Source organism: Azorhizobium sp. AG788, assembly GCF_004364705.1.
Lineage (GTDB): Bacteria > Pseudomonadota > Alphaproteobacteria > Rhizobiales > Xanthobacteraceae > Azorhizobium > Azorhizobium caulinodans.
This window is the reverse complement of record NZ_SOBM01000009.1, coordinates 1-111,950: the sequence shown is the minus strand read 5'-3', so window position 1 is coordinate 111,950 and position 111,950 is coordinate 1. Positions and strand designations below refer to the sequence as shown.

Genomic DNA, 111,950 nt, shown 5'->3' with positions numbered 1-111,950 from the left:
ACGCCGGGGATTTCGAGGCGCTCGCCCGCGCGCTCTCCGAGGACGGAGAAGCACCGCGTCAGGTGATCGGCTTCGATTTCCGGGGGCGCGGCGGCTCGGCCTATGGGCCGGTCGTCACCTACAATCCACTTCAGGAAGCGCAAGACACGCTCAAGGGGCTGGAAGCGCTCGGCATTTCCCGCGCCGCCTTCCTCGGCACCTCGCGGGGTGGCCTCGTCATGCTCATGCTGGCGGGCGTGCTGAAGCGGACGGACCTGTTCGCGGGCGCCCTGTTCAACGACATCGGCCCGGTCATCGAGACGGCGGGCCTCGCCCGGATCGCCGGCTATGTGGGCAAGCCGATCCCCGAGACGTGGCCGGATCTCGTGGCAGACCTGAAGCGCGCACAGGGCTTCCTCTTTCCCGGCCTGTCCGAGGACGGCTGGGAGCGCTTCGCCCGGCAGATCTATCGCGACGATGCCGGCCGCCCGCGCCTCGCCTATGACGCGCTGCTGGAAGAAGCCTTCAAGGCGTTCGATCCCTCCAAGCCCCTGCCGGACCTCTGGCCCGCGTTCGAGACGCTGAAGGACGTGCCATCCATGGTCATCCATGGCGCCCTGTCGGACATTCTCTCCGCGACCACAGTCGAGGAGATGGGCGTGCGCCATCCCGGCCTTCAGGTGCACACGGTGGCGGAAGAAGGCCATGCGCCGCTGCTCTGGGATGCCCCCGCGCAGGAGGCCATCCGCGCCTTCCTCGCGCCGCTCGGGTAAGGTGCGGCGCACCTTGCCCTTGCATCGGGGGGCATGGGCTGGCATGACGCGGCCTCATCTTTGAAGGGCGGCCACAGGGTCGCCGGTCCACAGGCGGATGGCGGTGTTTGCGCCGTCCTTGAGGAGGTCGCCAATGGCGGCGGTCGCGGAACGGGTCTTTTCCGGCGTTCAGCCCACCGGAAATCTGCATCTCGGCAATTATCTCGGGGCCATCAAGCGCTTCGTGGCGTTGCAGGAGAGCCACGAGTGCATCTATTGCGTCGTGGACCTGCACGCCATCACCGTCTGGCAGGACCCGGCGGAGCTGAAGCGCCACATCCGCGAGGTGACGGCCGCCTTCATCGCCTGCGGCATCGATCCCAAGCGCCACATCGTCTTCAACCAGAGCCAGGTCTCCGGCCATGCGGAACTGGCCTGGGTGTTCAACTGCGTCGCCCGCATGGGCTGGCTCAACCGCATGACGCAGTTCAAGGAGAAGGCCGGCAAGGACCGCGAGAATGTCTCGCTGGGCCTGTTCGCCTATCCGAGCCTGATGGCCGCGGACATCCTGCTCTATCGCGCCACCCATGTGCCCGTGGGCGAGGACCAGAAGCAGCATCTGGAACTGACCCGCGACATCGCCCAGAAGTTCAACACGGACTTCGGCCCCTCCATCGCGGAGAACGGCTTCGGCGAAGGCTATTTCCCGCTCACCGAGCCGCTGATCGCCGGCCCGGCCACGCGGGTGATGAGCCTGCGCGACGGCTCCAAGAAGATGTCGAAGTCGGATGCCTCCGACATGTCGCGCATCAACCTCACGGATGATGCGGACGCCATCGCCTCCAAGGTGCGCAAGGCCAAGACCGATCCCGAGCCGCTGCCCTCCGAGGAAGAGGGCCTCAAGGCCCGGCCCGAGGCGGACAATCTCGTGGGCATCTATGCCGCCCTCTCCGACACCACCAAGCAGGCGGTGCTGACGGAATACGGCGGCGGGCAGTTCTCCACCTTCAAGATGGCGCTGGTGGATCTGGCGGTGGCCAAGCTCGGCCCCATCGGCGGCGAGATGCAGCGCCTTATGGGCGACGTGTCGGCCATCGACGCCATCCTGAAGGACGGCGCCGACCGGGCGCGGGTGATCGCGGACCAGACCATCCGCGACGTGAAGGACATCGTGGGCATGGTCCGCGCCTGAGCGGTTCGCGCGTCTGATGCGTATTGAGACGGGGTGCGGGCTTTCGCCCGTGCCCCGTTGCCTTGTGGGGGCCGTGATGGCCGCCTAGAGTCCGGCAGAATTTCCCCTCCCCAGCCCTCCCCCGCAAGCGGGAGAGGGGGCAGGGCGCGCGGGGGTCGAGGGCGGCTTTAGAGCCTGCGGCAAAGCCCTCTCCCGCTTGCGGGGGAGGGTTGGGAGGGGGCAGATCGGGCGCCCCGTTGATGATCAGGAGATGCGCATGACGGCGAACGCGACCATCGACCCGTCCGAAGTGGCCCGCTTCGATGCGCTCGGCGCGCAGTGGTGGGACCCCAAGGGCAAGATGGCTCCCCTCCATGCCATCAATCCCGTGCGGCTCGGCTTCGTGCGCGACGTGCTGGTGCGCCACTTCGGCCATGATGCCCGCTCGCTCCGCCCGCTGAAGGGCTTGCGCATCCTCGACATCGGCTGCGGCGGCGGCCTGCTCTCCGAACCGCTGGCCCGCATGGGCGCGGACATGGTGGGCGTCGATCCCGCCCCCGGCAACATCGTCGTCGCCCACTCCCATGCGGACGAGGCGGGTGTGCGCGTCGATTACCGGCAGGGCACAGCCGAGGAGCTGGCGGATGCGGGCGAGCGCTTCGACGTGGTGCTGGCGCTGGAGGTGGTGGAGCACGTGGCCGATGTGGGCCTGTTCCTGCGCCGCGCCGGCGAGATGGTGAACCCCAACGGCATCATGATCGTCTCCACCCTCAACCGCACGGCCAAGAGCTTCGCGCTGGCCATCGTGGGGGCGGAATATGTGCTGCGCTGGCTGCCGCGCGGCACCCACCGCTGGGACAAGTTCATCACCCCCGCCGAACTGGAAGCGGAGATGGGCGCGGCAGGGTTCGAGATGAGCGAGCTCGCCGGCATGGTGTTCGATCCGCTGCGCGGCGAATGGAAGATCGCCGCCGACACGGACGTGAACTATTTCCTCGTGGCGAAGCCCGCCTTCCATACCTCCGAGGGCTGAGCGGATTTCCCTTCCGGCAGCTCGTTAAGCACCTGCTGCACAGGCGGAGGCGGAGCGTTGACTTGGCGGCTCCATTATTTCAGGCTTGAAATAATGGAGGTCGCGGATGGATCGTCGGCAGTTCAGCTTCAGTCTCGCGGGGCTTCTGGCCTCGTCCGCCATGGCGCACGCGGCGGGTGGCGTGTTCCTGGACTATTCCCAGGAGATGCTGGATCAGGCCTATGACCAGCGCGAGTGGGCGGCCAACGCCAATCAGGTCATCGCCCGCTACGCCACCGACAGCGCCGCCGTCCGCAAGCAGTTTCCCCCGCGCACCGAGCGGTATGGCGCGAGCGAGGCCGAGACGCTGGACATCTTCGCGCCGGAGGGGGCCAAGGGCCTGCCGGTGATGGTGTTCATCCATGGCGGGGCCTGGCGCGGGCTCCAGAAGGAGGACGCCTCCGCTCCCGCGCCGACCTTCATCCAGAACGGCTGCCTCTATGTGGCGCTGAATTTCGCCAATATCCCTGCGGTCACCTTGCCGGAGATGGCCGCCCAGTGTCGGCGGGCGCTGCTCTGGCTACACGCCAATGTCGCGCGCTTCGGTGGCGATCCCGAACGGATCTTCGTCTCCGGCCATTCGTCCGGCGGTCATCTGTGCGCGGTGATGCTGACCACCGACTGGCGCGCGCTCGGCGGGCCGCAGGACCTGATCAAGGGTGGTGTCGCCATGAGCGGCATGTACGAGCTCTATCCCGTCCTGCTCTCCTCGCGCAGCTCCTACGTCAAGCTCGCGCCCGCGGACGTGGTGGCGCTCAGCCCCCTGCGCCAGCTCGCGCATCTGACCTGCCCGGTCATCGTGGTGAGCGGAGACAAGGAGAGCCCGGAGTTCCAGCGGCAGGCCAAGGAATTCGCCACCGTGCTGGCGGGCATGGGAAAGCTTGCGGGGCGCTTCACCCTGTTCAACCGGAACCATTTCGAGGTGCCGGAGGCGCTGAACAGCCCGAATGGTCCGCTCTCGCAGGCCGTCCTCGCCATGATGGGCGCCGCGCGCCGCTGAGCCCCGCAGGGCCGGTCTCAGTTCCGCTCGTCGGGCAGCACCGGCAGGGGGAAGACCTCCACCTCGTCCTCGCGCAGGGCCTTGATCTCGTCGGCGGTCGCTTCGCCATAGATGGAGCGGTGCTCCACCTCGCCCTCGTGCATCTGCCGGGCGAGGGTGGCGAATTCGTCGCCCACATAATCCGCATTGCGGGTGACGTGGTCCTTCAACTCGCGCAGCAGGGCGCGGAAAGCCTGCTCCTGCTCGCCCATGACGGCCACGGGCGTCGTCGGCTCGCCCTCGGGCCGGGCGGCCGGCGGCGCCTTCTCCCGGTCGGTGCGCGAGACGGCGGGGGCCATCACCGCCTTCTCCACCGTGGTGGCGCCGCAGGTGGGGCAGGAGACGAGGCCGCGCGCCTTCTGGGCATCGAAGCTGTCGGAGGAGGGAAACCAGCTATCGAACGTATGGTCCGAAGTGCAGCGGAGCGTGTAGCGGATCACGTGGCGGCTCCCACCACGTGCAGGCGGCCGGCCGGCACGTCCGCCAGCTCGAAGCGCCGGCCGTTGCGGAGCGAGGGCACGCGGCTGCGCGCGGCTTCCACTTCCGCCATGTCCAGTTCGGCCAGGATGACACCGGGCTCGGTGCCGCCCTCGGCGATGACGCGGCCCCACGGGTCCACCACGAGGGAGTGGCCATAGGTCTCGCGGCCGTTCTCGTGCTTGCCGCCTTGCGCGGCCGCCAGCATGTAGGCGCCGGTCTCGATGGCGCGGGCGCGCAGCAGGATGTGCCAGTGCGCCTCGCCCGTGGGCCGGGTGAAGGCGGAGGGGGCGGTGAGCACGCTCGCACCGCTCTCCGCCAGCGCGCGATAGAGCGCCGGGAAGCGCAGGTCGTAGCAGATGCTCATGCCGAGCTTGAATTCGTCCGCATGGCCCAGAACCGCCCGCTCGCCGGGCCGGTAGGCGTTGGATTCCCGGTAGCTCTCGCCGCCCGGCAGGTCCACGTCGAACATGTGGATCTTGTCGTAGCGGGCAGCGATCTCGCCATCCGGTCCGATGAGGAAGCCGCGATTGGCGGCCTTGGTCTCGGACACGCGCACCGCCAGCGAGCCCACGTGCAGGTGGATGCCCAGTTCCTTCGCCAGCGCCTGGAAGGCACGCAGGCCGGGATCGAGCGGCTCGTCCTTGAGCTTGGTGAACAGCACCGCGCGGTCCATCTCCATGAGATGGGTGACTTCCGGCGTCTGCACGTAACGCGCGCCGTCCCGCGCCGCCTCGCGGATGAGGGCGGTCGCGATCTCGATATTGGCATCCATGTCGCGCCCGGAGCGCAACTGGACAAGGCCAACGCGCAGGCGGGCGGTCTCGGCGGTGCTGGTCATATCCCGGTCTCGCTTGACGGGAGGCGTTCCCGACGGGGGAGAGATAGGCATTGCGCCGCCCGCAGCCAAGCTCCGCCCGGGCGGGGCGGTGCCGGCGCGCGGCGTCAGGCCGCCATCAAGGCGTCGAGGCGGCCGGCGTCTTCAAGGGCATAGAGGTCGTCGCAGCCACCCACATGGGTTTCGCCGATGAAGATCTGCGGCACGGAGGTGCGCCCGCCCGCCTTCTTGGACATTTCCTGCTGGCCGGCGGGATCGGTGGTCACGTCGATCTCGGTGAAGGTCCAGCCCTTGCGCCGCAAGAGTTCCTTGGCGGCATGGCAGTAGGAACACCAGCTCTTGGTGTAGATGACGATGGATTTCATGGGGGTCCTCATCGCGACGCATCATGACGTCACGAATTCGTCGCATGATAACCCGCCTCAACCGCCGTCGACAACCCGGGCGAAGGTCAGCACGTCTATGGCGGCGGCGCCGCTGCGGCGCAGTACGCGGGCACAGGATTCGAGCGTTGCTCCGGTGGTCATCACATCGTCCACCAGGAGGAGGTGCCGCCCTTCCACGGCCGCGCGCAGCGGTGGGGGCACGTCGAAGGCGCCGGCCACATTGGCCCGCCGCTCCTCCCGCGAGAGCGAGACCTGCGAGGGCGTCGCGCGGACGCGGCGGAGCACATCCGTGCGCACCGGCACGCCGGAGAGGCGCGAGACGTGGCGGGCGAGGAGCGCCGCCTGGTTGAACCGCCGCCGCCACAGCCGCAGTCCGTGGAGCGGCACCGGCAGGATGAGATCGGCGTCGGCCAGAAGGTCCGCCCCCGCCCGTGCCATCAGCCGCGCCATGGGAAGGGCGAGGTCCATGCGGTCGGCATATTTGAGGCCGTGCACCAGATCCTGCGACACGGGCCCGAACAGGGTGGCGGCGCGGGCGCGATCAAAGGCGGGCGGGTCGGTGACGGCTTCCACCGAGAGCCGCGTCGCCCCATCCTCGAAGGGGAAGGGCGTGCCGAGCCGTTCGCAATAGGGCCGTTCGATCAGCCGCAGGTCGCGCCAGCAGGCGGCGCATAGGGTCCCGGGCGTTGCGATGATGGCCTTGCAGGCGATGCAGGTGGGCGGCAAGGCGAGGTCGAGCAGGACGCGCCCGCCGGTCCGCGCCGCCGATCCGGCGCGGCGGGCTGCTGTCCCCAGCCAGTGAAGGGCCTGTCCCGCCATTCGCTCCCCCACACCATGGTGCGGGGAAAGCGCAAAGGCGTCGAGCCCTATTGCGGGCGCCAGCGCCGCAGCAGCAGAGCGTTGGCGATGACGCTGACGGAGGAGAGCGACATGGCCGCCGCCGCCACCATGGGCGAGAGCAGGAGGCCGAGCACCGGATAGAGGATGCCCGCCGCCAGCGGCACGCCCGCCGCATTGTAGACGAAGGCGAAGAACAGGCTGCGGCGGATGTTGCGCATGGTGGCGCGCGAGAGGGAGCGCGCCTGCGCGAGGCCGGCGAGGTCGCCCTTCAGCAGGGTGATGCCGGCGCTCTCCATGGCCACATCGGTGCCCGTGCCCATGGCGATGCCCACGTCCGCGGCGGCGAGCGCCGGGGCGTCGTTCACGCCATCGCCCGCCATGGCCACCACCTCGCCTTTGGCGCGCAGGCGCTGCACCACATCCGCCTTGCGGTCGGGCAGGACGCCGGCCTCGACCTCGGTGATACCGAGGCGGCGGGCCACGGCTTCGGCCGTGGTGCGGGTGTCGCCGGTGAGCATGACCACGCGCACGCCTTCCGCCTTCAGGGCTTTCAAGGCATCGGGCGTCGTCGCCTTTACCGGATCGGCGATGGCGACGAGGCCGGCGGCGGTGCCGTCGACCGCCACGAGGACGACGGTCGCGCCTTCGGCCCGCAGCGCTTCCGCCTCTTTGACCTGCGCGTCCGTGGGGACGCCGCTGTCGCGCAGGTAGTCCGCATTGCCGATGAGGAGGCGCCGACCCTCGACGGTGCCGCTGACGCCCTTGCCGGCGGGGCTGTCGAAATCCGTCACGGGGGCGAGCTTCAGCCCACGCGCCTGCGCCTCGGTCACCACGGCGGCGGCGAGGGGATGCTCGCTCGCCTGTTCGAGGCTGGCGGCGAGGCGCAGCAATTCGTCCTCGGGCAGGCCGGTGGCGCGGATGCCGGTGACCTTGGGCTTGCCTTGCGTGAGCGTGCCGGTCTTGTCCACCACCAGCACGGTCACCTTTTCCATGCGCTCCAGCGCTTCGGCGCTCTTGATGAGGATGCCGGCCTGCGCGCCGCGCCCGACGCCCACCATGATGGACATGGGCGTCGCGAGGCCGAGTGCGCAGGGGCAGGCGATGATGACCACCGAGACGGCGGCCATGAGCGCGAAGGTGAGGCGCGGCTCGGGGCCGACCCACATCCACACCGCAAAGCTCGCCAGCGCCGCCGCGAGAACCGCCGGCACGAACCAGCCGGACACCTGATCGGCAAGACGCTGGATGGGCGCGCGGGAGCGCTGGGCCTGCGCCACCATCTGCACGATCTGGGCGAGCAGCGTCTCGCGCCCCACCTTTGTGGCGCGCATGACGAAGCCGCCGGAAGCCACCAGCGTGCCGGCGATGGCGGCGGCGCCGGTCTCCTTGGTGACGGGCAGGGATTCGCCGGTGACGAGGGATTCGTCCACGCTCGCGCGGCCCTCCTCCACCGTGCCGTCCACCGGCACCTTCTCGCCGGGGCGCAGGCGCAGAAGGTCGCCGGGATGGATCTCCTCGATCGCCACATCGGCCTCGCTGCCATCGGCGGCGATGCGGCGGGCGGTCTTCGGGGCGAGGCCCAGCAGCGCCTTGATGGCACCGGAGGTGGCGGCGCGCGCGCGCAACTCCAGCACCTGGCCCAGCAGGACCAGAACGGTGATGACCGCCGCGGCCTCGAAATAGACCGGCACGGCGCCGCCATGGCCCCGGAAGGCGTCGGGGAACAGGCCGGGCAGGAAGGTGCCGGCGAGGCTGTAGAGATAGGCGACCCCGGTGCCCAGCGCGATCAGCGTGAACATGTTGAGGTGGCCGGAGCGCACCGAAGCGACGCCGCGCTGGAAGAAGGGCCATCCGGCCCACAGCACTACGGGGCTTGCCAGCGCGAACTGCACGTAATTGGAGACCTGCGGGGCGATGAGGTGCAGCCCCAGATGGCTGCCCATCTCCAGCACGAACACAGGCAGGGCGAGGGCGAGGCCGATCCAGAAGCGGCGGGTCATGTCGATGAGCTCGACATTCGGCCCGTCGTCGAGGCTCGCCACTTCCGGCTCCAGCGCCATGCCGCAGATGGGGCAGGTGCCGGGGCCGATCTGCCGGATTTCCGGGTCCATCGGGCAGGTGAAGATGGTGCCCTCGGGCACGTCCACCGGCGGCGGGGCGCCACCGTCCGTATAATGCTCGGGATGGGCGTCGAACTTCGTCTTGCAGCTCGGTGAGCAGAAGAAGACGTCATGCCCGCCGTGGTGCGACCGGTATTTGGCGGTCGCCGGGTCCACGTCCATGCCGCAGACGGGATCCTTCACGAGGGCGGCGTTCGCCGGGGCGGCATGGGCGTGGCCATGATCATGGTCGCAGCAGGCGGAGGCCTCTGTCTTCTGCGCCGCCTTGGCCTCGTCCCGGGCCTTGGCCTTGGCAAGCTGGGCCTCGGGATCGGCCTCGAACTTGGTCTTGCAGCCGTTGCAGCAGAAATAGAAGGTCTTGCCCTGATAGGTCGCGCGATGCTTGGCGGTGGCGATATCCACGCTCATGCCGCACACCGGATCGATGGCCTTGGGGCTGAGATCAAGCGGGGGCGGGGCGTTGCCGCCGCAGCAGTCGCTTGCCGCCGCCGATGCGGCCTTCGGGACAAGGTCGAGCGGGGCGGTGGCCTTGCCCCCGCAGCAGGAGCCTGCTTCCGCGTTCGATCCGTGAGTGTGATGCTCGTGTGCCATAGGGCCTCCAGCGAAGCGGAGGTGCGATGCCGGCGCCTTGCGCTGCATCACATCTCATTACCCCCTAGGGGTATCCTGTCTTGTCTTTTATACCCTGCAGGGGTATCTCATCAAGCATGAAGGAACCGGCCCGATCTTCCGTATTGAAACGCCTCAACCGCATCGAGGGGCAGGTGCGCGGCATCTCCCGTATGGTCGAGGAAGACCGCTATTGCATTGATATCGTGACCCAGATCACCGCCGTCCGCGCCGCGCTCCGGCGTGCGGAGGAAGAGGTGCTGCGCGATCACGTGGGCCATTGTGTCGCGCATGCCATCCGCTCCGGCGATCCGGAGGAGCAGGCAAAGAAGATCGACGAACTGATGGACGTGCTCGCCCGCAGCGAGCGGTAGGACCGCACGCCGTGTCCTCCGGCGCGGGCTGCTAGCTTGGCGTCGTCCATCTGTCCCGCCCGGGATCAACGCCATGACTTCCCCCGCAGTTGCGCCTTTGCGCACAGCCTTGTCCGGCCTTGCCGCGACGTTCGCGCTCGCCATGCCCGCTTGTGCGGAGGCGCCCAGCTATTGCGGGGCGGACGAGACCATCATCTTTTCCTGCGATCTCGGGAGCCATACGGCGTCCGTCTGCGCCTCGCGCGACAGCGGACCCGGAGAGGCCAGCCTGCAATATCGCTTCGGCCATCTCGACAAGGTGCTGGTGAACTATCCGCCCGAGGGCACGCCGCCCGGTGCCGTCTTCTCGTCCGGCATGATCTCCTATCCGGCCGGCGCCAGCATCTGGCTGCGCTTCACGCGCGAGGCGGTGCGCAATACCGTCTTCATTGCCGTCGGCGACTGGATTCCCGGCCGGGTCGATCTCATCGGCGGGATTGTCGCGGAGACCGAGGGCAAGCCGCCGGAGGTCATGGCGTGCCGGGGGAAGCCCACCTACGACATGCACATGACCTTCTTCCGGGAGATCGGCATCACTGAAGGCGGCCAATTCGAGCTTCCCGCCGAAGTGATCCCGAAGAAATAGGCCTCAGCCGGCCAGTGTCCCGATCACCGCATTCAGCACGGGGAAGCCGGGGGGCAGCACCTTGAGGCGCGTGCCGTCGAGGCGTACCAGCCCTTCGTCCGCGAGCATGGAGATGCGGGCGGGGTCGATGGGCGCGCCGCCGAGTGCCGCGTGGCGGGCAAGATCCACGCCCTCGGCGAGGCGCAGGCCCATGAGCAGCATCTCGTCCGCCTGCTCGGCGGCGGTGAGCACCTCCTCCGAAACGATGCCGTGGCCGTTCGCCTCCACCGCCTTCAGCCAGCCTTCCGGATGGCGCTCGGTATAGGTGGCACGGCGCTCGCCCTTCTGCCCCACGCGCCCGTGCGCGCCGGGGCCGACGCCGGCATAGAGGCCATAGCGCCAGTACACGAGGTTGTGCCGCGCCTCAGCGCCCGGCCGGGAGTGGTTGGAGATTTCATAGGCCGGCAGCCCGCTCGCCGCCGTCACCTCCTGCGTGACGTCCCACAGGGCACGGGCGTGCTCGTCGTCGGGAATGAGGAGCTTGCCGGCGGAATAGAGCTTCTCGAACGCCGTGCCCGGCTCGATGGAGAGCTGATAGAGCGAAAGATGCTCGCAGCCCTCGTCAATGGCACGGGAGAGTTCGCGCGCCCAGTCCTGCGGGTTCTGGCCGGGCCGGGCATAGATCAGGTCGAAGGACACGCGCTCGAAGATGGAGCGGGCGATGCCCACCGCGCCCAGCGCCTCGTCCACCGTGTGCATCCGCCCGAGCTTCTTCAGCTCGCCGTCATCGAGCGCCTGCACGCCCAGCGAAACGCGGTTCACCCCCGCCGCCCGATAGCCCCGGAAGCGCCCGGCCTCGACGCTGGTGGGATTGGCCTCCAGCGTGATCTCGGCATCGGGGGCGAGCGTCCAGGCCTCGCGGATGGCGTCCAGAATGGCGGCCACCGTCTCCGGCGCCATCAGCGAGGGCGTGCCGCCGCCGAAGAAGACGCTCCCCGCCGTGCGCGGCCCGGTGAGCGCGCGCATGTGCGCAATCTCGCGCCGGAAGGCGGCCACATAGCGCGCCTGATCCGGCGGCGCCTGCCGCACGTGGCTGTTGAAGTCGCAATAGGGGCATTTGGCGAGACAGAAGGGCCAATGCACATAGACGCCGAACCCGCCGGCTGTGTCTTGCGCGGTCATGGCGTGGCCCTCTGGCGGGAGGAATGTCGGCCGTGTGCGCGCCAAAGCCCTCCCCCCTTGGGGGGGAGGGGTGGGAGGGGGGTAGAACGGGCGCCGCTTGGGGCTTGGCCTCCGGAAGGCGCTTGGGTCAGCCCATCGGGGCTTTGGGCGGCGAGGGCATTACCCCCCTCCCCAGCCCTCCCCCGCAAGGGGGGAGTGGGCGCATGGCGTGGGGGGGATAGGGGGGGAATAAGCGGGGCGGGGCCGATGGCGTCGCGGCAAAGCCCTCTCCCGCTTGCGGGGGAGGGTTGGGAGGGGCCCGACCGGGTGGGGACCAGTCCCGGCCCGTCCGCCGGAACCTGCAAAACCGCGCCCATCAGCCCTCGAGGCAGGCCAGCGCGAGCTGGCGGAAGGCGCGGGCGCGGTGGGAGAGGCCGAGGCCCAGCGGCGGCATGGAATGCTTTTCTTCCGAGGTCATCTCGCCGAAGGTGCGGGTGTGCCCCTCCGGCAGGAAGAAGGGATCATAGCCGAAGCCGGAGTTTCCGCGCGGCGGCCACACCACCTCGCCCTCAACGATGCCCTCGAATTCCTCAAGATGCCCGTCCGGCCAGGCGATGCAGAGCGCCGAGACGAAGCGGGCGGTGCGCTGGGCGGGCTCAGCCGCGCCGCGCGCCAGCATCTCCTCGTGCACCTTGCCCATGGCCATGCGGAAGTCCTTTTCCGGGCCACCCCAGCGGGCGCTGTAGATGCCCGGCGCGCCGTCGAGCGCATCCACCGCGATGCCGCTGTCGTCCGCAAACGCCGGCAGGCCGGCGGCTTTCGCGGCCGCCTCCGCCTTGATGCGGGCGTTGGCGCGGAAGGTGGTGCCGGTTTCTTCCGGCTCCGGCAGGTTCAATTCGCCCGCCGACACCGCCTCGATGCCGTAGGGGGCGAGCAGCTCCTGCATTTCCTTCAGCTTGCCCGGATTGTGGGTCGCGATGACGATGCGGCCCGTGAGCTTGCGGCTCATGCCTTGATCGCCTGCTTCTGCAGCTCCACCAGCTCGCCCACGCCCTTGCGGGCCAGCGCCAGCAGCGAGAGCAGTTCATCCTGCGAGAAGGGGGTCTTCTCCGCCGTGCCCTGGATCTCGACGATGCCGCCGGTGCCGGTCATGACGAAATTGGCGTCGGTCTCCGCCTTGCTGTCCTCGGCATAGTCGAGGTCGAGTACCGGCGTGCCCTCATGGATGCCGCACGAGATGGCCGCGACGTTCTCCTTGAGCGGGATCGTCTTCAGCATGGAGCGCTGGTACATCCAGTTCAGGCAGTCATGCAGGGCCACCCAGGCGCCGGTGATGGCGGCGGTGCGGGTGCCGCCGTCGGCCTGGAGCACGTCGCAGTCGAGCGTGATCTGGCGCTCGCCGAGGCCGACGAGGTCCGTCACCGAGCGCAGGGAGCGGCCGATGAGACGCTGGATTTCCTGCGTGCGGCCGGACTGCTTGCCGGTGGTCGCCTCGCGGCGGGTGCGCTCCAGCGTGGCGCGCGGCAGCATGGAATATTCCGCCGTCACCCAGCCCCGGCCCTGGCCCTTGAGCCACGGCGGCAGGCGTTCTTCCAGCGTCGCGGCCACGAGGACATGCGTATCGCCGAACTTCACGAGGCAGGAGCCTTCGGCATGGCGCAGCACGCCCCGCTCGAAGGAAACGGCGCGCATCTCGTCATTGGCGCGGCGGCTGGGGCGCATGGAGTGTCCAATCGTCAGATTTCGGTTCGTGGGCTTTTTAGGGGGCGGGGCGGCAGGGGGCAAGTGCGCCGCCCGCGGAACAGGAACGCGCGGCGCGCGTCCTTCCTGCCGGACGGTTCCATGATGCGGAAGGAGACCTCATGACGCGCGAAACGTCGCCGCCGCGCCGCATGCCGCGCCGCGGCAAGCTCTGGGCGAGCACGCTCTTCTTTGCGCTCTGCGCGGCCGTCTCGGTTGGCAACCTGTGGTACGGCCTGGCGCAGGGATGGGTCTATATCGGCGTCTGGCAGGCCCATGCGCAGTCGCCGGCCCTCTACTGGTTCGGCATCGGCAAATGGAGTCTCATCCTTCTGGGCTCTCTCGGCTTCATCGCCCTCGGCTGTCACAGGCTCCTGCGCTCGCCGGGATCGAGCGGATCGTGAGCCCCGTGGACGTTCCGTCCGGCCTTGCCCATATTCATCGATCGAGCCCATGGGAGCGCGCCCGTGCCGATTGACCCGATCATTTCGCCTTTCTCTGCCCCCCTCGCCCAGATCGACGAGCGTTCGCGCGAAATCTTCCGGCAGATCGTCGAGAGCTACCTCGCCACGGGCGAGCCGGTGGGCTCGCGCAACATCGCCCGCCTCATCCCCATGACGCTGTCTCCCGCCTCGGTCCGCAACGTGATGGCGGACCTGGAGGCGGCGGGCCTCATCTATGCCCCCCACACCAGCGCCGGGCGCCTGCCCACGGAGCGGGGCCTGCGCTTCTTCGTCGATGCCCTGCTGGAGATCGGCGATGTCAACGAACGGGACCGGCGCAACATCGAGGCGCAGGTGGCCGCCGCCGCCAAGGGACACACTGTGGAAGGCGTATTGCAGGAGGCCTCCGCGCTGCTCTCCGGCCTCTCGCGCGGGGCGGGCGTGGTGACGGCCACCAAGACCGACCCGCTGCTGAAGCATGTGGAGTTCGTGCCGCTCGATGTGGGTCGGGCGCTGGTCATCCTCGTGTCCGAAGACGGGCAGGTGGAGAACCGGGTGCTTCCGCTGCCGCCGGGCCTGCCGGCCGCCGCCCTGATGGAGGCGGGCAATTTCCTCAACGCCCATATCCGCGGCCGCACGCTGGGGGAGGCCCGCGCCGAGATGGAGACGCTGCTGGCCGAAGTGCGCCGGGAACTCGACACGCTCACCGCGCGGGTGGTGGAGGACGGCCTCGCCTCCTGGTCCGACGAGGGACCGGGCGAACGCAAGCTGATCGTGCGCGGGCAGGCCAAGCTTCTCGAAGACCTGCATGCGCTGGAGGATCTCGAGCGCATCCGCCTGCTGTTCGACGATCTGGAAGCCAAGCGCGACGTGGTGGATCTGCTGGGCCGGGCGGAGGAGGGGCAGGCGCTGCGCATCTTCATCGGCTCGGAGAACAAGCTGTTCTCCATGTCCGGCTCCTCCACCATCGTCGCGCCCTATCGCGACGGGCAGGGGCGCGTGGTGGGCGTGCTCGGCGTCATCGGGCCGACCCGGCTCAATTACGGGCGCATCGTTCCCATGGTGGATTTCACGGCGCGGGTGGTCAGCCGCGTTCTCGGCGCGCCCGGTGCTGACGCGGCTTGATTTTTCGGCGCGACACTCCGATATGCGGAACGAAATCGTGAACAGCCGGTCCGCATTGGCGCGGACGGCCGGATTTTAGGGAATTGCGCATGAGCGATCAGGGTGGCGCCCCCGGCGAGGAGCACCGCATCTATTCCGCGGAGCCTGAGCGCGCCGAGGCGGAAGAGACCGTGGCCGAGAGCCCGGTGAGCGAGAAGGAACGCCTCGAGGGCGAGGTGGCCGCCTTCAAGGACAAGTATCTGCGGGCCTTCGCCGAGGCGGAGAACATTCGCCGCCGGGCCGACCGGGAGATTGCCGACGCCAAGGTGTATGGCATCGCCTCCTTCGCCCGCGACGTGCTGAATGTGGCGGACGACCTCGCCCGCGCGCTGGCGACCGTGGATGCCGAGACCAAGGCCAATGCCGAGGGTGCCCTCAAGGGCCTGATCGACGGCATCGAGCTCACCGAGCGCGGCCTGCTGAAGAATCTCGAGAAGCACGGCGTGCGCAAGGTGGAGCCGGTGGGCGAGAAGTTCGACCCCAATCTCCATCAGGCCATGTTCGAGGTGCCGGACCCGTCCGTTGCCGCCGGCACGGTGGTGCAGGTGGTGCAGTCCGGCTATGTGATCGGCGACCGCGTGCTGCGGCCGGCTCTCGTGGGCGTGGCCCGCGGCGGCCCGAAGGCGGCGCCTGCGGCACCGAGCGAGGAAGCGGCCGGACAGGGCGGCGCCGCCTGATCCGTCACGGTCTTGATACGAAAATGCCGCCCGTTGGGGCGGCATTTTTGTTTCGGGATCAGGCGGTGGCGTTTTCAGCGGTCGCCGCCGCTCTCCACGCCGTCGCGGATGGCGCGCAGGCGGCTGTAATAATCGGCGAAGGCATCGGCCTTCACCACCGCCATCATGCGCAGATAGCCATTGGTGCCGAAGCGCATCCACTGGGCCACCTTCACGTCCGCATTGCCCTGCGCTTCCTTCGCAGTGGCCATGACCTCGAAGCCTGCCATGTTGTTGATGCGCAGCGGTTCGGCCCGCTCGATCTTGAGATCGCGGAAGCCGGGGGTGGTGGTGAGCGCCCGCACGGCGAAGTTCAGGCGGTCCTCGTCGCGCGGCGCGCCGGCCGCCACCGAGATGACGAACAGGGGCTGCGCGGCGGCCTCGAATTCGTTCTTCGGCCCGTCGGTCAGGAAAACGGCGGTGTTCGGGATGACGCGCAGGACGCGGAAGCCGGAGAGGTTGGTCAGCCGGAAGGGCAGCGTCTTCATCTGCTCCTCGACGCTCGGCGGCGCGCGGAAGGCCAGCGTCTGAAGCGTCTCGTGCACCACCGCGTCAGGCAGGGCCGCGGCATTGGATTCCGGCACCTGCACCGTCACCAGCGCCGTGCCGCGCGGCGAGCCGGCGAGCAGGATCCACTTGCGGACACGGAGCGCGCCGGCCGCCTGCGTGCCCGTCACCAGCACAGACTTGGCATCGGGGATGGTGAGCGGCGCGCGCGATTCCACCATGATGCCCTTGCCGGCGAGCGCCGCATCGGTGAAGCCGCTCAGCACCTGATCGTAGGCCTCCGGCGGCATCTCGACGATGAGGATGGACGCGTTCTTGTTGGGATCCTCAAAGCCGGGGAAGGCATTGGCCTCGGTCATGCCCTCCGGCGGGACGAGGCCCACGAGCGAGCCACGGGGAAACACCGCGTCCGCCGCAAAGGCGAGGCTGCCGGAGATCAAAAGCAGAGCGAAGGCCAGCGGCAGACGCATGAAAGGCTCCTGGGATCGGCGCGCGGAACCGCGAGCGGGGTCTTGTGTGGCGCAAAGCCGGCTAAAGCGTGACACCTGCGCGTCACCTCGCGGCCGGTTCGGTCAAGGCCAAGCTGTATCACGGTGAGGCGCATCTGGCGCAACCGGTCAGGCGAGCCGGAGTTCCGGATCGCTCATGGGGCGGTGACGCGCCGGAGCGTGAGGTTGATGCGGCCTTCCACGCCGAGCAGGGTGGACGTGCCGGGCAGGATGCGGTCCACGCCGTGAAACGCCAGACGGCTGCGCCCGCCGAGCCGCAGCACGTCGCCCGATTCGAGGCGGATGGAGCGCGTGGAATCGGTGCGGGCCTCGCCGCCGATCCGGAACACCGCCGTGTCGCCCAGCGACACCGAAAGCACCGGGGCGGAGAAATCCGCCTCGTCGCGGTCCTGATGCAGCCCCATGCGGGCGTCCGGTGCGTACCAGTTGACGAGGCAGGCCTCGGGCGGCACGGCGCTGCCGGAGAAGTCCGCCCACAGGCGCAGCAGCGTCTCGGGCATCGGCGGCCAGGGTTCGCGTGTCTCGGGATGGAAGGGCTGGTAGCGATAGCCCGACGCATCCGCCACCCAGCCCAATGGTCCGCAATTGCTCATGCGCACCGAAAGGGGCTTGCCGGTCCGGGGCATGGCCGGCTGGAACAGGGGCGCAGCCCGCAGGACCTCGCGCACCTCCTCAACCAAGGCCTCCTGTGCCGGCCGGTCGAGGCAGCCGGGCCACCAGAGCGCGTCCGGCGCGATTTCCATGGGATGCGGTGTGGCCAGATGGTCCTCCCTTGTCATTTGCCTGCCGCGCGGAGCGACGGGGTGTTTTCCTGCATCTAGGAACGCCGGAGCGTGGGCGGAAGGCCCGGCGGGCCGCCGATTGTGGAACGCGCCCGCCCTTGGCGCGCCGAGGCGCCGTGGAACGGCCGGGCGAAGGGGGCGTTGAGGCCCCATGACACTTCAAGGGAGACCTGCCATGTCTTTCCGCCTTCCGGTCGCCGCGGCGCTTGCCGCTCTCGCCTTTCCCGCTGCCGCTTCGGCCCAGCCCGCCGTCATCGTGACCCAGCCGCAGGCGGTCGTGACCGCGCCGGACACGGTGGTGGTGCTCTCGCCCGAGCAGAGCACCTATGTGCAGCGCTACGTGGTGGCCCATCCCGGCCCGCGCGCCAGTTTTACCACCACCTATCAGCCGGTGGTGGGCACGGAACTGCCCGCGGGCGTCGCCATCCAGACCTTCACGGCCTCCGATGACGCGGGCTTCGACACCGGCCGCTACGGCTATGTGCTCACCGAGACCAATGAGACGGTTCTGGTGGAGCCCGGCACGCGGCGCGTGATCCAGGTCCTGCGCTGAGCCTGGCGGGCGCCCTCAGATCCCAGCCTCGGTGAGGGTCAGTGGGCGTACGCCGGCGCGGGCCATGTCCTCCCGCGCCCGGTGGAGCGAGCCGTGCGTGTCGATGGCGCGGCAGGCCTCCTCCACCACGAAGGTCTCGAAGCCGTCGCGAGCGGCATCAAGGGCGGACCAGCCGACGCAGAAGTCGAGGGCGAGACCGGCCAGCACCACGCGGCGGATACCACGCGCCCGCAGGTATCCTGTCAGGCCCGTGGTGACGTGATGGTCCGCTTCATAGAAGGTGGAATAGCTGTCGATGTGCGCGTGGTGGCCCTTGCGGATCACCAGTTGCGCGTGGGGCACGTCGAGGCCCGGCGCGAAGTCCGCGCCTTCCGTGCCCTGCACGCAGTGATCCGGCCAGAGCACCTGCGGCCCATAGGGCAGGGTGATGACATTGGAGGGCCTGTGCCCGGCATGGCTCGACGCGAAGGAGATGTGGCCGGCAGGGTGCCAGTCCTGCGTCAGGATCACATTTGAGAAGCGCCGGGAGAGCCCGTTGGCCAGAGGCACCACCGCGGCACCGTCGTCAACAGCGAGCGCCCCTCCGGGCAGGAAGTCCCGCTGGAGGTCGACAAGGATGAGGGCGGTGTCGCTGTCATGGATCATCGTCTGGCCTTTCGCGCGCCCATTTGAGCGCGCGAAAGGCTGAAAGGAAAGCCGGCCCTAGCGGTGGTGCCGCATGCCCGCGTGCAGGGGATCCTGCATGATGACGCCGGCCCAGCCGAGCCCGCGATAGGTCTCGTAGCCCGGCGTCATGTGGAAGGCGATGGTCTTGCCGTCGGGCGTATGATCGATGCCGCTGGTTCGGCCCTGCGCGTTGAGATTCACGAGCTCGGTGAAGATGCCCCGCCTGTCCGAGGAGGCGATGACGCGGCCCCGCGCGTCCACCAGCAGCACGCGCGAGCGTTCCGCCTCATCCGGCGAGAGGCGCACGCCCTCCACCACCGCGCGCGCCTGCGGCTCCCAATCGAAATGGATGCCGAGCACCCCGATCGGCTTTCCGCGCAGCGCGCCGCCCTCGCGCACCGCCGCGGCATAGGTGGCGACTGGCGCCCCGCGCAGCGCGGGGCAGGGGTTCACGTCGGCGACCGCGTAATCATCGCCCGAGACGCTGTCCATGGCTTCCCGGAACCAGGATTCCCGGGAGACATCGAGGCCCCGGATGTTGGGATAACGGTCCGCCCGGCCGTGGGCGACGACGCGTCCCTCAGGCGTGCAGAACCACAGGTCGAGATAGACGGTGTAGGCCGAGAGGATGACGCCCAGCCGGCGCTCGGCCTCCGCCACCCGCTCGGGCGTGGGATCACCGCAGTTGACCAGCGCGGCGTCGGTGGCCCACCAGCGCACGTCGCAGGTGCGCTCATAGAGATTGCGGTCGATGATCTCGATGGCATTGAGCGAGAGATCGACAAGGCGCTGGCCGCGAACGTCCTGCGCCATGCGGCGGCCCACCGCCCGCAATTCGTCGAGCGCGCTGCGCAGTTCCGTTTCCATGTCGGAGGCGAGGCGGCCGATCTCCGCGCTCACCGCCTTCACTTCCTCGGCGACCACCGCGAAGCCGCGCCCGGCGTCCCCGGCTCGGGCTGCCTCGATGGTGGCGTTGAGCGCGAGCATGCGCGTCTGGCCGGTGATCGCTTGGATGGCGCGCGCCTTGCCGGCGGCGACGGCGGCGGAATGATCCGCCAGATCGATCACCTTCTCCGGAGTGTCGGCGGAAAGGCTGGCCTTGAGAGCGGCGTCGAATGTGCCATGCATCGTGGAAAGTCCATCCCCATCTGGAGTCCCGATACCCCTTGGAGGGACGCACGGCGCGCGCGCCGGAGCGCACGGCGGATGCCGTCCCTTGCATTTCCTCCGCGCGGCTGACGCCAAATATCCTTCAATGAGGACACGCGTCATCCGCCGGCTGTCTGTCGCAGCCGTTCCATGCGCCTGAATGAGCAGCAGGTCGCTGTTGCACGATGAGCCCTCGGGGCAGCGTTCGGAAAACGCGCCGCTCCCTGCGGGAACGCAGATGATCAACAGAGAGACGCAAGACCTCGCCTGCGGCGAGGCTACACTATCGGCTGCGGGGCTTCGTCAGGCTGCGCAACGCCGATGACGTGATGTTTGTCCCGGCCATGAGAAAAATCAACATTGCTGTCCCATTTTCAGCGGATTTTTTTCGCAAGCGCGAAATGTCCAAGAAGGACGGATGAATTTCCGGGAATAGCTAGCAATACAGTGCGAGCCATCTCAGTGTCTGGCGGTAGCTCGATGGGCTGCTTGATAAGCCGCAAGCTATTGACGACGCGAGATAAATCGGAGCGCCCGGCAAAGCGGTGGCGATCGAAGACATTCGCCCCCCCTCAAATGATACCGCTCATTTTTACTCGGTGATACGCATTCAACGCTTGTTGCGTTCCGAAGGTCTTGTTCCCTTCGCCTGCGATGTGGCGAAGACGATCCGCCTCGCCAGCGAGCTTTCCCGTTCCTGGACGACGCTTTCCCGCCGCTGCTCTGACGTAGAGAGATGCCCGGCCTGAAATAGAAAGCGCGTGCAGATCAGGGCAGGGCCAAGATCATGCACGCGCTCCAACGTCCGAGGAAGGCCAAGATATGGGCCGAATATGAAGTTGTTAGCAAATGTCCTGCGAAAAGCAGGAGGGCTGAATACCTTTTTGAAACCCCCACCCCCGAGCGTCAGCTCCTATCATCTGAAACTGTTCTCCATCCTGCGGTAGAAATCAACCGCACGGATCAAAATTCTGCACTGCCGCGATGGCGGTGGTACCGGCGGGGCGGTGCGAACGAGCCGGAAGGCCCGTGTCAGTGCCCGCTTTCATCCGTGGCGACTGCCGTCTCGATCCAGCGACGGAAGGCGGCCATGGCTGGCGTCTCCGGGCGTGAGAACAGGCGCGTCAGCCAATAGCGGCCGGCATTGATGGCAATGGGAAAGGGCTGTACAAGGCGCTCCGCCACCAAGTCGGCGCTGAACATCCGGACCGGCAGCAGGGCGACTCCGTGGCCAGCCGCGGCCGCGCTCGCCATGAGGGGCGAGGAATCGAACACGGGTCCACGGAAGGTGAGCGCCGGCGTACCGGCAGCGGCGAACCAGCGGGACCATTCCTCCGTGCGGTAGGAGCGCAGCAGCGGCACATGGGCGAGGTCCGCTGGCCGCGAGAGGCGCGCGGCAAGCGCGGGACCGCACAGCGGCGACAGTGGCGCGGGCATGAGTTCGGTCGCCGCGGCCCCGTGCCAGGAGCCGTCGCCGAAGCGGATGGCGCAGTCGAGCCCCTCGCCCGCCAGATCGACACGGTTGTTGTTGGTGAGCACCCGCAGATCAATGCCGGGATGGGCGGCTGCGAAATCCGGCAGGCGCGGAAGGAGCCAGCCCACCGCAAAGGTGCCGACCACGCCCACGGTCAGCACCTCGCGCAGCCGCCCGTCCATGAACCGGTCGAGCGTCGCGCCGATGCGGTCGAAGGCATCGCGCACCAGCGGCAGCAGGGCGGCGCCCTCGTCGGTCAGGGCCAGTCCGCGCGGCAGGCGTCGGAAGAGCTGGGCGCCGAGGCGCGTCTCCAGCGCCTTGATCTGGTGGCTCACCGCGGCCTGTCCCACGCACAGCTCCATGGCGGCGCGGGTGATGTTGAGGTGGCGCGCCGCCGCCTCGAAGGCGCGCAGGGCATTCAGCGGCAGTTGCGGGCGGTCCATGCGCAGCCATTAGTTAAAATCATGCCTTGCTCGAAATATCATCGTTTGTCCGCGCCCGCACCCTCTTGCATCGTCCGCTCGCGAAAGGAGACGTGAGCCATGATCTCGCGACGTTTGGTGATGGGTGCGCTGGGTGCGGCCCTTGTGATGCCGCAGCTCGTGCGGGCGAGCGGTCAGAAAGCCTTCGGTGCGGCCGATCTCGCCCAGAAGATCGCCGCGCTCGAGGCGCGCAGTGGCGGGCGGCTCGGCGTGGCGGCCATCGATACGGGCAGCGGCGCGCGCTTCGCCCATCGCGGCGGCGAGCGCTTCCCCATGTGCAGCACCTTCAAATTTCTATTGGCTGCCGCCGTCCTCGCCGAAGCGGACCGCGGCCATCTGAAGCTGACGGACATGGTGCCCATCACCCGGGCGGACCTCATCGCCTATGCGCCGGAGGTGGAGAAGCACGTCGGCTCCGGCATGAGCCTGTCCGATCTGTGCGCCGCTGCGGTCATCTGGTCCGACAATGGCGCCGCCAACCTGCTACTGCGCCAGATCGGCGGGCCGGCGGCGGTGACGCGCTTCCTCAGGAGCGCCGGCGATCCCGTCACGCGGCTCGACCGCGCCGAGCCGGAGCTGAATGTGGTGCCGGAAGGCTCGGACATGGACACCACGACCCCTGACGCGGTGGCGGACGACATGGTGCGTCTCGTGCTGGGTGATGTGCTCGCTCCGGCCTCGCGCGGCGCGCTGAAGGACTGGCTCATCGGCTGCCGCACCGGCGACAAGCGCCTGCGCGCCGGCCTGCCCAAGGGCTGGACCGTCGGGGACAAGACCGGCACAGGTCCAGCCCGCACCGGCACGAGCAACGATGTCGCCATCGCCTGGCCGCCCGGCCGCGCGCCGCTGGTCATCGCGAGCTATCTCACAGCGAGCCGGCTCGATGGCCGGGGCAGCGATGCCATCCATGCGGATGTCGCCCGCGCGGTGACGGCGGGCATGGCCGGATGATCGGCGGAGCGATCACTCAATAGAAGGGATAGGGGCCGGGAAAGGTGCCGATCGGCACGTGATGGGTGATGAGCCCGGTCCCTTCCCGCCAGTCGTGCAGCAGTAAAGCCGGGGGCTCCACGTAGGAAGCGGGGCGCGCACCGGCCGCGAGGCGCAGCGCGATGGCGGTGGTGGTGCTCGGCGCCGTCACCAGCAGCGTGCCGCCGAAGCGCAGTTGCATGAAGCGGTGGATGTGGCCGCAGACCAGCCGCTCCACTTGGCGATGGCGGGCGAGGATGGCGGCGAGCCGTGCGCCGCCCCGGCAATTGTAGGCGTCGATATAGCCGATGCCGCTCTCGAACGGCGGCTGGTGCATCATCACCAGCGTCGGGCGGCCGGGGGCCTGCACCAGCGTGGTCTCCAGCCAGTCGCAGGCGGCCTCGTCCCATCTCGCCGTGGTGGTGGCCGGGCACGGTCACGTCGAGGCCGATGATCCGCACCGGCCCGAGGTCGTCCACCGCGAAATGGAGCGGGCCGGACGGCGGCAGATGCGCATGGTCGGCGAAGGCGGCGCGGAAGGCCCCCCGTTCGTCATGATTGCCGGGGATGACGAGCAGCGGCGGGCGGATGGCGGTCAGCGCCTCGCGGGCGAAGGCGTATTCCTCCGCCGTGCCGTGATCCACGAGATCACCGCTCAGCAGCACCACGTCCGGCGCCGGATCGAGCGCATTGAGGTGCGCGACGGCGGCCGAAAACATGGCGTTGGAGTCCACGAGCCCCTGGTAAAGTTCGCCTCGCGGGCGCAGGTGCGGGTCGGAAAGATGGGCGATGAGCATGCGGCCAGCATCCGGCAGGAGAAGGCGGGCGCGCGGCGGCGCCCGCAGGCATCATGCCAGATGGTCTGGTCCTCCGGCGAGGCTCAGAAGCATTCCTCTTCCAGCTTCCTGAGGTCGGCGAGGGCGGCTTCGTCCTCCTGGTCCTCGAACAGGTCTCCCATGTAATAGACATGGGAGTGGAGGAGCAGCAGCTTGTCCTGGAAGGCGTTGCCGCCGCTCTCTGCCGCCGCGAGCCGGGCCCTGAAGCGGTCCCAGAAGGCGTTGCCGGTGCGCGGGTCGTCGATATATCGGCGGAGGTGCGCGAGAACGCGCGCCATGTTGCCCTCGAAATCGATGCCGTTGAACGTCACGTAGCGGTCGCCGGCCGGGGTGGTGGTGAGGAGGTTCATCAGGCTCTCGCGCTGGCAGTACGGTTCTGCGCGAGAGAGCCATGGGGTGGGATTGGCCCGCAACGGCGGCGGCCTCAGGAGGCGGGCGCCTGCACGAACGGCATCAGCGCTGCATGAATGACATGAGCCCGTTGGCTAGACCGCCAGCATCCGGCGCATGTCCGCCACCCTGGCGCGACTGACCGGCAGGCGGGAGGAGCCCGCATCCGCCATCCGCAGCCACCAGCGGCCGTCGCTGCGCTCGGCCGCGCGCACGTGACGGATGTTCACCATGTGCCGGCGGTGCACGCGCAGGAACAGCGCCGGATCGAGCCGCGGCTCCAGATCGGCCAAGGCGCGCGGGCAGAAGGCCGTGATGTCCCGCGTGACGGCGCGGGCATAATGGCCCTCGGCGCTGAGGAAGACCACGTCCTCCACGTCGATGAGGCCGGTCACGTCGCCGGTCCCGCGCATCACCGGCAGCTTGAGCAGCCGGGGCGCCTCGGCCTCGGGCGGCAGGTCCGGCTCGCCCATGGTGCGGGCGCCCAGCGCATGGAACATCATGCAGAAGCCACCGTCCGCCGTGTCCTCCAGCCGCGTCACCTTGGCGACGAGGCTGCCCATGGCAGTGGTCACCACCAAGGAGGCGGCGCCCTCCGCGCTGTCGCGGGCGCTCTGAAGCAGAAAGGCCACCTTGGCGCGGGCGGCTTCCGGATGGAGGGAGAGGATGTCGGTGCCGATCAGCGGTTCACTGCGCCGGGCGAGCAGCAGGCGGGCCTGCGGATTGGCGGCGCGGATGCGCTGCTGCGCGTCAAGGATGATGACACCCACCGGCGTGCGCTGCAGGCGATACTCGAAGGGCAGCGCGGCAAGCTCCGCCTCCGTCGTTCCGCCCTCGCTCCGGCTGGTCTTCGTCATCGCCCCTCCGGCCGCGCCCCTCGCGGCACGGCCGCCAAGTCTGCGGAGCGGAGTGCGGCGTCGGCAAGTGGGGCGGCCTGCCGCAGCGCCTTACGCAGGGCCGACGAGCAGCACCGCGCCATCCACCCGGAGCACGATCACCTTGGCCCCGGCCGGCAGGTCCGGCCCGCTGATCCGCCAGACGCTGTCGTCGATGCGCACGTGCCCGGCGCCGTCGGCAATGGGAGCCTCGAGCGTAAAGACGCGGCCCACCTGTGCTTCCGCCCGCCGGTTGAGGAAGGGGCGATCGGTGCCGCCGCCGCGCAGGGCGATGCGCCGGCCGATGAGCACGGCCACGACGGCACATCCGGCGAACGCCAGCACCTGCCCCTGCCAGCCCATGTCCGCCACCAGCGTGAGGAGACCCGTCGCGAGGGCGGCAAGGCCGAACCAGACGAGGAAGGCGCCCGGCACGATGGTTTCCGCCACCAGCAGCACCCCGCCCATGGCGAACCAGAGCCAATAGGGGCTGATGTCGCCAAGCATGCTCATGCGTCGGGGCCGGGCTGGGCGAAGGGCGAGGATGTCGTGCCGGGGGTGGAACGCGCCGGGCCCGTGGGGCCGGGCCGCTTCGGCGCCGGCGCCTGCTCGAAGGCCGCCCGCGCCAGTTCCGAAATGCCGCTCAGCGAGGAGAGGAGGGCGGTCGCCTCATAGGGCAGCAGCACCACCTTCTGGTTCGGCGCCTGCGCCAGCGCCTGGAAGGCGGCCACATATTTCTCGGCGATGTAGTAATTGAGCGCTGCCGGCGAGCCCTCATTGACCGACTGCGAGAGCAAGGTGGTCGCCTTCGCCTCGGCTTCCGCGAGACGCTCGCGGGCTTCCGCATCCCGCAGCGCCGCTTCCCGGCGGCCCTCGGCTTCCAGAATATGGGCCTGCTTCTGGCCTTCCGCGCGCAGGATTTCCGACTGGCGCTGGCCCTCGGCCTCCAGAATGGCGGCGCGCTTCTCGCGCTCGGCCTTCATCTGACGGGCCATGGCATTCACGAGATCGGTGGGGGGCACGATGTCGCGGATCTCGATGCGTGTCACCTTCACGCCCCAAGGGGCGGCGGCGGCATCCACCACATGCAGGAGGCGCTCGTTGATGGCGTCGCGGTGGGAGAGCAACTGGTCGAGGTCCATGGAGCCCATGACCGTGCGGATGTTGGTCATGGTGAGGGCGAGAATGGCCTTGTCGAGCTGCGCAACCTCATAGGAGGCGCGGGCGGCATCGAACACCTGGAAGAAGGCGATGCCGTCCACCGAGACCGTGGCATTGTCCTTGGTGATCACTTCCTGCGTCGGAACATTGATCACCTGCTCCATCACATTCACCCGGTTGCCGATGGTGTCGACGAAGGGAACGATGAGGTTGAGGCCGGGCGAGAGCGTGCGCGTGTAGCGGCGGAAGCGCTCGACCGTGAACTGGTAACCCTGCGGCACGGTTTTCACGCCGGCGATGACGATGGCCAGTGCCAGCACGAGAACCACGATCACGAACAGGCTGAAGCCGCTGAGGGGCATGGTCCATCTCCCGTTTCCGGTCTGCGCCGGGCGGTGATTTAGGACACGGCGCGCGCGGCGGGGCAAGCGGGCGGCCCGGCCGCCCGCTGCCTATGTCCGTCGAGGGGGGAGGGGGGTGTCAGGCCGCGATCCAGCCGGAGAGCTCGCGCCGCACCACGTTCTCGATCACCCGCATGCCTTCGTCCGTATCGTTGAGGCAGGGGATGGCGGCGAATTTCTCGCCCCCGTGGAGATGGAAGATCTCGGCATTCTCGCCGCCGATCTCCTCCAGCGTTTCGAGGCAGTCGGCGGTGAAGCCGGGGTTGAGGACTGCGATCCGCTTCACGCCGCCGCGGGCCAGCGCCTCCACGGTCTTGTCCGTATAGGGCTGGAGCCATTCCTCGTTGCCGAAGCGCGACTGGAAGGTGGTGCGCAGCTTCTCTTCCGACATGCCGAGCCGGTCGCGCAGCAGGCGCGTCGTCTTCAGACACTGGCAGTGATAGGGGTCGCCCTTCATCAGGTAGGACTTCGGCACGCCGTGGTAGGAGGCGAGAATCACCTCCGGCTCGAAGTCGAGCCCCTTGAGGTGGCCCTCGAGCGAGGTGGCGAGCGCGTCGATATAGACCGGATCGTCATGCCAGTTGGGCGCGATGCGGATGAACGGCTGCCAGCGCATCTTCTTCAGCGCGTCGAAGGCCTTGTCGCAGACGGTCGCGGAGGTGGCGGCGGCATATTGCGGATACATGGGCACGATGAGGATGCGTTCGCAGCCCTGCTTTTGAAGCGCGTCCAGCCGCTCGGCGATAGGCGGCTTGCCGTAGCGCATGGCCCAGTCCACCACGATGCGCGGGTCACGGTCGGCGATCATGGCGCCGAGTTTCTCGGACTGCCCGCGCGTGATGGTCTTGAGCGGACCTTCGTTGCGCTCCTTGTTCCAGATCGTCTCGTAGTCGCGGCCCTTGGGGCCGGGGCGCACGGTGAGGATGATGCCGTTGAGGATCACCCACCACAGCGCGCGGTTGGTCTCGATGACGCGGGTGTCGGAGAGGAATTCCTTGAGGTAGCGCCGCATGGACCAGTAGTCGGTCGCTTCCGGCGTGCCGAGATTTACCAGCAGCACGCCGATCCGGCCGTAGTTCACCCGGGGATGCTCGGCGGGGAAATGGCGGGTGTCGCCAAAGGCGGGGGCGGTCGTCACAGTCATCGGTCACCTCTGGGCCGCCTCATGGGCCGTGGTGCCGCCGCCGTCAATGCCCACGCTCAAGGCGGGGGTGCGGGCCGGCACGAAGGCGGCATACGTCGCAACGGGGCTGGTACGCAAAAGGGCGGCCTTTGGATGACCGCCTGCGGCCGCACGCCGCTCTCATCCGCAGAACTTGCGATCTGCGGCACCTGTTCCGGATATCTCAAGGGATCTGGAAGGGTGCGGATGGTGGGCGCGACAGGGATCGAACCTGTGACCCCTACGATGTCAACGTAGTGCTCTCCCGCTGAGCTACGCGCCCATCCGCCGGGAAGGAGGCCTCTATATCGGCTCGCCCTCAGGGACGCAAGCGGCCGGTTGAAGCTGCCTGTGAATGACTGGGGATGGCGCCGCTCAGGCGGCCGCCAGGATCTTGTGGACCTCGGTGACGAGGTCGCGCAGGTGGAAGGGCTTGGAGAGCACCTTGGCCTCGCAGGGCGCCTCCACATCGGCATTCAGCGCGACGGCGGCGAAGCCGGTGATGAACATCACCTTCAGGTCGGGATCGAGCTCGGTGGCGCGGCGCGCCAGCTCGATGCCGTCCATCTCGGGCATGACGATATCCGTGAGCAGCAGCTCGAACGGCTCTTCGCGCATGCGCTCATAGGCGGAGCGCCCGTTGTCGAAAGAGGCCACCTGGTAGCCGGCGTTCTGCAGCGCCTTGACCAGGAAGCGCCGCATGTCGTTGTCGTCTTCGGCGAGCAGAATTTTCGACACGCCCATTCCCCTTGCCTTCCCACACCTGCCGCACCGTGCGTTGGCCAGATGCGGATCTCGTTCCGTTCAGCCCGTCCGCACAGGTCTCGCGAAACGTGCACAATCAAGTGTCAGAGACGGTTGCCCCGGAGGATCTCGTCGATCCGCCACGAAATCCGGCTCTAGCATACGCGGCGCGCAACGTCGCCCTGCCGCTGCGGCTGCAGTGGCCTTAACGGCGCCCCAAATCCCTGTCTCTCCGATTTGGGTAAATTCAGAGTGAAGCCCGGCGGCCCCAGCCACTCGCCTGCGCGCAAAGGCTCTTCACACGGCGGGTGGTGTTGACCATGATGGCCGACTATTCCCACGGTGCCGCCCGCGTTGCGCGTGCCTCGTCCTCCTGATGTGCGGAACCTGCTTTTTCCGATGACAGCCTGTATCGCCGATAGCATTGATCCGCCGTTCGAGATTCTGGCGGCCGAGGAGCCGGCGGGGCCGTTTGTCTTCAATTCCCCGCACAGTGGGCGCATCTATCCCCGCACCTTTGTGGAGCAGCAGACGCGGCTCGATTTCGAGACCCTGCGTCGCTCCGAGGACAGCTTCGTGGACGAGCTGTTCGCCGACGTGGTCTCCGCCGGTATGCCGCTCATGCGGGCGCTGTTTCCCCGCTCGTTCCTTGATCTCAACCGTGAGCCCTACGAGCTGGACCCGCGCATGTTCGACGGTCGCCTGCCGGCCTTCGCCAACACGCGCTCCATCCGGGTGTCGGGCGGGCTCGGCACCATTGCCCGCGTGGTTGGGGATTCGCAGGAGATTTACGGTCGCCGCCTCTCGGTGGCGGAGGCGCTGGAGCGCATCGAGACCTATTACAAGCCTTACCATCAGGCGCTGCGCCGCCTGATCTCCCGCACCCAGCGCGCCTTTGGCGCGGCGGTGCTGGTGGACTGCCATTCCATGCCCTCCGGTCCGCAGCGCGAGGATATGCCCCGCGCCGATTTCGTGCTGGGCGATCGCTACGGCACCAGCTGTTCCGGCCGTGTGGCCGAGGTGCTGGAGCGGGAGCTGGTGGATCGGGGCTATATGGTGGTGCGCAACAAGCCCTATGCGGGCGGCTACATCACCGAGCACTACGGCAATCCGAGCGCCGGGCTGCATGCGGTGCAGATCGAGATCAACCGCGGCCTCTATATGGACGAGGCCTCCTACGAGCGCGGGCCGGACTTCTACCGGGTGCGCGCGGATCTGGCGGCGGTGTGCGCCTGCCTGTTCAACCTGGCCGGCGAACTGATGCCGCCGCGTGCTGCGGCTGCCGCCGAATAAGGCGTTTCCTCAACATTTTGCACGTTTTGTGGAAGAAACGTGTCGCTACGGTAGCGACCCACGCAAATCTGCCTTGCGTTTTGTGAATGGCAGATATACGAATTCGGACGTGAGCCAAGACGTCAACAGACGCGGGCTCTCCCGTCGGTTCCGACAGGCCCAAAAAGAAAGGGGCCGTCCGCGAAGCGAACGGCCCAAGTCTAGGGAGGAAACGCCCAAGGAGGGCAGCGACAGAGCGACGCCAATCGCCATGTCGCAATGCAGCAATAGCCCATTGCGGCGCCAGAAATCAAGCCCTCTTTTGTCGCAGCCATATATATTAGTGTAAGCGATTGAAATTTCAGGCGATTTTTTTCGTCCGAAACCGCCCTTCGGGGCGGTTTTCGTTTTTCTTTCGCTTCTTTCGGTCTGGCGGGTTCGCTCGAAAGGGACTCAAGGGGAGCTTCGCGTAAGGGCACGGCCTGACGCCCGGAGGGTGCTCCGGCTGGGTGCGGCTCATGATGTCGGAGAGGGGGGGGGCGCCCGATGAGGGCGCGGGGCGTGCCCCCAAAAGAAAGGGGCCGCTCACGCAGAGCGGCCCAAGTCTAGGGAGGAAACGCCCAAGGAGGGCAGCGGCATCGCAGCGAGCAATGCCGCGCCGCATCAATATGCGCTCCTGCCCCTTTTGCATCAAGGGTGTGACGTGGCGATAGTTTGGGCATGATGCAAAATTGAACGATCATTGTATTTCAATGGTTTGAAACCATTTAGCCCACGCGCTGGGCCGCGTGCCCATGGGTATTGCCTCAAAAGCCGCCTCACGATCCCTTCGCGAGCGCGGGAGGCGCGAAGGCCTGAACCGCGCCCTTTCCGCCCATCGCCGTCCAAGGCCTTTCCTCGGGAGGCGGGGCGCACTATGGCAATCCACGCGCGGTGGTGCCGCGCGACAGCCGATCAAGGATTGCGCTCATGTCCGCCGTTGCCCTGGATGCCTTCGTCCACGATCTCGCCACCCGTTCCGGCGAGGCCATCCTGCCCTTCTTCCGCACCGCCATCGGCGTTGAGGACAAAGGGCGCCGCAAGGGCCAGAGCTTCGATCCGGTGACCGAGGCGGACCGCGCCGCCGAGCAGGTGATGCGGCGCATGATCACCACGACCTTTCCCGAGCACGGCATCATCGGCGAGGAGTTCGGCAACGAGCGCCGCGACGCGGATTATGTGTGGGCGCTCGACCCCATCGACGGCACCAAGTCGTTCATCTCCGGCATGCCCGCCTGGGGCACGCTCATCGGCCTTCTGAAGCAGGGCGCGCCCGTCTACGGCATGATGCACCAGCCCTTCATCGGCGAGCGCTTCTTCGGCGATGGCGGCAGCGCCCATTATCTCGGCCCGGCCGGCAAACGCCGCCTCCTGACCCGCGACTGCGGCCGCTTGGAGGACGCCATCCTCTTCACCACCAGCCCGCTGCTGATGAACGCGGCCGACCGCACCCTCTTCCAAAGCGTAGAGCGGGATGTGCGCCTCTCGCGCTATGGCGGCGACTGCTACGCTTACTGCATGGTGGCGGCGGGCCTCGTGGATCTCGTCATCGAGACCGGCCTGCAGGACCACGACATCGTCGCCCTCGTGCCGGTCATCGAAGGTGCGGGCGGCATCGTGACCAATTGGGAGGGCGGCTCCCCGGTGGCGGGCGGTCGTGTCGTTGCCGCGGGCAGCAAGGCCGTGCACGAACAGGCGCTGAAGCGGCTCAATCCCTGAGCGGGCTCTCAGAAGGGCGACGAGCCGGGGATGAAGGCGTCGAAGGCGGCCCAGAACTGGGCGCGGAAGATGTCCCGCTCCATCAGGATCTCGTGCCGGGCCGCCGGCACCGTCACATAGGCCCCTGCGATGAGCCGGGAGGCCACGTGCTCGATGGCGGCATTGCTGACGATGCGCTCCGCGCCGGCCGCCACCACCAGCAGCGGCTGGCGGATTTCCCGCAGGGCCTCCGGCTGGCGCAGCATCTCCATGGCGTCATAGGCGCCGGCGAGCCAGCCGATGGTGGGTGAGCCGAGGCCGAGGTCCGGCGTCTTCGCCGTCACGGCGGCCGCGCGCGCATAGCGCTCCGGATCGGACGTGACCAGATTGCCCTCGAAGGGCTGGTTGGTGACGATGGCCGAACCACCCCCCGGCACGAAGGCGCGCCCGAGCCCAAGGCCGCGCAGGAACCGCGCCGTCGCGTGGGTCGCGCGGGGATAGGGCACCATCGCAATGTCGAGCATGGGGGCCGAGAGCACCACGCGGTCGAACCAGCGCCGCCCGTCCAGCACCGCCTGCAGGAGGATGGTGCCGCCCATGGAATGGGCCAGCGCATAATGGGGCGCCGGGCAGTCCGGCAGCAGCACCTGCCGGCCGAAGGCGTCCAGATCCAGCTGGTAGTCGCTGAAGCGGCGCACATGGCCCTTGCGGGGATTGCGCAGGAGCCGCTGGGAGCCGCCCTGTCCGCGCCAGTCGAAGATGGCGACCGCGAACCGCCGCTCCAGCAGTTCGCGCACGACCTCGAAATATTTCTCGATGAACTCCGCCCGCCCCGGAAAGAGCGCCACGGTGCCCTGGGCGCCTTCCGGACGCCAGCGGGCAAAACGCAGGCTCCGCCCGTCCGCGGTGGTGAAGACGCCGGTTACGGCACCCTCAGGAACGGGATTCGACGGGATGGGATAAAGGCTCATGCGCCGAGGCACCCGGTGGCCGACCAGGCCGGCGCGCCGCCGTCCGGTCTGTCTTTCCGGCGCCCGAAGGGCACCCGACCCAGCGATACACCGCCGTCGCGCGGCCGACAACGGCCCGGGTCATGCGCCACGCGGCAAGGCCTAATCGCGGCTGCTGTCGAAGCCGATCACCGTGAGGCCGACGATGACGCCGGTGCCCGCATCCACCATCAGGCGCACACGCTCCCGCCGGGGGCCGGTGGCCTCGCACACATAGGTGCGGCCGCGCAGCACAGGACGGCTGACGCCGCTGAAGCCACGTGCCTCCAGACTCTGCATGACGGCCGTCGCGTCGAGGGAGATGCCGATGTCGGGGGGATTGGACAGGTAGGGCGCGAACGCGCCGTGGGGCCGGACGCGAACAGAGGGGGCATCGCCCATCTCCGGTGCGGAAACCGGCAGGCTGCCGGTGATCTCCAGATCGGGAGCGGGGAGAACAGGGGAAGCCAGAACCTTCGCTCCTGCCGAGATGCTCTCTGCCTGAGCTGTTGCGGCGCCGACCGCCAGCATGATCACCAGGCCCAACCTTGCGGGCGTTCTTGGCATTCTTCTGCTCCGCCGGACGGGCGGATGCGACATTCCACCGTCCAGGCGCGCACTTTTAACCACGTCCGCTGAATGCCGGCCGAGCATGCCATTCAGTTTGCATTCATCTTCGGAGGCGCGCCGCTTGCGGGGGACTTGACGCGGGCAGGGGGCATTCCCAGATCGAGGGCGTGCCGGGCCAGACGGACGGCACGGACGGCCCGGCCAGACTGGCGGGCCCTCCATCCGATGACGATACCGCATCGCTTCAAGGAGGATGTGACCTATGCGTACGTTCGATCTCTCTCCCCTCTACCGCAACACGGTCGGCTTCGACCGCCTGTTCTCCCTGCTGGATTCCGCTGGCAATGTGGAAGGCGGCGCCCCGACCTATCCGCCCTACAACATCGAGCGCACCGGCGAGAATGCCTATCGCGTGACGGTGGCCGTGGCGGGCTTCACTCCCGAGGAACTCTCCATCGAGGTGAAGGAAAATACCCTCTCGCTGCGCGGCGAGAAGGCGGCGCAGGCCGGCGGCGAAGCTTCGCAGGTGCTGTATCGCGGCATTGCCGCCCGTGCCTTCGAGCGCCGATTCCAACTCGCGGACCATGTGGAAGTGAAGGGCGCGAGCCTTGAGAATGGCCTGCTGCACGTGGATCTCGTGCGCAACATTCCTGAGGCGAAGAAACCCCGCCTCATTCCCATCACCACCGGCGTCGCCCAGCCTCAGACCATCGAGGCGAAGGCGGATCCCGCCGAGGTGGAGGCGCCCCGCGCGGCCTGAATCTCGGGGGAGGGGTGACCCTCCCTCGGTTCATCTCCTGATCTGAGACAGTCCTCTGCGCCCCGGTCTTCGCCGGGGCGTTTTCACGTGTGGGGTGCCGTGCCGGTGGGGCTGCGGTCAGCGCGCATCCTGCGCGTCGCCCGAACCCGGTTGCGTCTTGGGCGGCCAGGAGAAATCGTCCGTCCGCCCCGTCCGGGCCGCGATCGGGCTGCCGTCCGACAGGGCCTTCAGCGCCTCGCTTCCGGGCGCACTGGCGGGGAGGATGTTGGCGGCACCGCGACCGACAGGAGGCGGACCGCCGGCAAGGCTTGCGCCCCCGCGTGGGCCGTCATTGAGCGAGATGGGCTGTGAGCCATCGGCAGCGGGCGCGTTGGCCGCCGGACCGGGCTCCGCCAGCAGGCGCGTCAGTTCCTTCTGCACGAAGAAGGCGAGCTTGCGTCCGCCGGCGCGGGTGAAGCGTTCGCCGTCCGCCTGGCGCAGGCGCCGGCGCTGGCCGTCCACGGCGGGACCGGAGGCCGTGTATTTGCCGTCCTCGTCCACGAAGCCGTCCCAGACATTCACATAAACGGCCCCGCTGCGGGCGGCATGGGTGCGCAGCAGGTCGTTCAGGCGCTCATATTCCTGCGATTCCGGGGCCGACTGCACCGGGGGCAGGCCGAGCAGAATCACCCGGCGCCCTTGCGGCCCCCGCGCAGCGGCGAGCACGTCGTCCACCCTCTTGCCGTAGAGTTCCGCCCAACGGTCCGTGAGGGGCTGGACGTCCGTCTCGCCCTCCCGAATCGGTTCCAGATCCTCCACCCCCAGCGCCAGCACGATGGCGTCCGGCTTTCCGGCATCGATGGCGCCCGGCAGGCGATTCACCCAGTCCACCGGCGCCGTCTGGAAGCCGCTGGGGTCGGCCGTGATGGCCACGACGGCAGGGCTGGTGCGTTCGCCCACGTAGAGATCGGCGAGGCCCTCGGCCACCTGCCGGCCGTACCAGTCGCCGATCACCAGAACGAATCGGCTCGGCGGCTGGCGCCGGCCCTGCATGGCCTCGGCCGCGCTCACATAGACGGTGCCCTGCGGATCGGGCGGGGGCGTCGGAGCGGCCTGACGGACCGGCGGCGGCTGCACCGCCTGGGGCGGCGGACCGAGGGGGATTCCGAAGAAGGTCGGCTGCTGGGGCTGGGCCGGAGGGCGCCAGTTCGGCGCGCTGCGCGAGGGCGCCGGCACACCGGCAGGCGGACGCGGCGGGAAGAGCCCGTCGAAGAGCTGTGCGGTGGCCGGTCGCGGCGAAAGGCCGGCAGCGGCGGCGACGAGCAGGCCACACAGCAAAAACCCCGCCCGGCGCAAGCGTCCGACGGGGTTCGATGATGGAAGAGCCGAAGTCACACCGATCGCCTCCGCATCGCGCGGAGCAGGGGCGGGGAGGGTGGGACGAAAGCGCAGCATGCACCAGCTTTGCCGAAGGGCATGGCCCTTTCAAGACCCCGCCGGTGCGCGCGGTCAGTTCAGCTTGCCGCGCACGTCCTGGATGGCCTGGCCGAGCAGGCGGTCGCCGGTGGCCGTGCCGGGCACGGAAGCGGCGAGGATGCGCTCGGCGGCCTGCACGGCGGCGTCGGCGGCAAAGGCCTTCACGTCGGCGAGTGCCTGGTGTTCGGCCTGCGCGATCTTGTCCTCGGCCATGCGGGTGCGGCGGGAGACGAACTCCTCGAGCTTCGCCTTGGTTTCGGCGGCGAGACGCTCGGCTTCGGCCTTGGCGGCGGTCACGATGGCTTCCGCCTCGGCTTCCGCCTCGCGCTGCTTGCGCTTGTATTCCGCGACGAGCTTCTGCGCCTCTTCCTTGAGGCGGCGGGCTTCGTCGAGCTCGGCGGCGATGCGGGCGCCGCGGGCGTCCAGCGCCTTCGCGAGAGCCTTGTGCACGCCGTTATAGAGCAGGATGCCGACAAACACGAAGAAGGCTACGGCGACCCAAAGTTCAGCCAGTTCCATATCGCTCATGGCAGAGTCCTCGATCGCCTGTGCCTGAATTCAATCGGTCTTGAAACGAGCCCCTCGAAAGGGGAATGCGGCCGTCCGGAAAACCGCCCGGCCGCAGGTCTTGCGTTCAGGTCTCAGGCGGACTTTGCCGCCAGAGCCGCGTCTACCGCGGATTCCACGTCCTGATTGCCGGCGGGGGTGCCGATCAGGGCGGTCACGATTGCGCCGGTGGTGTCCACCGCAATTCCGCGCACGTGGGAGAGGGCCGTCGCCTTGGTGCTGGCGATGCGACGCTCGGCGTCGGCCAGCTTGGCGTTGAGGTTCTCTTCCAGCGACTTGCGGTTGGCGTCGGTCTCGGCAGCAAGCCGGGCCCGGGCCTCGCCGGCAATGGCGTTGGCCTTGCCGCGCGCTTCGGTGAGCGCCTTCTCGTAAGCGGCCTGGGCCGCCTCGCTCTCGGCCTGACGCAGGCGGGCTTCTTCCAGATCCTTGGCGATGCGGTCATGCCGCTCTTCCAGGATCCGGCCGATGCGCGGCAGCGTCACGCGGCTCATGAGGAAATAGAGCGCGCCGAAGCTGACGATGAGCCAGATCAGCTGCGAGGCGAAGTGCTGCGGCTTGAAGGGCGGAAAGCCCCCGTGCTCGCCGCCGGCGGCTTCGCCATGGCCGGCTTCCGCGCCATGCGCGGCCGGCGGGTGGGCCGGGGCGCCCGCCTGGGCGACCACCATCGGTGCCGGCCGGCCGGAAACCGATGCAGAATCGAGGCTGCCGGCGACAGCCGGGAGGGCCAGGGTGGCCGTTCCCAGGAATGCCGCGACCGCAGCCAGCTTCCATGTCTTGTTCATGGCTCGCCCGCCTGCCTTGTCCTTGTCATCACACGCCATTGCTGCGCCGGCCCCGGGGCGGACCCCGAAGGCCGGTCGCGGGATCAATGATCAGGCGACGAAGAGCAGGATGAGGGCGACGACGAGCGAGAAGATGCCGAGACCTTCCGCGAGCGCCGCGCCGATGAACGCGCGGGCGAACTGGCCGTCGGCAGCCGACGGGTTGCGCAGCGCGCCAGACAGGAAGTTGCCGAAGATGTTACCGACGCCGATGCCGGCGAGGCCCATGCCGAGGCAGGCGAGACCGGCGCCGATGAACTTTGCAGCTTCCGCTTCCATTGATCTGCTCCTTGAGAAACGTCGTTGGTTGGCCGTGCGGGTGGGACGATCAGTGTCCCGGGTGGACCGCATCGTTGAGGTAGATCGAGGTGAGCACGGCGAACACGTAGGCCTGAAGGATGGCCACCAGCAGTTCGAGCGCGGTCAGGGCCACGATCATGAAGAAGGGCAGCGTGGCGCCGAGCCAGCCGAGGAAGCCCGCGGACCCGAGGCCCACCACGAAGAAGGCGAACACCTTCAGGGCGATGTGGCCGGCCAGCATGTTGGCGAACAGACGCAGCGACAGGCTGATCGGGCGGGACAGGAAGGAGATGACCTCGATGAGGACGATGAACGGCAGCAGGAAGGCCGGCACGCCCGACGGCACGAAGAGGTGCAGAAAGTGGGTGCCGTGCTTGTAGAAGCCGTAGATCACCACGGTGCCGATCACCAGCAGCGCCAAAGCGGCGGTGACGACGATGTGGGCGGTGATCGTGAAGGTGTAGGGCACGAGGCCGATCACGTTCGCCACGAACACGAAGACGAACAGCGAGAACACCAGCGGGAAGAAGACCATGCCTTCGGTGCCGGCGGATTCGCGCACCATCTTGGCGATGAACTCGTAGCCCATCTCGGCGACCGACTGCATGCGGCCCGGCACAAGGGTGCGCCCGCGCGTGGCATAGGTCAGGAAGAAGAAGATGAGGGCCACGATGCCGACCATGAAGGCGGCGGAATTGGTGAAGGAAACGGTGACGCCACTGACCCGCAGCAGCTCGACATAGCGCTGGATCTCGAACTGGTGAATCGGATCAACGGTCATCCGACGGCCCCTGTCTCCTGCGGCCGGTCAGGGCCGCGTCATTCACAGCGGCTTGCGCCGCAGAAGTCCGGCCAGATGGCCGGACGCACCAGTCGAAGTCGCAGGCTGGCGGCAGTGCCGTCAGGCCTTCGGCCTCTTGCGCGATGGGGTCTCCCCCGCCGCGCGCATCATGTTCAGAACGCCCGCCCCGAACCCGACCAGGGTGAGGAGAATGATTCCCCACGGTGCGATGCCCAGCACCTTGTCCAGACCCCAGCCCACCAAGGCTCCGACCAGGACACCCGATACGAACTCCGTCCCCAGCCGGAAGGCCATGGCCATTCCCGAAGAGGTGGAAGCATCCCGCCGCGATCCCGCCGGTTGCGATTGGTCTCTAGGCCGCGCCTTGTCAAGCGCGGCATTGAGCCGCTGAAGCCGATCGGAAAGCCCGGCGTCCGAAGCGCCGGAACCCTGCTCCTGAGGCGTTCCATCAGGCTTCCGTCCGGGAGCTTCCGATGGATCTGTCATGGTGCACAGCTCCGGTTTCAGACGTGGGGGCCAAGAAAACGCTGAGCGATCCCGGCCCGCCGAAACCGCGCGGCACCATAGTTGCGGCAAAAATGAGTGTCAAGAACGGCGGTTGCCGAAATAAGTCTATGTAAGTAAAGAGAAAAAACGGAAATACCCCACATGGGTGCACCGCATTAACTCACCTCGCGTAACCGTTCGGCGCTTTGCAGGTCCACCGAAACGAGGCGCGAGACCCCTCGTTCCGCCATGGTCACACCGAACAGACGGTCCATGTGCGCCATGCTGATCGGGTTGTGGGTGATGACGAGGAAGCGCGTGTCCGTGAGGCGCGTCATTTCGTCCATGAGCGTACAGAAACGCTCGACATTCGAGTCGTCCAGCGGCGCGTCCACCTCGTCGAGAACGCAGATGGGCGCTGGATTTGTGAGGAAGACGGCGAAGATCAGCGCCATGGCGGTGAGCGCCTGCTCCCCGCCCGAGAGCAGCGACAGGCTCTGGGGCTTCTTGCCGGGCGGCTTGGCGATGATGTCGAGCCCGGCTTCCAGCGGATCGTCCGCATCGGTCAGCACCAGTTGTGCCTCGCCGCCGCCGAAGAGCGTGTCGAACAGCTTGCGGAAATGACCGTCCACCACGGCGAAGGAGGCCTGAAGCCGTTCGCGCGCCTCGCGATTGAGGCTGGCGATGGCCCCGCGCAGGCGGCGGATGGCTTCGTTCAGCTCGTCCCGCTCGCGCACCAGCGTGTCGTGCTGGGTCTCGGTCTCCGTCAACTCGATCTCGGCCCGCAGATTCACGGCACCGAGACGCTCCCGCTCGCGCTTGGCCCGTTCCAGCGCGATCTCGATGGCGGAAATGTCCGGCTGACGCCCGTCATCCACAAGTTCCGCATGTTCGCGGGCGGATTCGGGCGGGCCGTCGAGCGCTTCGGTGATTTCCCGCTGCACGTCGTCGCGCCGCTGGCGGGCGGCGTCGAGCCGGGCTTCGGCGCGGGCGGTCTCCTCGCGGGCGGCGGACATGGCCTCCAGCGCGGCCCGCGCGGCCCGGTCGGCGGCGGCGAGCGCGCTCTCGCCTTCCACAAGTTTATCTGCGGCGGCCCGGCGGGCTTCGTCCGCCGCCTCGATCTTGCCGAGGAGCGTGCGGCGCTGGAACAGGAACTGCGCCGGCATCTCTTCCGTGGTCGCGAGTTCCGTCTCCGTCTCCGCCTTGCGGGCGGCGATGGCGGCGAGGCGCTCGCCCGCGCCCCCCGCGCGGCTGGTCCAGGAGCGGCGTTCGCTGGCGATGGCCTCCAGCCGGCGGAGCCGCTGCGAGCGCTCGCGCTCGAAGCCGTCGAGCCGGGCTTTTGCCTCCGCCACGGCGCCGCGCGCCTGCGCCACCACACCTCGTGCGGCGGCCAGCGTTGCGTCGATGAGGGCCGGCTGCTCCAGTTCGGCAAGGGAGGCTTCCGCCTCGGCCAGACGCTCTTCCGCTTCCGCACGGGCGGCTGTGAGGCGCTCGCGCGCTTCGGTCAGAGCGGAGAGGCGGGCGATATGGGCGCTCGCCTTGCGCTCGGCGTTGGCTTCCGCCTCGCGGGCGATCTCGGCGGCCCGCTGGGCAGTGCGCCGGGCTTCGCGGGCCTGCGTCTCCAAGCCTGCGGCGGCGCGCAGATCGGCGTCCCGCAGCGCGAGCATGTCGCGCGCCTCTTCCACCGCTTCGCGGGCGAGGTCCGCTTCCAGTTGCAGGTCTGCAAGCCGGTTGCGCTCGGCGAGGCGCCGCGCGGCGGCGGTCGGGGCGTCGGCCGCGGCGATCACGCCGTCCCAGCGCCAGAGGTCGCCCGCCTTGGAGACGAGGCGCTGGCCTGGCTTCAGCTGCGCCTGCAGGCGCGGCCCGTCCACAGGCTCCACGATGCCGATCTGGCCGAGGCGCCGCAGCAGGGCCGGGGCGCCGGACACCTCGTCCGCCAGCGGGCGTGCGCCGGGCGGTAGCGTCGGATCGCCCACCTGCGGCTGCGAGCCCGCCCAGCGGGCGGGGGCGGCGGGGTCCACGGGCAGATCGAGATCGTCGCCGAGGGCGGCGCCCAGCGCCATCTCATAGCCCTTGGTGACGGTGAGAAGGTCCGCCACGGGCGGAAAGGCGCCGCTTGAGGATTGCAGCAGCTTGGAGAGGGTGCGCACCTCGGTGTCGAGCCGCCCGAACTTGCGTTCCGCCTCGGCGACGGCCGGGCGGACCTCTTCCAGCGCGCGGCGAGCGGCCTGATGGGCGGCTTCCGCATCGGTGGCGGCCTCTTCCGCGAAGGCGAGGCGCTCACGGGCGGCATCCGCCTCCAGCCGCTTAGCTTCAAGGTCCGAGGTGCCGGCATCAAGCTTCAGCCGCCGCTCCTCCGCCTCGACGGAAACGCGCTCGGCCTCCGTGCGCAGCAGGCGCTGGCGGATGTCGCGGATGGTCTGGTCGAGGGTGGTGCGGCGGGCGCTCGCGTCCGCATAGGCGCGGGTCTTGGCGTCGAGGTCGTCTTCCGCCGCCGCCATGGCCTCCTGCGCCGTGTCGAGGATGGCTTCCGCCTCCTCGCGGGCGAGCACGGAGGTTTCCTGTTCCTCCGCCAGCGTCAGCTCTTCCTCTTCGAGCCGGGCGAGCACGCCTTCGGCATCGGCGGAGAGCGCCGTCTCGCGCTCCAGATCCTGGGTGAGCTGGACGAGCCGGCGTTCGAGATCGAGGCGCCGAGCTCCGAGGCGCTCTTCTTCCTTGTCCAGTTCCGCCCGCGCCAGCGTGAGGCGCTGCAAGGCGGCGGCGGCTTCCGTGTCCGCCTGTCTCAGGGCCGGAAGCGCATGGGCGGCGATGGCCTGAAGGCGCGCGGCTTCGGCCTGGGCGCGCGTGCATTCGGCAGCCTCGCGGACGCTCGCCTCCAGCGTGCGCTCCGCGTCCGCCAGCGTGCGCGTCACCTCGCTCCAGCGCAGCCAGAGTAGGGTCGCCTCATATTTGCGGATCTCGGCGGCGAGCGCCCGATAGCGCACCGCCTGCCGCGCCTGCCGGCGCAGGCCTTCCACCTGTCCGGCGAGCTGGGTGATGACGTCTTCCAGGCGCAGCAGGTTGGTCTCGGCCGCCTTCAGCCGCGTCTCCGCCTCGTGCCGGCGGGCATGCAGGCCGGCGACGCCAGCGGCTTCCTCCAGAATGCGGCGGCGGGCGGCGGGCTTGGCGCCGACGATCTCGCCGATCTGCCCCTGCCGCACCAGGGCGGGGGAGCGCGCGCCGGTGGAGGCGTCGGCGAACAGCATGTTCACGTCGCGCGCCCGCACATCCCGGCCGTTGATGCGATAATGCGAGCCCTGCCCGCGATCGATGCGGCGCACCACCTCGATGAGGTCGTGATCGTTGAAGCCGGCGGGGGCGGTGCGCTCGGCATTGTCGAGCTGGAGCGCGACCTCGGCGGTGTTGCGCGCCGGCCGGCCCGTGGTGCCGGAGAAGATCACGTCGTCCATGTCGTTGGCACGGAACGCCTTGTGCGAGCTTTCGCCCATCACCCAGCGCAGCGCCTCCACGAGGTTCGACTTGCCGCACCCGTTCGGCCCCACGACGCCGGTGAGGCCGGGTTCGATCAGGAGGTCTGTCGGCTCGACGAAGGTCTTGAAACCCACGAGCCGAAGGCGGTTGAACTTCATGGCTCGGCGGTGTGCCAGTGGCTGGAGTGCCCGTCAATGAAAGCCTGCCCCCGCTTCGGCTGGCCCTGCAAGATGCCGCGTCTCCCCATCCACAGATGCGCGGGGCGGGTGTGGGGGAGTTGGCTGCACTCTCGGCGTGTGTCCGGCCACATGCGGTTTCCACTTTGCCCGCGATGCTCTAGAAGCCCGCATGCAGTGATTGCGCTGCGCCGGAGAGCGCCCATCTATGGGGCGGACACCCGCAGGCTTCCGGCAGCGGGCTATTTTTCGAGGGCGACAGGATGCTCTTCAATCAGGCGGGCGGCGCGCAGACGGCGGCGCAGGGGGCCGGTGACGGCCTCGTCATCGACACCACCACGCAGACCTTCATGGCTGACGTGATCGAGGAATCGCGCACGCGCCCGGTGCTGGTGGACTTCTGGGCCCCCTGGTGCGGCCCCTGCAAGACACTCGGCCCGGTGATCGAGAAGGCTGTGCGCAGCAAGAAGGGCAAGGTGCTCCTTGCCAAGATGAACATCGACGATCACCCGGCGATCGCCCAGCGGCTGGGCATCCAGTCGATCCCCGCCGTCTATGCCTTCGTGAACGGCCAGCCGGTGGACGGCTTCATGGGCGCGCTGCCCGAGGGGCAGGTGAACGACTTCATCGAGCGCCTCACGGGCGCGGATGCGGGTATCGCGGAAATCCTTGAGGCCGCCGAGCAGGCGCTGGCCGAGGGCGATGCGGTGGGCGCGGGCAATGCCTTCGCGCAGATCCTCGCCGAGGAGCCCGACAATCTCAAAGCCCTCTCCGGTCTCGCCCGCGCCCATGTGCTGCTGGGCGATCTGGAGCAGGCCGAGGCGACGCTCGCGGGCGTTCCCGCCAACAAGGCCAACGATCCGGCCGTCGCCTCCGCGCGTGCGGCCATCGAACTCGCCCGCCAGACTGCCGACCTCGGCGAGACGGCGGAACTGGAGGCGGCGGTTGCCGCCGATCCCGCCAACCATCAGGCGCGCTTCGATCTGGCGCTGGCGCTCGCCGCCGGCGGCAAGCGCGAGGATGCGCTGGTGCATCTCCTGGAAATCGTGAAGCGCGACCGGTCCTGGAACGAGGACGGCGCGCGCAAGCAGCTGGTGCAGCTCTTCGACGCGTGGGGACCGACCGATCCGCTCACCGTCACGGGGCGGCGCAAGCTCTCGGCGATCCTGTTCGCCTGAAGGAACACCCGTGGCCAAGCATCGTCCCCTGATCGCGCCGGCGGATGCGCCGGCCGTGGTGCCCGTATTCCCGCTGGCGGGGGCGCTGCTGCTGCCGCGGGCCGAACTGCCCCTCAACATCTTCGAGCCGCGCTATCTGGCGATGATCGACGATGTGCTGGCCGGCGACCGCATGGTCGGCATGATCCAGCCGGACGAGGCCAAGCTGGAAGGCGAGCGCGGGCCTGCTCTGTTCAAGGTGGGCTGCCTCGGCCGCATCACCCAGTTCGGCGAGAGCGGCGACGGGCGTTATCTCATCACCCTCACCGGCATCTGCCGCTTCGAGGTGGTTGAAGAACTGAACGTCGATACGCCCTATCGTCAGTGCCGCATCGACGTGAAGCCCTTCGCCAAGGACTTCGACGCCAGCGCGGGCGAGGATGCGGTGGACCGCACGGCGCTGCTGCGGGCGCTCGCCGCTTTCCTTGAGGCCAACAAGCTGGAAGCCGACTGGGAAGGCATCGAGCAGGCGGGCACCGAGACGCTGGTGAATGCGCTCTCGGTCATGTCGCCTTATGGCACGCTGGAGAAGCAGGCGCTGCTGGAAGCGGCCGACCTGAAATCCCGCGCCGAGATGCTGGTGGCCATCACCCAGATGATGCTGGCGCGCATGCCCGGCGACGGGGAATCCTCGCTTCAGTGAGGGCGGGCGGGGCCTCGGCCCTGCCCATTTCTGCGGGGTCGCGCGTTCCGCTCCGCTGTCAGGGCGCGACGGCGAAGGTCAGGCGGCCGGCGGGGGTGAGGGTCGCAAGGTCGTAGGTGCGGATTTCCGGCGTGCCGCCCACGTCCAGTGTCACCACCAGCAGCCGGTCGGCGACGGCGGTGGAGACGATGCGGGCGCCCTTGGGCAATGTGGCGGTGATGTCGCCCGCCTTGGTGGCCTTGCCCCGCATCATGCGATAGCCGATGACACCGAGAATGCTCGCGATGCCGAGCGCCATGACCAGCCCCGACACCATGGAAAAGCGCCGCATCTTCTGCACCACGCGGGCCTGATCGGTGGAGAGCTTGTCCACCTCGTCTTGCGAGACCGGATCGGGGCGGGGAAACATGGGCCAGCCTTTGAGGAATGAGACCTTGGACGACGACGATCTCCTCGACCTTCCGATCGGGGACGCCAGTGAGGACGACGGCACGGCCCATGTGCTGACCGTGGGTCCAGAGGATGCCGGCCTCAGGGCCGATCGCTTCCTCGCCGCCCGCCTGCCGGACCTCAGCCGCACCCGCCTGCAGAAGCTGGTGGCGGACGGCCGGGTGAGCGTCGGCGGGCGAGTGGTAGGAGACCCGGCCGAGCGGGTCAATGCCGGGGACGAATGGACGGTGCGCGTGCCTGCGCCCGAACCCGCGGCGCCCGTGCCGGAAAAGATGGACCTTTCCATCGCCTATGAAGACGACTTCCTCATCGTCGTGGACAAGCCGGCGGGGCTCGTGGTGCATCCGGCGCCGGGCAACTGGTCGGGCACGCTGGTCAACGGCCTGCTGGCCCATTGCGGCGCCTCCCTCTCGGGCATTGGCGGCGTGAAGCGGCCGGGCATCGTGCACCGGCTCGACAAGGACACCTCCGGCCTGCTGGTGGTGGCCAAGACCGACGCCGCCCATGCCGGGCTCGCCGCCCAGTTTGCGGACCACGGCCGCACCGGGCCGCTGGAGCGGGCCTATTATGCCTTCGTGTGGGGCGTGCCCGACCAGCGTGGCACGGTGGATGCGCGCATCGACCGCCACCCCACCCACCGCCAGAAGATGGCGGTGCGGCAGAGCGGACGCGAGGCCATCACCCATTGGGAGCGGCTGGAGGTTTTCGCCGGCGCCGACGGCACGCCGCTGGCAAGCCTCGTCGAGTGCCAGCTGGAAACGGGGCGCACGCACCAGATCCGCGTCCATCTGGCGCATGTGGGCCATCCGCTGCTGGGCGATGAGGTCTATGGACAGGGGTTCCGCACCAAGGCGAGCCGCCTGCCGGAAGGCGCGCGGGCCCTGCTTGCAGCGCTGGGCCGCCAGGCGCTGCACGCAGCCCGGCTCGGCTTCGCCCATCCCGTGACGGACGAGGAACTCTTGTTCGAAAGCCCGCTTCCTGAGGATCTCGCACGGCTGCGCGACGCCCTCGCGCTGCCGTGAGGGGACCCCACCTATCCGATCTGCGTTAGGGACCGTATATTACGCAGTTGCGGTTGGCGGCACGCGGCCGCGTATGTGGTCGCTCGGGCGGAGGACCACGAGAAAGGAGGCCTCCATGGCCGGAAGCAGGCAGGCGCCGATCCCTTCAGCGGAAGGTGGTCTGACGCGGTATCTCGAAGAGATACGTCGGTTCCCGATGCTGGAACCGCAAGAGGAGTACATGCTGGCGAAGAGCTGGCGCGAGCATGGGGATCGCGATGCGGCCCATAAGCTCGTTACCAGCCACTTGCGGCTGGTCGCCAAGATCGCCATGGGCTATCGCGGCTACGGCCTGCCCATATCCGAGGTGATCTCGGAAGGCAACGTCGGCCTCATGCAGGCGGTGAAGAGGTTCGAGCCCGAAAAGGGCTTCCGCCTCGCCACCTATGCCATGTGGTGGATCCGCGCCTCGATCCAGGAATACATCCTGCGCTCGTGGAGCCTCGTGAAGATGGGCACCACGGCGGCGCAGAAGAAGCTGTTCTTCAACCTGCGCAAGGCCAAGAGCCAGATCTCCGCGCTGGAAGAGGGCGATCTGCGCCCCGATCAGGTGAAGCAGATCGCCACCAAGCTCGGCGTGACCGAGCAGGATGTGGTGGACATGAACCGCCGCCTCTCCGGCGACGCCTCCCTCAACGCGCCCCTGCGCGAGGATGGCGACGGCGGCGGCGAGTGGCAGGACTGGCTCCAGGACGACCATCAGGACCAGGAGACCAACCTCGTCGAGAGCGAGGAACTGGACAACCGACGCACCGCGCTTTCCAGTGCGCTCGCGGTACTTAACCCGCGCGAGCGCCGCATCTTTGAGGCGCGCCGGCTGTCCGAGGACCCGGTCACGCTGGAAGAACTGGCAGCCGAGTTCGGCGTCTCCCGCGAGCGCGTGCGCCAGATCGAGGTGCGCGCCTTCGAGAAGGTGCAGAAGGCGGTGGTGGACAAGGTGCGCACCATCGAGAACGTGGGCGAGCCTGAGCACGCCTGACGTTGGGGCGTCTTAACGCCGGCTGGTACTTAAAAACCGCTCCCGGTGGTTCGGGGGCGGTTTTTTACTTTTGGCGCTGAAAAAGCCGGAAATCCGCCGCCAAATTTTAACGCCGTCTCAAGGACAGGTCCCCACGATGGGGGCATGACGCGCGGAGTTTCCTGGTCCTTCGTAGCCCCGCTCGTCTGTGTGGGGCTCCTCCTGACTGGCTGCCGGTTCGACATGTTCCAGCGGCGTGAGCCCTGGCGTGCCCAGGCCGAGGAGAAGTGCATCGCCGAGGGCGGTGTCACCCCATCCGTCTATATCGAGCCCATGCGCTCCATTGACGGGCCCGGCGCCTGCGGCATGGAGCACCCCTTCAAGGTGGCCGCGCTCAATGACGGCACGGTCGGCATCGAGCCCAAGGCGACGCTCGCCTGCCCGATGGTCCGCGAGGTGGACGCCTGGATTGCCCAGGTGGTGCAGCCAGCCGCCATGGCCTGGATGGGCGCGCCCGTCGTCGCCATCAAGCAGATGTCGTCCTATTCCTGCCGCGGGATGAACGGCCAGCCGGGCGCCAAGATCTCCGAGCATGCCTTCGGCAACGCCCTCGACGTGGGCGGTTTCCGCTTCGCCAATGGCGTGGACATCTCCGTGAAGAACGGCTGGAAGGGGCCGCCCGAGGCCCGCGGCTTCCTGCTCCAGGTGCAGGCAGGCGCCTGCGAGGCCTTCACCACCGTGCTCGCGCCGGGCTCCAACATCTTCCATTACGACCACATCCATGTGGACCTGATGCGGCGGAACAACCCGCGCCTCATCTGCAAGCCGAAGCCCCAGCCGCTGCCGGCCCCGCCCGTGCTCTCCGTCTCGGCGCCCGAGCCCGGCTATCCGCAGCAGCCCGCGCCGCAGCAACCGGGCGGCTATGAGCGCGCGCCCATGCAGCCGCTGCGCCTGCCGCAGGGCCAGGCCGAGCCGATGGGGAGTCCGCAGGTGCAGGGGCAGCCGCAGGAGGAAGCGCCCGCCGAGGAAGAGGCGAACGCGCCGCAGGAGATTGCGCCCCAGGCTGCCCAGCCCCAGCAGACCCCGCCGCGCATGGGTGAGCCGCAGCCCATCCAGCCGCAGCCGGGCTATGGCCGCGCGCCGACCTATGGCACGCCGCAGGTCTCGGCCCCGCCGTCCTCCGGCTATGGCCAGCAGGGCTACGGGCAGCAGCAGGGTTATGCCCGGCAGGGGCCGCAGGGCTATGGCCAGCCGGCCCCCCAGCAGACCTACCAGCCGCAGCCTGCACCCTATGGCGCACCGCAGCCCGGCTATGATGCGGACTCGCACCAGCCGGTGTTGCTGCCACCGGGCTCGCTGCCCTCCCAGCCGCGCATGCCGGGGCCGATGTCCTATGCGACGGCGGGCAAGGCCGGCGCGAAGGCGGCGGCCAAGGGGCCGTTCACGGAAGCGGGCATCGTGCAGCGACGCTATTATGCGGTGCCCATCCCGCAGCCATCCCCCATTCCCCTGCCGCTCGCCATTCCCGGCGAGGACTGAGCGAAGAGTGATGAGAAAGGCCGGCATCCCGCCGGCCTTTCCGTTTTTCAGGCGGTCAGTGGATGACCATGGCCGTGAAGGGCCAGACATAGGCCTGGAGCATCACCAGCACGCCCACGAGGCAGGCGAGCACGATGGAGTGCCAAAACACGAAGCGCAGGATGGAGCCTTCGTGCCCGAACCAGTTGGTGGCGGTGGAGGCCACCACGATGGACTGGGCGTCGATCATCTTGCCCATGACGCCGCCGGAGGAATTGGCCGCGCCCATGAGGATGGGGCTGAGGCCCAGTTGCTCGGCGGTGATCTTCTGCAGGCCGCCGAACAGCACGTTGGAGGCGGTGTCGGAGCCGGTGAGCGCCACGCCCAGCCAGCCGAGCAGCGTGCCGAAGAAGGGATAGAGGAAGCCCGCCTGCGCGAAGGCAAGGCCCAGCGTCGCGTCCACGCCCGAGTAGCGGGTGAGGGTGCCGATGGCGAGCATGGCGGCGATGGTGACGAGCGAATAGCGCACCACCCACAGCGTCTCCAGATAGGCCTTGATGAGCCGGATCGGCGAATACTTCATCACCGCTGCCGAGAGGACGGCCGCGATGAGGATGCCGGTGCCCGTATAGGAGAGATAGGTGAAGGCAAAGACGGCGCCCTCCTTCACCGGCGCGGCCACCACGGGCGGCACCTTCTGGATCTGGTTATGCAGGCCCTCAATGGGGAAGTTGAGGGTGAACAGCGGGTTCACCAGCGCCTTGAACCAGCCGGTGCCCCAGATGGCGACCACCACCGAGAGGATGACCCACGGCACCCAGGACCAGATCACCTCGCTGCGGGTGGCGACGTGGGTGCGCACCGGCGGAGGCGCCATGGTGGCGGCGCTGTCGTCCTTCGTCCGCAGCTTGGCGGAGAGCCACAGCTCCTTCGGCTGCCACACCTGAAGGAAGGCGACGAGGCAGGCCATGGAGATGATGGACGCGCCGATGTCGACGATCCACGGGTTCACATAATTGGAGATGAGGAACTGCGGCACGGCAAAGGAGATGCCGGTGACGAGGATGGCCGGCCACACCTGCATCATGCCGCGCCAGCCGGCGAAGACCCAGATGAGCCAGAATGGCACGATCAGCGAGAAGAAGGGCAGTTGCCGCCCCACCATGGCGCCGAGCAGATAGGGGTCGAGCCCGGTGACGCTGGCGAGGCCCTGGATGGGCGTTCCGAGGGCGCCATAGGCCACGGGCGCCGTATTGGCGATGAGCGAGAGGCCCGAGGCGGCGAGCGGCGAGAAGCCGAGGCCGATGAGCAGCGCGCCGGTCACCGCCACCGGCGTGCCGAAGCCCGATGCTCCTTCGAAGAAGGCGCCGAAGGCAAAGGCGATGAGCAGCAGCTGAATGCGCCGGTCGGCGCTGATGCCGCCGATGGAGTGTTGCAGCGTCTCGAACCAGCCTTTCTCCACCGTGAGCCGGTAGAGAAAAATGACGTTCAGGATGATCCAGCCGATGGGGAAGAAGCCGGTGATGACGCCGAGCCAGGTGGCGCGCAGCGCATGGCCGGTGGGCATGGTGAAGCCCAAAGTCACCACCAGCAGCGCCACGGCGAGGGCGATGACCGCCGCCCAGTGGGCCTTCACCTTGTTGGTGGCGATGAGAACGAGCAGCGTGACGACGGGAATGGCGGCCACGAGCGTGGAAAGCACGGGACTGCCGAACGGGTCATAGACCTGGTTCCACATGAACGTCTCCTCGGATGGCTTGGGCGGTGACGCTGCGGGCTTGCTGCCCGTTCTCGCCGCATCTGTATTCGGCAGCCCGGCGCCTGAGTCTGTCAATGTAATCGGCCGGGAATGTTGTGATTCCTCTCAGGCATGAGGCTGCGAATGCTTAGATTGTCTGCAATATTGACGTTGCGTCATATCGCAGACGCGAAGATGTCGCGGCGCGAAAACTTGAGCGCAGCCTTCCGGTTGGCGGCATTTGCGTCGCTGATGGATGGCTTGCGGAAAAGTCGCTTGTGCCGACGATGACCGGCGTCCAAAAGACACCATCGCTTCTGACCGGACCCGCCATGGCCCCCCGCCACATCGCCCTTGCCGTGCTGGTCACGGCTGTCTGGGGCTTCAATTTCGTCGTCATCCATGTCGGGCTCGAGACCTTCCCCCCGCTGCTGCTGACCGTGCTGCGCTTCGTGGTGGCGGCACTGCCAGTGCTGGTGGTGCGCCCGCCCAAGGTGCCGTTCCGGCGCATGCTGGCGATCGGGCTCACCTGGTTTCTCGGCCAGTTCGTCTTCATCTTCATCGCCATGACGAAGGGCATGCCGCCGGGCCTCGCCTCGCTGACGCTTCAGGCGCAGGCCTTCTTCACCATCCTCATCGCGGCGCTGGTTCTGCGGGAGCGTCCCTCGGCACGGCAGCTCACCGGGGTGATGGTGGCTTTCTGTGGCCTCGCGCTGATCGGCTTCAGCGTCGGCGGCGACATGACACTGCTCGGCCTCGGGCTGACCATGTGCGCGGCTCTGAGCTGGGGCGTCGGCAATGTGCTGATGCGCGGCACCGGCAAGGTGGACATGCTGCCCATGGTGGTGTGGCTGAGCCTCGTGCCGCCGCTGCCGGCCTTCGCCTTGTCGCTGGCCTTCGAGGGCTGGCCGGCGATCACCTTCGCCTTCGCCCATGCGGACCTTCTGGCCTACGGCACGGTGCTCTATCTCGCCGTTCCGACGACGCTGATCGGCTTCGGCATCTGGGGCCACCTGCTCAATCTCTACCCCGCGGGCACGGTGGCGCCCTTCTCCCTGCTCGTGCCGCTCTTCGGCACGCTGTCAGCCGCGCTCGTGCTGGGCGAACGCTTTCCCCCGCTGCGCTTCGCCGGCATGGGCCTCATCGTCTGCGGCCTCCTCATCCTGGCCTTGCCGCTGAGCCGCTGGCTGCGGCGGGTGCGGAAGGCGTAGGAGCGGTGCGCCTCCTGCTCGATCCCTCGCACCCCTGCCGTTCGCGAACCCTCCCCCCTTGAGGGAAGGGCAGGGAGGGGGGTAATGCCCTCTCCGTTTTCCGCGCCGTCTGCTCGAGGGGGAGGGCACGTGCGTTTGGCAGGCCGTTCCACCCCCCTCCCCAACCCTCCCCCACAAGGGGGGAGGGGGCCTGTTGAGCGGGGACAGGGGGTGCGTTGCGTGACGGTGAAGCCAGCCACCCGAACATAAACAAAGAGCCCGGCGGAGTGGGCCGCCGGGCTCTTCTTTCAGCGCTTTCGCAAGCGTCCGATCACTCCGCCGCTTCCGGCAGCGGCTGGGGCTTGACCCAGCGCAGGACGGGGGCGCGGGCGGCGCGGGTCTCGTCCAGCCGGCGGCGGGGGGCGTAGTGCGGGGCGCCGAGGAAGCGCTCCTTCTCCCCGGCCTTCGCCGCGAAGGCGAGGTCGCGCAGCGCACCGATGAACAGGTCGAGCGAGGCCTTGGACTCGCTCTCCGTCGGTTCGATCAGCATGGCGCCGTGCACCACCAGCGGGAAGTACACCGTCATCGGGTGGTAGCCCTCGTCGATGAGGGCCTTCGCGATGTCGAGGGTGGAGAGGCCCGTGCCCTCCAGCCAGGCATCATCGAACAGCGCCTCGTGCATGGCCGGGCGCTCGCCGAAGGGCACGCTCATCACGTCGCCGAGGCAGGCGCGGATGTAATTGGCCGAGAGCACCGCATCCTCCGACGCCTGCTTCATGCCATCCGCGCCGTGGGAGAGCATCCAGGCCAAGGCGCGCACGAACATGCCCATCTGGCCGTGGAAGGCGCTCATGCGGCCGAGCGCCTGCACGGCACCCGCCTCGCCCTCGTCCTCCACCAGCTTCAGGCCGGCGCCGTCCGCGACGATGGCCGGCACGGGCGCGAAGGGCGCTAGCGCCTTGGAGAGCACCACCGGGCCGGCGCCGGGGCCGCCGCCGCCGTGCGGCGTGGAGAAGGTCTTGTGCAGGTTGATGTGCATGGCGTCCACGCCCAGCTCACCCACCTTCACCTTGCCGAGGATGGCGTTGAAGTTGGCGCCGTCCGCATAGAAATAGGCGCCCGCCGCGTGCACCGCCTCGGCAATCTCCACCACGTCCCGCTCGAACAGGCCGCAGGTGTTGGGGTTGGTGAGCATGAGGGCCGCCACCTCGGGGGTGAGCGCGGCCTTCACGGCGGCCGGGTCCACCGTGCCGTCGGCGCGGGCGGGGATCGACTTCACCTCATAGCCGATGAGCGCGGCGGTGGCCGGGTTGGTGCCGTGGGCACTCTCGGGCACCAGCACGATATGACGCTTCTGGCCGTTGGCGATGTGCGCCGCCTTGATGGCCATCATGCCGCACAGTTCGCCATGGGCGCCGGCCTTCGGCGTGAAGGCCACCGCTTCCATGCCGGTGAGCGACAGGAGCCAGCGGGACAGTTCCTTGATGAGGGCGAGGGCGCCCTGCACCGTGGAGACCGGCTGGAGCGGGTGCACATCGGCAAAGCCCGGCAGGCGGGCCATCTTCTCGTTGAGGCGCGGGTTGTGCTTCATGGTGCACGAGCCGAGCGGGAAGAGGCCGCTGTCGATGCCGTAATTCATACGCGACAGGCGCACGTAATGGCGCATGGCCTCCGGCTCGGCGAGGCCCGGCAGGCCAAGGTCCGCCTTGCGCTCATGGCCGCCGAGGCGGGGCGTGAAGTCGCCCGCGTCCTCGATGTCCACGCCGGTGACGTCGGTGCGGCCGATCTCGAAGATCAGGCCCTCTTCCAGCTCCAGCGCGCGGTTGCCGGTGAAGGTGTGGGGCGCAGCGCCGCCGGTGGTGATGGGGGTCGTCGCCCCGCGTCCTTCGCGGTTCATGCCAGCACCTCCTTCAGCGCGGCCGCATAGGCGACGCGATCTTCATCCGTATTGATCTCGGTGGCGGCGACGAGGATCAGGTCGTCGAGGCCCGCCTTTGGCGCGAGGCGCGCGTAAGGCACGCCGCCCAGCACGCCCTTGGCCGCCAGCTTCTCGATCACGTCCGCCGCCTTGCCCGGCACGCGGATGGTGAATTCGTTGAAGAAGGCGCCGTTGAGCACCTGAACGCCCGGCACGGCGGAGAGCTTGTCCGCCAGCTTGCAGGCATTGGCGTGGTTCAGCCGGGCGAGCTTGCGCAGGCCCGTCTCGCCCAGCAAGGTGAGATGGATGGTGAAGGCCAGTGCGCACAGGCCGGAATTGGTGCAGATGTTGGAGGTCGCCTTCTCGCGGCGGATGTGCTGCTCGCGGGTGGAGAGCGTCAACACGAAGCCGCGCTTGCCGCTGGCGTCCACCGTCTCTCCGGCGAGACGGCCGGGCATCTGGCGCACATACTTCTGGCGGGTGGCGAACAGGCCCACATAAGGCCCGCCGAAGGTGAGCGGATTGCCGATGGACTGGCCCTCGCCCACCACGATGTCCGCGCCCTGCGCGCCGGGCGGCTCGATGAGGCCGAGCGAGACCACTTCCGTGAACACCGCGATCAGCAGCGCGCCGGCCGCATGGGCCTTCTCGGCGATGGGCTTCAGATCGACGATGTTGCCGAACACGTCGGGGCTCTGCACCACGACGCAGGAGGTCTCGCCGTCGATGGCGGAGAGGATGTCCTTGCCGCCCTGCGGGACGGGCGAGAGGGCGACCACCGCATCGTCCGCATAGCGCGAGAGCGTGGCGATGGTCTCGCGATAGTGCGGGTGCACGTTGCCGGCCACCACGGCCTTGCGGCGCTTGGTGACGCGGTGGGCCATCAGCACCGCCTCCGCGGCGGCGGTGGAGCCGTCATACATGGAGGCGTTTGCCACCTCCATGCCGGTGAGCTCGCCCACCTGGGTCTGGAACTCGAACAGATACTGCAGCGTGCCCTGCGCGATTTCCGGCTGGTACGGCGTGTAGGAGGTGAGGAATTCCGAGCGCTGGATCAGATGATCCACGGTCGCCGGCACATGGTGGCGATAGGCGCCCGCGCCGACGAAGAAAGGCACGGAGCCCGCCGGCACGTTCTGCGCGGAGAGCGCGCCGAGCGTGCGCTCGACGGAAAGCTCGGTCTTGTGCGCCGGCAGGTCAGCGAGAGCGGGGTTGAGTTTCGCGGCCGGGATGTCGGCGAAGAGGGCATCGACGGAGGGGGCGCCGATGCGCGCCAGCATCTCCGTGCGGTCCTCCGGGGTGAGGGGCAGATAGCGCATGGATGTCTCGGGTTCGGGGGCCTTAGGCCATAGGAAAACTAGGAACGAGAACCACTTCACCGCGCAGCGAATTGGCGATGTAGCATTCCTCGTGGGCGCGGTGGTGGAGCGCCTCCACCTCCTCGGCGGTGGGGGTTTTGTCGCCGCTGAACGCCACAGCGGGGTTCAGCGTGATGCGGGCGAGATAGAGCTTGCCCTTGTCGTTCGGTGCCATCTCGCCGACGGCGGCGTCGGTGTAGCTGTCCACCCGCAATCCCGCCCGGCGGGCGAAGTCGAGGAAGAACAGCATGTGGCAGCTCGAAAGCGCGCCGACCACGGCCTCCTCGGGGTCCAGCGCATCCTCCCGCGAGAGGGGCACACGGACGGAGGCGGGGGAGGAGGATCCCGGCACTTCCAGCCCGTCGAAGATCAGGCGGTGGGCGCGGCTGTAGCGGCCGTCGGTGAAGACGGCGTCGCCCCGCTCCCAGCGCACCGTCGCGGTATAGACGTGGGCCATGGATCCTCTCCCGGTCTCAGAGGGTGTCGAGATAGGCCTTGTAGTCGTCGGCGCTCATAAGCGCGTCGAACTGGGCGGTGTCGGAGAGCTTGAGCTTCAGGAACCAGCCCTTGCCTTCCGGGTCCTCGTTCACGGTCGCCGGGGTGGCCTCAAGGTCGCTGTTGACCTCCACCACCTCGCCGGAGACGGGGGCATAGACCTCGCTCGCCGCCTTCACGCTCTCCACCACGGCGGCTTCCTTGCCCTGCGCGATGGCCTTGCCGATCTCGGGCAATTCCACGAACACCACGTCGCCGAGCTGCTCCTGGGCGTAGTTCGAGATGCCGACCACGGCCACGTCGCCTTCGAGGCGGACGTATTCATGATCCTTGGAATAACGGGTGGTCATTGGTCAGGCCCCTTTGGCTGCGGAAGTCTTGCGAACGTAGCGCTGCGGCACGAACGGCGTTGTGACGACGGTGGCGGCAAGCGGCTTGCCGCGAACGATGACGTCGAGCTTGGTGCCCGGCGTGGAAAGGGCGGTGGGCACATAGCCAAGGGCCATGGGCGCGCCGAGCGTCGGCCCGAAGCCGCCGGAGGTGACGCGGCCGACGATGGTGCCGTCCTTGGTGGCGATCTCGGCGCCCTCGCGGGCCGGGGCGCGGCCCTCGAAGGAAAGGCCCACGCGCAGGCGCGCCGGGCCGTCCTTCAGCTCGCGCTGGATGCGCTCCGCACCGGGGAAGCCCCCCTCCTCGCGGCGGCGCTTCTGGATGGACCAGACAAGCGCGCCTTCCACCGGTGAGGTGGTGGTGTCGATGTCGTGGCCATAGAGGCAGAGACCGGCTTCGAGGCGCAGGCTGTCGCGGGCGCCAAGGCCGATGGGCTTCACTGCCGGCTCGGCCAGAAGCTTGGTCCAGAGCGTTTCGGCATCGGCATTGGCGACGGAAATCTCATAGCCGTCCTCGCCGGTATAGCCGGAGCGGGAGATGGCGATGGGCAGGCCGTCATAGGTGGTGACGAGCACGGTCATGAAGGCCATGTCGGCGGCGCCGGGGGCATGGCGGGCCATCACCTCCACGGCCTTTGGCCCCTGCAGGGCGAGCAGCGCGCGGTCCTCATGGGTCACGAGGGTGACGCCGGCGGGCAGGCGGGCGGCGATATGGGCGTAATCGGCGGTCTTGCAGGCGGCGTTCACCACCAGCAGCAGCGTGCCGTCCTGCGCCGGGTCGGCGGGGCGGGCGACCATCAGGTCGTCGAGAATGCCGCCGTCCTCCGCGAGCAGCTGCGAATAGCGCTGCTGGCCGGGCTTGAGGTTCAGGATGTCGGCGGGGACGAGCGCTTCCAGCGCGGCGGCGGTGGTGGCGTGGTCGGGGCCGATGAGGGCGGCCTGGCCCATGTGGGACACGTCGAACAGGCCGGCGTTCTCGCGCGTCCAGTTGTGCTCGGTGAGAATCCCCGTGGGATACTGGACCGGCATGTCGTAGCCCGCGAAGGGCACGAGCTTGGCTCCCAGCGCCGCGTGGGCGGCGTGGAACGGGGTCTTCAGCAAAGGGGACGTATCGTCGGCATGCGACATGAAGCGGTTCCGCGAAAGGCGCCAGAAAATGCGGACATGACTGTCCGCGCGGCGCCCCCTCTGTCGCAGGAACCTGAGAGATTCACCGGAACCCCGTCACGCGGAAGGGCCGGCTTACTCCTTCGGTGAGTCGCTTGATCCATGCAGCCGGAAGCGAGGCGCAAAACGCCAAACGCTCCGGACCAGCATCGCATCCGCGACTGCTTTCCAGAGGCTCGTCACCCTGCGGCCCTTTGTGCCTGAGCGGTTCCGGGGCGGTTGCGCCTTCGGCGCCGGATCCTGCCTTTCGACAGCTTCCGGTCTCTCCCGCAGGGATCATCCGAACGGCGGTGGTTGCCCACCGCCGCGCTTCTTATAGGCGATCCGGGATCGCGGTTCAATTCACCGTCGCGCTCATTGCGCGGGCGGCGGACCGAAAGTGCTCGGCGAAGGGCCGACGGCGCCGCCCGAGGACGAGCCGGAGAAGGTGGGCGGCGGGCCGAAGGTGTCGCTGGCCGGCGCGCTGCCGGTCGAGGCGCCGCCGCTGGAGCGCGAGGTGCTGGAACTGCTGCTCGCCGCCGGGGCACTCGCGGCCGGGGTGCTGGGCGCGCTGCTCGTGGCGGCGGGGCGCGGCGTGCGCGGCCGGGCCGGGGCGGCGGGCTTGGCCTCGCCCTTCGAGTCGAAGCCCACATAGACGATGTAGCGCTCGAGATCATCGCCCTTGGGCAGCGGGAAGGTGATGCCTTCCTCCACCACGGCGAAGCCGGCCTGGCTCTCGTTGGGCAGGATCTGCACCGGCACCACGAAGAACTTGCTGGTGATGGTGACCGGGTTGGGCCCCTCCTGCACCAGCGCCACGCGGATCGGCACGGTGAAGGCGCCGGGCGTGCCCTTGTCGCCGAGGATGACGCGGCCCTCGATGCCGACGCGGATGTTCATCTGTCCGGCGGTCACCTTGCACTCGCGGGCGAGCGTGCCGAAGGTGCCCTGCGCGCGCAGACCGCCGCCGGCGGCGGGCACCTGCCAGGTGGAGGCGCCGGAGCGCACCGTCACCGGCGGGCAGGTCACTTCCGTGCCGTCGCCGGCACCGCTCGCCACCGTGGTGCCGGATGCGGTGACGGGCGCGGAGGCCGCGGCGCCGTCCACGGTGGTGCCGGGCGCGCCGAACGTGCCCTGCGAATTGAAGCCCGCGCAGCCCGCCAGCGAGAGAGCCAGGGCGGTCCCGGCCAGAATGCGGGTCGGCAGGGCGGCGTGGAACGCCAGACGCATGTCACCTTCCTCCAGATGGCGGGGGTTGGCGCGCAGCACGCGCCGTCCCCTCGTCAGAGCGCCTGGGGCGTGCGGAACGCTCCATGGACGCATGCTCCAGCCCGTCGAAATGCCCGCTCAAGAGGCGGGCAGCGGACCAAACCGGGCCAAATCTCTAACAAAATGTAAATGAGAGCGTGCAGGCCGACGAGGCCCGGCATGCGAATGCGCCGCGCTTCCTGCTTTTATGGTTAGCGCGGGCGGCAATGAGGCGCCCGCGCCCGGCCCCGGTCAGCCTCAGCCGCCGAGGCCCACGGGGCGGCCCACCACCACGGTCAGGGTGGACTTGGCGCCCGCCAGGCGCTGGGCCACGCGCTTGAGATCGGCCAGCGTCACCGCCTCGATGAGCGCGTTGCGGCGGTCGATATAATCGATGCCGAGCTTGTCGATCTGGATCTGGAGCAACTGGCCGGCGACCTTGGAGGAGGTGTCGAAGCGCAGGGCATAGCTGCCGGTGAGGTAGGACTTGGCCTCGTCCAGCTCGGTCTGGGTGGGGCCTTCATCCAGCATCTTGCGGAACTCGTCGGCGATGATCCTGATGGATTCCGCCGCGCGCTCGTTCTTGGTCGCCGTGCCGGCGAACCACAGGCCCACGTGCTCCAGCGCCACCTGATAGGAATAGACGGAATAGGCAAGGCCGCGCGCCTCGCGCACTTCCTTGAACAGGCGCGAGGAGAAGGCGCTGCCGCCGAGGATGTGGTTCAGCACGTAAGCGGGAATGAAGTCGGGGTCCTGCCGGTCGAGGCCGTCGGTGCCAATCATCACCACCGACTGAGAGACGTCGAGCGGCACCACGTCCACCGTGCCGAGGCCCTTGGGCTTCACGTCCGCCACCGGCACGAGGGTCGGCTGCGCGGGCAGGGTGCCGAACACGCGGTCGAGCTGCTGGCCGAGTTCCTCGGGCGTGATGTCGCCCACCACGGCCACCTTCAGATTGCCGCGGGCAAGGGTTTTCTTGGCGAAGCCCACGAGATCGTCGCGGGTGATGGCGGGGACGCTCTGGAGTGAACCGTCGACCGGGCGGCCATAGGGATGGTTCGGGAAGGCGGTGGCGAACCAGCGTTCGCTGGCGATGGCGTTCGGCTCCGTGGAGCGGCGGCGCAAGGCGGCGAGCTGCGCAGTGCGGATCCGCTCCACCGCCTCGGTGTCGAAGCGGGGCGCCGTGACCGACAGGCGCAGCAGGTCGAAGGCGGCGTCGCGGTTCTCCGAGAGCGTGCGCACGGAGCCGCGCATCTCGTCGCGATTGGCGTCGAAATGCAGCTCGATGGCCTTGTCGGCCAGCGTGCGGTGGAAGACCTCCGCAGTCATGTCGCCCGCGCCTTCATCCAGCAGCGAGGCGGTGAGGCTGGCGACGCCCGGCTTGTCCGCCGGGTCCTGCGCGGCGCCGCCCATGAAGGCGAATTCCATGGCGATGAGCGGCAGGGTGGTGTCGCGCACCAGCCAGGCCTCGATGCCGCCGGGGCTCATGACGCGGGTGATCCGCGTGGTCTGCGACTGGGCGGGCGTGGGCGTGACGAGAGCGAGCGACATGACGACCATCGAAAACAGAAGGAGGAAACCGGTCACCGCCGGCATGCGCAGGGCGCCGGAGGCGGCCGGGGGCGGAGCGACCTGCGCCGCCCCGGTGGCAAACGGGCGAACCGTCACGAACGCTTCTCCGCAGGACCCTTGCTCTCAGGCTTGGCTTCGGCCTGCGGCGCCGGGGTGAGATAGCCGGTCACGGCCCGGCGCAGCACCAGATAGCGGGCGGCGGCGGCCTTCACCTCTTCCGCGGTCACGCCCTTGACCGCGTCCGGCCAGGCGTTCACCTGATCGACGCTCACGCCGGTGGCCCATGCCGCACCATAGATGCGGGCAAGCGTCGCCTGATTGTCGCGGGCATAGATGGCATCTGCCGTGAGACGGGTCTTGGCGCGGGCGAGCTCCAGCTCGTCCGGACCCTCGGCGGCGATCTTGGCGATCACCTCGTCCAGGGCGGCTTCCAGCTGCTCCAGCGTCACGCCGGGACGCGGGGAGGCCGAGAAGCCGAAGCGGGTCTCGTCATAGGCCGTGCCCTGGTACCAGGCACCGGCACCGGCCGCGAGGCCCTTCTCCACCACCAGCGTGCGGTAGAGCCGACCGGTCTGGCCGCCGCCGAGGATCTGGGCCAGCACGTCCAGAACGTCCGCCTCATTGCCCTTGGCGGTGCGGTAGGACGGCACGAGATAGGAGCGCTGGAGCACCGGCTGCGCCACGCGGGCATCGCTCAGCGAGAGGCGGCGGTGCACCTGCGGCTCGGGCTCCTGCGGGCGGTTGCGCTTGGGCGTGTCCGCGCGGGCGACCTTGCCATAGGTCTCCTCGGCCAGTGCCTTCACCTGCGCGGGCTCCACGTCGCCCGCCACCACCAGCACGGCATTGTTGGGGGCGTAATAGCGCCGGTAGAAGGCGAGGGCGTCCTCCCGGTTCAGCTGCTTGATCTCGTGCTCCCAGCCGATGATCGGGTGCTGGTAGGGATGGTTGACATAGGTCGCCGCCTGCATGGCCTCGCCGAGGCGGGCGGAGGGGTCGTTGTCCGTGCGCATGCGGCGCTCTTCCAGCACCACGTCGCGCTCGGGCAGCACCACCTCGTCGGTGAGCACGAGGCCGGTCATGCGGTCGGCCTCGAAGGCCATCACCTTCTTCAGGTGATCCTTGGCCACGCGCTGGAAATAGGCGGTGTAGTCGGTGGAGGTGAAGGCATTCTCCTGCCCGCCCAGCCGCGCCACCTCGGCGGAGAAGACGCCGGGGGCGTTCTTCTCGGTGCCCTTGAACATGAGATGCTCGAGGAAGTGGGCGATGCCCGACTTGCCCGGCTGCTCGTCCGCCGACCCCACCTGATACCAGACCATGTGGGTAACGACCGGCGTGCGGTGATCGGGAATGACCATCACCTTCATGCCGTTGGCGAGTTCGAACTGCGCCACGTCCGGCCCTGCGGCGGGGGCAGGGGAGACCGCGGCTGCGGCTCCGGCGGCGGCGAGAATGGCGACCATGGCAAGGCGTCTCACGTTCACGGGGCGGTTCCACGGCGCGTCCCGGCGGGCGCGCATCGATGAGAGATAGGATGTCGCCCGGCACGCGCCAAGGCAGACGGTGCGTCAGTGTGCCTGAAGGGGGCGGCGTTCGCAGCGGGGGCGGGGCAAGTGTCGCGGGCTTTTGATGGCGCGGGCATCACGGTGGGCCGCGCAGCGCACCTCACCGGCGCGGGCCGCGCATGGGTATCGGCGCAGCCAAGCCTTGAGCGAAGACGCCGCCCGGGGTGCCGGGCGGCGGGAAAAGGGAGAAGACGTTCGCGCCCGCGGATCAATTGCGGTCGAACAGGGTGGGGAATTTGAACGGCTCGTTCTTCTTCTCCACCACGCCGTAGGGGGCGTTGGGGGCGGGGGTCTGATAGCCGGTGGGAGGCTGCGTCAGGCTCTCGCGGGTGGGCTCGCCGGTGAACACCATCGGCTTCTGGTCGGAAGGCGTGATGCCGAACCAGGACTTGAAGCCGAGTTCGCTCGGGGAGAGCACGTCGCGCTTGTCCTCATAGCGCTGAGCCGGGCCGTCCAGCTTGCCGGCATTGGCCTTGCGGCCCTTGTTCAGCTCGCTCGGCAGCAGCACGTCGCGCTTGTCCTCGTAGCGCTGGGCCGGGCTGTTATCGACGGCGTTGGCCTTCTCGGCCCGCGCCATGTCGGGGTCCTTCGGCCAGTTGTTGAGCTTCGCCGAGGCCGGCGCCTGCGGCTGCGGCAATTCGCCATTCGCGGCCGAGGGCGGCACCACCAGCGGGGCGCGCTCGCGATAGTCGATGGACGGCCTGGTATCGCCGCCGATGCCGATGGCGCCCATGATGCTGTTCATCAGGGTGCCATCCTGGGACTGGGGCAGCTGGTTCGCCGTCTGGGCGGCGACGGGCGCCGCGGCAAACAGGGCCGGCGTTGCGGCCAGCGCGGATGCGGCAAGGAGGAACGCACGCATCCTGGAGGTCTGGAGCGACCGTCTCATGGTGTTCCGCATGGGTCCTTTCCCGTGTTTCCGGTCCAACCGCTCTCTCCTTCATCCGCTCACGCAACGTCAGTTGACGTTTGGTTGGGACAGATCAGAGGTTGCCTTTAGGGCTGCCCTCCGAGGGCGGCGAATTTGAGGCGCGGGCGAAGAGCGCATCATAAAGAAGGATGACGACGCCCACAACGACGGCAATGTCGGCCACGTTGAAGACGTACCAGCGGAAGTCGCCGGCGTGCAGGGAGATGAAGTCGAACACCCCGCCATAGACCACCCGGTCCACCGCATTGCCGAGCGCCCCGCCGATGAGCAGGCCGAGGCCGAAGGCTTCCAGCCGGCGGGGGGTGCGGGCGAGCCACGCCGCAAAGCCGATGGCGGCGGCGATCTTGACCGCCACCAGCACCCAGCGCCCGGTCTCGCCCTGCGGGAACAGGCCGTAGCTGATGCCGGTGTTCCAGATCGCCACGAAGTCCATGAAGGGGGTGATGACCTTCAGCGGCGCATCCCAGCCGGCCGACCAGCTCAGAACGGCGGTCTTGCTCGCCTGATCGAGGACCAGAGCGAGCAGTGCCGTAAGGAGGCCGAGCCGGATGGGGGACATGCGCCTCACTCCGCCGCCGCGCGGGCCTTCAGCTCCCGCAGCGCCTGTGCGTCGCGGGGGGTGACATCGGGATACTCGGGATCGCTGCCGACCTCGGGCGAGACCTTCCACGAGCGGGCGCACTTGCGGCCCTCGGCGCGGGCGAAGACCACCGCAACGCCCGGCACCTCATCGAGGCGGAAGGCCTCGGCTTCGGCCTCGCTGGTGAGGAGGCTGGCATCGGAGGTGATGCACACTTCGGCGAGGTCCACGCCCTCAAGGGCAGCCGCCAGTTCCGCATCGGTCACATGGATGACCGGGGCGGCCTCCAGCGAGGAACCGATGCGCTTGGCTGCGCGCTCCACTTCAAGCGCGCCCAGCACGACGCGGCGGACGAGCCGGATCTTGCGCCACTGCTCCGCCAGCGCCCCGTCGCGCCAGCTCTCCGGCGTCTCCGGGAAGGTGAGGAGATGCACCGAGCCATCCTGCGAGCCGGTGCGGGCGAGGAAGGCTTCCTCGCAGGTGAAGGGCAGGATGGGCGCGAGCCAGGTGACGAGGCGGTTGAACACCTCGTCCAGCACGGTGAGGCAGGCCCGGCGCGTCAGCGACGACAACGGATCGCAATAGAGCGCGTCCTTGCGGACGTCGAAATAGAAGGCGGAGAGCTCCGTCGTCATGAAGTTGGTCAGGAGCGCGTTCACCCGCTTGTAGTCGAAGGCGACATAGGCCTCACGGATCTGGCCATCCAGCTCCCACAGGCGGTGCAGGATGAGCTTTTCCAGCGCCGGCATGTCGGCGACGGCCACGCGCTCGGACGGCTGGTAATGGTGCAGCGAGCCGAGCAGCCAGCGGATGGTGTTGCGCAGCTTGCGATAGGTGTCGGCGGTGGTCTTGAGGATTTCCGGGCCGATGCGCAGGTCGTCGGAATAGTCCGAGGCGCAGACCCACAGGCGCAGGATGTCGGCGCCGGAATCCTTGATGACCGTCTGCGGGGCGACCACGTTGCCCAGCGACTTGGACATCTTGCGCCCGTCCTCGTCCAGCACGAAGCCGTGGGTGAGCACGGCGTCATAGGGCGGACGGCCGCGGGTGCCGCAGCTTTCCAGCAGCGAGGAATGGAACCAGCCGCGATGCTGGTCCGAGCCTTCCAGATACATCACCCGGTCCGGGCCGTTCGGCGGCCGGTTGGCCTTGAGGTCGGGCCGCACTTCCAGCGTGAAAGTGTGGGTGGAGCCACTGTCGAACCAGACGTCGAGGACGTCGTCCACCTTCACCCAGTCCCCGGACGCATGCTCCCCGAGGAAGCGGGCGCGGGCGCCCTCCTTGTACCAGGCGTCGGCGCCCTCGGCCTCGAAGGCCTCGGCGATGCGGGCGTTCACCGCCTCGTCGCGCAGGATCTCCACCGAGCCATCGTTCAGCGGGCGGACGAAGACGGTGATCGGCACGCCCCAGGCGCGCTGGCGCGAGACCACCCAGTCCGGGCGGTTGGCGATCATGCCGGTGATGCGGTTCTCGCCGCTCTCGGGCACCCACTCGACGGTCTTGATGCCGGCGAGTGCACGGGCGCGCAGGGTGTCCGGCTCGTTGCCGGGCAGGGTTGCCGGGCGCGGCGCGGCCTTGCCGTCCGCCTGCCGGATGTCCTGGTCCATGGCGATGAACCATTGCGGCGTATTGCGGAAGATGACCGGCTTCTTGGAGCGCCAGGAGTGCGGATACTGGTGCTTCAGGCGGCCGCGCGCGAGCAGGTTGCCGGCGGCGACGAGCGCATCGATGACGGCCTGATTGGCGTCGCCCTTCTCGCCCTTCTCGGTGATGACGCGCTTGCCCTCGAAGCCGGGGGCCTGGACCGTGTAGAGGCTGTCCTCGTCCACCGTATAGGGGATGGCCGGGTTGATGCCCCGCTCTTCCAGCCAGCGGCGGTTCTGCGTCCAGATCTCGAAGTCCTCGCGGCCGTGGCCCGGCGCGGTGTGGACGAAGCCGGTGCCCGCGTCGTCGGTGACATGGTCCCCGTCAAGCATGGGCACCTTGAAGTGGTAGCCACCGAGATCGAGGTTCGCGAGGGGATGGGCGGTGGTGAGGCCGGCGAGTACCTCAGCCGGCACAGCGTCGAGACGCTTGAAAGCTGCGACGCGGGCGGACTTGAAGACTTCCTCGGCCAGCTTGTCGGCGAGGATCAGCTTGTCGCCCACCTTGGCCCAGTTGTCCGCAGCCGCCTCCGTGACCTCGTAAAGGCCATAGGCGATCTTGGACGAGAAGGAGATGGCCCGGTTGCCGGGGATGGTCCACGGGGTGGTGGTCCAGATGACGATGCTGACGCCGGCGAGTTCGCCACCCTGAACCGGGAACTTCACCCACACCGTATCGCTGGTGTGGTCGTGATACTCCACCTCCGCCTCGGCCAGCGCGGTCTTCTCGACCACCGACCACATGACGGGCTTGGAGCCGCGATAGAGCAGGCCGTTGGCGGCGAACTTCATGATCTCGCGGGAGATCTGCGCCTCGGCCGCAAAGCTCATGGTGGCGTAGGGGTGGTCCCAGTCGCCCTCGACGCCGAGGCGCTTGAACTCGGTGCGCTGCGCGTCCAGCCAGTGCTCGGCATAGGCCCGGCACTCCTGGCGGAAGGCGATCATGGCCGCGCTGTCGGTCAGGTCCGGCTTGGACTTGCCCTTCTTGCGGTAGTTCTCTTCCTCGATCTTCCACTCGATGGGCAGGCCGTGGCAGTCCCAGCCGGGCACGTAATTGCTGTCATAGCCCAGCATCTGCTGGGAGCGCGTCACCACGTCCTTGAGGATCTTGTTCAGCGCGTGGCCGATGTGGATGTTGCCGTTGGCATAGGGCGGGCCATCGTGCAGCACGAAGCGCGGACGGCCACGGCCCACCTCGCGCAGGCGCTGGTAGAGGTCGAGGCGGGCCCAGCGCTCCAGCAGTTCCGGCTCCTTCTTCGGCAGGCCGGCCCGCATGGGGAAGTCGGTCTGCGGCAGGAACAGGGTCTGCGAATAGTCCACGGCGTCGGACGGCGTCTTGTCGGTCATTTGGATCAGGCTCGGAATGGGGATCGTTTCGGTCGCGTGCGTCACAGCCCGGCAGACCCCGCGCGCGCTCAGGCGCGGCGGCAGGGCGCCGGGCGACTAATTCGCGCTATCGCGACAAAGGTTGCGGTCCCGAAGGGCATCAGAAAAGCCATGGCCGGCTTCTAGCAGGCAGGCCGCGCGCGGGAAAGGGCGGAATCCGGCGGGCCGCCCGGACCGGGCCTCAGCCCAGCATGGGGATGGTGCCGGTCACCTCGATGCCCTGCGCGTCGATGCGGCAGACGAGGCCGATGGCTTCGACCCCTGCCGCATGGGCGAGATCAAACGCCCGGCCATAGGCGGGGTCGAGATCGCGGGCGAGGCGGATGTCCCGCGCCGAGGCGATCTGGCTGAGATAGACCATCACCGCCCTGTGACCGGCTTTCACCTCGGCGGCCAGTTCCGCCAGATGCTTCGCCCCGCGCGCGGTGGCGCAGTCGGGAAATTCCGCATGGCCCGGTGCCCGCATGAGGTGGACATTCTTCACCTCCACGAAGCACGGCGGGCGGGCATCGTCCTCCAGCAGGATGTCGATGCGGCTGTTCACGCCATATTTCACCTCGCGCCGCATGCGGGCATAGCCGGCAAGCTCCGGCACCTTGCCCGCCGCGATGGCCTCGGCGACGAGCACGTTGGGATGCATGGTGTTGACGCCCACCAGTTCGATGCCGGCGCCGAAATCGGCCTCCACCAGTTCCCAGCCATAGGGCAGCTTGGCGGTCTTGCCGCTCTTTGGGGCGAGCCAGACGCGGGCGCCGGGGGCCATGAGGCCCAGCATGGCACCGGAATTGGCCACATGGGCGGTCAACTCCGTGCCGTCCTCCAACACCACGTCGGCGAGAAAGCGCTTGTAGCGGCGCACGAGGCGGGCGGGCACGAGGGGAACGGGAAAGCGCATGAGGAACCAGCGGCACAGGGAGAGCCCGCCCTTGGAGCACCTTGGAGGGGACGTGTCGAGGCCGGATCAGAACTTCGGCGTCTCCGGTGCCGTGCCCTGTTGCGCGGCGCGGGCGTCCACTGCCGCGACGATCTGGCTCTGGGCCGCCTCATAGCTCGCCACGGCGCCGCGATTGTCTGCGAGCGTGGTCCTGAAGCTGCGGACCCGTCCCCCGGCCTGCACGATCAGGTCCACCTGAATGAGCAGGTCCTGCTTCTCCTCCACCGCCGCGCGATAGCTGTCGAGCCTGCCGATGGCGAAGGTGGCGGAGACCGCCGGACACGGCGCCTTGGTGCCGCAGGGCTGCACCTTGCCGGTCCCGAACACCCAGATGAGCGACTGGACGGGTGCCGCCTCCTCGCCCCTGCGGAACGAGGGCGGGCCGTATTTCTCGATGAGCTGGCCGATGAGGGGCGCCACCTGCGGTGCGGCGGCCGAACTGCCGAAATCCACCCGGCGCTGGATGCCGAGCAGCGGGCTTCCGGTGGTCGGCAGGCCGAAGCTCAGGGTCACCTCCTCCTGCGTGCCCAGGCCCGAGGTCTGAGCGGTCATCTGGGTGAGCACCGGACGGGAGCGGAAGACCACACCATCGCTCAGATAGGTGATGGTCGCCTTCGTGGCCTCGATGCGGGAGGCAGGATAGGCCTTGGCCAGCGCCGCCCGCGCCTCGGCCTCGCCCATGCCGGGCGCAAGGCCCCGCACGTCCGGCTGGAAACTGGCGATGGCATAAGGCTGCGGCGCTCCGGTGGCGGTGAAGGTGATGTCCTGCGCCAGCGCCGGGCTCGCGGCCAGCATGCTGGCAAGAGCAAGGCCGGCGCACCACAGCAGGGTGCCGAAGCGGCGCATGCGCTGCCGGAGGGCGAAAGGGGAATGGGGAGCGCTCGGCATCGGCTCCTCCCTGGATCATGCCGTGTGAGGCCGAAGCGCGGAGCCACCATCCCGGCATTCGGTCGGCGCAATCTACGGCGGACACCCTTGTCCCTGGCTTGCCTGTCGCCGGTCTATGGCGCCTCAGCGGCTGTCGCTGCGCCCCTCAAGGCACATCAGCGTCTGAGTGGCGGTGGCGCAGTGGGTGCGGACGCCGGCGGTCTCCGCATGGACATCCACCCGCACGATGGTGAGCGTGCGGCCCGATCGCACCACTTCGCCCACCGCCACCAGCCGCTCGCCCTTGCCGGGCGCCATGATGTTGATCTTGTACTCCACCGTCAGCACGGTGGAGCCCGCCGGAAAGAGCGTGAAGGCCGCATAGCCGCCTGCCGTATCGGCGATGGCACCGATCGCCCCGCCGTGGAAATAGCCGAGCTGCTGCGTCACGCCTTCCGCATAAGGCAGCACCACCTCCACCCGGCCCGGGGCGACCGTGCCGAGGCTGGCTCCCATGGTGGCCATGAAGGGTTGGCGCGCGAAGCTCTCGCGCACCCGTGCCTCGAAGGCAGGATCGCGCACGGTGGGAGCGGCGGCTGTCATGGGCGGTCCTCCGTTGTTCTTGCCGCCATCATAGGCGGCCGGGCGCATGGCGGAACTGCGCCGTCCCGGCTTGACCGCGCGCCGCGGCGGTGCGACCCACGGCCAACTCTGCCGAGAGGACCGCGCCCATGGCTTCCGCCCAGCTTGTCGCCATCCACCGCTATCCCGTGAAGGGGCTCTCCCACGAGGCGCTTGAGAGCGTCGCGCTAGAGGCCGGCACGTGGTTTCCTGGCGACCGGGTCCATGCCATCGAGAACGGGCCGAGCGGCTTCGACCCGGCGACCCCCGAATACAAGCAGAAGACCGCCTTTCTCGTGCTGATGCGCGACGAGGCGCTGGCTGCCCTCGACACCCGCTATGACGCGGCCACCTCCACCCTCACCGTCTCGCAGGACGGGGCGGTGCGCGCATCCGGCGATCTCTCGACGCCGGAGGGCCGCGCGGCCATCGAGGCCTTCTTCACCGCTTACATGGGGCGCGATGCGCGCGGGCCGCTGCGGGTGCTGACCTCGCCCGCCGGCCACCGCTTCACGGATTCGCTCAGGGCCGGGTTCGTCTCGCTGCTGAACCTCGCCACCGTGCGCGATCTTTCCAAGCGCATGGGGGCGGAGGTGGACCCGCGCCGCTTCCGCATGAACCTCATTCTCGATGGCTGGGAGGCCGGGGCGGAACTCGACATGGTCGGCCGCGTCATCGCCATCGGCCCGGACGTGCGCCTTCAGGTGCTCAAGCGCACGGAGCGCTGCGCCGCCACCAGCGTCAATCCGGACACGGCGGCCCGCGACCTCAACGTGGTGAAGGGCCTCGTGCGGGCCTATGGCCATACCGACTGCGGCATCTATGCCAAGGTGCTCACCGGCGGGCGCGTCGCGCCGGGCGACGCCATCCATCTGGCGGACGGCGCGCCGTCCCCCAAACTTGCGACCCAGCCGAGGCTCCTCTAAGAGGCCCCTAACGGTCGCGAGACCCCTTCAGATTTCAAGAAGAACAGGCTTTTCCCATGGCCACCGACACCAAGCCGAAGGCGCGCCTGCCGCGCGGTCTCGTGGATCGCACCGGAGCGGAACTCGTCGCCACCCGCGCCATGCTGGAGAAGATCCGCGCCGTCTATGAGCTCTATGGTTTCGAGGCGCTGGAGACGCCAGCCATCGAGTATACGGACGCGCTGGGCAAGTTCCTGCCCGATCAGGATCGGCCGAACGAGGGCGTCTTCTCCTTCCAGGACGATGACGACCAGTGGCTGTCGCTGCGCTACGACCTGACCGCCCCGCTCGCCCGCTATGTGGCCGAGCACTTCGACGCGCTGCCCAAGCCCTATCGCTCCTATCGCAACGGCTATGTGTTCCGGAACGAGAAGCCCGGCCCCGGCCGCTTCCGCCAGTTCATGCAGTTCGATGCCGACACGGTGGGCGCCCCCTCGGTGGCGGCGGATGCGGAGATCTGCATGATGGCCGCCGACACGCTGGAGGCGGTGGGCATCCAGCGCGGCGACTACGTCATCAAGATCAACAACCGCAAGGTGCTCGACGGCGTGCTGGAGGCCATCGGCCTCGGCGGCGCCGAGAATGCCGGCCGCCGCCTCACCGTTCTGCGGGCCATCGACAAGCTGGACAAGATCGGCCCTGCCGGCGTGCGCGACCTGCTCGGCGCCGGCCGCTGGGAGAATCCGGAAGCCAAGAGCGGCGACTTCACCAAGGGTGCGGGGCTGGAGAGCGCCGCCATCGACCGGGTGATCGCCTTCGTGGAGGCCGGCACGGGCACGGCGGGCCTTGCGAAGCTCGACGCCGTGGTGGGCGAGAGCGAGGCCGGCAAGGCGGGCCTTGCGGAGTTGCGCGAGATCGCGGCTCTGATCGCCGCCGCCGGCTATGACGACGGCCGCATCGTCATCGACCCGTCCGTCGTGCGCGGCCTCGAATATTACACCGGCCCCGTCTATGAGGCCGAACTCACCTTCGAGGTGAAGGACGAGAAGGGGCGCCCGGTGCGCTTCGGCTCAGTCGCGGGTGGCGGGCGCTATGATGGCCTCGTGGCGCGCTTCCGGGGCGAGCCGGTGCCGGCCACCGGCTTCTCCATCGGTGTGTCCCGCCTGCTGCACGCGCTGGCCCACCTCGGCAAGATGGAGACGCTGGCCGAGATCGGCCCCGTGGTGGTGCTGGTGATGGATCGCGACCGTGCCGCCGATTACATGGCCATGGTGGCGAAGCTGCGCGCCAACGGCATCCGCGCCGAAATGTATCTCGGCGGCTCGGGCATGAAGGCGCAGATGAAGTATGCCGACAAGCGCAATGCGCCGGCCGTCATCATCCAGGGCTCCAACGAGAAGGACGCGGGCGAGGTCCAGATCAAGGATCTGGTGGAGGGCGCGCGCATCGCCGCCGATATCGCCGACCATGCCGAATACCGCGCCGCCCGCCCGGCGCAGTTCTCGGTGAAGGAAGAGGAGATGGTGGAGGCGATCCGGGGCGTGCTGGAGCGCCGCGCCGCCCCTTCGCTGGGTCTCGACGACTGAAGGCCGACGCCGGGTCCGGTTCATCCGCGACCCGGCATTCCCTATTCGGCGGGCGCCGCCGCGCCCACCTTCGCCTTGCGGCCGAGCACGACCACGGCCACCACGGCGACGGCGAACATCACCGTCTCAAGGTCCAGCGGCTCGCCATTGATGGGCCAGGCAAGGGCAATGGTGACGAAGGTCTGCAGGAGCTGGACCTGCGCCACGCGGGCGACGCCGCCCATGGCGAGCCCGGCGTTCCAGAAGAAGAAGCCGATGAACTGGCTCATGGCGGCCACATAGAGGAAGCCCAGCCAGGCCGGCGTCGGCACCGCCGCGAATTCGCGGGGCAGGAAGAGGAGCGCCGCCGGCAGCGTGATGGGCAGCGCGATGACCAGCGCCCAGGCGATCACCTCCCAGCCCTGCATGAAGCGGGCGAGCCGCGCGCTCACCGGATAGCCGATGCCGCAGGCCACCACCGAGCCCAGCAGCAGCAGATCGCCCGTACCGAAACGGTCCATGCCGCCGTTGCGGGCGGCGAACACCACGACGAGACCAGCCCCCAGCAGGCTGAAGGCGAGGAAGAGCGGGCTCGGCCGCTCGCCGGAGAACACCATGGCGCCGAAGGTGGTGGCGATGGGCAGGAGGCCCAGCACCACGCCCGCGTGGCTCGCCGGCACCGTCTGCATGCCGAAGGCCATGAGCAGCGGGAAGCCGAACATCAGGCTCGCGACCACCAGCAGCAGGTCGCGGAATGCCCCCTTTCGCCCGAGCCAGGGCACCCGCCGGCGCACCAGCAGCAGCGCGCCCGCCATGAGGCCGGCGAGCGCCGCCCGCCCGAAGGTGATGAAGAAGGGATCGAGCCCGTTCAGGGCCAGCCGCGTCGCCGGCACCGTGGCGCCGAAGATCACGACGCCGATGAAGCCGAGCAGGAAACCGAGCGTGACGCGCGAGGACATGGCGAGAACCCGCCGGGCGACTCCCGGCCGCCACGACCTACACGCCGGCAGGCGGCGGCAAAAGCGAGAAGTGGTTATGGGATCCATTGCGGAAAGTGAAGGACGCCGCCGCGCCCGCCAAAAGCCCTTGGAGGCCATGGCCCGGCTGGATATGGTGCGCCCGCGACGCACCCGCGCCGCGCCAGACGAGGACCCGCGTGATGACCCAAGCCCAGCGCCCCGGACAGGATGTCGACCCGAAGCTCCTCGAGATTCTCGTCTGCCCCGTCACCAAGGGCCCGCTGGACTATGACCGCGCCCGGCAGGAGCTGATTTCCCGCTCCGCCCGTCTCGCCTATCCCATCCGCGACGGCATCCCGATCATGCTGGCCGACGAGGCCCGCCGCCTCGACGAGAGCGAGATCAAGGGCTGAGGCTCCGGCGGGCCGGGTCATCACGGCCCCGCCAGCATTTCAGGCTGTATTGTCCGCCGCGTCACGAATCGCGGCGGCAACCCACTCATTCAGGCTCTTTCCCTGAGCGGAGGCGGCCAACACGGCGGCCTCATGGTCGGCAGGGTCCAGCCGCACGTTGAAGCGGCCCGAGAAGGTACGCCGTGGCGCGATCCCCTTCTCGGCACAGAGCGCGAGGAAAGCGGCGAGCGACGTGCGCCCCTCCTCGTACAACTGCTCAACGGTCTCGGCGTAGAAATCGGCCCCACCGTTCAACCCGACGAACTCCCCCCGGAACATGCGGATGTCCGGATCGAAGGCCACCACGGCCTTTTCGCCGTCGATCTCGATGATGTTCATCATGGCCGAACTCCGTGTTCGTCGAGCCACTTGCGAATGCTGGCGACGGCGCCCTTGTCCGTGTTGGGCGAAGGGTGCGGACGGTGAAACACCCGCACTTCGCCGAACAGCACCACGCCCACACGCGACCCTTCCCGCTCGCTCACCTCGGCGCCCAGCGCTTGAAACAGAGCCACGACATCCGACCAGCGGACCGAGCCGCTCACCGGATGCGAAAAGATCAGCTCAAGCGTGGCCAGGTGGCGCTTCTTCACGGATCATATAGTACTATTTTTTAGTACCACAACAACCACCTTTGCCCCTCACAGCGCCTGTCCGCGCAGGAGCTTCGGCACGGCGCCGGTGAGGCCCGCGGCATCGCGGATGAAGAGGCCTTTCAGCTTCGGCATGCGGTCCACGAGGCCGAGGCCAACGTCGCGGATGATGCGCAGGGCGTCGGACTGGTTGGAGAACAGCTTGTTCAGCGTGTCCGTGGCCACTCCCATGGCCAGCGTGTCGAAGCGCCGCCAGCGCTGGTAGCGCTCCAGCACCTGGGGCGAGGCGAAGTCGAGGCCGACGCGGGCGGCGTCCGTCACCGCCTCGGCCAGCGCCGCCACGTCGCGCAGGCCCATGTTGAGGCCCTGTCCGGCGATGGGGTGGATGAGATGGGCCGCGTCGCCGACAAGGGCGAAGCGCTCGCCGATGAAGCTGCGGGCCATGGCAAAGCCGAGCGGATAGACCTGCGGCTTCGTCTCCAGCTTCACCCAGCCGAGCTTGTGGCCGAAGCGCTGCTCCAGTTCTTCCTGGAAGCGGTAGTCCGGCAGCTCGGCGTAGCGCTTGGCGTCCTCGGTGCGCTCGGTCCAGACGATGGAGGCGCGGTTGCCCGGCAGCGGCAGGGTGGCGAACGGGCCCGGCGGCAGGAAGTGCTCCACCGCCTCGCCTAGGTGCGGGCGCTCGTGCTCCACCGTGAAGGTGATGGCCGACTGGCCGTAGGCCCATGAGGTGGAGGTGATGCCGGCAAGGCTGCGCAGGCGGGACTTCGAGCCGTCGCACGCCACCAGCAGGGAGGCCCGCAGCACGGCCCCGTCGCCGCCGGTGACGGTGACGCCCGACCGGTCGGTGGCGAAATCGGAAACGGGTGCGGCGCGCATGTCGATGCCCGCGCGTCCGGCGGCATCGGTCAGCGCCTGCTGGAGCACGGCATTGGGCACCATGTAGGCGAAGGGCTCGCCGGGCTCCACGTCGCCGTCGAAGGTGAGGAAGACCGGGCGGGCGACGTCGCGGGTGCGGCTGTCGGTCACCACCATGGTCTTCATGGGCTGGGCCTCGGGGGCCACCTCGTCCCAGACGCCGAGCACGGTCAGCAGGCGGCGCGCGCCGGCGGCGATGGCCGAGCAGCGGCGGTCGCCGGTGAGCGGCTTGCCGAAGCCGGGATCATAGACGGTGATGGCCGCATCCGGCCCGAGCCCGTCTTTCAGCGCCAGAGCGAGGCTGAGGCCCGCAAGCCCTCCGCCCGCGATCACCACGTCGGCAGCCTCAGGCCGTGCGTCCTTACCCATATCCGAACTCCTCGACAGGGTTGCCCGTCATCGTCTGACTGCACCCTTTACGCGCCACGCTCTTGACGGACCAGTCCGCGGCGTGGCTCGTTCGCCATCCTGCTTCGTTCCGTCCGAGCTTCGCCAATCCCATGTCCGACGTCGAAACCCTGCGCGCCATCCTCGATCTCGAGCCCCTGGAGATCAATCTGTTCCGGGGTCGCAGTGGTTCCCCCGGCGGCGGCCGGGTGTTCGGCGGCCAGGTGGTGGCGCAGGCGCTCGTGGCTGCCCAGCGAACCGTGGACGAGACGCGCAAGCCCCATTCCCTCCACGCTTATTTTCTGCTCGGCGGCGATCCCACCGTGCCGATCATCTATGAAGTGGACCGCATCCGCGACGGCAAGAGCTTCACCACCCGCCGCGTGGTGGCCATCCAGCACGGCCGCGCCATCTATTCCATGGCCGTCTCCTTCCAGGTTCCCGAAGAGGGCATCGAGCACCAGAGCCGCATGCCGGACGTGCCGCCGCCCGAGGCCTCGCCCTCCGACGAGCAGTGGCGCGAGAAGCTCGTGGCCCGTTTCCCCGCCGCCGCCAAGCGCGACTGGATGGCGCTGCGGCCGCTGGAGGTGAAGCCGGTCGGCCTTTCCCCGTCCTTCCTGGCGGGCAAGGAGCAGGAGGCGCGGCCGGGCATCTGGTTCCGCACCCGCGGCGCCCTGCCGGACGACGTGGGCATCCATCAGGCGGTGCTGGCCTATGCCTCCGACCTCTCGCTGCTGCAGGCGGCGCTGGTGCCGCACGGGCGCTCGGTGTTCGACGCCGACATGCAGGTGGCGAGCCTCGACCACGCTCTGTGGTTCCACCGGCCGTTCCGCGCCGACGACTGGCTCCTCTACATCCAGGACAGTCCCTCGGCCCAGGGGGCGCGCGGGTTCTGCCGCGGCGAGATCTATAGCCGCGACGGCAAGCTGGTCGCGTCGGCGGTTCAGGAAGGCCTGATGCGGGTTCTGGAGTCCTGATCGCCCACTTATTGGCCAGTTCGCCTATTTTTAAGGCATGAAAATTGGCGAAGGCGGGGCGAACCCGCCGTTTTGCGCGCGCTGGCGAGAAAATAAGCACGCACCCTTGCCGCTTTGCAGCATTTGGCACGCTCCTTGATTCCCTGTCCCCCGAGGCTTGCCTGACGCGCCGGGGAATTCCCCGTCTCCACGTGTCGGAGCCCGAGAGAAACGCCGGCCGGATCCGACGGATCAGGGGGCATCAAGGGGATAGGGACCGATCCATGAAGATCGTGATGGCCATCATAAAGCCGTTCAAGCTGGAAGAGGTGCGCGATGCCCTCACTGGCATCGGTGTCCACGGGCTCACCGTGACGGAAGTGAAAGGCTACGGGCGGCAGAAGGGCCACACCGAGATCTATCGCGGCGCCGAATATGCCGTGAGCTTCCTGCCGAAGCTCAAGATCGAGGTCGCGGTGCCCTCCGACCAGGTTGCCAAGGTTGTCGAGGCCATCACCGCCTCCGCCAAGACCGGCCAGATCGGCGACGGAAAGATCTTCGTCTTCCAGATCGACCACGCCGTGCGCATCCGCACCGGTGAGACCGACGCCGACGCGCTCTGAGCCATCTCTCATTTCACGGAGCCATTTTCCATGAACGTCAAGACGTGGTCCCGCGTGGGTCTTCCCACGCTCCTTGCGGCCTCGGCACTCGCCCTGCCGGTGCTGGCCCAGACGGCGGCGCCCGCCGCGGACGCGCCCGCGGCCGCCGCGGCCATCCCGATCAATAAGGGCGATACCGCCTGGATGCTGGTCTCGGCCGCCCTCGTGCTGATGATGTCGGTCCCCGGCCTCGCCCTGTTCTACGGCGGCCTCGTGCGCACCAAGAACATGCTCTCGGTGCTGATGCAGGTGTTCTACACCGTGTCCGTCGTCGGCATCCTGTGGGTGCTCTATGGCTATTCGCTGGCCTTCACCGGCGGCTCCGACTTCGTCGGCGGCTTCTCCAAGGCCTTCCTCGCCGGCATCACGCCGGACAGCGGCACTGGCACCTTCTCGGTGGGCGTCAACATTCCGGAATTCGCGTTCATCGCGTTCCAGATGACCTTCGCCATGATCACGCCGGCCCTTATCTTCGGCGCCTTCGCGGAGCGCGTGAAGTTCTCGGCCATCGTGCTGTTCGTGCCGCTGTGGGTCACCTTCATCTATTTCCCGATGGCCCACATGGTGTGGTACTGGGCCGGCCCGGACGCGGTGGACGCCGCTGCCAAGGCGCTCGCCGCCGCTGACGCTGGCGGCAAGGCTGCCGCCCAGTCCGCGCTCGACGCGGTGCTCGCGGATGCCGGCTACATCTACAAGCTCGGCGCCATCGACTTCGCTGGCGGCACCGTGGTGCACATCAATGCCGGTATCGCCGCCTTCGTCGGCTGCCTGATCGTCGGCAAGCGCACCGGCTACGGCAAGGAGGCCTTCCAGCCTCACTCGCTCACCCTCACGCTGGTCGGCGCCGGCCTGCTGTGGGTCGGCTGGTTCGGCTTCAACGCCGGCTCCAACCTCGAAGCCAACGGCCTCACCGCCCTGGCCATGATGAACACCTTCATCGCCACCTGCGCCGCCGCCCTCTCCTGGATGGTGGTGGAATGGCTGGCCAAGGGTAAGCCCTCCATGCTCGGCGTCGTCTCCGGCGCTGTGGCAGGCCTCGTGGCCGTCACCCCGATGGCCGGCTTCGCCGGCATCATGGGCTCGCTGGTCTCCGGCCTCATCGTCGGCGTGCTGTGCTTCTTCTTCTGCACCACCGTGAAGAACGCCTTCGGCTATGACGACTCGCTCGACGTGTTCGGCGTGCACTGCATCGGCGGCATCTTCGGCGCCATCGCCACGGGCATCGTGGTGAGCCCGGCGCTCGGCGGCACCGGCATCTTCGACTACACCACCGGCAAGGTGGCCGACTACGACATGGCCACCCAGGTCATCGCGCAGGTGAAGGCCGTGGTTGTCACGCTGGTGTGGTCGGGCGTCGGCTCGGCGGTCCTCTACTACATCGTGCACGCCGTCGTCGGCCTGCGCGCCACGGTGGAGCGCGAGCGCGAAGGTCTCGACATCACCGAGCACGGCGAGCGCGCCTACCACAGCTGAGCCTGACGGCGGCGCGTGCGGCGCCGCCCGAGGTCCGGTTGCGGCGGCATCCTGCGGGGAGATCTCCCGGCAGGGCCTCGCTCCAGAGCTAAAAAGAGGGGAAGACGGGCCCCGGCTTACGAGCCGGGGCCTTTTATTTGTGCGCCGAGCCCTTGGTTCGCGCAGCGGAGATGCGGAACGGCCGGATCGAGGCCTGTGGTCCGGTCTCCCGCGAGCGTGAACGCCGCTGTTTCGCCCGCCGGGCCGTCAAGCCGCGAAACCTGTTGCCCGCTGCCCACGGCTGGGGCAATTTCCGCCCATGTCGAGCACAGCCCCCCGTCCCATCCTCCTGCCGGCGGACCGCCTCACGGCGGCGATCGCGCAGATTTCCGCGCGCATCGGCGCCCAGTACGTCATCACCGACGCCTCCGACATGGAAGGCTATCTGGTGGAACAGCGCGGCCTGTTCCGCGGTGCGACGCCCGCCGTGGTGCGCCCCGGCTCCACCGAGGAGGTGGCGTTCGTGGTGAAGATCTGCGCGGAGGCGGGCATCCCCATCGTGCCGCAGGGCGGCAACACCGGCCTCGTGGGCGGACAGGTGCCGTTCGGCGCGCTGCTGCTCTCCCTTGGCCGCCTCAACAAGGTGCGGGCGCTCGACGCGACCGACCTGACGCTGACCGCCGAGGCCGGCTGCACGCTGCACCAGATCCAGCAGGCGGCGGATGCGGCGGACTGCCTGTTCCCGCTCTCCATCGCCTCGGAAGGCACCTGCCAGATCGGCGGCAACCTTGCCACCAATGCGGGCGGCACCGCCGTTCTGCGCTACGGCAACACCCGTGACCTGACGCTCGGCCTGGAAGTGGTGCTGGCGGACGGGCGCGTGTGGAACGGTCTGTCGCGCCTGCGCAAGGACAACACCGGCTACGACCTTAAGAACCTGTTCGTGGGCTCGGAAGGCACGCTCGGCATCATCACCGCCGCCGTGCTGCGCCTGTTCCCCAAGCCCCGACGCCGTGCCACGGCGCTGGTGGGCGTCACGGACGTGCATCAGGTGCTGGCCCTCTTCCGGCGCCTCCGCGCGGTCGCGGGTGACACGCTCACCGGCTTCGAGTTCCTGCCCGATTTCGGCATGGAGACGGTGCTGAAGCACATGTCCGGTGCCGTGCGGGCGCTGCAGGGGCAGCACGCTTTCTATGCGCTGGCCGAACTCACCTCCACGCGGGCGGACGATGATCTCGCCGCCATGGTGGAGGGCGTGCTCGCCGAGGCCTTCGAGGCCGGCGAGGTGGAGGATGCGGTGATCGCCGCCAGCGAAGGCCAGTCGCAGGCGCTCTGGAAGCTGCGCGAGGATCTTTCAGAGGCGCAGAAGTTCGAGGGCGGCTCCATCAAGCACGACGTCTCGGTGCCGGTGTCCCGCGTGGCCGAATTCGTGGAGCAGGCGACAGCGGCATGCGAAGCGCACATGCCGGGCCTGCGCGTGTGCGCCTTCGGCCATATCGGCGATGGCAACGTGCACTTCAATCTCAGCCAGCCCGTGGGCATGGACAAGACGGCCTATCTGGACACCTGGGAAGACTTCAACCGCATCGTCCACGACATCGTGGTCTCCTATGCGGGTTCTATTTCCGCCGAGCATGGCATCGGCTTCCTGAAGCGCGAGGAACTCGTGCACTACAAGGATCCGGTGGCCCTCGACGTGATGGCGTCCATCAAGGCGGCGCTCGATCCGGCGGGCCTGCTCAATCCCGGCAAGATGCTGGTGGCCAAGGGCGAGTAAGCCCGAAGCACCTCGAGGCCCGGTCGGGACCGGGCCTCGGCGCACATCCCTTTAAGCGACTTGCCTTCAGCGCTTGCCCGGCCGCACGCCGAGCACGGTGACGATGCCCAGCGCCAGCGGCACGGCGGCGGTGAGGAAGACGCCGTGCGGCAGATGGTGGTCCATCAGCAGGCCGTAGATCAGCGGCGCGAACAGCGAGCCGATGTCGAACCCAGAATAGACGACGCCGAACACTTTGCCGGTCGCCCCGGCGGGGGAGGCGCGGCGCACCAGTACGTCGCGGGACGGCAGGGTGAGGCCGTTGGCAAAGCCGATGCCCACGACCAGAGCCGTGGTGGCGAGGGCCAGCGGCAGGTGGAGGCTGGCCAGCGCCGCGCAGGCGGCGGCGGCGGCGAGGCCGCCCATGGCGATGCGATGATGATGGGTGGAGCGGTCCGCCACATAGCCGCCGATGGCCACGCCGGCGGCGGTGGCGAGCTGATAGGCCGTGATTGTGAGCGTCGCCATGGCGGCGGTGAAGGCATAGCCCTCCTGCAGCGCGGCGATCGAGAAATTCTGGATGCCCACCAGCGAGATGGACGACAGCAGGAAGTAGAAGAAGGCGAGCAGCACCACGGGCGTGGTGAGCACCTGCCCGAAGGAGATGGGGGCCACCCCGCCCGGTGCCTTGGCCTGTTCGGCGATGGTGGGGCTGTGCAGCACCGGACGCACCGCGATGAGCGCGAAGGTGGCGACGAGGGCGGCCCCGCCCATCACCACCAGCGCCGTGCGCCAGCCGAACGCGATGGCGAGCGTGCCGGACATGAGCGGGGAGACCGCATAGCCGAAATTGCCCGCGATCACATGCGCCGCGAAGGCGCGGCCCAGCCGCTCGGGCCGGATGCGGTGGCTGAGGATGGACAGGTCCGCCGGGTGATAGACGGCGTTGCCAAGGCCGGAGAGGAAGGCAAGCGGCAGCATCAGGCCGTAAGTGGGCGCAAGGCCGATGGCGGCGACGGAGGAGGCCTGGAGCGCCATGCCGGCCAGCAGCAGGCGGTGGGCGCCGAAGCGGTCCACGAGGATGCCGGCCGTCACCTGTCCCATGCCCGAGGCCAGATAGAAGGCGGAGAGCAGCGCGCCGAGTTCGGTGAATGTGACGCCGAGATCGTCACGCATGGTGAGGAACAGCGGCGCGAAAGCCAGTTGCAGCAGATGGCTGGTGAAGTGCGCCGTTCCCACGGCGGAAATGGTCGCCATCTCCCGTGAGGGCGGTGTGCGGACGGCTGCGATGGACACGGCTCACTCCCGACGCCGGCCTCGCGGACATGGGCCGACTGGATCGGTTAGTAAACTGATTTTCCTGTGGCGGGAACGCTTTGAGGTCTGCTCCGGAAGCATGGCTTGCGCTGCTGCCAGCGCGCCAGCGGAAGGCTCTAGAGCGTATGCCGCCGCGTGTTGCCGCCGAAATAGCGCAGCGTCAGGCAGGTGATGTCGTCCGCCTGCGGGGCGCCGCGCTCGAAGGCGCGCACCGACTGGAGCACGCGCTCGGGCATCTCGGGCACCGGCCAGTGGGCGGCGCCCTCCTTCAGCAGTTCCGCCAGACGCTCGTCGCCGTAGGGGGCCTCGTCGATGTCGAAGGCCTCCGGCACGCCGTCCGTATAGAGGAACAGCGTATCGCCCGCGGAGAGGTAGAGCTCGCCCTCCTCATAGACGAAGCCTTCCATCACAGCGACCGCCATGCCCTTGGTGCTGGGCACGACGCTGACCTCGTTCGCCTGCGTGATTTTGTAGGGCAGGTTATGGCCGGCATTCACGTAGGACACCTTGCCGGTGTCGAGATTGATGACGCCGTAGAAGAGCGTCACGAACAGCATCTGCTCGTTTTCCAGCGCCAGCAGGTCGTTCAGCCGCCGCACGCTGACCGCGGGCGAGCGCTCGAACATGGCGGTGGACCGCAGCAGCGTGCGCGAGATGGCCATGAACAGGGCGGCCGGAACGCCCTTTCCGGACACGTCCGCCACCACGAAGCCGAGCGTGCTGTCGTCGATGAGGAAGTAATCGTAGAAGTCGCCGCCCACCTCGCGGGCCGGCGTCATGTGGCCATGCACGCCGATGCGCGGGTGCGGCGGGAAGGCCCTCGGCAGGATGGCGAGCTGCACCTGCGCGGCGATCTCCAACTCCTGCTGGAGGCCGGCGAGCTTGGTCTTGGTGACGAGGGCCTCGCGCAGCTCAACCACCATGGATGACAGGCGGGTGTGCTGCTCGACGATGCGACGGGAGAGATCGTGCAGCACGCGGGCGACGCGGCGCAGTTCGTCCTCGCCCCGGTCGGTGTCGGCGGTCAGGAGCGAGAGCACCTGATCGCGGTCCTGCGGGTCGATGGCATCCGCAAGCGCCTTCAGCTCGGCCGAGATCACCATCTCCTGGCGACGGCGCACGCGCTCGCGCTGGCGGCGGGTCTCGGCCAGTTCCTGCACATTGGCGCGGAAGGACACGAGGGCCTTGGCGATGCGGCCGATCTCGTCGCGGCCGGCATAGTTCAGGCTGACGGAGGTGTCGCCGCGCGAAAGCGCCTGGAGCACGTCGATGGCGCGCTCAAGCGGGCGGAAGCTGTACCAGAGGAAGGCATTGAGGCCGACGATGCCGAGCAAGGCGAGACCGAGGCCGATGGTGATGCCGATGGCCCGCACCCGGCGCGCGTAGGTGATGCTCTCGGTGTTGTCGACCATGCTCACGAGCGCGCCGACGGTGCTGTTCGTGATGTCGCCCACGGGCACGCTGGTGACGCTGTAGATCCGGCCGGACAGCGCGATCTCGTCGCGCAGGGCCTGGCGGGGCGAGATGGCGAGGTTGGCCTGGCGCCAGAGATTGGGGTCGGTGGCGGCGGCGAGCTGGCCGCGCAGCGTGAGGAGCGAGCTCGCCGCATGAATGCTGCCGGCGAAGCGGGTCACGGCGCTGCGGGCATCACGGCCGAGGACGAGGATGACGTTGTCGCCGTTCGGAAGGGAGATGCGCCGGGCGGCGACGACGAGGATCTGGTCGGCGGAGATCTGGCGCAGGCCGGTGATGCGCTCGCCCGTCAGGACGCGGTCCATGCTGCCGGCGTCCAGCAGCCCGCGATCCTGCGGCGTGCCCTGGACCAGCAGCGCCTCGCGGTCCTCGGACAGGACTTCGAAGATCAGCGGTGTGCCGCTGCTGAACACGTCGAGCTTGTTGAGACCGGCCACGACGGCGGACCGGTCGCCGGCCATCAGAGCCGCCCGCAGCTCCGGCGAGGCGGAAAAGGCATCGAGGCTCTTGTCGAGGGCGGAGGCTTCCACCTCCACGCTCTCGCGCCAGAGCGCCTGCTGGCCCTGGATGACCACCGCGGACAGACGCTCGGCATCCATGCGGTCGCGCATGTAGAACAGGGCGCCGAAGCAGCCGAGCAGCACGAGGAAGCCAGCGGCGACGAGCAGGGTGATGCGGGTGCGCAACAGCATCAGGCGCCCCGCTTCGGCTGCGGCGAGAGGGTGTCGTCGGTGGTCGTCGGCAGGTGGACGGGCGCCGGCAGCGCCTCGCGGCGGATGCGCTCCACCTCCGGCCGCAACTGGCCATCGAAGTCCACCGCGAGGAGTTCCTCCGCATAGGCCTGGAAGGCGGTGACCTTGGCACCGATGCGCCGGGCTTCCATGGACAGCGCATGGAAGGCACGCGCCACCGACGACCGGCCGATGGCCGCCGAATACGGGCCGGGGTCGAGATCGCCGTCGAGATTGCGCTCCAGCGCCGTGACGAAGCGCTGGCGGCGGCGGTTGAGGGCGCCGCCCGCGAGCCAGGCCGCCAGCAGGCCGCTCACCAGCGCGCAGCTGGCGACGGCACCCAGCATGCGCCATTCGGTGTCGTCGATGCCGGCGCTGAAGGAGGTCGGGCTGGTGGTCACCTCCACGAGGCCGACCGACAGCCCGTCCACCTGAATGGGCGCGCTCACCGTGTCGGTGCCCGTGGTCGGGCCGATGGCGCTGCGCACCTCGCGGCCGTCCGGCCCGCGCACCACGATGCGGGTGATGCCGGGCGTCTGGGTCAGCGTCTGGGCGAGATAGCTCTCCACGCCCGGCAGCAGCTTCAGCGGGATGCCGAAGCGCGCGGCCTTCTCGAACTGCTGGGCGAGTGCCCGCGCGAGCGAGCCGCCGATGACCGAGACGTCGCGCCGGGCGGTCTCTTCAACCGTGGTCTTGAACTGGCTGACCAGCAGCAGGCTGGCGGCCCCGCCGAGGGCGAAGGTCAGGATGAACGCCACAAGGCCCGTAACGAGACGGGTGCGGCCCAACTGGGGAGCTTTGGCCTCACTGGGCATCGTCCAGCGCCTCCAGTTGCTTGAGGCCGGTATCCAGCCGCACGTCCATGCGATCCCAGTTGCGGCGCGTCTGCTGCGCCAGATGTTCCATGCCCTCGCCGCTCACCGGGATCTCGGAACCCTTGAGCAATGCGGTCGCGGTGCGGAACGGCCGGGTGATCATGTGGCTGAAGATGAGGCTCAGCACGATGCCGACGGCGATCGTCCCGAGGGCGATGAGGCCGGTGTGCCAGGCCAGGTCCTGCAGGAGGCGCTCGTTGCGCACGTCCCGCGCCGAATCCGAGACGGTGATGGCGATGCCGCCCGCAAGTCCGAGGTCGTTGTCGAAGCGGGTGATGTAGACGGTCTCGCCATGGCCGGGCACCGACCAGATGGTGTTGTTGGCGAGCCGCTCCGTCCACGCCCAGGGCACGTTCTCGCCGATGGATCCGCGGTCCGTGCTGTAGATCGACTTGCGGGAGACCGACCGCTCCTGCGCATTGAAGATGTCGATGGCGATGATCGCGGCGTCCGCCGCATTCTCGCGCTCGATGCGCGCCTGAAGCGAGGAGATCTGGTCGAGCGCGAGGCCGATGGAGAGGTTCGCCTCGGTCGCGGCCCTGAGGCTGCCGAGCATGTGCGAGACGCGGGCGCGTTCGATATTGGCCGTCACCCGCTCGCTCGCGACAAAGGCCCCGGCTGCGACGAGCAGCAGCGTCGCGAGCAGGGCGGCGGAAACGATCAGGATCAGGCGACCGATGAAAGTCATGCAGCAGACGAATGAGGGCGAAACGGGGCGGACGTTAGCCGTCCCGCCCGGCTCAAACCAGAGCAAAAACTGGGCCTAATGGAAAAAACGCTGCACAGGGCCGGGCTTTTCATCGTAACTGGCTACAGACACCGTAAAGCGTTGACAGGGATTGCGGGACCCATGACACGCATCGCCACCGTCCTGACTGTTCTGTTTGCCCTGATCACCGCCGCCTGCGTCGCATTCGGTGCCTATTTCTCATACGTCACGCTGCTGTCCGCGAATCGCGCGGCGGTGGAGGAGCGCTTCACCGTGACCGCCGCCCGCGTCGCCACCACGGCGGAACTGGCCAACAGCCTCGGCATTGCGGTGGCGAGCCAGCACACGCTGGAAGAACTGGTGGCGCGCGAGGCCGGTCTCGATGCCGCCGTGCGCAGCATCGATGTGGCTGACGAGCACGGGCAGATCGTCTTCAGTTCCGATGCGGCCCGGCAGGGCATGACGCTGCCGCCGCGCGCGGCCGCCATGGTCAGCCGGCGCATCGAGAACGACATCGGCGCCACCATCGGCCGCGTCGCGGTATCCTATGATCCGGCCGTCCTCCAGCGCGACGCGGCGCAACTCGCGGCGGACATCCGTGTGTTCGCCGTGCCGGCGGTGCTGCTGGCGGCGCTCGCCACGGGCCTCGCGGGCCTGCTGATTGCCGGCAACGTCGGCCGGGCGCTCCGCAATGCCGGCAACCCGGCGCAATGGCCGGCTTCGGCGCAGGCGGCGCTGGGGCGGCTCGACCGGGCCCATGCTGCCGCGCTGGTGGGCGCGCCCGCCGCGGGAGAGGCCAAGTGAGACTCCTGCGCGAACATCTCTCGGGGCGGACCTCCATCGGCCTGCGCACCGGGCTGTCGCTGGCCATGATCCTCGTGCTCTGCACGGCGCTGGCGGTGGTCGCCTTCGGCGCCCGTTCGGCGGCCGAGCGGACCATCGTCCCGTCCATCCTCGCCAAGGCGGAATCCGTCGGGCGCGCCACGGCGGCCCTGATCGAGACGGCGCTGGCGGCGGATATTCCGCTGGACCGGCTGGCCGGCGTCCAGGCCCACTTCCTGAAGCTGGTGAACGACAACGACGAAATCGCCGAGATGCAGTTGGTCCGCGACGGCCGGGTGCTGTTCGAGGTCGGAAAGGTGGATGGGGACGACTGGCCGCAGGTGCGCGTTCCCGTCCATGGTCCGGACGGCGCGCAGGCCGCCGTGCTGGTCGTGATGGCCGACCCGGGGGTCCTCTCCCGGCAGGTCATGGCGGTGCTGGTCGATGTCGCGTTCATCGGCATCGTGGCGCTGCTGATGGCGCTGGAACTCGGCGCGCTGGTGGTGGGCGTGGGCGGCGTGACGGTGCTCGACGCCATCGACGGCCGGCTGCGCGACCTCGCCCGTGGCCGCCTGACGCGCCACCCGCCCGCCGGTGCCGCCGCCCGCGATCTCGTCGGCCCGCTCGACCGCCAGATGGATGCTCTGGCCGCCCGCCAGGAATTCGCCCTGACGGAGGCCGAGCGCCGGGGTGACGAGGCCCAGGTGGAGACGCTGAAGCGGCTCGAGAGCGAGACCGGCGTCGGCGAGATGCATGTGGTCGGCAACCGCGCCGCGGCGATGGTGCGGCCGGCCCTCTTCCTCTTCATGCTGGCCGAGGAACTCTCCCGGCCCTTCCTGCCGCGCTACACGCAGGCGCTGGCGGCGCCGGGCGTGCCCTTCAGCATCGATTTCGCCGTCAGCCTGCCCATCGTGGTCTTCATGGCCGTGGTGGCGCTCGGGCAGATTCCCTTCGGCGCCTTCTCCGAATGGCTCGGCCGCCGCACCGGCTTCGTCATCGGCGCCGGCCTTGCCGCCTGCGGCTATCTGCTGGCGGGCATTGCCGGAACTTATTGGGTCTTCCTCGCGGCCCGCGTGATCTCCGCCCTAGGCTATTCCCTGGTGTTCGTCTCGGCACAGGGCCATGTGGTGGATCGATCCGCGCCATCCGAGCGCTCCGAGGGTCTCGCCGTCTTCGTCGGGGCCATCATGGTGGCGGCGCTGTGCGGCCCGCCGATCGGGGGCGTGATCGATGACCGCCTCGGCGGAAACATTGCCTTCCTGGTGTCGGCGGGGCTTGCCGTGATCGCGCTCGCCCTGGCCGCCTGGAGCCTGCCCAAGCCCGAGCGTCGCGCGGTGGGCCAGGGCTTGGCCCTCTCCGATCTCAAGGCCGCGCTGACGGCGCCACGCCTCGCGCCGCTGCTGTTCGGCTGCGCCTTCCCGGCCAAGTTCATCCTCGCCGCCCTGTGCTTCTACCTGATCCCGGTGGAACTCCAGCGCGCGGGCTACAGCGCGGCGGCGGTGGGCCGGCTTCAGATGATCTATCCGGTCATCATGGTGCTGGCCGTGCCGGTCTTCGCCAGCGTCGCCGACCGGCTCTCGGCCCGCGCCGCCTTCGTGGCCACCGGCGGCCTTCTGGCAGGGGCGGGGGCGCTGCTCGTCGTGTTCGGCTCCTCGCCGCTCATCCTGGCGCTGGTGCTGATGATGCTGGGCATCGGCCAGTCCATGTCCATCGCGCCGCAGTCGGCGCTGGTGGCGGACAGTGCACGCCATGTCCCGGGCGGCCGGTCGGCCGGCGTGCTCGGCCTGTTCCGGCTGGTGGAGCGCAGCGGCAATGCCGCCGGCCCCGCCGCCGCCGGACTGCTGCTCGGAAGTGTCGGATTTGTAACTTCAATGATGAGTATCGGTGCCATAGTGGTTGTGGGCGCGGCAGCCTTTATACTATCGGGGCGCGTGCCGGCGCGCCGCGGGCCCGCGGCGGCCGCTCCCAAGGAGGCTCGGGTGCCATGACAGGTCCAGTGCTGGATCGCCGTTCTCTGCTGTCCCTCGGCGTGGGTGCCGGAGCGGCGCTGACGCTGCCGCGCGCCGCGCGGGCGGCCGATGATCGCACCTACAAGATCCTCATGCTCACGTTCCGCGGCGAGACCGAGGCGGAGCGCGGCTTCCGCGACCTGCTGGACACGGCCGGGCTCAAGACGGAGATCATCTCCCGCGACGCCCGCCGCGACATCGCCAACCTGCCGCGCATGCTGGCCGATCTCGATACGCTGAAGCCGGACCTCATCTACACCTGGGGCACGCCGGTGACGCTCGGCGTCGTCGGCCCCTATGACAGTCAGGACCCGAAGTACATCCGCGACATTCCGGTGGTGTTCGCGTTGGTGTCCGCGCCGGTGCAGGCCCGCATCGCCCCGAGCTTCGCCTCGTCGGGCCGCAACGTGACCGGCGCCGTGCACGTGGTGCCGACCGACGTGCAGATGAAGGCCATGCAGTCCTACATGGAGTTCTCGACCATCGGCATCCTCTATTCGGAGACCGAGCAGAACTCTGTGGTGATCGTGCGCGAGGTGGAGGCCTTCGCCAAGGCCAATGGCGCGAAGGTCATCGCCCGCCCGTTCAAGACCGACGCCAGCGGCCGCCCGACGGCGGACGGGGTGGAGCAGATGGTCACCCAGCTCCGGGCGGACAAGGCGGATTGGCTCTACCTGCTGCCCGACACCTTCCTCGGCACCATCTATGACCGGGTGACCCCGGCGGCGCTGGCGGCCGGCATGCCCACCTTCGGCGCGGCCGAGCTTGCGATCCGCGAGGGCGGCGCGCTGGTCGGCCTCGTGAGCCGGTACTACTCGGTCGGCCAGCTGGCCGGCACCAAGGCGGTGGAGATCCTGTCCCAGGGCACCCCACCGAGCCGCATCCCCATCGAGACGCTGAAGCGCTTCTCCCTCGTCATCAACATGCGCGTGGCCAAATCGCTGGGCATCTACCCGCCCATCGCCATGCTCAATTATGCGGAGCTGGTTACCGGATGAATGCCGCCGTCGCAGGTCTGTCGGGCGAACTGGTCTGGCGCGCGCTCGAAGCCGGCGATCTGGATGCGATCTACGCCCTGCACCGGGCGGCCATCGGCGAAGCCGTGCGCCCGGAAATCGTGAAGCCCGAGAGCCGGGACTTCTTCGCCGGCATCCTCGCCGGCCGCGGCCGGATGATCGGCGTGTTCCTGGACGACGTCCTCATCGCCTATGGCGTCCTTCAGCATGCCCTTCCCGACTACGACGATCCGCGCCCGCATCTGGGCCTTGCTGCCGATGCGCCGATCGCCAAGCTCGCTGGCGCGTCCGTGGCGCAGCCCTATCGCGGACGCAGCCTCCAGCGGGCGCTGATCGCCGCCCGCGTGGCGATGGCGCCGGAAAGCCACATCCTGTTCGCGACCTCCGCCCCGGCCAATACGCCGAGCTGGACCAACCTGCTCGCCGAGGGCTTCGCGGTGCGGGCGCTGCGGCCCTATTACGGCGGCCACCTGCGCTATGTGATGGTGCGCGACGGCACGCGCGTCGTGCCCCGGGCGGAGCGCCTCGTGGTCCCCGCCGATGCCGGCACGCAGTCCGCTCTGCTGGCGGCCGGCTGGCGGGGCGTGGAGGCCCGGTCCGTGAAGGGCGAACCGCACATCCTGTATGTGTCGGAGCACGCCGATGCCTGAGCCGACCGCCGACCTCGCGACGCTGGAGATCGATCTCGGCGCGGTGCGGCAGAACTGGCGCACGGTGCGCGCCCAGTATCGCGGCCCGACCCTCGGTGCGGTGGTGAAGCAGAATGCCTATGGCTTCGGCCTCTCGCGCATCGTGCCGCTGCTGTCCTCCCTCGGCTGCCGCGATTTCTGGGTGGTGTGCATCGAGGAGGCGCTGGCGGTGCGCACGCTGGCGCCCGACGCCCGCGTGTTCGTGCTGCACGGCCTCGCCGGCGCCGCGCCGGCCGATTTCGGCGCCCACCGCATCATTCCGGTGCTGATGGATGCGTCCGAACTGCCCCGGGTGCAGGCGGAAGCCGCCGCGCGCGGGCCGCTGGACGTGGTGATCCAGTTCGACACCGGCTTGAGCCGCCTTGGCCTCTCGCGCACCGATGTGAAGCGTCTGCGGGACGATCCCTCGCCGCTGGCCGGCCTGCGGATCGCTGCCTATGTGACGCATCTCGCCCACTTCTCCAATCCGGTCGCCCGCCACAATGACTGGCAGTGGCGGCGCTTCCGGGCGTGGACGCAGGCGCTGCCCCCCGCGCCGCTCAGCTTCTGCGCTTCCGCCGGCGTGTTCGGCCCGCCGGAGCGCCATGCGCACCATGCCCGCGTGGGCAGCGCGCTCTATGGGGTCGAAACCACCCCGTCCAGCCGCCAACCCATCCTGCCAGCGGCGCGGCTGACGGCGCCGATCCTGCGGGTCATGGATGTGCCTGCCGGGACCGAGGTCGGTTATGGCGGCGTCTATCGCACGCCGCAGCCGGCGCGCCTCGCCCATGTGGGGGTGGGCTATGGCGGCGGGTTGCCCTTCTCCTTCCAGCGTCAGGCCTATGGCTACGTGGGCGGCCTGCCCGCGCCCATCGTCAGCGGCCTCGCCATGAGCCTCATGACCCTCGACGTCTCGGGTCTGCCCGAAGGCCTTGCGGTGCCGGGGGCGCAGGTGGAGCTGTTCGGCCCGGCGCAGCCGGTGGACATTCTGGCGGCGGCCGCGGGCGTGGCGCCCAATGTGGTGATGGTTTCGGCCGGCGCGCGGACGCGCCGGGTCTATCTGGAACCGAGCGAGGAAAAGCTCAGGGTCGCCCGTTGAGCGGGACGGCGCTGGCGCTTCCGCGCCGTATTTTCCCGTGGGCCGGACGGCGTTGCGCCGTGTGGCCCCGATTGCCCGCAAGGGTGGGACGGACTAGCTTTGCGGTTGGATCGCCGGAAGGTGCCGTTCGGGCATCACCGGCACCGGACGCCCTCCGGGGTCCGACGGGTCAGGAATCTGCGTCCGGCGCGCCGCACGCTTGGGAGAGGCACCCATGCCGAGGACTTCTAGCCCCAACGGGCGGCGGGCGAATGCATCGCCCCGCACCGGCCGTTTCGCTGCCCGGAGCCGTGACGCATGAGCCTGCCGGATGGCGCCGTGGAAGTGGCGAGCCTCGCGGTGGAGGCCAGCCTCGAGGAATTGCCCCGCGTGGCGGAATGGCTCGCCGAGCGGGCCGAGGCGGACAACTGGCCGGACCGCATCCGCTTCGGGCTCGACCTGAGCCTGGAGGAGGCATTGGTCAATGTCATCTCCTACGGCTTCGAGGGGCTGGACCATCCCCCGCGCATCCGGCTCGACTATTTCCACCTGCCCGAAGGCCGCTTCGCGCTGCGGATCGTGGACAATGGCGTTCCGTTCGACCCGCTCTCGGTTGGGGAGCCGGAGGCTGTCGCCTCGGTGGACGAGGCACGCATCGGCGGTCATGGCGTGCAGTTGATGCGCCATTTCCTCTCCGATCTTGCCTACGAGCGGGTGGGGGAGGAAAATCGTTTCCTCCTCGTCGCCGACCCCAGCAAGGCCGCCTGACCGCAAGGCCCCGATCGGAAACCTGCCCGTGTTGATCGCCGCACAGCTCCTCGCTGGCCTTGGCCTGTTGTTCGTTGGCCTGAAGCAGATGGGCAGCCATCTCCAGCAGGCCATGGGACGGGGCGTGCGCCGCATCCTGCAATCGGCTACCCGCTCCCGGCTGACGGGCTTCCTGTGCGGCACCCTCACCGGCGCCGTCACCCAGTCCAGCAATGCGGTGACGATGATCGCCGCCAATCTGGTGCGCGGCGGCGTCTTCACCTCGCGCGATGCCATCCCGGTTGTGGCGGGCGCCAGCGTCGGCACGTCGGTGCTGGTGTTCATTGCCAGCGTGAACCTCAAGGTGGCGGTTCTCTATCTGGTGGGCCTCGTGGGCATCGCCTTCCACCTGCGGCTCGACCGGCGCTCCGGCTGGCGGGAGTGGATGGGCGTGCTGCTCGGGCTGGCGCTGCTCTTCCTCGGGCTCGACTTCATCAAGACCGCGCCGAAGGGACTCGACCTGGCCGCCGCCGCCCAGATGGTCGGCTCGCTCCTGACGCCGACCCGGGGCTTCCTCCTCGGCTGCCTCGTGGCGATGATCACGCAGTCCGCCTCAACCCCCACCATCCTCGCCGTGGCGGTGGTTCAGGCGCATGTGCTGGGCCTCGGTGACGGCATGTGGCTGGTGGTGGGCGCCAATCTCGGCTCCGGCCTTGCCACGCTCTTGTCTGCCGGCGACCTGAAGGGCAGCGCCCGGCAACTGTGCCTGTCGGCGATCCAGTCGAAGGTCGTCGGCTGCATCCTCGTCGGCTTCGCTGCCATCGCCGCGTCGCAGGCCGGCGTGAACATCGACGAACTGCTCGTCCGGGCGGGCGGGGCGGACCCCGCCATCGCGCTTTCGCTGGTCTTCCTCACGCTGCAACTGGCAGGCGCCCTGCCGGTGGTGCTCTTCGCGGACCTGACCGAGCGCCTCTCGGCCCGCCTCAGTCCGGAGACGACGGAGGAGCGCCTCTCCCGGCCGCGCTTCATCCACGAGAAGGCGGTGCGCGATCCGCCGACCGCGCTGGACCTCGTGGCGCGGGAGACGGGCCGGTTGGTGGTGCGCATGCCGGACCTGCTGCCCGATCTCGACCAGCCGGACCTCGACGACCGCAAGGCGCGCCTCGCCGCCTGGACCGGGGCGGATGCCATCGCCCATACCACCGAGCGCTTCCTGGCCGATCTCATCGACCAAGGCCTGACCCGAGAGGATCTCGATCTGGCCCTCAGGGCGCAGGCACAGGTGGAACTCGTGCGCGCCCTTCAGGATACGCTGCATGAGCTGGCGGTGGTCGTGGATGCCTTCCGCGCGCCGCCGCCCCTCATCTTCAACCTGTCGGAATCGCTCCGGGCCGTGCTGCTGGTGCTGAGCGAGGCGGTGCCGGGCGAGACGCTGGAACTCGATTTCGACGATCTCGCCGTTCTGACGGCGGACCGCAGCGCCCTGCTCGACAAGATCCGCCGTGATCTCGCGGCGAGCTGCGCCACCGGTGGGGACGAGGTGCGCAACCTGATGCGCGCCACCAGCCTGTTCGAGCGCGCGCTCTGGCTGGTGCGCCGGCTGTCCTTGGCGTTGCGCCCCCGGACAAATGAGGCTAATCGGCCTGACGAGCGGTCCGACACGCAGGCCCTGTCCGGCCCGGTGGAAGACGTCGTATAGGATAGAGGGGAGCCGCGGCGGCGCGGCCCATCGCACGCGGCAGCGCGAGGACGTTTGAATGCAGATCGAGACCGAACAGAGCGGCGAAGACACGGTGCTCAAGGTGAGCGGGCGCCTCGACACGCTGAATGCCAAACCGTTCGAGGGGAAACTGCTGGAAGCGGTGAAGGCCTCCAACGGCGCCATCATCGTGGACATGGCGGGCGTGGACTATGTGTCGTCCTCGGGCCTGCGCGCCCTGCTGGTGGCCGGCAAGGCCATGAGCCCGCACAAGCGCAAGCTGCGCCTCAAGACGCTGCAGCCGCAGATCCAGGAGGTGTTCGACATCTCCGGCTTCTCGGCGCTGTTCGAGATTTCCTGAACCGCTGACGGGCGCCCCGACGGCGCCCGTCCGCCGGGCAAGCAAAAGGCCGCGCGCGAGGTGTCTCGCGCGCGGCCTTTTCGTTGGTCTGGAGCCGGCACCCCTCCCATGAATCGCCTGGGCGTTTCATGGGAGGGTGAAACGCGCTCTAGTGGCCGCCGTCGCGGTCCACCTTGCCGGGCTCGATGCCAGCGCCGTGGACCTTGCCGTCGCCCAGCTTGTCGGAGAGGGCCAGCAGCAGGCTGGAGCCCACGAAGACCACGTGGATGATGACCTTCCACATCAGCGAGGTCTGATCGCCGGACGGGTCGATGTGCATGAAGGCCTTCAGCAGCGAGATGGCCGAGATGGCGACGATAGAGGCCAGCAGCTTCTGCTTGAGGCCGGTGAAGTCCACCTTGGTCATCCACTCCGGCCAGTCGGGATGGCCGTCCGCGTCGATGCGCGAGACGAAGTTCTCATAGCCGGAGAAGATGACGATCAAGACCAGATTGCCGGTCAGCGTCAGGTCCACCAGCGTCAGGATGCCGAGGATGACGTCGCTTTCGGTCGCGACGAGCGCGTTCTGGATGAAGTGCAGCAGTTCACGCAGGAACTGGATCAGCAGCACCACCATGGAGATGGCGAGGCCCACGTAGAAGGGCGCCATCAGCCAGCGGCTGCGAAACAGGAAATTCTCGAGAATGCGCTCCAGCATCCGATCCCCCGAAACCCGAAACCAGACGGCGGCGAACCGCCCGGTCCGCCGCCCCTGACGCAGGGTCTAGCACAGGTGCAGCGTGGCTTTCACTGCCTGTGCGCAGGGAATGCGGGGACGAGCGGGCGCTGTCCGCCCGTCCCGATGCTGCGGCGCGGGACTATTCCTTCACCGCGCCCGTCATGGACGAGACGTAATAGTCCACGAAGAAGGAGTAGAGGATGACCACCGGCAGCGAGCCGATGAGCGCGCCAGCCATGAGCGATCCCCATTCGTAGACGTCCGAGCGCACCAGTTCGGTCAGCACCCCCACCGGCACCGTCTTGTTCTCCGAGGACTGGATGAAGGTCAGTGCGTAGATGAACTCGTTCCAGGACAGGGTGAAGGAGAAGATGCCCGCCGAGATGAGGCCCGGCACGGAGAGCGGCAGCAGGATCTTGGTGAGAATCTGCCAGCGCGAGGCGCCGTCCACCAGCGCGCATTCCTCCAGCTCGTAGGGGATGGAGCGGAAGTAGCCCATCAGCAGCCAGGTGGAGAAGGGCACGAGGAAGGTGGGGTAGGTGAGGATCAGCGCCAGCTTGGTGTCGTAGATGCCGATCTTGAACACCATCAGCGCCAGCGGGATGAACAGGATGGACGGCGGCACCAGATAGGCGAGGAAGATGCCGAGGCCGACCCAGCGCGAGCCATGGAAGCGCAGGCGCTCGATGGCATAGGCCGCGAAGACGGACGTCACCAGCGAGATGAAGGTGGCCGCGAAGGACACATAGAGCGTGTTCCAGAGCCAGTGCGGATAGGTGGTCTCGAACAGCAGATACTTGATGTGGTCGAGCGTCGGCTGCACCACCCAGAGCGGCGAGTAATTGGCGTAATCGGTGAGCTGGTAGTTCGGTTTGATGGCCGTGATGGCCATCCAGTAGAACGGGAACAGTAGCACGAAGACGAAGACCAGCAGCGGCAGGATCACCGTCAGGAAGCGGCGGGGCACGCTGTCCAGATAGCTCATGCCGCTGGAGTTGTCGGTGAGGTCCGGCTTGGTGGCCGCCGGCTTGGTGCCAGGCTTGGCGAGGCTGTGGTCGGTCATGGCGGCATCCATGCGAGAGGGCTGGGCGGAGGCGGGGGAGGAAGACATCAGTCGCCTCCGCCCTGCTGCCACTTCCGGCGCTGGAGGCCGAAGTAGGAGAAGAGGATCGCCGAGAGCAGGAAGGGGATCATCGCCACCGCGATGGCCGCGCCCTCGCCCAACTGGCCGCCGGGGATGGCGCGCTGGAAGGAGAGGGTGGCCATGAGGTGAGTGGCGTTGAGCGGGCCGCCGCGGGTCAGCACGTAGATCAGCTGGAAGTCGGTGAAGGTGAACAGAACCGAGAAGGTCATCACCACCGCGATGATCGGCGAGAGCATGGGCAGGGTGATGTAGCGGAAGCGCTGCCAGCCGGTGGCGCCGTCGAGCGTCGCCGCCTCGTGCAGCGACTGCGGGATGGTCTGGAGGCCGGCGAGCAGCGAGATGGCGACGAAGGGAATGCCGCGCCAGACATTGGCGGCGATGACCGAGGCGCGGGCATTGGTGGTGTCGCCGAGGAAGTTGATGTTGTGGTCGATGAGGCCGATCTTGATGAGCGCCCAGGAGATCACCGAGAACTGCGCGTCGAAGATCCACCAGAAGGCGATGGCCGACAGCACGGTGGGCACTACCCACGGCAGCAGCACGACGGCGCGGAAGAAGGACTTGAAGGGCAGGTTCTGGTTCAGCAGCAGGGCCAGCCACAGGCCGAGCGCGAATTTCAGGATCGAGGCGCCCACCGTGTAGAGCACGGTGTTGAACACGGCGAGCCAGAACAGGCTGTCGCCGAACAGCATCTCGTAATTCTCAAGGCCGATGAACACGCCCTCGCGGCCGATGCGCGTGTCGGTGAAGCCGAGCCAGACGCCGAGACCGAGCGGATAGGTGAGGAAGAAGAGCAGGAAGACTGCGGCCGGCAGCAGGAACATCAGGCCCAGAAGGTGGCGGCCTTGGCCGACCCGGCTGAGCCAGGACTGGAAGGGAGAAGGGGAAGCCCGGTGGGCCGCGATGTCCGCCATGAACCGAAATCTCCGCAAGGCCGCTTGAGGCGGCGTCTCGTCCCTCCGCGCAGGGGAGGGAGGGCTTCTGAACCGTTCCGGCCCGAGCCGGAAAACCCGAAAGAGGGCAGCGGCCCGAGGGGGCCTGCCGCCATGCGCCTTTCCCGTCACTGCCGCGGCCGCCCGACGGGGGAACATCGGCCGGCCACGGGGGATCGGGGCGGGGCCGGCGCCTCTTGTGCGGGCGCCGGGAAACCTCTGGAAGCGCCCGGCCGTCCGGCCGGGCGTCCCGTTGTCGGGGTCAGCCGCGATAGATGCGGGAGGCGCGCTGCTCGGCGCGGCGGGCGGCCTCTTCCGGCGTGCGCTGGCCGGTGGCGGCTTCCGCCACCATGTCCACCACGATCCAGTCCGCCATGGCGGCGGCCGACTGCGGGCCCAGCGGGCCGGCATAGCCGTTCGGGCGCAGCGTCTCGGACGCCTTGCCGTAAGGCGCGTTGATGGGGTTGGAGGTCCACACCGGGTTCTTGGCGAAGGCCTTGAGCGTCTGGCAGCAATAGGCGCTGGACCCTTCGATCCAGGCGTTCATCTGCGGTGCGTCGAACATGAAGGAGAGGTAGGCCTGCGCCGCCTGCGGATACTTCGTGTACTTGAAGATGCAGGCGGAGGTGGTCTGGTGCAGCTCCACCGACTTGCCGATCGGACCGATGGGCAGGTTCACGGAGCGCATGTCGGCTGCCATGTCGGCGAGCTTGGGATCGTTCTTGGCGGCGTAATAGAGCGACACGCCGTTGGCGGTCACGGAAATCTCGCCGGCGAGGAAGGCGCGGTTGTTGTTGACGTCGAGCCAGCTCTCGGTGCCGGGAATGAAGTTCGGATAGAGCTCGCGGACAAATTTCAGCGCGGCGATCGTCTCCGGGCTGTTGATCTTCACCTTGCCCTTGTCGTCCACCATCTCGCCGCCGTGGCTCCACAGCACCCAGTGGCAGAAGTTGTTGCCGTCGCCCACGCCGTGGCCCAGGGTGAAGCCCATGGGGTGGTTCTTGGCCTTCAGGGCCTTGGCGAGTTCGAGGAAGGCCTTGGTGTCCTTCGGGAACTCGGAGAAGCCGGCTTCCTTCACCCAGCTGTCGCGATAGATCACCGCATTGCCGATGGTGGCCAGCGGCAAGGCGACATACTTGCCGCGATTGAGCGCATAGGCCTCCGGGGCGGGGTACCAGCCGCCATAGGTGGCACCGAGCCCCTTGGCGAGTTCCGTCACGTCGAGCAGCTTGTCCGGATACTGCTGGGCGTCGTCGAACCACACCCACACGATGTCCGGGCCGGAGCCCACATTGGCGGCCACCGCCGCCTTCGGACGGATGTCCTCCCAGCTCTCCTTGTCGATGCGCACCTCGATGCCGGTGGCCTCGGTGAACTTCTTGGTGTTCGCGATCCAGGCGTCCTCTTCGGCCTTCACGAAGGGCGACCAGCGCAGCACGCGCAGGCTCGCGCCCTTCTCCGGCTCGAATTTTGGCAGCGCTTGCGCAAAGCTCGGCGTGCCCGAAAGGCCGGTCATGGCCGCGGCCCCGGCAAGACCGGCACCGCCCATCAGCACGTCGCGTCTGGAAATCGTCATCTTGGCGTTCCTCCGTTGGCGTCCCGGAGCGGCAATATGCTCCAGGCCTTGGCGTTTCCCCCGCCGTGTCGGCTGAGCCGCACGGTCTTTTGGGATGGACTTGTCCTCAGGGCCGATGCGGCGGGTGCCCGTCTGCGCGGGTTCTGGTGCCGCCCCGGCGATGCCGAAAGGGGCTCGGACGGCGCGTCACGCGCCGGTCCGGGGCCGGGTCAGAGGCGGCGGCCGGTGGCGCCGTCGAACAGGTGCGTCAGGCCCGGCTGGGGGGCGATGCGGATGGTCTCGCCCGGCTTCAGCGAGATGCGCTCGCGGAACAGGCAGGAGATTTCCTGGTCGCCGAGCTTGGCCACCGCGAGGATTTCCGAGCCCGTGGGTTCCACCACGATGATCTCCACCGGCACGCCCTGCGGGTCGATGCGGATGTGCTCGGGCCGGAGGCCATAGACCGCCTCCTTGCCCACGGCACCCTCGGGCACGCGCTCGAGCGGCAGGCGGGCGCCGGAGGGGGTGACGAAGGCGGCCGAACCGTTCACTTCCACCTTGCCCTTGATGAAGTTCATCGAGGGCGAGCCGATGAAGCCGGCGACGAACTGGTTGGCCGGCTGGTCATAGAGATCGAGCGGGGCGCCGATCTGCTCCACGATGCCGTCGTGCATCACCACGATCTTGTCGGCCATGGTCATGGCCTCGATCTGGTCGTGGGTCACATAAACGGTGGTGGTCTTGAGGCGCTGGTGCAGTTCCTTGATCTCGGTGCGCATCTGCACGCGCAGTTTGGCGTCGAGATTGGAGAGCGGCTCGTCGAAGAGGAACACCTGCGGATCACGCACGATGGCGCGGCCCATGGCGACGCGCTGGCGCTGGCCGCCGGAGAGCTGGCGCGGATAGCGGTCCAGCAGATGGGAAAGACCGAGAATCTCGGCGGCGCGATTGACGCGCTTGGACACTTCCTCCTGCGGCGCGTTGCGCAGCTTGAGCGAGAAGCCCATGTTCGCGCCCACCGTCATGTGCGGGTAGAGCGCATAGTTCTGGAACACCATGGCGATGTCCCGCTCCTTCGGCGGGACCTCGTTCACCACGCGGTTGCCGATCCGGATTTCGCCGCCCGAGATATTCTCGAGGCCCGCGATCATGCGCAGCAGGGTGGATTTTCCGCAGCCCGACGGCCCCACGAGCACCACGAACTCTCCGTCGCGGATGTCTATGTCGACGCCGTGGATCACAGCCGTCGAACCATAGGCCTTCGTCACCGCGCGGATATCAACCGTCGCCATCGTGTCGTGCTCCTTGTCCGCCCATGACGGGCGCTCAGCGTCATCCACCCAACTCGTCGGTGCCGTTTCCCGGCAGGCTTCGCCTTGCTCGGTGCCGGCATCCTCTTGTTTCCGCCGGTGCGGCGGCTGCCTCCTTTTGGCGAGGAGGCGGGGCGATCATGGGGCGGTAACGCGCGTGGATCAAGGGGTGATTAAAACGATTGAACTAAAGCCTTATGACGCCTATCCAAGACTTCCCGCCGTCGCGCCGGCCTGCCGCGCGCGGATTTTCCCTCATCTTCCAGCGAGTTGAGCGCCATGACTTCTTCCGCTTCGTCATCCGCCCGCCCCAAGCTTCTTCTCACGGGCCCCATCATGGAGACGGTGGTCGAGCGCCAGCTCGCGGAAAAGTTCACAGTGCTGGGGCCGGAGGGGCTCGATGCGGTGATCGCCAGCGAGGCCGGCGAGATCCGGGGCCTCGCCACCAAGGGCAAGCTGAAGGTTGACGGCGCCTTCATGGACCGCCTGCCCAAGCTCGAGATCATCTCCAATTTCGGTGTCGGCTACGACACGGTGGATGCGGCAGCGGCCGCTGAGCGCGGCATCATCGTCACCAACACGCCGGACGTGCTGAATGAGGAAGTGGCGGACCTCGCCCTCGGCCTGCTGCTCGCCACCGTGCGCGAACTGCCGCAGGCGGATCGTTATGTGCGCGCCGGCGGTTGGCTGAAGGGCGCCTTTCCGCTGAGCGCCACCCTGCGCGACCGCAAGGTGGGCATCGTCGGCATGGGCCGCATCGGCAAGGCCATCGCCAAGCGCGTGGAGGCCTTCGGGCTCCCGATCGTCTATCACACCCGCCGCCCGCAGGCGGACGTGCCCTACAAGCACTATGACAATCTCGTCGCCATGGCGCGCGACGTGGATACGCTCATCCTCATCCTTCCGGGCGGCGCCGCAACCCGCAACCTCGTGAATGCCGAAGTGCTTGCGGCCCTTGGTCCGCGCGGCATGCTGGTGAACGTGGCGCGCGGCACGGTGGTGGACGAACCGGCGCTCCTCAAGGCGCTGCAGGACAAGACCATCGCCGCCGCCGGCCTCGACGTGTTCGTGGACGAGCCGCGCGTGCCGGAGGCCTTCTTCGCCCTCGACAATGTGGTGCTTCTGCCCCACGTCGGCTCCGCCACCCATCACACCCGCAACGCCATGGGCCAGCTGGTGGTGGACAACCTCGTCTCCTGGTTCGCTGGCAAGGGCCCGGTGACGCCGGTCGTCGAGACGCCCTGGCCGAAGGCCTGACGCCGCGGTTGACATTCGCCCACAGCAGGGCCTCCCCTAGGGCGTTGCGCGGGCAGCCCCGCTCCTCCAGCTCCGGAGACCGTCCTCCGGAGCCTGGGGCGGCGCAGAGCCAGTGGAGGTTCAAGATGCGGATTGCCGGCCGCCGCCGTCCCGCATCCCGCCCCGTGTGGGCGGGGGCCGCCGTCCTGATGGTATCGGCCGTGCTCGTCGGCGCCCTCCCGGCCTTCTCTCAATCCGCAAAGCCCGTGCCGCCGGCGGCGGTGCCCGCGCCCGGCGCCAAGGCTCCCGCGCCGAGAACGCCGGACGCCGCGTCCCCCAAACCACCGGCCACCGGCCTGCGGGCCGAAGCAGAAAAGAAGGCCGGCGCACTGGCCCTCGCCAGCGCCGACGGCGAGCGGACCTGTCCGCTGGAACTGAAGACCACCGCCGCCCCGGGCGGCTTTGCCATCGGCTTCGATGCCGCCTGTGCGGCCATCCCCTTCACCACCCAGACGGTCGCCTGGACGCCGGACCCCTCAGGCTCGATCCTCTTCCTCTCGGCGCAGGGCCGCACCATCGCGGAGTTCACCGAAGGCGCGGGTGGGGCCTATGAGGCGCTGCGGGAGGGCGATGGCGTCTATTTCCTCGCGCCGCCCTCCGTCCTCGCGGAGGATCTCGTGCGCCCCGAAGAGATCATCGGCGACTGGAATCTCGCCCGCGTCGCCGGTACGCCCATCTGCCGCTGGACTTTTCTTGAGACGCCGGTGCCAGGGGGCTTCAGCGTGACGGCGGCGCCCGGTTGCGATGGGTTCGGCGGCTTTGTGCCGAAGGCCTGGCATCTGGAGGGCGGTAACGTCGTGGTCACGGCCGCCACCGGCAACGGCCTCGTGCGCTTTGCCCGGCAGGAGGATGGCGGCTGGGCCAAGGTGCCGGAGCGGGGCCGCCCGCTGCTCATGATGCGTCCCTGAGCTGGCCTGATGCCCGGTGTGCGGAGCCGGGAAATACTGTTGCCGATCCGCCACTTTCCGTCCTGCGCCGGAGCGGGCGTGTTCTCTTTGCGGCCAAGGCCAAGTTTTAGGGCCTTCTTCGTAGAACAGGCAGCCGGGAAATAGTTCGTTCCTCACCTGCGCCCCGGAGACTGTTCTGTGTCGGCCACCCCAACGCAAACGGCCGTTCGGCTGGGCCGCAACCCAGGCGCGAATCGCTGCGCAAAGCCGCATGGGGGAAGAGGGGCCCCAGCCGTGCGTCATCTGTCGATGTATGGCCAGCAATACAGGCAACGGAGGCACGGGAGGCCGCGCCGTCGTACCGTGCGAACCGGCAATGTTTGGAATCCGTCATAAACGTGGTGTTTTTGCAACAGAGGAATCCAGCATTTACAATGGTCTGCCCAGATTGTGTGCACTTTATGCCTCAATTTTATCATTGAGCGGACACACGCAAACCTGCTTCCCTGCCTGTGACAATTTTGTTTGGGGGAGAGAGTATGAAGACCTGGGCACTTCTTGCCGCCGGCATGTCGCTTGCCACCGTGGCCCCGCTCGGCGCGGCTTCCGCGGCCGACCTCGCCGCGATGCCCGTCAAGGCCGTGGCCCCCGCGCCCGCCACCCCGGACTTCGACGTGGCCTTCGGCGCCAAGTTCGCGACGGACTACATCTTCCGCGGCATCACGCAGACCGACGGCAACCCGACCGTTCAGGGCTATGCCGAAGTGCGCGCCTGGGATTGGGTCTATGCGGGCCTGTTCATGTCCAACGTGGACTTCCCGCAGAGCGCGGGTCTGACCGACCCGACCGCTGAAATGGACTTCTACGCCGGCATCCGCCACACTTGGGGCAATTTCACCGGCGACGTCGGCTTCATCTATTATTACTATCCCGGCCAGGCCAACAACGGCACCTACGGCGCCGGTCTGCCCGCGAACCAGATCAACTACTGGGAAATCTACTTCAAGCCGAGCTATGTCATCAATGACATCGTGACCATCGGCGCGAACCTCTACTACGGCGACAGCTACGCCGGCACGGGCGCCAGCGAGACCTATCTGTCCGGCACCCTGAAGGTGAACCTGCCCAACTACACCTCCAACAAGGATCTGGGTTGGTACCTGTCCGGCGAGCTCGGCTATCAGTGGCTCGGCACCACCACCCTCAGCACGCAGTATCTGCTGGCCGGTGGCAGCAACGTGGCTCTGCCTGACTACGCCACCTGGAACGCCGGTATCGCCTTCACCTACAAGGCGGCGACCCTCGACTTCCGCTATTACGACAGCAACCTGAGCAGCCGTCAGTGCCTCGCCATCGCCGGCCTCAGCAATGCCTGCGGCGATCGCTACGTGGCTTCGCTGTCCTTCGATACGAGCTTCCTGCAGCTCAAGTGATCTGAGGGGAACGGCGGGTTTCGGCGAAGACCAGAAACAACCGCAACTGCCGATCCGGAAAGCGCCGCTCTCGCAAGAGGGCGGCGTTTTTTTATCGCGGTGCCAATGCCGGTGCGATGAGGGCAGGGGGCTTGCGGCGGGGTGTCAGATCAGCCGCAGGCCCTTGAGGCTGGCGTGACCTTCCTTGCCGACGATGATGTGGTCGTGCAGTTCGATGCCCAGGGGCTTCGCCACATCGATGATCTTGCGCGTCATGTCGATGTCCGCCCGCGAGGGCGTCGGGTCGCCCGACGGATGATTGTGACACAGGATCAGCGCGCTGGCGGAGAGTTCGAGCGCCCGCTTCACCACCTCGCGTGGATAGACGGGCGCGTGGTCCACGGTGCCGGTCTGCACCACCTCGTCCGCGATCAACTGGTTGCGCTTGTCGAGGAAGAGGACGCGCACCTGTTCCTTGTCGGCGAAGGCCATGGCGCTGCGGCAATAATCCAGCACCGCGCTCCAGGAGGAGAGCACCGGCCGGCGCTTCACCTGCCCCTTGGCGAGGCGGTGGGCGGCCGCTTCCACCAGCTTCAGCTCGGTGATGATGGCGTCCTTCACGCCGGGAATCTCCGCCAGCAGCCGGGGCGGGGCGGCGATGACCTCGGCGAAGGAGCCGAAGCGCTCCACCAGCGCCTTGGCGAGCGGCTTCACGTCGCGGCGGGGAATGGCGCGGAAGAGGATGAGTTCGATCAGTTCGTAATCGGCGAGGGCCTGCGCCCCGGCGTCGCGGAAACGGGCGCGCAGACGATCGCGATGACCGTGGAAATGCGGAGCGTCCTCGACACCGTCGTCCGGCTCCCCCGCCATGTGGCTCAGCCCAGCGTGTAGGGCGGCTTGTGGTAGCCCTTCGGGCTCAGCGTGAAGATCTCGACCCCCGTCTCCGTCACGCCCACGGCATGCTCGAACTGCGCCGACAGGGAGCGGTCCCGCGTCACGGCCGTCCAGCCATCGGAGAGCACCTTCACGTGCGGGCGCCCGAGATTGATCATGGGTTCCACGGTGAAGATCATGCCGGGCTTCAGCTCCGGCCCTTCGCCGCGGCGGCCCACATGCACCACGTTCGGCTCGTCGTGGAACACCTGACCTACGCCATGGCCGCAGAAATCACGTACCACGCTCATGTGCTGCGGCTCCACATAGGCCTGGATGGCGGCGCCGATGTCGCCCAGATGCGCCCCCGGCTTGATGGCGGCGATGCCGAGCATCATGGATTCATAGGTCACTTCGATGAGCCGCTCGGCCCGGCGCGGAATCTCGCCGATGGCGTACATGCGGCTGGAATCGCCGTACCAGCCGTCCACCACCAGCGTCACGTCGACGTTCACGATGTCGCCTTCGCGCAGGGGGCGCGGGCTCGGCATGCCGTGGCAGACCACATGGTTGATGGAGGTGCAGACCGAATAGCGGTAGCCGCGGTAATTCAGCGTCGCCGGATAGGCGCCGTGGGACACCGCGAAATCGAACACCAGCTTGTCCACCGCCTCGGTGGAAACGCCGGGGCCGATGATCTCTGAAATGGCGTCCAGCGCCTGCGCGGCCAATTGGCCGGCCTTGCGCATGGCGGCAAAGCCCTCGGGGCCGTGCAGCTTGATCTGGCCGGTCTTGCGCAGCGGGGCCGCCGCAGCTTCCACATAGGTCATCGACTTCAACTCCGGCGCGAGCCATGCCGCGCCCTGAACCTGTTTGCTTCACATTTAGGCCATGCGCGGCGCAAAGCAAGCGCGGCCCGTGGTTTGAGGCGCATCGCCTCAGGCCAGAAGGCGTGTCCGAAGACGTGCCAGCGTGCGGCCGAAGGCGCCCGGATCATCGAGCGCGCGGGCGATGACGAGGCCGCCCTGGATGGCGACGACCGCTTCCTCGGCGAGCGCCTCCGCCTCTGCCCGCCCGCTCCGCCGCAGCGCGTCCGCCAGCGCATCACGCCAGCGTGCGAAATAGCCGGACAGCGCGGCGGCGAAGCGGTCCCGGCTGTTGTTCAGCGCCAGCGCGCCGACGAGGCACACCCGGTTGCCGGACCGGAAATAGGCATCCACCGCCTCCAGCATATGGCTGATTGCGGCGCGTGGGTCCGCGTCGTCGCGCAGGGGTGCGTAGACCTCGGTCTCGAACCAGCCGTCGATATGGGCCAGCACCGCCTGCCCCATCTCCTCTTTCCCGCCGGGGAAGAAGTGATAGAGGCTGCCCTTGCCGAGCCCGGTGCGGGCGGTGATGACCGAAAGGCTTGCCCCCTCGAAGCCATGCTCGCGAAACACCTCCCCCAGCACCGGCAGCACGTCCTCGCGGGTGTGGATCAGGCGGGACATTAGGTGCTCCTGCTCACTAGTCGGCGGGTGCGGCTTTCCCGGCACCCGCCGTCTTATATGCGTCCAGCGTCATATGCCTCCAGCGTCCGGGTGGTCAGAGACCGAGGGCGGTGAGGCCGGGATAATCCTGCGGGCGCGGGCCCTTGTCCCAAAGGAACTTGCGGTCTTTTTCCGTGATCGCGACGTCATTGATGCTGGCCTGCCGGTTGCGCATCAGACCGGCCTCGTCGAACTCCCAATTCTCATTGCCATAGGAGCGGAACCAGTTCCCCGCCGCATCGTGCCACTCATACTGGAAGCGCACGGCAATGCGGTTGTCGTGGAAGGCCCAGAGCTCCTTGATGAGCCGGTAATCCAGTTCCTTCTGCCACTTGCGGGTGAGGAATTCGACGATGGCGGGACGGCCGACCAGGAAATCCGAGCGGTTCCTCCAGACGCTGTCGGGCGTGTAGGCGAGGGAGACCTTCTCCGGGTCCTGCGTGTTCCACGCATCCTCGGCCATGCGGGCCTTCAGGGCGGCGGTCTCGGCGGTGAAGGGCGGCAGCGGCGGGCGGCTCATGGGCTGGCTCCTGTGTGTCTCTCAATGGGTGTACCGATTGGTACAGAGATCGCGGCGCGCGTCAAGCGGAGAGGGCGCGTGGGTGCGTTTTATGAGCCGCGTCAAAGCGGACGGATGGCCGGCGGGCAAAAATGCAATTCCCGTGGGCGGACCCCTTCCCAGCGGCCCGGGGTCTTCCCACATCTGCCGTGGTGGTTCGCGCCAAGCTTGTCTCAGGGACGGCGGGCGCGGACCACTGCGGCAGCCGGGCAGACCGGGGCCGCATCCAAGCGAGCCCGAGCGTGCTTCGATGAAGGCGCTCCGGACGCCGAGGAGGGAAGACATGAATTTTGAGATCTATACCGAGCGCGCCCGTGGTTTCGTGCAGTCGGCGCAGTCCTATGCGGTGCGCGAAGGCCACCAGCAGTTCGTGCCCGAGCACCTGTTGAAGGTGCTGCTCGATGACCCCGAAGGCCTGTGCGCAGGCCTCGTGTCGCGCGCCGGGGGCAATCTCCAGCTTGTGCGGGACGAGACCGAAGCGGCCGTCCGCAAGCTGCCCAAGGTGCAGGGCGGTTCCGGTCAGGTGTATCTGAGCCAGGGTCTGGCGCGCGTGTTCGACGCCGCCGAGCAGGCTGCGAAGAAGGCTGGTGATGGCTATGTCACCGTCGAGCGCCTGCTGCTGGCCCTGACCATCGAGAAAGAGACCGAGGCGGGCAAGATCCTCGCCCGCGGCGGCGTCACGCCGCAGGCGCTGAACACCGCCATCGAGGCGCTCCGCAAGGGCCGCACCGCCGATACGGCGACCGCCGAGAATGCCTATGACGCGCTGAAGAAATACGCCCGCGACCTCACCCAGGCCGCACGGGACGGCAAGCTCGACCCGGTGATCGGCCGCGACGAGGAAATCCGCCGCACCATCCAGGTTCTGGCGCGCCGCACCAAGAACAATCCCGTGCTCATCGGCGAGCCCGGCGTCGGCAAGACCGCCATCGTGGAGGGCCTTGCCCGCCGCATCGTCGATGGCGACGTGCCGGAGAGCCTGAAGAACAAGAGCCTGCTGGCGCTCGACATGGGCGCGCTCATCGCCGGCGCGAAATATCGCGGCGAGTTCGAGGAGCGCCTGAAGGGCATTCTTCAGGAAGTGACGGCGGCCGAAGGCGGCATCATCCTGTTCATCGACGAGATGCACACCCTCGTCGGCGCAGGCAAGACCGATGGCGCCATGGATGCGTCCAACCTGCTGAAGCCCGCGCTGGCGCGCGGCGAGCTGCACTGCGTCGGCGCGACCACGCTCGACGAGTATCGCAAGCATGTGGAGAAGGATGCGGCGCTCGCCCGCCGCTTCCAGCCGGTGTTCGTCAGCGAGCCCACGGTGGAGGACACGGTGTCCATCCTGCGCGGGCTCAAGGAGAAGTATGAGCTGCATCACGGCGTGCGCATCACCGACAGCGCGCTCGTGGCTGCCGCCACCCTCTCCAACCGCTACATCACCGATCGCTTCCTGCCCGACAAGGCCATCGACCTCGTGGACGAGGCCGGCTCGCGGCTGCGCATGCAGGTGGACTCCAAGCCCGAGGAACTGGACAGCCTCGACCGTGACATCGTCCGGCTCAAGATCGAGCAGGAGGCCCTGAAGAAGGAGACCGACGTCGCATCGCAGGACCGCCTGAAGCGGCTTGAGAAGGAACTGGCCGATCTGGAAGAGAAGTCCGACGTCCTCACCTCCAAGTGGAAGGCGGAGAAGGACAAGCTCGGCGAAGCCACCGACGTGAAGGCGAAGCTCGACCAGGCCCGCGCCGATCTCGCGATCGCGCAGCGCCAGGGCGAGTATCAGAAGGCCGGCGAGCTGACCTATGCGGTCATCCCAGGTCTCGAGAAGCGCCTTGCGGAACTGGAGGCCAGCGGCCAGTCGGGCGAGATGGTGAAGGAGAGCGTGACACCGGACCATATCGCGGGCGTCGTCTCGCGCTGGACCGGCGTGCCGGTGGACAAGATGCTGGAAGGCGAGCGGGACAAGCTGCTGCGCATGGAGCAGGAGCTGGCCAAGCGCGTCATCGGCCAGTCCGAGGCGGTGGCGGCGGTCTCGACCGCGGTGCGCCGGGCGCGGGCGGGCTTGCAGGATCCCAACCGGCCCATCGGCTCCTTCCTCTTCATCGGCCCCACCGGCGTCGGCAAGACCGAGCTGACCAAAGCTCTGGCCAGCTTCCTGTTCGACGACGAGACCGCCATGGTGCGCCTGGACATGTCGGAATACATGGAGAAGCACTCCGTGAGCCGGCTGATCGGCGCTCCTCCCGGCTATGTGGGCTATGAGGAGGGCGGTGCCCTCACCGAAGCCGTGCGGCGCCGGCCCTATCAGGTGGTGCTGTTCGACGAGGTGGAGAAGGCGCATCAGGACGTCTTCAACGTCCTCCTTCAGGTGCTCGACGACGGTCGACTGACGGATGGACAGGGGCGGACGGTGGACTTCCGCAACACCCTCATCATCATGACCTCGAACCTCGGGGCCGAATATCTGGCGGATCCGCGCCAGCCGGTCGGCTTCGGCATTCCCGGCCATGACGGCGAGAAGGTGGTTTCGGACGAGGAAGCCTATGAGCTGGTGATGCAGGCGGTGCGGCGTCACTTCCGCCCCGAATTCATCAACCGCATCGACGAGATCGTCATGTTCCACCGCCTGCGGAAGGATCAGATGGGCGGCATCGTCGAGATCCAGCTCAAGCGGCTCGCGAAGCTCCTGGAGGATCGCAAGATCACTCTGGATCTCACCCCCGAGGCGCGGGCCTTCCTCGCCGACAAGGGTTACGACCCCGCCTATGGCGCCCGCCCGCTGAAGCGGACGATCCAGAAGCTGGTGCAGGATCCGCTGGCTCAGCAGATCCTCTCCGGCGAGGTGCTGGACGGCAGCCGCGTCCACATCGGCCTTGAGAACGGCCACCTCACCTTCCGGGGTGAGGCGGCGCCGGTGGATCAGGCCGCCTGAGGCGCGCCAGAGCAGATGACGGACGGGCGGCCCTGCGAGGGGCCGCCCGTTTTCGTTTGCGGTGCGCGTGCCGCCCTTACTTGCCGCGCATGAGGTCCAGCAGGTCGCGCACCCGCGCCGTCAGGGCGCCGTAATAAGGTTGGCGCGGCAGTTCGCGGGTGACGCAGGCCTCAAAGGCCGCATTGGCCGTGCGCATGATCGTCCAGAGATCGTCGAACGTGTCGTCCTCCCGCCGTTCGGCGCGGACCTGTGCACGGAAGCGGCGCACCTGCGCCTTGCCGCGCAGGGCGAGACGGGTGCAGGCGGGAATGGGCGCGACCACATCTTCGATTGCCTGCCGCGCCACGATGATCCGGCCCTGCGCGAGACGGCCGATCACCAAGGTCCGCGGCAGCAGGAAAGGCACGTCATCGGCCGTGAAGACACCGAGCGCCGCATGGACCTTTTCGTCGGGCGCGGACGGCAGAGGCAGCGGGACGACAGTGCCAAAGCCCGTCTCCCCGCCCACCGTCACCGTATAGAGGGCCGCATTGGCAAGGTTGGCGGCGATGCCTTTCCGGCCGTCCGGAAAGAACGTGCCGTCCTCGCGCGCCTGCCGGGCGAGCCAGTCGGCAAAGCGTGTTTCAGGTGCGACGAAGAGGAACGTGCGCTCGGCCCTGTCCTGAAAGACGAGGCCGATGGGGCGGGCGGGATCGGGCGCGCCCGGCTCCAGCGCGTCCGGTGAGAGCTCGGGCGGCCCCATGCCTTGGAAAGCGAGGGGGCCAAGAGCTTCGGTGATCTGCTTCATCAGCCGGGCCTTGGCGGCTTCCTGCACGCGCAGCATCGGATCTGGCCTCGGCGGCTCGGCCCTTTGCTTCTCCAGTTGTGCCATGTAGCGGCTGCGCATCGCCTCATAGGCCAGGGGCGAGGCGGCGAGCGCGGCGGTGAGGCCGAGGCCCGCAACCAGCGCCAACACCATGCGCGGGCGGAAGGGCAATCCCATGGGCTCACCTCCCCCGCATGGTGTCGAGGAGCGCCTGCGCCCGCGCCACCATCTTGCGGAAAGCGGGCTGCCGCGGCGCCTCGCGCCCCACGCACTGGCGGAAAACGTCCTCGGCCCTCAAGAGGATGCGCCGTCGCCCCGCCGGATCGGCGCCCTGACCGGTGCGGGCGGTTTGATCATAGGCGGACTGACAGGCGGGGAGGGGCGCCATCTCGCCCGGCCCCAGATAGGCCGCTGCGGCCATGAAGCGGTCGGTCGTGAGGCGCGCGATCAGCACGGCGTTGGGTTGGCCGTCATGGCCCACATCCGGGGCAAGCTGGCCGTAGAGGGCGAGCAGCGTCTCGCCCGGCGCCGCAGCGAGGGGCAGGGGACCGAAGCCAAGGAAGGCGTCGGGATCGAGGATCACGCTGGCCGCCACGGCATCCGTGGTCAGGGCGGCTGTGGTTCCCTTGCCGAATTCGGACGGCGCGTCCTTTGCCTTGGCTGCGCCCGCGAGCCAATCCGCGAAGAGCGCCGCGCTGGTGACGAAGATGCGGCGCGTGCCCTCCTCATCCTCGAACAGCAGGCCGGGCGGGCTGCCGTAGGCGAAGGTCCAGGTGTCGGGAAAGAGGCTCTCGGGGGAAAAGGCCGGCTCTGCCTTGAAGCTGGAAAAGCTCAGGGGGCGGAGACGGGCGATGAGGCGTTGCCGCAGGTCGGCTCGGGCCCTGGCCTCGAAGGCATAGGTGGCGTCCGTCTGCGCGGGGTCCGCATCGAGCCGGCCGAGTTCGGCCTTGTCGTGCGCATAAGCGGCGAGGAAAGCGGTGTCGGCCGCCTCCTCCGCGGTCTGCGCCGAAGTGGTGACCACGCCCAGCGCGACCGAGCCGATCGTCAGAAGGGTCTGCGCGCCCCGCCTCAGGGTGAAGCTCCGGCCTAGGCGGGACAGAACCGGATCGCGCGACATGACCGCCCCATTACCATGGGCTCCATCGACCGGCACCACGCGGTGGGGACGGAGCGGCCGCATCTTAACGGCGACCGACGCGCGTGGGGAACGCCCGGCCGATCGGGCGCCCCTATTTACCCCGCAGGGTCGACAGCAGCCCCTCGGCCCGCTTCACCACCGCCGGATAGAAGGACAGCTTGGGGGCTTCCTCCGCATAGCACTTGCGATAGGCCGTGCCGCCCTCGGTGAGCGCCGTCTGGGCTTCGTCCCATTGCGGATCTTCCGCGCCCTTGCCCTTCGGGATGGCCGCGAACAGCTTGTTGGCCTTGGCCTGATAGCTGCGCCACACCTTCGTGCAGGCGGGAATGTCCTTGCCGGCTCCCGGCGCGTCGACGGTCGCCACTGTCACCCGGTCCTTGGCGAGCCGCGCAACGATGAGCGAGCGCGGCGGATAGTCGGTCGGATCGTCCTGCGCGAACAGGCCGAACAGCGCCACGACCGTCTCGCCGTCCTGCGCGGCAAGCGGGATGCGCATGTAGCCGGTGAAGGCGGCATCGCTGCTTACGGCCTGGGTGAGGAAGCCTTCATCGCTCAACTGCGACATCAGCGAAGGTGCCCGGCGGCCAGAGGCCTTCGCGTCTTCCGCCAGCCAATTGGTGAGGATGGGCGCGGTGGAGACGAAGATGCGTGTGGTGTCCGCCTCGTCCTGGAACAGCAGTCCGTCCGGCCGGCCGGATTCCAGCTCGCCGCTGTAGAGCGCGCCGGGCGAGAAGGTGGGCGTCCGGCCGACGCCCTTGAAGGAGAGGGGGCCGAGCACGGTCGCGAGGCGCTTCTTGAGGTCCGCGCGCGCCTGCTCGTCCATCTTGTAGAGCTTCTGGTCCGGAATGCCGCTCTTCATGGCGGCGGCGATGGCCGCCACATAGCGGTTGCGCGTGACGATATAGGCATCCTCCGCTTCCCCGGCGCGCGCGGGGGCGATGAGCGCGCCGGCGAGGAGCGCCAGAGTGAGGCAGAGGGCGAGGCGGACCTTCAGACACCGCATGGCATGACCCAAGGTGACGATGGGATGCATTGTCTTCCGCTCCGGGCGGGCGGCCAAGAGAGGGAAACCCCCATTTCGGCACTCCGGGGCGGTTGTGCCGGACCATTTCGGGGTGGATCGGCCGCCCGGCGGGTCTCAGCGCTGGCGGGTGGCGGGCGTCGCGGCGGAGGCCACCTTCGGCGGCACCGGCGCGTGGCTCAGCAGCGCCTCGATGCGCTCGCGCTCCTTCCGGAAGTCCGCGAGAATGCGCCCGTCGAGCGCGCGGCCGCGCGGCAGCTTCACGCGCAGCGGATCGACGAAGCTGCCGTTGATCTTCACCTCATAATGCAGGTGCGGGCCGGTGGAGAGGCCGGACGAGCCGAGGTAGCCGATGAGCTGGCCCTGGCGGACCTGCTGGCCTTCCTTCAGCCCCTTGGCGAAGCCGGACTGGTGGGAATAGGTGGTCACATAGCCGTTGGCGTGCTGGATTTCCGTGTGCCGGCCGTAGCCCGACTTCCAGTTGGCATAGATGACCGTGCCGTTGCCGGCCGCATAGATGGGCGTGCCCACGGCATCGGACCAGTCGACGCCCGTATGCAGCTTGGAAATGCCAAGGATCGGGTGGCGGCGATAACCGAAGGGCGAGCGCATGATGCCGCCGGCGATGGGCTTACGCACCAGGAACTTCTTCGCGCTCTTGCCATCCTCGTCATAATAATCGACAAGCCCGTCGTCGGGCGTCTGGAAGCGGTAATAGCGGCGCGTTTCGCCGGCCGTGGTCAGCGTCGCATAGAGCACTTCCGGATCGGTCGGATTGTCTTCCGAATAGAGCACTTCGAAGCTGTCGCCCGGCTTCACCCGGCGCTGAAAGTCCACGTCGAAGGAATAGATGCGCACGAGATCGGCGATGACCGAGCGGGGCATGTCGTTGCGCAGCGCCGTCTCGTAAAGGCTCTCGTAGAGCCGGATGCCGGGGCCGTCATCATCCTCGTCATCCGAGACATTTTCCGACACGCCGCCGATGTCGCTCTCGGTGGGCTCGGCCACGGAGACGAAGCTGCCGGTGTCGGAGGCGGCAACCGTTCCTTCATGGCCGGCATCGCTGAAGATGGAGACGCGCAGCGGATGCACCTGCTTGGCGGCATCGCTCTGGAGCAGCAGGCGCAGACGCAGGCCGTCCTTCACCGTGCCATCCGAGCCGCGCCGGAAGGCGGCGGCAAGCGCCTTGGCTTCCTGCACGGACACGCCGTTGTCGGTGAGGATGGAGACGATGGTGTCACCCTTCTTCACCACCACCGTCGTGTCGGTCCAGTCATTGCCGCCGGACGTCTCGGCTGAGGTCTTGCCGAGATAGCTCATGTTCTCGACGAGGTCGGGCCGGATGGCCGGCGCGCCGGCGGTGCCGAGGCCGGAGGGCAGGCCGTAGCGTCCGTCCGTGGCATAGGCGAGCGAGGGGCTGCCGCCCACGGGGCCGGAGGGCGGCTGGCCCGTGATGGCGGTCGGCAGCGGCACCGGCATCTGGCTGCGGGCGAGCTCGGCCACCTCGCGCACCTTGCCGAGCACCTCTTCCATGGGCACGGCGGAGCCGTAATGCAGATTGGTCTGTCCCGCGAGATCGCGCATCACCAGCGTCACTTCGCCGGTCGGCTCGGCCTGAGGGGCGGCATCCGGCGTGTTGTCGGCGGATTGGGCCACGATCTGTGCCGGATTGAAGCGCGGGATATTGGTGGAGACCGAGGTCACGTTCATGGCGAGGTTCGCCGCCACGCGCGTGAACGGGCGCACGCGGATGATCTCCTTGTCGCCCACCTTGGTGGTTGTGGAGACGCGGAAGGTCTGCCGCGCGCTGTTGGCTTCCGCCAGCAGCGACATGCGATCGCCCTTGCGCGCCGCATTGGAGGCCTTCTCACCGACGGCGAGGGCGCCGCGCAGCGCGTTGCGCACGGTCTCGGGCATGGAAGCGAAGCGATGGTCGCCATCAAGGGCGGCATAGACCGCGCCTCCCATCAGGAAGCTGCCGCACAGGCCGGTGAGCAGGGTCGCGGCCAGCCAGCGCACGGACAGGCGCCGCCGGTCGATCACCTCCTCGTCGCCGTCGACGCCGAGCGGCGGGTCCTCTCCGAGGCCCCCCACGCTCATATCGTCGCGCCAGGCGCCAGCCGACCGTCGGTGCTGCAAATCCTGTCCCTTTATAGGCGTGCCCCGCGCAGGCGGATGGAGCCTTCAAGATCGATGGAATGGCGCGCGCCGCAGCGGCACGCGATCTTCATGCGTTGTCTAACCCAGGTGCGACCGCACAGACAATGCGCGGGCGCAAAGGGCGGGCTGCGCCCGTGCGGGCAAGATCGACGCACCGCGCGAACGGCGCATTGACCGTACGCGATGTGACGCGTGCGAGGCGGCAAAATGAAGGCGGCTACGGGAAGGTCTGTTCCGGACTGGATTTGTGGGGCGGTCCGCGCACTTTTTTGCGGCCGACGTCCCCCGTTCTGCTGCGCCGCCAGAGTGCATATGCTGCGGTGCATTGACGAAAAGCCTTGCCGGATAAGCATTTGCGCGGGATGCTCCCGGTCATTGTCCACAGACGGCGGGGCATTTCGAGAAAGCGTTTCGAGGTGTGTTGACAGGGGAAAAGGGTGTCCTTATAACCCGCTCATCGACGACGGGTTGCCGCAGACGCGGCGGCGGTGTCGTCCCCGACGCTTCTCGCGACTTCGTTGTTGTGGCCGCCGGTTCAGGAGCCGGAGGATGAGGCGTCTTCTCTCCCCCTGTAAAGGTGTGAGAGTTTGAAATTCGGGCTTATG

General features: G+C 68.4%; 105 protein-coding genes, 1 tRNA gene and 1 riboswitch (1 of these 107 running past the window's edge). Of the genes, 39 read left to right on the top strand and 67 right to left on the bottom strand.

Going from position 1 to position 111,950, the window contains the following annotated elements:
• The 4 genes from DFO45_RS21830 to DFO45_RS21815 form a co-directional block, all read left to right on the top strand.
• Positions 1-752 carry the 3' portion of an alpha/beta hydrolase gene (locus DFO45_RS21830; RefSeq protein WP_133866518.1) on the top strand. Its footprint begins 112 nt before the window's first position, so the window shows 752 of its 864 coding nt (coding positions 113-864); its start codon lies beyond the left edge, outside the window; its stop codon occupies positions 750-752.
• Between the two features lie 133 nt (positions 753-885).
• Positions 886-1,923, top strand: a complete 1,038-nt coding sequence (trpS, locus tag DFO45_RS21825; protein WP_043879734.1) for a tryptophan--tRNA ligase — start codon at positions 886-888, stop codon at positions 1,921-1,923.
• 256 nt (positions 1,924-2,179) lie between these two features.
• A complete protein-coding gene (gene ubiG, locus DFO45_RS21820) occupies positions 2,180-2,935 on the top strand; it encodes a bifunctional 2-polyprenyl-6-hydroxyphenol methylase/3-demethylubiquinol 3-O-methyltransferase UbiG (protein WP_166657220.1) in 756 nt (251 codons plus the stop codon).
• Between the two features lie 106 nt (positions 2,936-3,041).
• A complete protein-coding gene (locus tag DFO45_RS21815; RefSeq protein ID WP_133866516.1) occupies positions 3,042-3,974 on the top strand; it encodes an alpha/beta hydrolase in 933 nt (310 codons plus the stop codon).
• A 17-nt stretch (positions 3,975-3,991) separates the two neighbouring features.
• Here the strand turns inward: DFO45_RS21815 and DFO45_RS21810 are convergent, their stop codons facing one another.
• The 5 genes from DFO45_RS21810 to DFO45_RS21790 form a co-directional block, all read right to left on the bottom strand.
• Positions 3,992-4,453, bottom strand: coding sequence for a DUF1178 family protein (locus DFO45_RS21810; protein ID WP_133866515.1), 462 nt, complete (start codon positions 4,451-4,453; stop codon positions 3,992-3,994).
• Complete coding sequence (locus tag DFO45_RS21805) at positions 4,450-5,331, bottom strand: carbon-nitrogen hydrolase family protein (RefSeq protein WP_133866514.1); 882 nt, start codon at positions 5,329-5,331, stop codon at positions 4,450-4,452. Before DFO45_RS21805 ends, DFO45_RS21810 begins: the two co-directional genes overlap by 4 nt.
• A 104-nt stretch (positions 5,332-5,435) precedes the next feature.
• Positions 5,436-5,693 carry a glutaredoxin 3 gene (grxC, locus tag DFO45_RS21800; RefSeq protein ID WP_133866513.1) on the bottom strand — a complete coding sequence of 86 codons (258 nt, stop codon included), beginning with the start codon at positions 5,691-5,693 and terminating at the stop codon, positions 5,436-5,438.
• Positions 5,694-5,750: 57 nt separating this feature from the next.
• Positions 5,751-6,533, bottom strand: a complete 783-nt coding sequence (locus DFO45_RS21795; RefSeq protein ID WP_133866512.1) for a ComF family protein — start codon at positions 6,531-6,533, stop codon at positions 5,751-5,753.
• A 47-nt stretch (positions 6,534-6,580) separates the two neighbouring features.
• Complete coding sequence (locus tag DFO45_RS21790) at positions 6,581-9,265, bottom strand: heavy metal translocating P-type ATPase (RefSeq protein WP_133866511.1); 2,685 nt, start codon at positions 9,263-9,265, stop codon at positions 6,581-6,583.
• Between the two features lie 116 nt (positions 9,266-9,381).
• On the opposite strand from DFO45_RS21790, the gene DFO45_RS21785 reads away from it, so the two are divergent.
• Positions 9,382-9,657, top strand: coding sequence for a metal-sensitive transcriptional regulator (locus tag DFO45_RS21785; RefSeq protein WP_133866510.1), 276 nt, complete (start codon positions 9,382-9,384; stop codon positions 9,655-9,657).
• Positions 9,658-9,730: 73 nt separating this feature from the next.
• On the top strand, positions 9,731-10,282 hold the full coding sequence (locus DFO45_RS21780; protein ID WP_133866509.1) for a hypothetical protein: 552 nt from the start codon (positions 9,731-9,733) through the stop codon (positions 10,280-10,282).
• Positions 10,283-10,285: 3 nt separating this feature from the next.
• On the opposite strand, the gene hemW is transcribed toward DFO45_RS21780, so the two are convergent.
• The 3 genes from hemW to rph all read right to left on the bottom strand — a co-directional run bounded on the left by hemW (position 10,286) and on the right by rph (position 13,144).
• A complete protein-coding gene (hemW, locus tag DFO45_RS21775) occupies positions 10,286-11,443 on the bottom strand; it encodes a radical SAM family heme chaperone HemW (RefSeq protein WP_133866508.1) in 1,158 nt (385 codons plus the stop codon).
• Between the two features lie 355 nt (positions 11,444-11,798).
• Positions 11,799-12,431, bottom strand: coding sequence for an RdgB/HAM1 family non-canonical purine NTP pyrophosphatase (gene rdgB, locus DFO45_RS21770; RefSeq protein WP_133866507.1), 633 nt, complete (start codon positions 12,429-12,431; stop codon positions 11,799-11,801).
• Positions 12,428-13,144: a ribonuclease PH gene (rph, locus tag DFO45_RS21765; RefSeq protein ID WP_012172809.1), complete on the bottom strand. Its 717-nt coding sequence runs from the start codon at positions 13,142-13,144 to the stop codon at positions 12,428-12,430. Before rph ends, rdgB begins: the two co-directional genes overlap by 4 nt.
• A gap of 140 nt (positions 13,145-13,284) precedes the next feature.
• Here rph and DFO45_RS21760 point away from each other — a divergent pair, with 140 nt between their 5' ends.
• The 3 genes from DFO45_RS21760 to grpE all read left to right on the top strand — a co-directional run bounded on the left by DFO45_RS21760 (position 13,285) and on the right by grpE (position 15,446).
• On the top strand, positions 13,285-13,566 hold the full coding sequence (locus tag DFO45_RS21760) for a hypothetical protein (protein ID WP_133866506.1): 282 nt from the start codon (positions 13,285-13,287) through the stop codon (positions 13,564-13,566).
• Positions 13,567-13,629: 63 nt separating this feature from the next.
• The gene (gene hrcA / locus DFO45_RS21755; protein WP_012172807.1) at positions 13,630-14,730 is read left to right on the top strand and encodes a heat-inducible transcriptional repressor HrcA; all 1,101 of its coding nucleotides are present in this window, start codon (positions 13,630-13,632) and stop codon (positions 14,728-14,730) included.
• 89 nt (positions 14,731-14,819) lie between these two features.
• The gene (grpE, locus tag DFO45_RS21750) at positions 14,820-15,446 is read left to right on the top strand and encodes a nucleotide exchange factor GrpE (protein WP_133866505.1); all 627 of its coding nucleotides are present in this window, start codon (positions 14,820-14,822) and stop codon (positions 15,444-15,446) included.
• Between the two features lie 74 nt (positions 15,447-15,520).
• Here the strand turns inward: grpE and DFO45_RS21745 are convergent, their stop codons facing one another.
• Positions 15,521-16,462, bottom strand: coding sequence for a hypothetical protein (locus tag DFO45_RS21745; RefSeq protein ID WP_133866504.1), 942 nt, complete (start codon positions 16,460-16,462; stop codon positions 15,521-15,523).
• A 173-nt stretch (positions 16,463-16,635) separates the two neighbouring features.
• The gene (locus DFO45_RS21740; protein ID WP_245518221.1) at positions 16,636-17,280 is read right to left on the bottom strand and encodes an alpha-ketoglutarate-dependent dioxygenase AlkB; all 645 of its coding nucleotides are present in this window, start codon (positions 17,278-17,280) and stop codon (positions 16,636-16,638) included.
• Positions 17,281-17,458: 178 nt separating this feature from the next.
• Here DFO45_RS21740 and DFO45_RS21735 point away from each other — a divergent pair, with 178 nt between their 5' ends.
• Positions 17,459-17,836, top strand: coding sequence for a DUF1236 domain-containing protein (locus DFO45_RS21735; RefSeq protein ID WP_166657219.1), 378 nt, complete (start codon positions 17,459-17,461; stop codon positions 17,834-17,836).
• 15 nt (positions 17,837-17,851) lie between these two features.
• Here DFO45_RS21735 and pncA read toward each other — a convergent pair whose 3' ends face one another.
• The 3 genes from pncA to DFO45_RS21720 all read right to left on the bottom strand — a co-directional run bounded on the left by pncA (position 17,852) and on the right by DFO45_RS21720 (position 21,568).
• Positions 17,852-18,481 (bottom strand): bifunctional nicotinamidase/pyrazinamidase, encoded by a 630-nt coding sequence (gene pncA, locus DFO45_RS21730; protein WP_133866502.1) that lies wholly within the window; start codon positions 18,479-18,481, stop codon positions 17,852-17,854.
• Between the two features lie 57 nt (positions 18,482-18,538).
• Positions 18,539-19,630, bottom strand: coding sequence for a methyl-accepting chemotaxis protein (locus tag DFO45_RS25460; RefSeq protein ID WP_280960292.1), 1,092 nt, complete (start codon positions 19,628-19,630; stop codon positions 18,539-18,541).
• Between the two features lie 1,053 nt (positions 19,631-20,683).
• Positions 20,684-21,568, bottom strand: a complete 885-nt coding sequence (locus DFO45_RS21720) for a LysR family transcriptional regulator (RefSeq protein WP_133866500.1) — start codon at positions 21,566-21,568, stop codon at positions 20,684-20,686.
• A 99-nt stretch (positions 21,569-21,667) separates the two neighbouring features.
• On the opposite strand from DFO45_RS21720, the gene bla reads away from it, so the two are divergent.
• On the top strand, positions 21,668-22,558 hold the full coding sequence (gene bla, locus DFO45_RS21715; RefSeq protein WP_133866499.1) for a class A beta-lactamase: 891 nt from the start codon (positions 21,668-21,670) through the stop codon (positions 22,556-22,558).
• A 16-nt stretch (positions 22,559-22,574) separates the two neighbouring features.
• Here the strand turns inward: bla and DFO45_RS25310 are convergent, their stop codons facing one another.
• The 8 genes from DFO45_RS25310 to DFO45_RS21675 all read right to left on the bottom strand — a co-directional run bounded on the left by DFO45_RS25310 (position 22,575) and on the right by DFO45_RS21675 (position 28,145).
• Entirely contained in the window at positions 22,575-22,946 is a 372-nt protein-coding gene (locus DFO45_RS25310) for a hypothetical protein (RefSeq protein ID WP_245518220.1), read from the bottom strand.
• A 510-nt stretch (positions 22,947-23,456) separates the two neighbouring features.
• Positions 23,457-23,762 carry a N(2)-fixation sustaining protein CowN gene (gene cowN / locus DFO45_RS21705; RefSeq protein ID WP_166657218.1) on the bottom strand — a complete coding sequence of 102 codons (306 nt, stop codon included), beginning with the start codon at positions 23,760-23,762 and terminating at the stop codon, positions 23,457-23,459.
• Positions 23,763-23,897: 135 nt separating this feature from the next.
• The gene (locus DFO45_RS21700; RefSeq protein ID WP_133866497.1) at positions 23,898-24,659 is read right to left on the bottom strand and encodes a PAS domain-containing transcriptional regulator; all 762 of its coding nucleotides are present in this window, start codon (positions 24,657-24,659) and stop codon (positions 23,898-23,900) included.
• Between the two features lie 90 nt (positions 24,660-24,749).
• Positions 24,750-25,190, bottom strand: coding sequence for an NfeD family protein (locus tag DFO45_RS21695; protein ID WP_348633848.1), 441 nt, complete (start codon positions 25,188-25,190; stop codon positions 24,750-24,752).
• On the bottom strand, positions 25,187-26,200 hold the full coding sequence (locus DFO45_RS21690; protein ID WP_133866496.1) for an SPFH domain-containing protein: 1,014 nt from the start codon (positions 26,198-26,200) through the stop codon (positions 25,187-25,189). The genes DFO45_RS21695 and DFO45_RS21690 overlap by 4 nt, the downstream gene beginning before the upstream one ends.
• Positions 26,201-26,318: 118 nt before the next feature.
• A complete protein-coding gene (hemH, locus tag DFO45_RS21685; protein ID WP_012172792.1) occupies positions 26,319-27,383 on the bottom strand; it encodes a ferrochelatase in 1,065 nt (354 codons plus the stop codon).
• 226 nt (positions 27,384-27,609) lie between these two features.
• Positions 27,610-27,684 (bottom strand) — tRNA-Val (locus DFO45_RS21680).
• A 92-nt stretch (positions 27,685-27,776) separates the two neighbouring features.
• Positions 27,777-28,145: a response regulator gene (locus DFO45_RS21675; protein WP_012172790.1), complete on the bottom strand. Its 369-nt coding sequence runs from the start codon at positions 28,143-28,145 to the stop codon at positions 27,777-27,779.
• Positions 28,146-28,544: 399 nt separating this feature from the next.
• On the opposite strand from DFO45_RS21675, the gene DFO45_RS21670 reads away from it, so the two are divergent.
• Positions 28,545-29,438, top strand: a complete 894-nt coding sequence (locus tag DFO45_RS21670; protein ID WP_133866495.1) for an N-formylglutamate amidohydrolase — start codon at positions 28,545-28,547, stop codon at positions 29,436-29,438.
• Positions 29,439-30,386: 948 nt separating this feature from the next.
• The gene (gene hisN / locus DFO45_RS21665; RefSeq protein WP_012172788.1) at positions 30,387-31,175 is read left to right on the top strand and encodes a histidinol-phosphatase; all 789 of its coding nucleotides are present in this window, start codon (positions 30,387-30,389) and stop codon (positions 31,173-31,175) included.
• An 8-nt stretch (positions 31,176-31,183) separates the two neighbouring features.
• On the opposite strand, the gene DFO45_RS21660 is transcribed toward hisN, so the two are convergent.
• Positions 31,184-32,125, bottom strand: a complete 942-nt coding sequence (locus tag DFO45_RS21660) for an alpha/beta hydrolase (RefSeq protein WP_012172787.1) — start codon at positions 32,123-32,125, stop codon at positions 31,184-31,186.
• Between the two features lie 141 nt (positions 32,126-32,266).
• Positions 32,267-32,710 carry a hypothetical protein gene (locus DFO45_RS21655; protein ID WP_133866494.1) on the bottom strand — a complete coding sequence of 148 codons (444 nt, stop codon included), beginning with the start codon at positions 32,708-32,710 and terminating at the stop codon, positions 32,267-32,269.
• Between the two features lie 265 nt (positions 32,711-32,975).
• Between DFO45_RS21655 and DFO45_RS21650 the strand changes: the two genes are divergently transcribed.
• Positions 32,976-33,473, top strand: a complete 498-nt coding sequence (locus tag DFO45_RS21650) for an Hsp20 family protein (protein ID WP_133866493.1) — start codon at positions 32,976-32,978, stop codon at positions 33,471-33,473.
• 117 nt (positions 33,474-33,590) lie between these two features.
• Here DFO45_RS21650 and DFO45_RS21645 read toward each other — a convergent pair whose 3' ends face one another.
• The 7 genes from DFO45_RS21645 to DFO45_RS21615 all read right to left on the bottom strand — a co-directional run bounded on the left by DFO45_RS21645 (position 33,591) and on the right by DFO45_RS21615 (position 41,533).
• Positions 33,591-34,790: a GDSL-type esterase/lipase family protein gene (locus DFO45_RS21645; RefSeq protein WP_166657217.1), complete on the bottom strand. Its 1,200-nt coding sequence runs from the start codon at positions 34,788-34,790 to the stop codon at positions 33,591-33,593.
• A gap of 171 nt (positions 34,791-34,961) precedes the next feature.
• The gene (locus DFO45_RS21640; protein WP_043879724.1) at positions 34,962-35,447 is read right to left on the bottom strand and encodes an ATP F0F1 synthase subunit B; all 486 of its coding nucleotides are present in this window, start codon (positions 35,445-35,447) and stop codon (positions 34,962-34,964) included.
• Positions 35,448-35,569: 122 nt separating this feature from the next.
• Positions 35,570-36,277 (bottom strand): F0F1 ATP synthase subunit B, encoded by a 708-nt coding sequence (locus DFO45_RS21635; RefSeq protein ID WP_245518219.1) that lies wholly within the window; start codon positions 36,275-36,277, stop codon positions 35,570-35,572.
• A 90-nt stretch (positions 36,278-36,367) separates the two neighbouring features.
• On the bottom strand, positions 36,368-36,595 hold the full coding sequence (locus DFO45_RS21630) for a F0F1 ATP synthase subunit C (protein WP_012172781.1): 228 nt from the start codon (positions 36,593-36,595) through the stop codon (positions 36,368-36,370).
• Positions 36,596-36,644: 49 nt separating this feature from the next.
• Positions 36,645-37,397 (bottom strand): F0F1 ATP synthase subunit A, encoded by a 753-nt coding sequence (locus DFO45_RS21625; protein WP_012172780.1) that lies wholly within the window; start codon positions 37,395-37,397, stop codon positions 36,645-36,647.
• Between the two features lie 120 nt (positions 37,398-37,517).
• Positions 37,518-37,712 carry an AtpZ/AtpI family protein gene (locus tag DFO45_RS25305; RefSeq protein WP_244421754.1) on the bottom strand — a complete coding sequence of 65 codons (195 nt, stop codon included), beginning with the start codon at positions 37,710-37,712 and terminating at the stop codon, positions 37,518-37,520.
• 368 nt (positions 37,713-38,080) lie between these two features.
• Positions 38,081-41,533, bottom strand: a complete 3,453-nt coding sequence (locus DFO45_RS21615) for an AAA family ATPase (protein ID WP_133866491.1) — start codon at positions 41,531-41,533, stop codon at positions 38,081-38,083.
• Positions 41,534-41,814: 281 nt separating this feature from the next.
• Between DFO45_RS21615 and trxA the strand changes: the two genes are divergently transcribed.
• A complete protein-coding gene (gene trxA / locus DFO45_RS21610; RefSeq protein ID WP_012172777.1) occupies positions 41,815-42,729 on the top strand; it encodes a thioredoxin in 915 nt (304 codons plus the stop codon).
• Positions 42,730-42,739: 10 nt separating this feature from the next.
• A complete protein-coding gene (locus DFO45_RS21605) occupies positions 42,740-43,411 on the top strand; it encodes an LON peptidase substrate-binding domain-containing protein (RefSeq protein WP_133866490.1) in 672 nt (223 codons plus the stop codon).
• A gap of 58 nt (positions 43,412-43,469) precedes the next feature.
• On the opposite strand, the gene DFO45_RS21600 is transcribed toward DFO45_RS21605, so the two are convergent.
• The gene (locus tag DFO45_RS21600) at positions 43,470-43,820 is read right to left on the bottom strand and encodes a hypothetical protein (RefSeq protein WP_133866489.1); all 351 of its coding nucleotides are present in this window, start codon (positions 43,818-43,820) and stop codon (positions 43,470-43,472) included.
• Positions 43,821-43,845: 25 nt separating this feature from the next.
• On the opposite strand from DFO45_RS21600, the gene DFO45_RS21595 reads away from it, so the two are divergent.
• The 3 genes from DFO45_RS21595 (at position 43,846) to DFO45_RS21585 (ending at position 47,419) form a co-directional block, all read left to right on the top strand.
• Positions 43,846-44,883, top strand: a complete 1,038-nt coding sequence (locus DFO45_RS21595) for an RluA family pseudouridine synthase (RefSeq protein ID WP_245518218.1) — start codon at positions 43,846-43,848, stop codon at positions 44,881-44,883.
• 115 nt (positions 44,884-44,998) lie between these two features.
• Entirely contained in the window at positions 44,999-45,901 is a 903-nt protein-coding gene (gene rpoH, locus DFO45_RS21590) for an RNA polymerase sigma factor RpoH (protein ID WP_012172773.1), read from the top strand.
• Between the two features lie 144 nt (positions 45,902-46,045).
• Positions 46,046-47,419, top strand: coding sequence for an extensin family protein (locus DFO45_RS21585; RefSeq protein ID WP_081434076.1), 1,374 nt, complete (start codon positions 46,046-46,048; stop codon positions 47,417-47,419).
• A gap of 55 nt (positions 47,420-47,474) precedes the next feature.
• Here the strand turns inward: DFO45_RS21585 and DFO45_RS21580 are convergent, their stop codons facing one another.
• Positions 47,475-49,136 (bottom strand): L-lactate permease, encoded by a 1,662-nt coding sequence (locus DFO45_RS21580; protein WP_012172771.1) that lies wholly within the window; start codon positions 49,134-49,136, stop codon positions 47,475-47,477.
• Between the two features lie 332 nt (positions 49,137-49,468).
• On the opposite strand from DFO45_RS21580, the gene DFO45_RS21575 reads away from it, so the two are divergent.
• Positions 49,469-50,347: an EamA family transporter gene (locus tag DFO45_RS21575; RefSeq protein WP_133866487.1), complete on the top strand. Its 879-nt coding sequence runs from the start codon at positions 49,469-49,471 to the stop codon at positions 50,345-50,347.
• Between the two features lie 310 nt (positions 50,348-50,657).
• Here the strand turns inward: DFO45_RS21575 and gcvPB are convergent, their stop codons facing one another.
• The 14 genes from gcvPB to DFO45_RS21505 all read right to left on the bottom strand — a co-directional run bounded on the left by gcvPB (position 50,658) and on the right by DFO45_RS21505 (position 66,958).
• Positions 50,658-52,223, bottom strand: coding sequence for an aminomethyl-transferring glycine dehydrogenase subunit GcvPB (gcvPB, locus tag DFO45_RS21570; RefSeq protein ID WP_133866486.1), 1,566 nt, complete (start codon positions 52,221-52,223; stop codon positions 50,658-50,660).
• Entirely contained in the window at positions 52,220-53,563 is a 1,344-nt protein-coding gene (gene gcvPA / locus DFO45_RS21565; RefSeq protein WP_133866485.1) for an aminomethyl-transferring glycine dehydrogenase subunit GcvPA, read from the bottom strand. The genes gcvPB and gcvPA overlap by 4 nt, the downstream gene beginning before the upstream one ends.
• Positions 53,564-53,585: 22 nt before the next feature.
• The gene (locus tag DFO45_RS21560) at positions 53,586-54,059 is read right to left on the bottom strand and encodes an OsmC family protein (protein WP_133866484.1); all 474 of its coding nucleotides are present in this window, start codon (positions 54,057-54,059) and stop codon (positions 53,586-53,588) included.
• A gap of 16 nt (positions 54,060-54,075) precedes the next feature.
• Positions 54,076-54,447 carry a glycine cleavage system protein GcvH gene (gcvH, locus tag DFO45_RS21555; RefSeq protein WP_012172766.1) on the bottom strand — a complete coding sequence of 124 codons (372 nt, stop codon included), beginning with the start codon at positions 54,445-54,447 and terminating at the stop codon, positions 54,076-54,078.
• A gap of 3 nt (positions 54,448-54,450) precedes the next feature.
• Complete coding sequence (gene gcvT, locus DFO45_RS21550) at positions 54,451-55,614, bottom strand: glycine cleavage system aminomethyltransferase GcvT (protein WP_133866483.1); 1,164 nt, start codon at positions 55,612-55,614, stop codon at positions 54,451-54,453.
• 216 nt (positions 55,615-55,830) lie between these two features.
• Positions 55,831-55,933, bottom strand: a riboswitch (glycine riboswitch).
• 74 nt (positions 55,934-56,007) lie between these two features.
• On the bottom strand, positions 56,008-56,901 hold the full coding sequence (locus DFO45_RS21545) for a hypothetical protein (RefSeq protein WP_133866482.1): 894 nt from the start codon (positions 56,899-56,901) through the stop codon (positions 56,008-56,010).
• Positions 56,902-57,138: 237 nt separating this feature from the next.
• Entirely contained in the window at positions 57,139-58,548 is a 1,410-nt protein-coding gene (locus DFO45_RS21540) for a pitrilysin family protein (protein ID WP_245518217.1), read from the bottom strand.
• Positions 58,545-59,912 carry a pitrilysin family protein gene (locus DFO45_RS21535; protein WP_133866609.1) on the bottom strand — a complete coding sequence of 456 codons (1,368 nt, stop codon included), beginning with the start codon at positions 59,910-59,912 and terminating at the stop codon, positions 58,545-58,547. Before DFO45_RS21535 ends, DFO45_RS21540 begins: the two co-directional genes overlap by 4 nt.
• A gap of 310 nt (positions 59,913-60,222) precedes the next feature.
• On the bottom strand, positions 60,223-60,876 hold the full coding sequence (locus tag DFO45_RS21530; RefSeq protein WP_133866481.1) for a hypothetical protein: 654 nt from the start codon (positions 60,874-60,876) through the stop codon (positions 60,223-60,225).
• A gap of 121 nt (positions 60,877-60,997) precedes the next feature.
• Entirely contained in the window at positions 60,998-61,504 is a 507-nt protein-coding gene (gene lspA, locus DFO45_RS21525; protein WP_133866480.1) for a signal peptidase II, read from the bottom strand.
• Between the two features lie 5 nt (positions 61,505-61,509).
• Complete coding sequence (gene ileS, locus DFO45_RS21520; protein WP_133866479.1) at positions 61,510-64,515, bottom strand: isoleucine--tRNA ligase; 3,006 nt, start codon at positions 64,513-64,515, stop codon at positions 61,510-61,512.
• A gap of 220 nt (positions 64,516-64,735) precedes the next feature.
• The gene (gene sfsA / locus DFO45_RS21515) at positions 64,736-65,449 is read right to left on the bottom strand and encodes a DNA/RNA nuclease SfsA (protein WP_133866478.1); all 714 of its coding nucleotides are present in this window, start codon (positions 65,447-65,449) and stop codon (positions 64,736-64,738) included.
• 66 nt (positions 65,450-65,515) lie between these two features.
• Positions 65,516-66,376, bottom strand: coding sequence for a hypothetical protein (locus DFO45_RS21510; RefSeq protein ID WP_133866477.1), 861 nt, complete (start codon positions 66,374-66,376; stop codon positions 65,516-65,518).
• Positions 66,377-66,499: 123 nt separating this feature from the next.
• A complete protein-coding gene (locus tag DFO45_RS21505; RefSeq protein WP_133866476.1) occupies positions 66,500-66,958 on the bottom strand; it encodes a PaaI family thioesterase in 459 nt (152 codons plus the stop codon).
• Positions 66,959-67,086: 128 nt separating this feature from the next.
• On the opposite strand from DFO45_RS21505, the gene DFO45_RS21500 reads away from it, so the two are divergent.
• Both DFO45_RS21500 and hisS read left to right on the top strand, forming a co-directional pair.
• The gene (locus tag DFO45_RS21500) at positions 67,087-67,902 is read left to right on the top strand and encodes an MOSC domain-containing protein (protein ID WP_133866475.1); all 816 of its coding nucleotides are present in this window, start codon (positions 67,087-67,089) and stop codon (positions 67,900-67,902) included.
• A gap of 56 nt (positions 67,903-67,958) precedes the next feature.
• Positions 67,959-69,467 carry a histidine--tRNA ligase gene (hisS, locus tag DFO45_RS21495; protein ID WP_133866474.1) on the top strand — a complete coding sequence of 503 codons (1,509 nt, stop codon included), beginning with the start codon at positions 67,959-67,961 and terminating at the stop codon, positions 69,465-69,467.
• A gap of 41 nt (positions 69,468-69,508) precedes the next feature.
• On the opposite strand, the gene DFO45_RS21490 is transcribed toward hisS, so the two are convergent.
• Positions 69,509-70,405 (bottom strand): DMT family transporter, encoded by an 897-nt coding sequence (locus DFO45_RS21490; protein WP_133866473.1) that lies wholly within the window; start codon positions 70,403-70,405, stop codon positions 69,509-69,511.
• Positions 70,406-70,605: 200 nt separating this feature from the next.
• Between DFO45_RS21490 and DFO45_RS21485 the strand changes: the two genes are divergently transcribed.
• Positions 70,606-70,818, top strand: coding sequence for a Trm112 family protein (locus DFO45_RS21485; protein ID WP_043879719.1), 213 nt, complete (start codon positions 70,606-70,608; stop codon positions 70,816-70,818).
• 39 nt (positions 70,819-70,857) lie between these two features.
• On the opposite strand, the gene DFO45_RS21480 is transcribed toward DFO45_RS21485, so the two are convergent.
• The 3 genes from DFO45_RS21480 to DFO45_RS21470 are packed head-to-tail and all read right to left on the bottom strand — an operon-like array spanning position 70,858 to position 72,734.
• Positions 70,858-71,199, bottom strand: a complete 342-nt coding sequence (locus tag DFO45_RS21480) for a type II toxin-antitoxin system HicB family antitoxin (protein WP_133866472.1) — start codon at positions 71,197-71,199, stop codon at positions 70,858-70,860.
• Entirely contained in the window at positions 71,196-71,450 is a 255-nt protein-coding gene (locus DFO45_RS21475) for a type II toxin-antitoxin system HicA family toxin (RefSeq protein ID WP_012172750.1), read from the bottom strand. Before DFO45_RS21475 ends, DFO45_RS21480 begins: the two co-directional genes overlap by 4 nt.
• A 48-nt stretch (positions 71,451-71,498) precedes the next feature.
• Positions 71,499-72,734 carry a ubiquinone biosynthesis hydroxylase gene (locus tag DFO45_RS21470; protein ID WP_012172749.1) on the bottom strand — a complete coding sequence of 412 codons (1,236 nt, stop codon included), beginning with the start codon at positions 72,732-72,734 and terminating at the stop codon, positions 71,499-71,501.
• A gap of 131 nt (positions 72,735-72,865) precedes the next feature.
• Here DFO45_RS21470 and tesB point away from each other — a divergent pair, with 131 nt between their 5' ends.
• The 4 genes from tesB to DFO45_RS21450 all read left to right on the top strand — a co-directional run bounded on the left by tesB (position 72,866) and on the right by DFO45_RS21450 (position 77,599).
• On the top strand, positions 72,866-73,729 hold the full coding sequence (gene tesB, locus DFO45_RS21465; RefSeq protein ID WP_043879717.1) for an acyl-CoA thioesterase II: 864 nt from the start codon (positions 72,866-72,868) through the stop codon (positions 73,727-73,729).
• A 263-nt stretch (positions 73,730-73,992) separates the two neighbouring features.
• Entirely contained in the window at positions 73,993-74,331 is a 339-nt protein-coding gene (locus DFO45_RS21460; protein ID WP_012172747.1) for a P-II family nitrogen regulator, read from the top strand.
• 30 nt (positions 74,332-74,361) lie between these two features.
• Complete coding sequence (locus tag DFO45_RS21455; RefSeq protein ID WP_012172746.1) at positions 74,362-75,843, top strand: ammonium transporter; 1,482 nt, start codon at positions 74,362-74,364, stop codon at positions 75,841-75,843.
• Positions 75,844-76,141: 298 nt separating this feature from the next.
• Positions 76,142-77,599: an FAD-binding oxidoreductase gene (locus DFO45_RS21450; protein ID WP_133866471.1), complete on the top strand. Its 1,458-nt coding sequence runs from the start codon at positions 76,142-76,144 to the stop codon at positions 77,597-77,599.
• 66 nt (positions 77,600-77,665) lie between these two features.
• On the opposite strand, the gene DFO45_RS21445 is transcribed toward DFO45_RS21450, so the two are convergent.
• From DFO45_RS21445 to DFO45_RS21435, 4 genes are all read right to left on the bottom strand, one after another.
• Complete coding sequence (locus DFO45_RS21445) at positions 77,666-78,874, bottom strand: MFS transporter (protein WP_012172744.1); 1,209 nt, start codon at positions 78,872-78,874, stop codon at positions 77,666-77,668.
• Positions 78,875-79,011: 137 nt separating this feature from the next.
• The gene (locus DFO45_RS21440; protein ID WP_166657216.1) at positions 79,012-81,060 is read right to left on the bottom strand and encodes a SpoIIE family protein phosphatase; all 2,049 of its coding nucleotides are present in this window, start codon (positions 81,058-81,060) and stop codon (positions 79,012-79,014) included.
• Positions 81,060-81,914, bottom strand: coding sequence for a hypothetical protein (locus tag DFO45_RS25010; protein WP_166657215.1), 855 nt, complete (start codon positions 81,912-81,914; stop codon positions 81,060-81,062). Before DFO45_RS25010 ends, DFO45_RS21440 begins: the two co-directional genes overlap by 1 nt.
• On the bottom strand, positions 81,904-82,662 hold the full coding sequence (locus DFO45_RS21435) for a hypothetical protein (protein WP_043879714.1): 759 nt from the start codon (positions 82,660-82,662) through the stop codon (positions 81,904-81,906). Before DFO45_RS21435 ends, DFO45_RS25010 begins: the two co-directional genes overlap by 11 nt.
• A 162-nt stretch (positions 82,663-82,824) precedes the next feature.
• Here DFO45_RS21435 and DFO45_RS21430 point away from each other — a divergent pair, with 162 nt between their 5' ends.
• The 8 genes from DFO45_RS21430 to DFO45_RS21395 all read left to right on the top strand — a co-directional run bounded on the left by DFO45_RS21430 (position 82,825) and on the right by DFO45_RS21395 (position 91,083).
• Positions 82,825-83,487, top strand: coding sequence for a hypothetical protein (locus DFO45_RS21430; protein WP_133866469.1), 663 nt, complete (start codon positions 82,825-82,827; stop codon positions 83,485-83,487).
• The gene (locus DFO45_RS21425; protein ID WP_166657214.1) at positions 83,484-85,493 is read left to right on the top strand and encodes an MFS transporter; all 2,010 of its coding nucleotides are present in this window, start codon (positions 83,484-83,486) and stop codon (positions 85,491-85,493) included. Before DFO45_RS21430 ends, DFO45_RS21425 begins: the two co-directional genes overlap by 4 nt.
• Positions 85,490-86,512: an ABC transporter substrate-binding protein gene (locus DFO45_RS21420; protein WP_012172738.1), complete on the top strand. Its 1,023-nt coding sequence runs from the start codon at positions 85,490-85,492 to the stop codon at positions 86,510-86,512. The genes DFO45_RS21425 and DFO45_RS21420 overlap by 4 nt, the downstream gene beginning before the upstream one ends.
• Complete coding sequence (locus DFO45_RS21415; RefSeq protein WP_133866467.1) at positions 86,509-87,180, top strand: hypothetical protein; 672 nt, start codon at positions 86,509-86,511, stop codon at positions 87,178-87,180. Before DFO45_RS21420 ends, DFO45_RS21415 begins: the two co-directional genes overlap by 4 nt.
• Positions 87,173-88,297: an alanine racemase gene (locus DFO45_RS21410; RefSeq protein ID WP_166657213.1), complete on the top strand. Its 1,125-nt coding sequence runs from the start codon at positions 87,173-87,175 to the stop codon at positions 88,295-88,297. The genes DFO45_RS21415 and DFO45_RS21410 overlap by 8 nt, the downstream gene beginning before the upstream one ends.
• A 297-nt stretch (positions 88,298-88,594) precedes the next feature.
• On the top strand, positions 88,595-89,044 hold the full coding sequence (locus DFO45_RS21405) for an ATP-binding protein (RefSeq protein ID WP_012172735.1): 450 nt from the start codon (positions 88,595-88,597) through the stop codon (positions 89,042-89,044).
• A 28-nt stretch (positions 89,045-89,072) separates the two neighbouring features.
• Positions 89,073-90,722: a Na/Pi symporter gene (locus tag DFO45_RS21400; RefSeq protein ID WP_133866465.1), complete on the top strand. Its 1,650-nt coding sequence runs from the start codon at positions 89,073-89,075 to the stop codon at positions 90,720-90,722.
• Between the two features lie 58 nt (positions 90,723-90,780).
• On the top strand, positions 90,781-91,083 hold the full coding sequence (locus DFO45_RS21395) for an STAS domain-containing protein (RefSeq protein ID WP_012172733.1): 303 nt from the start codon (positions 90,781-90,783) through the stop codon (positions 91,081-91,083).
• 148 nt (positions 91,084-91,231) lie between these two features.
• On the opposite strand, the gene DFO45_RS21390 is transcribed toward DFO45_RS21395, so the two are convergent.
• From DFO45_RS21390 to ugpC, 5 genes are all read right to left on the bottom strand, one after another.
• Entirely contained in the window at positions 91,232-91,780 is a 549-nt protein-coding gene (locus tag DFO45_RS21390) for a TIGR00645 family protein (RefSeq protein ID WP_133866464.1), read from the bottom strand.
• A 160-nt stretch (positions 91,781-91,940) separates the two neighbouring features.
• Entirely contained in the window at positions 91,941-92,864 is a 924-nt protein-coding gene (locus tag DFO45_RS21385) for a carbohydrate ABC transporter permease (protein WP_043880608.1), read from the bottom strand.
• A gap of 47 nt (positions 92,865-92,911) precedes the next feature.
• Complete coding sequence (locus DFO45_RS21380) at positions 92,912-93,859, bottom strand: sugar ABC transporter permease (RefSeq protein ID WP_133866463.1); 948 nt, start codon at positions 93,857-93,859, stop codon at positions 92,912-92,914.
• Between the two features lie 280 nt (positions 93,860-94,139).
• Positions 94,140-95,453 carry an extracellular solute-binding protein gene (locus DFO45_RS21375; protein ID WP_012172729.1) on the bottom strand — a complete coding sequence of 438 codons (1,314 nt, stop codon included), beginning with the start codon at positions 95,451-95,453 and terminating at the stop codon, positions 94,140-94,142.
• 209 nt (positions 95,454-95,662) lie between these two features.
• The gene (ugpC, locus tag DFO45_RS21370; protein ID WP_012172728.1) at positions 95,663-96,724 is read right to left on the bottom strand and encodes a sn-glycerol-3-phosphate ABC transporter ATP-binding protein UgpC; all 1,062 of its coding nucleotides are present in this window, start codon (positions 96,722-96,724) and stop codon (positions 95,663-95,665) included.
• A gap of 297 nt (positions 96,725-97,021) precedes the next feature.
• Here ugpC and DFO45_RS21365 point away from each other — a divergent pair, with 297 nt between their 5' ends.
• The 3 genes from DFO45_RS21365 (at position 97,022) to DFO45_RS21355 (ending at position 100,358) form a co-directional block, all read left to right on the top strand.
• Positions 97,022-97,999, top strand: coding sequence for a 2-hydroxyacid dehydrogenase (locus DFO45_RS21365; protein ID WP_133866462.1), 978 nt, complete (start codon positions 97,022-97,024; stop codon positions 97,997-97,999).
• Positions 98,000-98,124: 125 nt separating this feature from the next.
• Positions 98,125-98,946 (top strand): protease inhibitor Inh/omp19 family protein, encoded by an 822-nt coding sequence (locus DFO45_RS21360; protein WP_133866461.1) that lies wholly within the window; start codon positions 98,125-98,127, stop codon positions 98,944-98,946.
• A gap of 518 nt (positions 98,947-99,464) precedes the next feature.
• Positions 99,465-100,358 (top strand): TorF family putative porin, encoded by an 894-nt coding sequence (locus tag DFO45_RS21355; RefSeq protein WP_043879708.1) that lies wholly within the window; start codon positions 99,465-99,467, stop codon positions 100,356-100,358.
• Between the two features lie 144 nt (positions 100,359-100,502).
• Here the strand turns inward: DFO45_RS21355 and radC are convergent, their stop codons facing one another.
• The 4 genes from radC to DFO45_RS21335 form a co-directional block, all read right to left on the bottom strand.
• A complete protein-coding gene (radC, locus tag DFO45_RS21350) occupies positions 100,503-101,207 on the bottom strand; it encodes a DNA repair protein RadC (protein WP_012172724.1) in 705 nt (234 codons plus the stop codon).
• A 5-nt stretch (positions 101,208-101,212) separates the two neighbouring features.
• Positions 101,213-102,040, bottom strand: a complete 828-nt coding sequence (gene map / locus DFO45_RS21345) for a type I methionyl aminopeptidase (RefSeq protein ID WP_133866460.1) — start codon at positions 102,038-102,040, stop codon at positions 101,213-101,215.
• Positions 102,041-102,148: 108 nt separating this feature from the next.
• A complete protein-coding gene (locus tag DFO45_RS21340) occupies positions 102,149-102,700 on the bottom strand; it encodes a TetR/AcrR family transcriptional regulator (protein WP_133866459.1) in 552 nt (183 codons plus the stop codon).
• A 94-nt stretch (positions 102,701-102,794) separates the two neighbouring features.
• Positions 102,795-103,259, bottom strand: coding sequence for a nuclear transport factor 2 family protein (locus DFO45_RS21335; protein ID WP_133866458.1), 465 nt, complete (start codon positions 103,257-103,259; stop codon positions 102,795-102,797).
• 322 nt (positions 103,260-103,581) lie between these two features.
• On the opposite strand from DFO45_RS21335, the gene clpB reads away from it, so the two are divergent.
• A complete protein-coding gene (clpB, locus tag DFO45_RS21330) occupies positions 103,582-106,221 on the top strand; it encodes an ATP-dependent chaperone ClpB (protein WP_012172720.1) in 2,640 nt (879 codons plus the stop codon).
• A gap of 76 nt (positions 106,222-106,297) precedes the next feature.
• On the opposite strand, the gene DFO45_RS21325 is transcribed toward clpB, so the two are convergent.
• From DFO45_RS21325 to DFO45_RS21310, 4 genes are all read right to left on the bottom strand, one after another.
• Positions 106,298-107,203 carry a hypothetical protein gene (locus DFO45_RS21325; protein WP_133866457.1) on the bottom strand — a complete coding sequence of 302 codons (906 nt, stop codon included), beginning with the start codon at positions 107,201-107,203 and terminating at the stop codon, positions 106,298-106,300.
• Positions 107,204-107,207: 4 nt separating this feature from the next.
• Positions 107,208-108,143 (bottom strand): hypothetical protein, encoded by a 936-nt coding sequence (locus tag DFO45_RS21320; RefSeq protein ID WP_133866456.1) that lies wholly within the window; start codon positions 108,141-108,143, stop codon positions 107,208-107,210.
• A gap of 112 nt (positions 108,144-108,255) precedes the next feature.
• Entirely contained in the window at positions 108,256-109,197 is a 942-nt protein-coding gene (locus DFO45_RS21315; protein WP_166657212.1) for a hypothetical protein, read from the bottom strand.
• A 105-nt stretch (positions 109,198-109,302) separates the two neighbouring features.
• Positions 109,303-111,285 carry a M23 family metallopeptidase gene (locus DFO45_RS21310; protein WP_043879703.1) on the bottom strand — a complete coding sequence of 661 codons (1,983 nt, stop codon included), beginning with the start codon at positions 111,283-111,285 and terminating at the stop codon, positions 109,303-109,305.
• Positions 111,286-111,950 lie beyond the last annotated feature (665 nt).

Bases quoted from the DNA above. Each gene is read 5' to 3' on its own strand.
- trpS (WP_043879734.1), top strand. From the start codon at position 886: ATGGCGGCGGTCGCGGAACGGGTCTTTTCCGGCGTTCAGCCCACCGGA.
- ubiG (WP_166657220.1), top strand. From the start codon at position 2,180: ATGACGGCGAACGCGACCATCGACCCGTCCGAAGTGGCCCGCTTCGAT.
- DFO45_RS21815 (WP_133866516.1), top strand. From the start codon at position 3,042: ATGGATCGTCGGCAGTTCAGCTTCAGTCTCGCGGGGCTTCTGGCCTCG.
- DFO45_RS21805 (WP_133866514.1), bottom strand. From the start codon at position 5,331: ATGACCAGCACCGCCGAGACCGCCCGCCTGCGCGTTGGCCTTGTCCAG.
- grxC (WP_133866513.1), bottom strand. From the start codon at position 5,693: ATGAAATCCATCGTCATCTACACCAAGAGCTGGTGTTCCTACTGCCAT.
- DFO45_RS21795 (WP_133866512.1), bottom strand. From the start codon at position 6,533: ATGGCGGGACAGGCCCTTCACTGGCTGGGGACAGCAGCCCGCCGCGCC.
- DFO45_RS21790 (WP_133866511.1), bottom strand. From the start codon at position 9,265: ATGGCACACGAGCATCACACTCACGGATCGAACGCGGAAGCAGGCTCC.
- DFO45_RS21785 (WP_133866510.1), top strand. From the start codon at position 9,382: ATGAAGGAACCGGCCCGATCTTCCGTATTGAAACGCCTCAACCGCATC.
- DFO45_RS21780 (WP_133866509.1), top strand. From the start codon at position 9,731: ATGACTTCCCCCGCAGTTGCGCCTTTGCGCACAGCCTTGTCCGGCCTT.
- hemW (WP_133866508.1), bottom strand. From the start codon at position 11,443: ATGACCGCGCAAGACACAGCCGGCGGGTTCGGCGTCTATGTGCATTGG.
- rdgB (WP_133866507.1), bottom strand. From the start codon at position 12,431: ATGAGCCGCAAGCTCACGGGCCGCATCGTCATCGCGACCCACAATCCG.
- rph (WP_012172809.1), bottom strand. From the start codon at position 13,144: ATGCGCCCCAGCCGCCGCGCCAATGACGAGATGCGCGCCGTTTCCTTC.
- DFO45_RS21760 (WP_133866506.1), top strand. From the start codon at position 13,285: ATGACGCGCGAAACGTCGCCGCCGCGCCGCATGCCGCGCCGCGGCAAG.
- grpE (WP_133866505.1), top strand. From the start codon at position 14,820: ATGAGCGATCAGGGTGGCGCCCCCGGCGAGGAGCACCGCATCTATTCC.
- DFO45_RS21745 (WP_133866504.1), bottom strand. From the start codon at position 16,462: ATGCGTCTGCCGCTGGCCTTCGCTCTGCTTTTGATCTCCGGCAGCCTC.
- DFO45_RS21740 (WP_245518221.1), bottom strand. From the start codon at position 17,280: ATGACAAGGGAGGACCATCTGGCCACACCGCATCCCATGGAAATCGCG.
- DFO45_RS21735 (WP_166657219.1), top strand. From the start codon at position 17,459: ATGTCTTTCCGCCTTCCGGTCGCCGCGGCGCTTGCCGCTCTCGCCTTT.
- pncA (WP_133866502.1), bottom strand. From the start codon at position 18,481: ATGATCCATGACAGCGACACCGCCCTCATCCTTGTCGACCTCCAGCGG.
- DFO45_RS25460 (WP_280960292.1), bottom strand. From the start codon at position 19,630: ATGCATGGCACATTCGACGCCGCTCTCAAGGCCAGCCTTTCCGCCGAC.
- DFO45_RS21720 (WP_133866500.1), bottom strand. From the start codon at position 21,568: ATGGACCGCCCGCAACTGCCGCTGAATGCCCTGCGCGCCTTCGAGGCG.
- bla (WP_133866499.1), top strand. From the start codon at position 21,668: ATGATCTCGCGACGTTTGGTGATGGGTGCGCTGGGTGCGGCCCTTGTG.
- cowN (WP_166657218.1), bottom strand. From the start codon at position 23,762: ATGAACCTCCTCACCACCACCCCGGCCGGCGACCGCTACGTGACGTTC.
- DFO45_RS21700 (WP_133866497.1), bottom strand. From the start codon at position 24,659: ATGACGAAGACCAGCCGGAGCGAGGGCGGAACGACGGAGGCGGAGCTT.
- DFO45_RS21695 (WP_348633848.1), bottom strand. From the start codon at position 25,190: ATGAGCATGCTTGGCGACATCAGCCCCTATTGGCTCTGGTTCGCCATG.
- DFO45_RS21690 (WP_133866496.1), bottom strand. From the start codon at position 26,200: ATGCCCCTCAGCGGCTTCAGCCTGTTCGTGATCGTGGTTCTCGTGCTG.
- hemH (WP_012172792.1), bottom strand. From the start codon at position 27,383: ATGACTGTGACGACCGCCCCCGCCTTTGGCGACACCCGCCATTTCCCC.
- DFO45_RS21675 (WP_012172790.1), bottom strand. From the start codon at position 28,145: ATGGGCGTGTCGAAAATTCTGCTCGCCGAAGACGACAACGACATGCGG.
- DFO45_RS21670 (WP_133866495.1), top strand. From the start codon at position 28,545: ATGACAGCCTGTATCGCCGATAGCATTGATCCGCCGTTCGAGATTCTG.
- hisN (WP_012172788.1), top strand. From the start codon at position 30,387: ATGTCCGCCGTTGCCCTGGATGCCTTCGTCCACGATCTCGCCACCCGT.
- DFO45_RS21660 (WP_012172787.1), bottom strand. From the start codon at position 32,125: ATGAGCCTTTATCCCATCCCGTCGAATCCCGTTCCTGAGGGTGCCGTA.
- DFO45_RS21655 (WP_133866494.1), bottom strand. From the start codon at position 32,710: ATGCCAAGAACGCCCGCAAGGTTGGGCCTGGTGATCATGCTGGCGGTC.
- DFO45_RS21650 (WP_133866493.1), top strand. From the start codon at position 32,976: ATGCGTACGTTCGATCTCTCTCCCCTCTACCGCAACACGGTCGGCTTC.
- DFO45_RS21640 (WP_043879724.1), bottom strand. From the start codon at position 35,447: ATGGAACTGGCTGAACTTTGGGTCGCCGTAGCCTTCTTCGTGTTTGTC.
- DFO45_RS21635 (WP_245518219.1), bottom strand. From the start codon at position 36,277: ATGAACAAGACATGGAAGCTGGCTGCGGTCGCGGCATTCCTGGGAACG.
- DFO45_RS21630 (WP_012172781.1), bottom strand. From the start codon at position 36,595: ATGGAAGCGGAAGCTGCAAAGTTCATCGGCGCCGGTCTCGCCTGCCTC.
- DFO45_RS21625 (WP_012172780.1), bottom strand. From the start codon at position 37,397: ATGACCGTTGATCCGATTCACCAGTTCGAGATCCAGCGCTATGTCGAG.
- DFO45_RS25305 (WP_244421754.1), bottom strand. From the start codon at position 37,712: ATGGCCTTCCGGCTGGGGACGGAGTTCGTATCGGGTGTCCTGGTCGGA.
- DFO45_RS21615 (WP_133866491.1), bottom strand. From the start codon at position 41,533: ATGAAGTTCAACCGCCTTCGGCTCGTGGGTTTCAAGACCTTCGTCGAG.
- trxA (WP_012172777.1), top strand. From the start codon at position 41,815: ATGCTCTTCAATCAGGCGGGCGGCGCGCAGACGGCGGCGCAGGGGGCC.
- DFO45_RS21600 (WP_133866489.1), bottom strand. From the start codon at position 43,820: ATGTTTCCCCGCCCCGATCCGGTCTCGCAAGACGAGGTGGACAAGCTC.
- rpoH (WP_012172773.1), top strand. From the start codon at position 44,999: ATGGCCGGAAGCAGGCAGGCGCCGATCCCTTCAGCGGAAGGTGGTCTG.
- DFO45_RS21585 (WP_081434076.1), top strand. From the start codon at position 46,046: ATGACGCGCGGAGTTTCCTGGTCCTTCGTAGCCCCGCTCGTCTGTGTG.
- DFO45_RS21580 (WP_012172771.1), bottom strand. From the start codon at position 49,136: ATGTGGAACCAGGTCTATGACCCGTTCGGCAGTCCCGTGCTTTCCACG.
- DFO45_RS21575 (WP_133866487.1), top strand. From the start codon at position 49,469: ATGGCCCCCCGCCACATCGCCCTTGCCGTGCTGGTCACGGCTGTCTGG.
- gcvPB (WP_133866486.1), bottom strand. From the start codon at position 52,223: ATGAACCGCGAAGGACGCGGGGCGACGACCCCCATCACCACCGGCGGC.
- gcvPA (WP_133866485.1), bottom strand. From the start codon at position 53,563: ATGCGCTATCTGCCCCTCACCCCGGAGGACCGCACGGAGATGCTGGCG.
- DFO45_RS21560 (WP_133866484.1), bottom strand. From the start codon at position 54,059: ATGGCCCACGTCTATACCGCGACGGTGCGCTGGGAGCGGGGCGACGCC.
- gcvH (WP_012172766.1), bottom strand. From the start codon at position 54,447: ATGACCACCCGTTATTCCAAGGATCATGAATACGTCCGCCTCGAAGGC.
- gcvT (WP_133866483.1), bottom strand. From the start codon at position 55,614: ATGTCGCATGCCGACGATACGTCCCCTTTGCTGAAGACCCCGTTCCAC.
- DFO45_RS21535 (WP_133866609.1), bottom strand. From the start codon at position 59,912: ATGGTCGCCATTCTCGCCGCCGCCGGAGCCGCAGCCGCGGTCTCCCCT.
- DFO45_RS21530 (WP_133866481.1), bottom strand. From the start codon at position 60,876: ATGCGTGCGTTCCTCCTTGCCGCATCCGCGCTGGCCGCAACGCCGGCC.
- lspA (WP_133866480.1), bottom strand. From the start codon at position 61,504: ATGTCCCCCATCCGGCTCGGCCTCCTTACGGCACTGCTCGCTCTGGTC.
- ileS (WP_133866479.1), bottom strand. From the start codon at position 64,515: ATGACCGACAAGACGCCGTCCGACGCCGTGGACTATTCGCAGACCCTG.
- sfsA (WP_133866478.1), bottom strand. From the start codon at position 65,449: ATGCGCTTTCCCGTTCCCCTCGTGCCCGCCCGCCTCGTGCGCCGCTAC.
- DFO45_RS21510 (WP_133866477.1), bottom strand. From the start codon at position 66,376: ATGCCGAGCGCTCCCCATTCCCCTTTCGCCCTCCGGCAGCGCATGCGC.
- DFO45_RS21505 (WP_133866476.1), bottom strand. From the start codon at position 66,958: ATGACAGCCGCCGCTCCCACCGTGCGCGATCCTGCCTTCGAGGCACGG.
- DFO45_RS21500 (WP_133866475.1), top strand. From the start codon at position 67,087: ATGGCTTCCGCCCAGCTTGTCGCCATCCACCGCTATCCCGTGAAGGGG.
- hisS (WP_133866474.1), top strand. From the start codon at position 67,959: ATGGCCACCGACACCAAGCCGAAGGCGCGCCTGCCGCGCGGTCTCGTG.
- DFO45_RS21490 (WP_133866473.1), bottom strand. From the start codon at position 70,405: ATGTCCTCGCGCGTCACGCTCGGTTTCCTGCTCGGCTTCATCGGCGTC.
- DFO45_RS21485 (WP_043879719.1), top strand. From the start codon at position 70,606: ATGACCCAAGCCCAGCGCCCCGGACAGGATGTCGACCCGAAGCTCCTC.
- DFO45_RS21480 (WP_133866472.1), bottom strand. From the start codon at position 71,199: ATGATGAACATCATCGAGATCGACGGCGAAAAGGCCGTGGTGGCCTTC.
- DFO45_RS21470 (WP_012172749.1), bottom strand. From the start codon at position 72,734: ATGGGTAAGGACGCACGGCCTGAGGCTGCCGACGTGGTGATCGCGGGC.
- tesB (WP_043879717.1), top strand. From the start codon at position 72,866: ATGTCCGACGTCGAAACCCTGCGCGCCATCCTCGATCTCGAGCCCCTG.
- DFO45_RS21460 (WP_012172747.1), top strand. From the start codon at position 73,993: ATGAAGATCGTGATGGCCATCATAAAGCCGTTCAAGCTGGAAGAGGTG.
- DFO45_RS21455 (WP_012172746.1), top strand. From the start codon at position 74,362: ATGAACGTCAAGACGTGGTCCCGCGTGGGTCTTCCCACGCTCCTTGCG.
- DFO45_RS21450 (WP_133866471.1), top strand. From the start codon at position 76,142: ATGTCGAGCACAGCCCCCCGTCCCATCCTCCTGCCGGCGGACCGCCTC.
- DFO45_RS21440 (WP_166657216.1), bottom strand. From the start codon at position 81,060: ATGCTGTTGCGCACCCGCATCACCCTGCTCGTCGCCGCTGGCTTCCTC.
- DFO45_RS25010 (WP_166657215.1), bottom strand. From the start codon at position 81,914: ATGCCCAGTGAGGCCAAAGCTCCCCAGTTGGGCCGCACCCGTCTCGTT.
- DFO45_RS21435 (WP_043879714.1), bottom strand. From the start codon at position 82,662: ATGACTTTCATCGGTCGCCTGATCCTGATCGTTTCCGCCGCCCTGCTC.
- DFO45_RS21430 (WP_133866469.1), top strand. From the start codon at position 82,825: ATGACACGCATCGCCACCGTCCTGACTGTTCTGTTTGCCCTGATCACC.
- DFO45_RS21420 (WP_012172738.1), top strand. From the start codon at position 85,490: ATGACAGGTCCAGTGCTGGATCGCCGTTCTCTGCTGTCCCTCGGCGTG.
- DFO45_RS21415 (WP_133866467.1), top strand. From the start codon at position 86,509: ATGAATGCCGCCGTCGCAGGTCTGTCGGGCGAACTGGTCTGGCGCGCG.
- DFO45_RS21410 (WP_166657213.1), top strand. From the start codon at position 87,173: ATGCCTGAGCCGACCGCCGACCTCGCGACGCTGGAGATCGATCTCGGC.
- DFO45_RS21405 (WP_012172735.1), top strand. From the start codon at position 88,595: ATGAGCCTGCCGGATGGCGCCGTGGAAGTGGCGAGCCTCGCGGTGGAG.
- DFO45_RS21395 (WP_012172733.1), top strand. From the start codon at position 90,781: ATGCAGATCGAGACCGAACAGAGCGGCGAAGACACGGTGCTCAAGGTG.
- DFO45_RS21390 (WP_133866464.1), bottom strand. From the start codon at position 91,780: ATGCTGGAGCGCATTCTCGAGAATTTCCTGTTTCGCAGCCGCTGGCTG.
- DFO45_RS21385 (WP_043880608.1), bottom strand. From the start codon at position 92,864: ATGACCGACCACAGCCTCGCCAAGCCTGGCACCAAGCCGGCGGCCACC.
- DFO45_RS21380 (WP_133866463.1), bottom strand. From the start codon at position 93,859: ATGGCGGACATCGCGGCCCACCGGGCTTCCCCTTCTCCCTTCCAGTCC.
- DFO45_RS21375 (WP_012172729.1), bottom strand. From the start codon at position 95,453: ATGACGATTTCCAGACGCGACGTGCTGATGGGCGGTGCCGGTCTTGCC.
- ugpC (WP_012172728.1), bottom strand. From the start codon at position 96,724: ATGGCGACGGTTGATATCCGCGCGGTGACGAAGGCCTATGGTTCGACG.
- DFO45_RS21365 (WP_133866462.1), top strand. From the start codon at position 97,022: ATGACTTCTTCCGCTTCGTCATCCGCCCGCCCCAAGCTTCTTCTCACG.
- DFO45_RS21360 (WP_133866461.1), top strand. From the start codon at position 98,125: ATGCGGATTGCCGGCCGCCGCCGTCCCGCATCCCGCCCCGTGTGGGCG.
- DFO45_RS21355 (WP_043879708.1), top strand. From the start codon at position 99,465: ATGAAGACCTGGGCACTTCTTGCCGCCGGCATGTCGCTTGCCACCGTG.
- radC (WP_012172724.1), bottom strand. From the start codon at position 101,207: ATGGCGGGGGAGCCGGACGACGGTGTCGAGGACGCTCCGCATTTCCAC.
- map (WP_133866460.1), bottom strand. From the start codon at position 102,040: ATGACCTATGTGGAAGCTGCGGCGGCCCCGCTGCGCAAGACCGGCCAG.
- DFO45_RS21340 (WP_133866459.1), bottom strand. From the start codon at position 102,700: ATGTCCCGCCTGATCCACACCCGCGAGGACGTGCTGCCGGTGCTGGGG.
- DFO45_RS21335 (WP_133866458.1), bottom strand. From the start codon at position 103,259: ATGAGCCGCCCGCCGCTGCCGCCCTTCACCGCCGAGACCGCCGCCCTG.
- clpB (WP_012172720.1), top strand. From the start codon at position 103,582: ATGAATTTTGAGATCTATACCGAGCGCGCCCGTGGTTTCGTGCAGTCG.
- DFO45_RS21325 (WP_133866457.1), bottom strand. From the start codon at position 107,203: ATGGGATTGCCCTTCCGCCCGCGCATGGTGTTGGCGCTGGTTGCGGGC.
- DFO45_RS21320 (WP_133866456.1), bottom strand. From the start codon at position 108,143: ATGTCGCGCGATCCGGTTCTGTCCCGCCTAGGCCGGAGCTTCACCCTG.
- DFO45_RS21315 (WP_166657212.1), bottom strand. From the start codon at position 109,197: ATGCATCCCATCGTCACCTTGGGTCATGCCATGCGGTGTCTGAAGGTC.
- DFO45_RS21310 (WP_043879703.1), bottom strand. From the start codon at position 111,285: ATGAGCGTGGGGGGCCTCGGAGAGGACCCGCCGCTCGGCGTCGACGGC.